This is a genomic window from Macrococcus sp. DPC7161 (genome assembly GCF_004117835.1).
Taxonomy (GTDB): Bacteria; Bacillota; Bacilli; order Staphylococcales; family Staphylococcaceae; genus SDSC01.
Genome location: NZ_SDSC01000003.1, coordinates 173,015 through 274,060, shown reverse-complemented (window position 1 = coordinate 274,060; position 101,046 = coordinate 173,015). Strand labels below are relative to the sequence as shown.

The 101,046-nt window shown below is 32.5% G+C and carries 106 protein-coding genes, 2 pseudogenes and 2 riboswitches (1 of these 110 running past the window's edge); of the genes and pseudogenes, 85 read left to right on the top strand and 23 right to left on the bottom strand.

The window, feature by feature from the left end; all coding sequences use genetic code 11:
• Nucleotides 1-4 precede the first annotated feature (4 nt).
• Entirely contained in the window at nt 5-97 is a 93-nt protein-coding gene (locus ER639_RS12565) for an IS3 family transposase (RefSeq protein WP_368665656.1), read from the top strand.
• A 46-nt stretch (nt 98-143) separates the two neighbouring features.
• On the opposite strand, the gene yidD is transcribed toward ER639_RS12565, so the two are convergent.
• Nucleotides 144-377, bottom strand: coding sequence for a membrane protein insertion efficiency factor YidD (yidD, locus tag ER639_RS06745; RefSeq protein ID WP_205757700.1), 234 nt, complete (start codon nt 375-377; stop codon nt 144-146).
• Nucleotides 378-384: 7 nt separating this feature from the next.
• Nucleotides 385-1,155: a hypothetical protein gene (locus ER639_RS06740; protein WP_129065007.1), complete on the bottom strand. Its 771-nt coding sequence runs from the start codon at nt 1,153-1,155 to the stop codon at nt 385-387.
• A gap of 61 nt (nt 1,156-1,216) precedes the next feature.
• Between ER639_RS06740 and ytkD the strand changes: the two genes are divergently transcribed.
• From ytkD to ER639_RS06575, 33 genes and pseudogenes are all read left to right on the top strand, one after another.
• Complete coding sequence (gene ytkD, locus ER639_RS06735) at nt 1,217-1,666, top strand: RNA deprotection pyrophosphohydrolase (protein ID WP_129065006.1); 450 nt, start codon at nt 1,217-1,219, stop codon at nt 1,664-1,666.
• Nucleotides 1,667-1,670: 4 nt separating this feature from the next.
• Complete coding sequence (locus tag ER639_RS06730; protein WP_129065005.1) at nt 1,671-2,477, top strand: alpha/beta hydrolase family protein; 807 nt, start codon at nt 1,671-1,673, stop codon at nt 2,475-2,477.
• Nucleotides 2,478-2,746: 269 nt separating this feature from the next.
• Entirely contained in the window at nt 2,747-3,118 is a 372-nt protein-coding gene (locus tag ER639_RS06725; protein ID WP_129065004.1) for an IS110 family transposase, read from the top strand.
• Nucleotides 3,119-3,859: 741 nt separating this feature from the next.
• The gene (locus ER639_RS06720; protein ID WP_129065003.1) at nt 3,860-4,156 is read left to right on the top strand and encodes a WXG100 family type VII secretion target; all 297 of its coding nucleotides are present in this window, start codon (nt 3,860-3,862) and stop codon (nt 4,154-4,156) included.
• A gap of 61 nt (nt 4,157-4,217) precedes the next feature.
• Entirely contained in the window at nt 4,218-7,457 is a 3,240-nt protein-coding gene (esaA, locus tag ER639_RS06715; RefSeq protein WP_164993379.1) for a type VII secretion protein EsaA, read from the top strand.
• Nucleotides 7,457-7,864 (top strand): hypothetical protein, encoded by a 408-nt coding sequence (locus ER639_RS06710; protein WP_129065001.1) that lies wholly within the window; start codon nt 7,457-7,459, stop codon nt 7,862-7,864. The genes esaA and ER639_RS06710 overlap by 1 nt, the downstream gene beginning before the upstream one ends.
• Nucleotides 7,848-8,087 (top strand): hypothetical protein, encoded by a 240-nt coding sequence (locus tag ER639_RS06705; RefSeq protein ID WP_129065000.1) that lies wholly within the window; start codon nt 7,848-7,850, stop codon nt 8,085-8,087. Before ER639_RS06710 ends, ER639_RS06705 begins: the two co-directional genes overlap by 17 nt.
• A 17-nt stretch (nt 8,088-8,104) precedes the next feature.
• Complete coding sequence (gene essB / locus ER639_RS06700; RefSeq protein WP_129064999.1) at nt 8,105-9,379, top strand: type VII secretion protein EssB; 1,275 nt, start codon at nt 8,105-8,107, stop codon at nt 9,377-9,379.
• Nucleotides 9,380-9,387: 8 nt separating this feature from the next.
• Entirely contained in the window at nt 9,388-13,734 is a 4,347-nt protein-coding gene (essC, locus tag ER639_RS06695; RefSeq protein ID WP_129064998.1) for a type VII secretion protein EssC, read from the top strand.
• A gap of 21 nt (nt 13,735-13,755) precedes the next feature.
• Nucleotides 13,756-14,154 carry a hypothetical protein gene (locus tag ER639_RS06690; RefSeq protein ID WP_129064997.1) on the top strand — a complete coding sequence of 133 codons (399 nt, stop codon included), beginning with the start codon at nt 13,756-13,758 and terminating at the stop codon, nt 14,152-14,154.
• A gap of 11 nt (nt 14,155-14,165) precedes the next feature.
• Nucleotides 14,166-14,501: a virulence factor gene (locus ER639_RS06685; RefSeq protein ID WP_129064996.1), complete on the top strand. Its 336-nt coding sequence runs from the start codon at nt 14,166-14,168 to the stop codon at nt 14,499-14,501.
• 4 nt (nt 14,502-14,505) lie between these two features.
• Nucleotides 14,506-15,171: a DUF5081 family protein gene (locus tag ER639_RS06680; protein ID WP_129064995.1), complete on the top strand. Its 666-nt coding sequence runs from the start codon at nt 14,506-14,508 to the stop codon at nt 15,169-15,171.
• Nucleotides 15,164-15,472 (top strand): hypothetical protein, encoded by a 309-nt coding sequence (locus ER639_RS06675; RefSeq protein WP_129064994.1) that lies wholly within the window; start codon nt 15,164-15,166, stop codon nt 15,470-15,472. Before ER639_RS06680 ends, ER639_RS06675 begins: the two co-directional genes overlap by 8 nt.
• Before the next feature lie 8 nt (nt 15,473-15,480).
• Nucleotides 15,481-17,415, top strand: coding sequence for a DNA/RNA non-specific endonuclease (locus tag ER639_RS06670; RefSeq protein WP_129064993.1), 1,935 nt, complete (start codon nt 15,481-15,483; stop codon nt 17,413-17,415).
• A gap of 5 nt (nt 17,416-17,420) precedes the next feature.
• Complete coding sequence (locus tag ER639_RS06665; protein WP_129064992.1) at nt 17,421-17,921, top strand: immunity protein YezG family protein; 501 nt, start codon at nt 17,421-17,423, stop codon at nt 17,919-17,921.
• Between the two features lie 118 nt (nt 17,922-18,039).
• Nucleotides 18,040-18,504: pseudogene (locus tag ER639_RS06660) on the top strand (DNA/RNA non-specific endonuclease); the annotation flags it as partial.
• Nucleotide 18,505: 1 nt separating this feature from the next.
• Nucleotides 18,506-19,000, top strand: a complete 495-nt coding sequence (locus tag ER639_RS06655) for an immunity protein YezG family protein (protein ID WP_164993378.1) — start codon at nt 18,506-18,508, stop codon at nt 18,998-19,000.
• Between the two features lie 92 nt (nt 19,001-19,092).
• Nucleotides 19,093-19,281 (top strand): hypothetical protein, encoded by a 189-nt coding sequence (locus ER639_RS12520; RefSeq protein WP_129064989.1) that lies wholly within the window; start codon nt 19,093-19,095, stop codon nt 19,279-19,281.
• Entirely contained in the window at nt 19,232-19,531 is a 300-nt protein-coding gene (locus ER639_RS06645; protein WP_129064988.1) for a DNA/RNA non-specific endonuclease, read from the top strand. The genes ER639_RS12520 and ER639_RS06645 overlap by 50 nt, the downstream gene beginning before the upstream one ends.
• Nucleotides 19,515-20,012 (top strand): immunity protein YezG family protein, encoded by a 498-nt coding sequence (locus ER639_RS06640; RefSeq protein WP_129064987.1) that lies wholly within the window; start codon nt 19,515-19,517, stop codon nt 20,010-20,012. Before ER639_RS06645 ends, ER639_RS06640 begins: the two co-directional genes overlap by 17 nt.
• Nucleotides 20,013-20,180: 168 nt before the next feature.
• The gene (locus ER639_RS12415; RefSeq protein WP_368665663.1) at nt 20,181-20,525 is read left to right on the top strand and encodes a DNA/RNA non-specific endonuclease; all 345 of its coding nucleotides are present in this window, start codon (nt 20,181-20,183) and stop codon (nt 20,523-20,525) included.
• A gap of 81 nt (nt 20,526-20,606) precedes the next feature.
• Nucleotides 20,607-20,978 carry an immunity protein YezG family protein gene (locus ER639_RS06630; RefSeq protein WP_129064986.1) on the top strand — a complete coding sequence of 124 codons (372 nt, stop codon included), beginning with the start codon at nt 20,607-20,609 and terminating at the stop codon, nt 20,976-20,978.
• 227 nt (nt 20,979-21,205) lie between these two features.
• On the top strand, nt 21,206-21,616 hold the full coding sequence (locus ER639_RS06625) for a hypothetical protein (RefSeq protein WP_129064985.1): 411 nt from the start codon (nt 21,206-21,208) through the stop codon (nt 21,614-21,616).
• A 407-nt stretch (nt 21,617-22,023) separates the two neighbouring features.
• On the top strand, nt 22,024-22,722 hold the full coding sequence (locus ER639_RS06620) for a hypothetical protein (RefSeq protein WP_129064984.1): 699 nt from the start codon (nt 22,024-22,026) through the stop codon (nt 22,720-22,722).
• 89 nt (nt 22,723-22,811) lie between these two features.
• A pseudogene (locus ER639_RS06610) lies at nt 22,812-23,540 on the top strand (tandem-type lipoprotein).
• Between the two features lie 181 nt (nt 23,541-23,721).
• On the top strand, nt 23,722-24,474 hold the full coding sequence (locus ER639_RS06605; RefSeq protein ID WP_129064981.1) for a tandem-type lipoprotein: 753 nt from the start codon (nt 23,722-23,724) through the stop codon (nt 24,472-24,474).
• 75 nt (nt 24,475-24,549) lie between these two features.
• The gene (locus ER639_RS12250; protein WP_164993376.1) at nt 24,550-24,702 is read left to right on the top strand and encodes a hypothetical protein; all 153 of its coding nucleotides are present in this window, start codon (nt 24,550-24,552) and stop codon (nt 24,700-24,702) included.
• Between the two features lie 179 nt (nt 24,703-24,881).
• Nucleotides 24,882-25,718, top strand: coding sequence for a Csa1 family protein (locus ER639_RS06600; protein ID WP_129064980.1), 837 nt, complete (start codon nt 24,882-24,884; stop codon nt 25,716-25,718).
• Entirely contained in the window at nt 25,699-26,013 is a 315-nt protein-coding gene (locus ER639_RS06595; protein ID WP_129064979.1) for a hypothetical protein, read from the top strand. Before ER639_RS06600 ends, ER639_RS06595 begins: the two co-directional genes overlap by 20 nt.
• 78 nt (nt 26,014-26,091) lie before the next feature.
• Complete coding sequence (locus ER639_RS06590; protein WP_129064978.1) at nt 26,092-26,910, top strand: tandem-type lipoprotein; 819 nt, start codon at nt 26,092-26,094, stop codon at nt 26,908-26,910.
• 2 nt (nt 26,911-26,912) lie between these two features.
• Entirely contained in the window at nt 26,913-28,328 is a 1,416-nt protein-coding gene (locus ER639_RS06585) for an alpha/beta hydrolase family protein (protein WP_129064977.1), read from the top strand.
• Nucleotides 28,325-28,678 (top strand): hypothetical protein, encoded by a 354-nt coding sequence (locus ER639_RS06580; protein ID WP_129064976.1) that lies wholly within the window; start codon nt 28,325-28,327, stop codon nt 28,676-28,678. Before ER639_RS06585 ends, ER639_RS06580 begins: the two co-directional genes overlap by 4 nt.
• Complete coding sequence (locus ER639_RS06575; RefSeq protein ID WP_129064975.1) at nt 28,647-28,919, top strand: hypothetical protein; 273 nt, start codon at nt 28,647-28,649, stop codon at nt 28,917-28,919. The genes ER639_RS06580 and ER639_RS06575 overlap by 32 nt, the downstream gene beginning before the upstream one ends.
• Nucleotides 28,920-28,958: 39 nt before the next feature.
• Here the strand turns inward: ER639_RS06575 and pckA are convergent, their stop codons facing one another.
• Nucleotides 28,959-30,548, bottom strand: coding sequence for a phosphoenolpyruvate carboxykinase (ATP) (gene pckA, locus ER639_RS06570; protein WP_129064974.1), 1,590 nt, complete (start codon nt 30,546-30,548; stop codon nt 28,959-28,961).
• 188 nt (nt 30,549-30,736) lie between these two features.
• Nucleotides 30,737-30,846, top strand: a riboswitch (SAM riboswitch).
• Between the two features lie 90 nt (nt 30,847-30,936).
• Between pckA and metK the strand changes: the two genes are divergently transcribed.
• Nucleotides 30,937-32,127 carry a methionine adenosyltransferase gene (gene metK, locus ER639_RS06565; RefSeq protein WP_129064973.1) on the top strand — a complete coding sequence of 397 codons (1,191 nt, stop codon included), beginning with the start codon at nt 30,937-30,939 and terminating at the stop codon, nt 32,125-32,127.
• A 53-nt stretch (nt 32,128-32,180) separates the two neighbouring features.
• Here the strand turns inward: metK and ER639_RS06560 are convergent, their stop codons facing one another.
• Nucleotides 32,181-32,498 (bottom strand): hypothetical protein, encoded by a 318-nt coding sequence (locus ER639_RS06560; protein ID WP_129064972.1) that lies wholly within the window; start codon nt 32,496-32,498, stop codon nt 32,181-32,183.
• A gap of 240 nt (nt 32,499-32,738) precedes the next feature.
• Between ER639_RS06560 and ER639_RS06555 the strand changes: the two genes are divergently transcribed.
• Both ER639_RS06555 and ER639_RS06550 read left to right on the top strand, forming a co-directional pair.
• Nucleotides 32,739-33,641, top strand: a complete 903-nt coding sequence (locus ER639_RS06555; protein WP_129064971.1) for a nuclease-related domain-containing protein — start codon at nt 32,739-32,741, stop codon at nt 33,639-33,641.
• A 139-nt stretch (nt 33,642-33,780) separates the two neighbouring features.
• A complete protein-coding gene (locus ER639_RS06550; protein WP_129064970.1) occupies nt 33,781-34,617 on the top strand; it encodes an aldo/keto reductase in 837 nt (278 codons plus the stop codon).
• Nucleotides 34,618-34,948: 331 nt separating this feature from the next.
• Here ER639_RS06550 and ER639_RS06545 read toward each other — a convergent pair whose 3' ends face one another.
• From ER639_RS06545 to ER639_RS06530, 4 genes are all read right to left on the bottom strand, one after another.
• Nucleotides 34,949-36,967: a 5'-nucleotidase C-terminal domain-containing protein gene (locus ER639_RS06545; RefSeq protein ID WP_240664004.1), complete on the bottom strand. Its 2,019-nt coding sequence runs from the start codon at nt 36,965-36,967 to the stop codon at nt 34,949-34,951.
• Nucleotides 36,968-37,067: 100 nt separating this feature from the next.
• The gene (locus tag ER639_RS06540) at nt 37,068-37,382 is read right to left on the bottom strand and encodes a fluoride efflux transporter FluC (protein WP_129064969.1); all 315 of its coding nucleotides are present in this window, start codon (nt 37,380-37,382) and stop codon (nt 37,068-37,070) included.
• A complete protein-coding gene (locus tag ER639_RS06535; protein WP_129064968.1) occupies nt 37,379-37,729 on the bottom strand; it encodes a fluoride efflux transporter FluC in 351 nt (116 codons plus the stop codon). The genes ER639_RS06540 and ER639_RS06535 overlap by 4 nt, the downstream gene beginning before the upstream one ends.
• Before the next feature lie 40 nt (nt 37,730-37,769).
• Nucleotides 37,770-38,072: a hypothetical protein gene (locus ER639_RS06530; RefSeq protein ID WP_129064967.1), complete on the bottom strand. Its 303-nt coding sequence runs from the start codon at nt 38,070-38,072 to the stop codon at nt 37,770-37,772.
• A gap of 160 nt (nt 38,073-38,232) precedes the next feature.
• On the opposite strand from ER639_RS06530, the gene ER639_RS06525 reads away from it, so the two are divergent.
• The 9 genes from ER639_RS06525 to ER639_RS06485 all read left to right on the top strand — a co-directional run bounded on the left by ER639_RS06525 (nt 38,233) and on the right by ER639_RS06485 (nt 46,429).
• Nucleotides 38,233-38,943, top strand: coding sequence for a transaldolase (locus ER639_RS06525; protein ID WP_129064966.1), 711 nt, complete (start codon nt 38,233-38,235; stop codon nt 38,941-38,943).
• 106 nt (nt 38,944-39,049) lie between these two features.
• Nucleotides 39,050-39,268 (top strand): hypothetical protein, encoded by a 219-nt coding sequence (locus tag ER639_RS06520; protein WP_129064965.1) that lies wholly within the window; start codon nt 39,050-39,052, stop codon nt 39,266-39,268.
• A gap of 14 nt (nt 39,269-39,282) precedes the next feature.
• The gene (locus ER639_RS06515; protein WP_129064964.1) at nt 39,283-39,606 is read left to right on the top strand and encodes a DUF3139 domain-containing protein; all 324 of its coding nucleotides are present in this window, start codon (nt 39,283-39,285) and stop codon (nt 39,604-39,606) included.
• A 186-nt stretch (nt 39,607-39,792) separates the two neighbouring features.
• Nucleotides 39,793-41,085: a DNA cytosine methyltransferase gene (locus ER639_RS06510; protein ID WP_240664003.1), complete on the top strand. Its 1,293-nt coding sequence runs from the start codon at nt 39,793-39,795 to the stop codon at nt 41,083-41,085.
• On the top strand, nt 41,072-42,301 hold the full coding sequence (locus ER639_RS06505) for a DNA cytosine methyltransferase (RefSeq protein WP_129064963.1): 1,230 nt from the start codon (nt 41,072-41,074) through the stop codon (nt 42,299-42,301). The genes ER639_RS06510 and ER639_RS06505 overlap by 14 nt, the downstream gene beginning before the upstream one ends.
• A gap of 14 nt (nt 42,302-42,315) precedes the next feature.
• Complete coding sequence (locus ER639_RS06500) at nt 42,316-44,142, top strand: McrB family protein (RefSeq protein ID WP_129064962.1); 1,827 nt, start codon at nt 42,316-42,318, stop codon at nt 44,140-44,142.
• A complete protein-coding gene (locus tag ER639_RS06495; protein WP_164993375.1) occupies nt 44,135-45,415 on the top strand; it encodes an LlaJI family restriction endonuclease in 1,281 nt (426 codons plus the stop codon). Before ER639_RS06500 ends, ER639_RS06495 begins: the two co-directional genes overlap by 8 nt.
• Nucleotides 45,416-45,522: 107 nt before the next feature.
• A complete protein-coding gene (locus tag ER639_RS06490) occupies nt 45,523-46,092 on the top strand; it encodes a hypothetical protein (protein ID WP_129064960.1) in 570 nt (189 codons plus the stop codon).
• A 10-nt stretch (nt 46,093-46,102) separates the two neighbouring features.
• A complete protein-coding gene (locus ER639_RS06485) occupies nt 46,103-46,429 on the top strand; it encodes a hypothetical protein (RefSeq protein ID WP_129064959.1) in 327 nt (108 codons plus the stop codon).
• Between the two features lie 37 nt (nt 46,430-46,466).
• On the opposite strand, the gene ER639_RS06480 is transcribed toward ER639_RS06485, so the two are convergent.
• Entirely contained in the window at nt 46,467-46,658 is a 192-nt protein-coding gene (locus tag ER639_RS06480; RefSeq protein WP_129064958.1) for a hypothetical protein, read from the bottom strand.
• 110 nt (nt 46,659-46,768) lie between these two features.
• Complete coding sequence (locus ER639_RS06475; RefSeq protein WP_129064957.1) at nt 46,769-47,962, bottom strand: DUF418 domain-containing protein; 1,194 nt, start codon at nt 47,960-47,962, stop codon at nt 46,769-46,771.
• 151 nt (nt 47,963-48,113) lie between these two features.
• Here ER639_RS06475 and ER639_RS06470 point away from each other — a divergent pair, with 151 nt between their 5' ends.
• The 10 genes from ER639_RS06470 (at nt 48,114) to ER639_RS06425 (ending at nt 59,648) form a co-directional block, all read left to right on the top strand.
• Complete coding sequence (locus tag ER639_RS06470; protein WP_129064956.1) at nt 48,114-48,632, top strand: hypothetical protein; 519 nt, start codon at nt 48,114-48,116, stop codon at nt 48,630-48,632.
• A 426-nt stretch (nt 48,633-49,058) separates the two neighbouring features.
• Nucleotides 49,059-50,207, top strand: a complete 1,149-nt coding sequence (locus ER639_RS06465; RefSeq protein WP_129064955.1) for a 5-methyltetrahydropteroyltriglutamate--homocysteine S-methyltransferase — start codon at nt 49,059-49,061, stop codon at nt 50,205-50,207.
• Between the two features lie 117 nt (nt 50,208-50,324).
• Nucleotides 50,325-50,708, top strand: a complete 384-nt coding sequence (locus tag ER639_RS06460; protein ID WP_129064954.1) for an HIT family protein — start codon at nt 50,325-50,327, stop codon at nt 50,706-50,708.
• A complete protein-coding gene (locus ER639_RS06455) occupies nt 50,709-51,242 on the top strand; it encodes a GrpB family protein (protein WP_129064953.1) in 534 nt (177 codons plus the stop codon). It begins immediately after the preceding gene.
• A gap of 141 nt (nt 51,243-51,383) precedes the next feature.
• On the top strand, nt 51,384-53,006 hold the full coding sequence (locus ER639_RS06450; protein WP_129064952.1) for a glycoside hydrolase family 13 protein: 1,623 nt from the start codon (nt 51,384-51,386) through the stop codon (nt 53,004-53,006).
• Nucleotides 53,007-53,088: 82 nt separating this feature from the next.
• A complete protein-coding gene (locus ER639_RS06445; protein ID WP_129064951.1) occupies nt 53,089-53,592 on the top strand; it encodes a hypothetical protein in 504 nt (167 codons plus the stop codon).
• 82 nt (nt 53,593-53,674) lie between these two features.
• Nucleotides 53,675-54,421 carry a metal-binding protein ZinT gene (locus ER639_RS06440; protein WP_129064950.1) on the top strand — a complete coding sequence of 249 codons (747 nt, stop codon included), beginning with the start codon at nt 53,675-53,677 and terminating at the stop codon, nt 54,419-54,421.
• Between the two features lie 472 nt (nt 54,422-54,893).
• Nucleotides 54,894-55,796 (top strand): N-acetylglucosaminidase, encoded by a 903-nt coding sequence (locus ER639_RS06435; protein ID WP_129064949.1) that lies wholly within the window; start codon nt 54,894-54,896, stop codon nt 55,794-55,796.
• Between the two features lie 150 nt (nt 55,797-55,946).
• Complete coding sequence (locus ER639_RS06430) at nt 55,947-57,557, top strand: peptide ABC transporter substrate-binding protein (protein WP_483306230.1); 1,611 nt, start codon at nt 55,947-55,949, stop codon at nt 57,555-57,557.
• Nucleotides 57,558-57,803: 246 nt separating this feature from the next.
• Nucleotides 57,804-59,648 (top strand): M30 family zinc metallopeptidase, encoded by a 1,845-nt coding sequence (locus ER639_RS06425; protein ID WP_129064948.1) that lies wholly within the window; start codon nt 57,804-57,806, stop codon nt 59,646-59,648.
• Between the two features lie 54 nt (nt 59,649-59,702).
• Here ER639_RS06425 and ER639_RS06420 read toward each other — a convergent pair whose 3' ends face one another.
• The 5 genes from ER639_RS06420 to ER639_RS06400 all read right to left on the bottom strand — a co-directional run bounded on the left by ER639_RS06420 (nt 59,703) and on the right by ER639_RS06400 (nt 64,041).
• Nucleotides 59,703-60,545 carry a DUF6612 family protein gene (locus ER639_RS06420; RefSeq protein WP_129064947.1) on the bottom strand — a complete coding sequence of 281 codons (843 nt, stop codon included), beginning with the start codon at nt 60,543-60,545 and terminating at the stop codon, nt 59,703-59,705.
• 126 nt (nt 60,546-60,671) lie between these two features.
• Complete coding sequence (locus ER639_RS06415) at nt 60,672-61,340, bottom strand: ABC transporter permease (protein ID WP_129064946.1); 669 nt, start codon at nt 61,338-61,340, stop codon at nt 60,672-60,674.
• Nucleotides 61,341-62,255, bottom strand: a complete 915-nt coding sequence (locus ER639_RS06410) for an osmoprotectant ABC transporter substrate-binding protein (protein WP_129064945.1) — start codon at nt 62,253-62,255, stop codon at nt 61,341-61,343.
• Nucleotides 62,255-62,899 (bottom strand): ABC transporter permease, encoded by a 645-nt coding sequence (locus tag ER639_RS06405; RefSeq protein WP_129064944.1) that lies wholly within the window; start codon nt 62,897-62,899, stop codon nt 62,255-62,257. The genes ER639_RS06410 and ER639_RS06405 overlap by 1 nt, the downstream gene beginning before the upstream one ends.
• Before the next feature lie 2 nt (nt 62,900-62,901).
• Nucleotides 62,902-64,041 (bottom strand): betaine/proline/choline family ABC transporter ATP-binding protein, encoded by a 1,140-nt coding sequence (locus tag ER639_RS06400; RefSeq protein ID WP_129064943.1) that lies wholly within the window; start codon nt 64,039-64,041, stop codon nt 62,902-62,904.
• Between the two features lie 266 nt (nt 64,042-64,307).
• Between ER639_RS06400 and ER639_RS06395 the strand changes: the two genes are divergently transcribed.
• Together ER639_RS06395 and hutG are read left to right on the top strand one after the other, a co-directional pair.
• The gene (locus ER639_RS06395; protein ID WP_164993374.1) at nt 64,308-65,738 is read left to right on the top strand and encodes an FAD/NAD(P)-binding protein; all 1,431 of its coding nucleotides are present in this window, start codon (nt 64,308-64,310) and stop codon (nt 65,736-65,738) included.
• A gap of 68 nt (nt 65,739-65,806) precedes the next feature.
• Nucleotides 65,807-66,730 carry a formimidoylglutamase gene (gene hutG, locus ER639_RS06390; RefSeq protein WP_129064941.1) on the top strand — a complete coding sequence of 308 codons (924 nt, stop codon included), beginning with the start codon at nt 65,807-65,809 and terminating at the stop codon, nt 66,728-66,730.
• On the opposite strand, the gene ER639_RS06385 is transcribed toward hutG, so the two are convergent.
• Nucleotides 66,702-67,574 carry a LysR family transcriptional regulator gene (locus ER639_RS06385; RefSeq protein ID WP_129064940.1) on the bottom strand — a complete coding sequence of 291 codons (873 nt, stop codon included), beginning with the start codon at nt 67,572-67,574 and terminating at the stop codon, nt 66,702-66,704. The two genes, hutG and ER639_RS06385, sit on opposite strands and share 29 nt — an antisense overlap.
• Nucleotides 67,575-67,697: 123 nt before the next feature.
• Here ER639_RS06385 and ER639_RS06380 point away from each other — a divergent pair, with 123 nt between their 5' ends.
• The 8 genes from ER639_RS06380 to ER639_RS06345 all read left to right on the top strand — a co-directional run bounded on the left by ER639_RS06380 (nt 67,698) and on the right by ER639_RS06345 (nt 76,734).
• A complete protein-coding gene (locus tag ER639_RS06380; protein WP_129064939.1) occupies nt 67,698-68,972 on the top strand; it encodes a YjiH family protein in 1,275 nt (424 codons plus the stop codon).
• Between the two features lie 19 nt (nt 68,973-68,991).
• Nucleotides 68,992-70,641 carry a urocanate hydratase gene (hutU, locus tag ER639_RS06375; protein ID WP_129064938.1) on the top strand — a complete coding sequence of 550 codons (1,650 nt, stop codon included), beginning with the start codon at nt 68,992-68,994 and terminating at the stop codon, nt 70,639-70,641.
• 30 nt (nt 70,642-70,671) lie between these two features.
• Nucleotides 70,672-71,904 (top strand): imidazolonepropionase, encoded by a 1,233-nt coding sequence (hutI, locus tag ER639_RS06370; protein ID WP_129064937.1) that lies wholly within the window; start codon nt 70,672-70,674, stop codon nt 71,902-71,904.
• 293 nt (nt 71,905-72,197) lie between these two features.
• A riboswitch (FMN riboswitch) is annotated at nt 72,198-72,325 on the top strand.
• A gap of 104 nt (nt 72,326-72,429) precedes the next feature.
• A complete protein-coding gene (ribD, locus tag ER639_RS06365) occupies nt 72,430-73,452 on the top strand; it encodes a bifunctional diaminohydroxyphosphoribosylaminopyrimidine deaminase/5-amino-6-(5-phosphoribosylamino)uracil reductase RibD (RefSeq protein ID WP_129064936.1) in 1,023 nt (340 codons plus the stop codon).
• Between the two features lies 1 nt (nt 73,453).
• Complete coding sequence (locus tag ER639_RS06360; RefSeq protein WP_129064935.1) at nt 73,454-74,089, top strand: riboflavin synthase; 636 nt, start codon at nt 73,454-73,456, stop codon at nt 74,087-74,089.
• Entirely contained in the window at nt 74,089-75,279 is a 1,191-nt protein-coding gene (gene ribA, locus ER639_RS06355; RefSeq protein WP_129064934.1) for a GTP cyclohydrolase II, read from the top strand. The genes ER639_RS06360 and ribA overlap by 1 nt, the downstream gene beginning before the upstream one ends.
• Nucleotides 75,276-75,740: a 6,7-dimethyl-8-ribityllumazine synthase gene (gene ribH / locus ER639_RS06350; protein ID WP_129064933.1), complete on the top strand. Its 465-nt coding sequence runs from the start codon at nt 75,276-75,278 to the stop codon at nt 75,738-75,740. Before ribA ends, ribH begins: the two co-directional genes overlap by 4 nt.
• Before the next feature lie 100 nt (nt 75,741-75,840).
• On the top strand, nt 75,841-76,734 hold the full coding sequence (locus ER639_RS06345) for a nuclease-related domain-containing protein (RefSeq protein WP_129064932.1): 894 nt from the start codon (nt 75,841-75,843) through the stop codon (nt 76,732-76,734).
• 432 nt (nt 76,735-77,166) lie between these two features.
• On the opposite strand, the gene ER639_RS06340 is transcribed toward ER639_RS06345, so the two are convergent.
• Together ER639_RS06340 and ER639_RS12505 are read right to left on the bottom strand one after the other, a co-directional pair.
• On the bottom strand, nt 77,167-78,162 hold the full coding sequence (locus ER639_RS06340; protein ID WP_129064931.1) for a proline dehydrogenase family protein: 996 nt from the start codon (nt 78,160-78,162) through the stop codon (nt 77,167-77,169).
• A gap of 112 nt (nt 78,163-78,274) precedes the next feature.
• Nucleotides 78,275-78,406, bottom strand: a complete 132-nt coding sequence (locus ER639_RS12505; protein ID WP_255420564.1) for a hypothetical protein — start codon at nt 78,404-78,406, stop codon at nt 78,275-78,277.
• Between the two features lie 178 nt (nt 78,407-78,584).
• Between ER639_RS12505 and ER639_RS06335 the strand changes: the two genes are divergently transcribed.
• From ER639_RS06335 to ER639_RS06325, 3 genes are all read left to right on the top strand, one after another.
• The gene (locus ER639_RS06335) at nt 78,585-79,679 is read left to right on the top strand and encodes an AAA family ATPase (protein ID WP_129064930.1); all 1,095 of its coding nucleotides are present in this window, start codon (nt 78,585-78,587) and stop codon (nt 79,677-79,679) included.
• A gap of 33 nt (nt 79,680-79,712) precedes the next feature.
• On the top strand, nt 79,713-80,432 hold the full coding sequence (gene pnuC, locus ER639_RS06330) for a nicotinamide riboside transporter PnuC (RefSeq protein WP_129064929.1): 720 nt from the start codon (nt 79,713-79,715) through the stop codon (nt 80,430-80,432).
• 133 nt (nt 80,433-80,565) lie between these two features.
• A complete protein-coding gene (locus ER639_RS06325) occupies nt 80,566-80,901 on the top strand; it encodes a hypothetical protein (protein WP_129064928.1) in 336 nt (111 codons plus the stop codon).
• Nucleotides 80,902-80,915: 14 nt separating this feature from the next.
• Here ER639_RS06325 and ER639_RS06320 read toward each other — a convergent pair whose 3' ends face one another.
• Nucleotides 80,916-81,428, bottom strand: coding sequence for a gamma carbonic anhydrase (locus ER639_RS06320; protein ID WP_129064927.1), 513 nt, complete (start codon nt 81,426-81,428; stop codon nt 80,916-80,918).
• Nucleotides 81,429-81,503: 75 nt separating this feature from the next.
• Between ER639_RS06320 and ER639_RS06315 the strand changes: the two genes are divergently transcribed.
• Nucleotides 81,504-82,319, top strand: coding sequence for an alpha/beta fold hydrolase (locus ER639_RS06315; RefSeq protein WP_129064926.1), 816 nt, complete (start codon nt 81,504-81,506; stop codon nt 82,317-82,319).
• A 9-nt stretch (nt 82,320-82,328) separates the two neighbouring features.
• On the opposite strand, the gene mnmM is transcribed toward ER639_RS06315, so the two are convergent.
• Together mnmM and mnmL are read right to left on the bottom strand one after the other, a co-directional pair.
• Nucleotides 82,329-82,880 (bottom strand): tRNA 5-(aminomethyl)-2-thiouridylate-methyltransferase MnmM, encoded by a 552-nt coding sequence (gene mnmM / locus ER639_RS06310; protein ID WP_129064925.1) that lies wholly within the window; start codon nt 82,878-82,880, stop codon nt 82,329-82,331.
• Nucleotides 82,877-83,821 (bottom strand): tRNA modification radical SAM protein MnmL/YtqA, encoded by a 945-nt coding sequence (gene mnmL / locus ER639_RS06305; RefSeq protein ID WP_129064924.1) that lies wholly within the window; start codon nt 83,819-83,821, stop codon nt 82,877-82,879. The genes mnmM and mnmL overlap by 4 nt, the downstream gene beginning before the upstream one ends.
• Before the next feature lie 93 nt (nt 83,822-83,914).
• Between mnmL and ER639_RS06300 the strand changes: the two genes are divergently transcribed.
• From ER639_RS06300 to ER639_RS06290, 3 genes are all read left to right on the top strand, one after another.
• Nucleotides 83,915-85,084 carry an MDR family MFS transporter gene (locus ER639_RS06300; protein ID WP_129064923.1) on the top strand — a complete coding sequence of 390 codons (1,170 nt, stop codon included), beginning with the start codon at nt 83,915-83,917 and terminating at the stop codon, nt 85,082-85,084.
• Nucleotides 85,085-85,325: 241 nt separating this feature from the next.
• Nucleotides 85,326-87,740: a leucine--tRNA ligase gene (gene leuS / locus ER639_RS06295; RefSeq protein WP_129064922.1), complete on the top strand. Its 2,415-nt coding sequence runs from the start codon at nt 85,326-85,328 to the stop codon at nt 87,738-87,740.
• A complete protein-coding gene (locus ER639_RS06290) occupies nt 87,740-88,024 on the top strand; it encodes a rhodanese-like domain-containing protein (RefSeq protein ID WP_129064921.1) in 285 nt (94 codons plus the stop codon). The genes leuS and ER639_RS06290 overlap by 1 nt, the downstream gene beginning before the upstream one ends.
• A gap of 70 nt (nt 88,025-88,094) precedes the next feature.
• Here the strand turns inward: ER639_RS06290 and ER639_RS06285 are convergent, their stop codons facing one another.
• A complete protein-coding gene (locus ER639_RS06285; RefSeq protein ID WP_129064920.1) occupies nt 88,095-89,342 on the bottom strand; it encodes a BaiN/RdsA family NAD(P)/FAD-dependent oxidoreductase in 1,248 nt (415 codons plus the stop codon).
• 127 nt (nt 89,343-89,469) lie between these two features.
• Between ER639_RS06285 and ER639_RS06280 the strand changes: the two genes are divergently transcribed.
• The 8 genes from ER639_RS06280 (at nt 89,470) to ER639_RS06245 (ending at nt 97,587) form a co-directional block, all read left to right on the top strand.
• A complete protein-coding gene (locus tag ER639_RS06280) occupies nt 89,470-91,110 on the top strand; it encodes a putative polysaccharide biosynthesis protein (RefSeq protein ID WP_129064919.1) in 1,641 nt (546 codons plus the stop codon).
• Nucleotides 91,107-91,823: a pseudouridine synthase gene (locus ER639_RS06275; RefSeq protein ID WP_129064918.1), complete on the top strand. Its 717-nt coding sequence runs from the start codon at nt 91,107-91,109 to the stop codon at nt 91,821-91,823. Before ER639_RS06280 ends, ER639_RS06275 begins: the two co-directional genes overlap by 4 nt.
• Nucleotides 91,824-91,935: 112 nt before the next feature.
• Nucleotides 91,936-92,364, top strand: a complete 429-nt coding sequence (locus ER639_RS06270) for a YtxH domain-containing protein (RefSeq protein ID WP_129064917.1) — start codon at nt 91,936-91,938, stop codon at nt 92,362-92,364.
• Between the two features lie 119 nt (nt 92,365-92,483).
• On the top strand, nt 92,484-93,896 hold the full coding sequence (gene pepV, locus ER639_RS06265) for a dipeptidase PepV (protein ID WP_129064916.1): 1,413 nt from the start codon (nt 92,484-92,486) through the stop codon (nt 93,894-93,896).
• A 4-nt stretch (nt 93,897-93,900) separates the two neighbouring features.
• On the top strand, nt 93,901-94,731 hold the full coding sequence (gene dat, locus ER639_RS06260) for a D-amino-acid transaminase (protein ID WP_129064915.1): 831 nt from the start codon (nt 93,901-93,903) through the stop codon (nt 94,729-94,731).
• A 140-nt stretch (nt 94,732-94,871) separates the two neighbouring features.
• Nucleotides 94,872-95,663: a phosphotransferase family protein gene (locus tag ER639_RS06255; RefSeq protein ID WP_129065014.1), complete on the top strand. Its 792-nt coding sequence runs from the start codon at nt 94,872-94,874 to the stop codon at nt 95,661-95,663.
• Between the two features lie 12 nt (nt 95,664-95,675).
• Nucleotides 95,676-96,311 carry a tRNA (guanosine(46)-N7)-methyltransferase TrmB gene (trmB, locus tag ER639_RS06250; protein ID WP_129064914.1) on the top strand — a complete coding sequence of 212 codons (636 nt, stop codon included), beginning with the start codon at nt 95,676-95,678 and terminating at the stop codon, nt 96,309-96,311.
• A gap of 79 nt (nt 96,312-96,390) precedes the next feature.
• Entirely contained in the window at nt 96,391-97,587 is a 1,197-nt protein-coding gene (locus ER639_RS06245; RefSeq protein WP_129064913.1) for a MalY/PatB family protein, read from the top strand.
• Here the strand turns inward: ER639_RS06245 and ER639_RS06240 are convergent.
• Nucleotides 97,584-97,880 carry a PepSY domain-containing protein gene (locus tag ER639_RS06240; RefSeq protein WP_164993373.1) on the bottom strand — a complete coding sequence of 99 codons (297 nt, stop codon included), beginning with the start codon at nt 97,878-97,880 and terminating at the stop codon, nt 97,584-97,586. The two genes, ER639_RS06245 and ER639_RS06240, sit on opposite strands and share 4 nt — an antisense overlap.
• 73 nt (nt 97,881-97,953) lie before the next feature.
• Here ER639_RS06240 and ER639_RS06235 point away from each other — a divergent pair, with 73 nt between their 5' ends.
• From ER639_RS06235 to ER639_RS06220, 4 genes are all read left to right on the top strand, one after another.
• Nucleotides 97,954-98,991, top strand: a complete 1,038-nt coding sequence (locus ER639_RS06235; protein ID WP_129065013.1) for a M42 family metallopeptidase — start codon at nt 97,954-97,956, stop codon at nt 98,989-98,991.
• A gap of 139 nt (nt 98,992-99,130) precedes the next feature.
• Nucleotides 99,131-99,904: an amino acid ABC transporter substrate-binding protein gene (locus ER639_RS06230; protein ID WP_129064911.1), complete on the top strand. Its 774-nt coding sequence runs from the start codon at nt 99,131-99,133 to the stop codon at nt 99,902-99,904.
• Nucleotides 99,888-100,607: an amino acid ABC transporter permease gene (locus ER639_RS06225; RefSeq protein WP_129064910.1), complete on the top strand. Its 720-nt coding sequence runs from the start codon at nt 99,888-99,890 to the stop codon at nt 100,605-100,607. The genes ER639_RS06230 and ER639_RS06225 overlap by 17 nt, the downstream gene beginning before the upstream one ends.
• Nucleotides 100,604-101,046 carry the 5' portion of an amino acid ABC transporter ATP-binding protein gene (locus ER639_RS06220; RefSeq protein ID WP_129064909.1) on the top strand. The gene runs 286 nt beyond the window's last position, so the window shows 443 of its 729 coding nt (coding positions 1-443); the start codon lies at nt 100,604-100,606; the stop codon falls past the right edge of the window. Before ER639_RS06225 ends, ER639_RS06220 begins: the two co-directional genes overlap by 4 nt.

The following is a 101,046-nucleotide window of genomic DNA, read 5'->3' as shown; positions in this document are numbered from 1 at the left end:
TTATATGGAATATTATAATTTCGTTAGAAAGAAGAGAAAATTAAAAAGCAAGACTCCTGTAGAATACAGAAATCTTGCTTTAATGAAAGTAGCTTAATAAAAAGTTCAACTTTTTGGGTTCACTACAACTGTACGGTTCTTTTTTAATGTTTATGTTTATCTTTCTTTTCAGGTACTAGATCAATACCACCTGGATGTAAAGGATGACATTTTAAAATGCGTTTAATCGTTAAATAGCCACCTTTTAGTGCACCGTGTGTTTCAATGGCTTCTAATCCATATTGAGAACACGTAGGGGTGAAGCGGCATGTTGGTGGTGTCATTGGTGAAATGTATGCTCTATAAAATTTAATAATTGCGATTAATATTTTTTTCATAATGCCTCTATTCCGATAGTTCGTCTTCTTTATAAGGCGTAACATCTGTTTTATTAAAATCTTTATATTGCGTTTCCTGTTTCATCTTAATTGTAACAGGTTTACTTTTAATTTTTCCAGTCATTGTCACTTCAAAATCAAGTTGCTTCATAAATTTATTTGTTGGTGATAAATCGATAGTATATTTGCCACTAACGACTTTCAAATCTGTAATTTGATTAAATAAACTGATTTGATGCATGCTACTAAAATGGAATCCATATTCATATAATGATTGTATCGATTCAGATTTTCCTTCATAAGAAAATGTATTGTCTTTAAGGACGATATCACTGCTATCTTTCTTAATCACATCTTGAACAATGTCCGTTAAATTGACAACATCTGCTTGTAAGTCTTGTAAATAGTTACGGTCAGCCAATTGAGCACGGTAGCTAATGTAATTCGTTTCAGGGAAAATCATTTCGTTGTTTTTACTTAAGTTATAAATATAAGGTTTTACTTTAAATTTTGTATTATTCGATTGCGCCGTCACTTTCAGTGCACTTTGATTGATTGTATCGTATTTTGAATCTAATGTTTCATCGAATTTCGTCGTAAATTTATCATAAGTGACTGTCGTTGTATTGTCAGCATGAACCGTTATACTATTTGTATTTTTGATTGTTTTTTGTATTAATTTAATGGTTTCATCTTTTGTGAGCGGTTTTTTTGTAGATTCCTGTGAACAACCCACCAATATTAATGTTATGATAAATAAGTAGATAAGCTTTTTCATAGCGACCTCTTTTTTAATTTTAATATACAGCCATTTTATCATAACTTAAGGGGAACACTAAATGGAATTTATAGATGAACACGGAATCACCGTTAAATTAGATTTAAATCAAAATACACCAAAGCATGACCATGTGTTGATGCTTACAAAATATAAAGATCAATATTTATTAACACATCATAAAAGAAGAGGTATTGAATTTCCAGGTGGGAAAGTAAATCAAGGTGAAACAACCATTGAAGCAATGCATCGAGAATTGTATGAGGAAACAGGAGCGAAAGCAAAATCTTATGAAATGATTGGAACATATACTGTATGCGGCGATGTTCCTTTTTCTAAAGATGTATTTTATGTAGAAGTTGAAACGATGGATCATAATCAACATTATCATGAAACTTATGGACCTGTACTTACATCAACGTTAGATGAAATTAAAGACGAAGATAAAAGTTTCTTATTAAAGGATGCTTGTATTTTATATCTTGTAGATTATATCAAAGAAAAGAAGTGATTGTATGTGGATCAATAAAGTAGGATTATTTGATGAAACATTACAACAAAAGTTTTACAAAGTGACTTATAAAAGTGATAAATTAAAAGTGAAAGCATTAATGTATGAACCAAATGCAGTTAAAAGAATCGTGATGTATTTACGCGGTGGTAAAGGGAATGTGGGACAAATAAGGACTGCACGCCTTATGCAATTTGCATATCCAGACACAATGGTAATTGGACCATATTATAGAGGATATGAAGGTAACGGTAAAGATGAATTTGGTGGCAGTGATCAAGAAGATGTACTCAGTTTAGTGCGATTACTTCAAATGAATTATCCAGATGTGCCGATACATTTTATTGGCTTTTCAAGAGGTGGCTTACAAGGTTTACTCACATTTGAAAAAGCACAAGTAAATTCATTTGTCTTTTGGGGTGGTGTATCAAGCATTTATTATATGTATGAAGAACGTAAGGACCTCAGAGGGATGTTGCATAAATTAGTAGGAGATATTCATGAAGTACCGAATGAATATGACAAACGTGAAGCCATTAATCATATTACGACAAACGCACCACCAATCATGATCATACACGGAGAAGAAGACACAAATGTTGGAGTGAAACACGCCTATATGTTAGATGAGAAATTAAATGCATTGAACGTACCACATGAAATGTATATTATTCCAAATGAACCACATGTATTGAGTGAAAAGGCACTTGAAAAAACATTAGGATCGATATTAGAATTTTTTGAAGCAGTTGAATCGAATAATAAAAAACATACTAAGATTAGTAGCGAAGTAATCTACGACAGTAGATAAACATCGCTACTTTTTTAATTGTTTTTATGCCGTTGGCATAATTTTATCAATTATGAAATAGTAGTAGAGAGAAGTACTCCGACCAGCCTCTAGGATCTTAGAATCCGTATTATAAACTGGAGAACTTCACTCTCCTTATTAATTCGATTTTAGTATGTTGGGTCCGTTGAGATCGTGTATAGGAAAATGAACAAAATATGGCCTAGCGAAGTAAAACTTCTTAATTTAAGCAAATAGGATTGATTAACATCGAATATTTTGGAATTGACGTGGGGAAAGGAAAAAGTTATGTAGCTCATTATTGTAATAATGAATTTAAGAAAGAATTTGAATTAATTCACAATAAAGATGGTTTTGATGCATTAAATGAATATATTAAAGGATATGCAGGTGTTTATTTTCTCTTTGAATCGGCTGGGATATACTCTAAAGTTATTCAACGTTTTTATAAAGAAAACAATATTTCACACTGTATGATAAATCCTTTAGAAGCTAAATTTTTAACAACTACACTTAGAACTTGGAAAACCGATAAATCTGATGCACACAAACTTGCTTTATTGGCAAAAAACTTTAATAAAAGACCTTCTAAAAATCTTTCTAAGGACATATATATAAAATCCATTGGTAGAGTAATTTGATTTGTGTTATAATTTTTAAACATAAAGACACTCCTTTTATTTTGTATGTGTAGTTACTTACATTATAAAGTAGTGTCTTTTTATTTGTATATAAAAAAGCGAAAGCCGAAAAATTCGGTTTTCGCTTTTTAAATTGTCTGGTCTAAATCGAAGATTTAGTTACTTATGTCCCAGACTATTATTTTATTTCTATATTTTTTATAAAATGTTAATTAATAACAATTTGTTTAAGTGATATAATTTTTAGAATTTATAATATTTTTCTAAAAATTCGGTTTAAACCCTTTTATATAAAGGGTTTTATAAATTACAAAAAAATAACAAAAATTTGATATAAAATTTTAAATTTACACGTAATCAAATGTTCATTTACTTTCTTTACAAACGTAACATAATTTTAAAATAATGAGGCGAATACATACATATTTTAGTTGATTTAATTACATATATAGGAAATAAAATCAAAAAAAGAGAATTCAAATAAATTATATTGATATAATTTATTTGATTTTGATAAAGTGAATTTTATTTACATGAATGTCTGTAATCGTTGATATAACAGTGATTTCTAGATATTTGTCACAAAATGTGCATGGGAATTTAAGGGACTTCAACTTTAAAAGTAAAAAGCGTATAATATTTTTGTATACTTTACTAATTAATCATAAGAAGTTATATTTTACTATTCATATGATGGATGGATTGTAGTATACAAAAATAAAAATAATTGGAGGGTTTACTATGTCAGGAAGAATTACCATGACTCCCGAGCAGTTGAAGAGTCAAGCGCAAACTTATGGAAGAAGTGGAGAGCAAATCCAAGATATTTTAAGTCAATTAACTTCTTTACAAGGTGAAATTGCATCTATGTGGGAAGGTACTGCATTCCAGAAATTCGATGAACAATTCAATCAACTAAAACCTAAAGTTGAAAACTTCAGTCAATTACTACACGATATTAACCAACAATTAAACAACACTGCACAAGCTGTTGCAGACACAGATCAGCAATTATCTCAAAATTTTGGTTTAAACTAAAATTTGATCAGCCATGCAAATATTGCATGGCTTTTTTAAAAAATATAGGGCAGGTTTACATATGAATAAGAAAATAGCGTTTTTAATTACTTTAGTTACTATTGCATTAATTTCTTTTGCTGCGTACTTTGTTTGGCATAATAATCAAACGACTGTTCAGCCTAACAAACAAACAACTGATAAGAAAGATAAAAAATATGATGATATTAACGTCGCCATAGTCAATGAGGATATCCCTGTAAAGCAAGGGGATAATACTTTGAAGTTTGGTGAAGATTTCGCAGCAGATGTCGTAAAAAATAATCCGAACGCTGTTGTAGTGAATCGTGCTATTGCTGAGAATGGCTTAAAAGATAATTTATATAATGTAATGATTTTAATTCCTGACGACTTTAGTAAAAATGCAACGTCATTTTCTACTAATTCACCAAAAAAACTCAATATAAAATTTAAATATAACACTGAAAACAACAAGCAACTTGCGCTCTTACTAGAGAAATTTACGAATGAAACTGCAAGTGCTTATAATAATAAATTAGTAAAAATCTACTTTGGTAGCGTTATTCAAAATATGATGAATGCTCAAAAAGAAGTCGATAAAAATTATGAAAATCACGTTGCACTTCAAAATACATTTAATCAGCAGCTTTTAGTGCCAATTGCTGAATTCGGTACAGACTTTATTGATTATGGCGATTATTCATTACAATCTAACGCAATTATTTCAAAGTGGAATGAAACGATGAATCAAAACTATAACGATTTTAGATCAACATTACTCGGTGTTAATACGACACCAATTGATGAAAAGGTAAATTCAGTTATTGCAAAGAATCAGGAAATTTATGATGAGCAATCAAATATTCTCTCACGCGTAATTGAATCCAACAATGAATCAAATCAACAGATGATTGAAGCTGTTCAAAGTTTAGTTCGAAGCCAACCAGAGCGTTCTGAGTCAGTCGTCTTTAATAACAATTTTGAAAATGAATTGAATCGATTTTATGATAATTTAGATAATGGAAAGCAGCCTCTACTTGCAGTTGACGAGACTGTAAAACAAAATTATGAACAAAAAGTTAAAGAAATGCTGGCATTGATGGATTCAGATTATAAAAATAAAATAGATGAAATCATTGCTAATGAAAAAGTGAAACAAGATGAATTGAAATTGCAAGTTGAAGAAAGTATTGTAAATGCGATTAATCATCTGCCAACACACAACATAGAAAATGTAAAGCAATCTCAGTTACCTAATAATGTTAAACAAAGTCTTATTAAGTTGATTAATCAGTCATTTGATTTCCAAAATGCACATCCTGAATATCACTATACATACGGAGATACAGATTTATCAGGACAAAGTGATTACGATGAGAATGAAACGACTGCTACTCCGATTTCTATCTCTAAAACACTTGCAGAGATGAATAACGGTAAACTTACAGTTACTTTAGATCCTGATTTTAATTATAAAGGACAAGTTAAAATTAATGGAAATATTATCGGACCAATTCAAAATGGCGTAATAAATCTAGGTAACATACCTTCAAATTCAACATTGTCAGTCGAAGGTAATATGATTCCAAAGCGCAGTAATTTAACGCGTGCATCATATCAATTTATCGTTGAGGGTAATTTAAACAAATCAACGACAGAAACAGTTCCGCCAACAGAAACACCTACTGATGAAGTATCTAGCTCTGAAATTAAAACGACAGAAGCACCAACAAATGAAAACCCGACAAGTGAACAAGTAACAAATGAACCGTCTACTGATTCTGCACAAGAACCGACAACAGAAATGCCAACTACTGAAAGTGCGGTAAAACAAGTATCGATGGAAAATTTAAATAGTGGACAGATCAAAGTAGTGCAAGTAGTAAAGAATAACGATGGAAACAGTAAAACAATTCAGGATAATCAATCATATTATTATGAGATAAACGAACAAGTGCTACTTCAAACATCTATTAAAGGAAATGCAAATGATAATGTATTGATAGACTTTACTGGTACAGATGCGCTGTTTAACATTTATAACAATATTACACCTAGAGTGAATACAGATAATCCTGAAGCAGAAAGTATTGATATGTTTGTTCAATTATTAACTGATGAAATTTATGGACCATTAAATGCACAAATTGAAGCATTTAATAAGGAAAATGAATTATATAATCAATCGATTGAAGCACTTAAAGAGGAACAACAGCAATTTGTAGATGATTTCAAACAGTCAATAACTCTTCAGAATGAAAGTCAGACGCAAATGAATGAAATGAGTCAGTCAATAAATGATGTGTTATCTGATCAATCATCAGAGCCGATTGATGTAAATATTACTGAGTCAAATGATGCTGCAGACGTAACGTTATCATTGAGTGAAGATATTACTAATTTGATGAATGATTCATTACAGTTACTAGATCAGACAGAACAATCGACTACAATCAGTTCTGAAATTGAACGACAGCTATCATCATTAAAAGATGATTCAAGTCAAATTGAATCTAAAGGGAAAGCACTAAGTGACAAGGCAAATCAACTTAATAATACGATGGAAGAAAATTTGAAGTCAGAAAGTAAGTTCAAAGATAACTTTACACAGGCATTTCAGAATGCTAAGAAAAACGGTCAACCTAATGAAGATTTAAAGACATTTGTAGGAATGCCATTAGAAGGAGATACATTAGGAAATGTCGCTAAAGCAATACCAGCCGAGAAGAAATACGACGGTCCGATTTATATCGTATTATTCATGTATATATTCTCACTATTAATTGGGTATTTTATCTCATCATACGAACAGACAAATCATATCGAATCATTATTTAAAGATAAGTACTCAGTAATGACACCGCTTAAACGTAATATGATGATTACTGTAATTGCACTTGCATTAGCGGGATTACTTGGCATTCTTTCAAGTATTATCGGAATAAACAAAATCGGTATTACAGAAGGACAGTTTAAATTTACAATGCTGATAATACTAACAGCAATTGTCTTTACGTTGTTCAATACATTTATGTTAAGACAATTAAAGTCAATTGGTATGTTAATTTCATTAATAATATTATCGTTCTATTTATTAACATTAGAAGGATTGTCTCAATTTAAAACTGGATTACTGAACGCCTCATTGTCACCGCTGAATTATGTTGACCGAATGTTCTTTAATTATTTATCAGGTGAATACAGTATCACGCTTTATATTGTTGGTCTTACTTTCGCACTTGCAGTATTTGCTGTTCTGAATTTAATACGTAAACAATTTAAAAAACAGGTGATGATCTAATGTTAAAAAGTTTGCTGATGGCATTGATGCTTCAGTCTTCACTACATATAGATATTGATGAAGGAAATACACAACAAAAACGCCAGGAAATTGATGTCAATCAACATGGTGTTGAGTTATTTACGGAAGATACTGATACGATGCAGAAGTTGATTGATAGTAAAAAATCACAAGAAAACAAAGCATTAAAAAACAATATCTTCAGTTCCCAACAAATTGAAGATGTGAACCAATCTAAACAATTACTCTTCACAAACGAAGAAACTTTTGTAGATAGACCTGAAAGGTTGGTGCAAGAAGATGACTCTCTACTATTAATGTGGAGTGTCATCGTTATTTTTACAGGATTTATTATTTATTGCATTAATCATTTTATGAGAAGGAGAAAACATGAAGAATCATATTGATATTACATTTCAAATGATAAATTCGAAAGAAAAATATGATCTGTCCATTCCTGAATTCATTACTTTCAATGAATTATATCTACTTGTTTGTGATGCATATCAGATTGATGTCTCACTGAATTACCCGATTTTTAAGAATTTGAATAAAGGTATTGTAATGACACCGGATGATATTGTATCAGAACAAGTAATTAGCAATGGTGATTTATTAATCTTACTTTAAGAAATTAGGTGAATGTTATGAAGAAACGAATGACACAATCAAATGAACAACAAATTGAAACCGTTGCACCAATGACTTCAGAGATATTAAAAAGTGATGCCATAAATGCATCACCTATTGATTTATCTTTATTGGTAAAACCACATCAAAACTTGATGGATGCATCACTAGAAACACTTCCAGATCATTATGAAGTAATGTATTCATTGTTACCAGGTGATATTTCGTTCAATGATATACATACATTTGAAAGAAAAGATAAACTGCGATATTTATTAAATATTCGTTCACTTTACCAACTATTAGATACGCGATATACGTTCCTATTGCAACCTGACAACATATACTTCTCAAAAGATGGCATACCGAAACTCAAAGTTCGCGGTATACAAAATAAAATTCCACCTACGAAATTAACAGAAACAGACTTCGTTAAATACTACAAAGCTTTGATCATGCATGTATTTGATAATAAGCTTCAATTTGAAGAATTGATGGAAGGTGTACAACCTGATGTTAAACTAAGTCCATTTATGGAACAAATTAATGAGGCGAATGATATCTTACAGATAGAGACACTTCTGGAAACGAATTTCATTGAAGAAAAAGCTTATTTCAACAAAAATTATCAATATTATGAAAAGAAAAAATTCAATTTTTTTAAATATGGCATGATTACTGCTGCGATACTGTTGGCAGTTGCAGCAGGATTCTTATCGTTCAACTTTTTCCATACAGATAAAATTAAACAAAGTATCATAACAGCCTATCAGCAATATGAAAATAAAAACTACAGTAGTGTACTAGATACATATAAAAGCGTTAACGAGAAAAACTTAACGAATAACGAACTATATATATATGCAGAAAGTTACTTAAATGTTAATGAACAAGGCTTAGATGATGATCAGATTAATCAAATTAAAAACATGGTTTCAGTGAATGCTAGAGAAGACATACTTAAGTATTGGTATAAAATGGGGCATTCAAAGTATGAAGAAGCATTGAACACCGCTGAAATTATTGGTAGTAACGATATGCAGAAGCTCGCACTTATTAATTTGATTAATCAAATTAAAGGTGAAGATTTAGATTCTGATAAACGTGAAGAGAAGATTAAACCATTCCAGGAAAAGCTTGATCAAATCATATCTAAAGAAAAAGAAATCAAAGATGAAGAAAAGCGAAAAAAAGAAGAGCAAGCAAAAGCAGAAGAAGAAGCACAAAAAAATAAAGAAACAGCAAAAGAAAAAGCACAAGAGACAAAAAAGTCAGATGATAAAAGCAAGTAGGTGATGGCATGATTAAAATAAGAGCATTGAAAGATAACAAGCTATATGGATTGAACATAACTGAGGAAGGTAATTATACGCTTAATGGTACGCTAAAAGTTAAAGTTGTAACACGTGAAGCAACAGAAGTATATATAAACGATACACGAATTGAATTTGCGAAAACTTATACAATTGAACTTTACAGGATAACAGCATATGATACATTCCAAAGTTTTGAATTCAATAAACAATTCATTGAAATCGGACAGGCGAAACATAGTGAGATTAACTTACAGCCATTCCATCATCAACTATTACTTGAGCAGGATAAAGTAATACAGTGCGCAACATTAATGTGTGAAGCGCCACTATATATAAACTATAGTTTGAGTAATACACCCGTCACATTAAGCAATGGTGACGAATGGTATATCGATGATACATTATTTATTTATAAAGTAGATTATCTGGAAATCTATACGACAGCACAAATTGAAACATCATTAAATGAAATCGAAGCAAATATACAGATCAACACAAATGAGTATAGAAGAAAACCAAGGATTATAAGACGTGAACCAACAGACAAAGTTGTAATCGAAAAAGTGCCTTCAAAACCTACGAGGTCCAATAATGGGCTATGGCGTATGATTATCCCACCATTCGTTATGATCATTTTAACAATCGTCGTATTCATTTTCAGACCGACAGGCATATATATCATAATGATGCTCGGAATGAGTATCGTAACAATTATTATGAGTATTTCTCAATATGTATCTGATAAGAATAAGTTTCAAAAAGATACGAAAACGCGTGAAGTAACATATACAAGATACTTAAAAGATAAGACGAGACAATTATTTGCATTAACGCGTGAACAACGAAGCGCACGTGCGTATCACTTCCCGGATATGCATAAAATTAAAGAAATTATATCGGAATACTCCGTACGTATCTTTGAAAAAACAAGAAAGCATCATGATTTCCTGCATTATCAAATCGGAACGGGAAGGGTACCGACAAGTTTTGAAATCGATTATCGCAAAGATGATTTTGTTAAAGAAAAAGACCCACTCGTAGAAAAAGCAAATCAATTAAACGAAACATATCAATCAATCGATGATGCACCTGTTACGATTTCATTGATGGAAGGTCCGATTGGTTATATCGGCAACAGACATTTCATATTAAACCATATTGAACATATGGTACTCGAGTTAGCAACATTTCACAGTTATCATGACGTGCAATTTCTATTCTGTATGAAAACAAGTGAATACAACACATTAAATAATATGAGATGGCTGAAGCATTTCCATATTAATGCGATACATACGAGAGGACTCGTTCATGATAAACGAACGAGAGATCAAGTACTAACGTCATTCTACAGCATCATTAAAGAACGTATGAATAAACAGAATGAACAAACGAGAGAAGAAGTGCAGTTTTTACCACACTACGTAATGGTGATCTCAGACATGGGGCTGCTGATGGACCATGTCATACTGGAATACATCAATATGGATTTAACGAAGTATGGTATTTCATTAATCTTTATCGATGATGTATATGAAACATTACCAGAACACGTTGTTACTGTAATCGATATGAAGACGGAAACGCATGCGGAACTCATTATGCATAATGAAACACTTGTTAACGAACATGTGACACCGGCATTATTAGATGAACAATTTGACAAAGAAAAGCTCTATCGCAAACTCGCCAACATTAATCATGTAGAAAACTTGAAGAATACTATACCTGAATCAATCAGCTTTATGCAGTTATATAAAGCGAAGTATACATATGAACTGGATATAGAGAAGAGATGGACAGAAAACCAATCCTATAAAAACATGGCAGTACCACTCGGGGTTCGAGGGAAAGATGATATTGTACACTTGAACTTACATGAAAAAGCACATGGACCACACGGGTTAATTGCCGGAACGACAGGTTCAGGGAAGTCTGAGATTATACAATCCTACATATTATCACTTGCTGTGAACTTTCATCCACACGAAGTAGCATTTTTACTGATTGACTATAAAGGTGGAGGGATGGCGAACTTATTCAAAGACTTACCACACTTAGTCGGGACAATTACAAACTTAGACGGTGCAAGTAGTATGCGTGCATTGACAAGTATTAAAGCAGAGTTAAAAAAACGTCAGAGATTGTTTAACGAGAACGAAGTAAATCATATTAATCAATACCATAAGCTTATTCAGGACGGGAAGCAGCTTGAACCGATGCCGCACTTGTTTTTAATATCTGATGAGTTTGCTGAACTGAAACAAGAACAGCCTGACTTTATGAAAGAGCTTGTGTCGACAGCACGTATTGGTCGTTCGTTAGGGATTCATCTTATTCTTGCAACACAGAAGCCATCAGGGGTTGTGAATGATCAAATATGGTCGAACTCTAAGTTTAAATTGGCACTGAAGGTGCAGAATAAACAAGACTCAAATGAAATATTAAAGACGCCGGATGCAGCGGATATTACATTGCCTGGTAGAGCGTATTTGCAAGTCGGGAATAATGAGATTTATGAGTTGTTCCAGTCTGCATGGAGTGGTGCGAATTACGCTCCGGATGATAGTAGTAAGACGATAGATAAGACGTTGTATCAGATTAATCATTATGGTCAGTATGAGAACGTGACGAGAGATTTAAGCGGGTTGGATGAAGGGAAGGTTGTTGAGACGAAGACGGAGCTTGAAGCGGTGATTGATGAGGTTAAGCGTGTGAATGATGCGCTTCAAGTGACGAAGGTTAAGACGCCATGGTTACCGCCACTTAAGAAAGTGATTTACCAGGAGGAGCTTGTTGAGACAGACTTTAAGAAATTATGGAGAGGTGATAGGCGTAAGATAGAGTTGTTGTTTGGGTATAAAGATGTACCGGAAGAGCAGTTGCAGGCACCGTTAATTCGTTCTGTTGATGAAACAGGTCATATCGCATTGATTGGAAGTCCGGGATATGGTAGAACGACGTTTCTGCACAATATAATTACTTATATCGCAAGACATCAACAGCCAGATCAAGCACATATGTATCTATTTGATTTCGGTACGAACGGGTTAATGCCAATGGTAGATTTCCCGCATGTTGCGGATTACTTCACTATCGATCAACAAGAAAAGATTAAGAAAGTGATACGAATTTTAAACGACTTGATAAATGAAAGAAAACAAATTCTAAGTAAATATAGAGTTGTATCTATGAATGATTACGAAAAGGTTACTTCAGAAATAATACCTAATATATTTGTAATTATAGATAATTATGATGGTATCAAAGATACACCTATACAAGAATCATTTGAAACTTTACTAATGAAATTATCTAGAGAAGGTTTGGCTCTGAATATTCATTTAATTTCTACAGCTTCAAGAGCAAATGCTCTTAGAATGCAATTGATAACCAATATTAAAACTAAGATTGCATTACACTTATTTGATAAATCAGAATTAAGCAACGTAATTGGTACAATGAAATTTGAGTCTCCAGATATAATTGGTAGAGCTATAATGAACGATGACAATAAAACAATATTCCAAATTCCACTTGCATATAATCAAGAAATTCAAGTGAATGAAGCAATTAAAAATGAAATTAAAGAAATGCATAATAATTATAATAAAGCGCTTCCTAAAAAAGTTCCGATGATGCCTGAAAGCATGGATTATGAAACAAATGCGAAAGTTTATCAATTTGAAGAATATCTTGAAAAAGGAAAGGTTCCAATTGGTCTTGAATACAACAATGTTAATGTTATTGCGATAGATATTAATAAACATGCCGTAATTACAAGTGAAAGGCCGAGTGAAACATCTCATATTGCTAAGACGATGTTACGAAGTATAGAAGATTTAAGAGATAAATATTCATTTATTATTGCGGACTTTAATGGTGAATACGATATCTATCAAGATAATGCAGATTTGTATTTCAACAGTGATGAAGGATTCGAAACAATGAAAGAAGTATTATTAACAGAAATTGAAAATAGAAAAAATGGCATTGCTTCATCCAAACACTCTGTCTATTTTATAAATGATTTTAAATCATTTATAAAAACAACAAATATAACAGATAGTGAAATAAAAACGATATTAACATCAGGGCATAAATTCGGTGTAACATTAATCTTAACTGGTGCACATAAATCTTCAATAGAATCATATGAAAGCCAATTTGACATTGCCAAAAAAACAATTTCTCAAATGGTATTAGGTATACGGATTACAGATCAGCAAGTAATAAACTTTGGATATATAACTGGCGAGCAACCTTTAAAAGAGTTGGAAGCATATTATATTAATAATAATGAATATTTCAAAATGAGATGGTTTGAATAACATATTCGAGGAGGTTCAATGATGTTTGAAGAAATTGAACGTTTTGTAAAAGCCCGATATAAAGATGCAAAAGAAATAAAGAAGTACGCTTCAGAAATTGCGAGTGAAATAGCTGAAAGGATGGAATACGGGAGAAAAGCAGCAGAGTATGCAACATTAGTTTTTAAACTTGAAATGGAAAAAGCGAAGATTGATACGTCCATTAAAAAGATGAAAACAGCCAAAAGTGAAGCTCAAAATAATGCTTTGTCGATTCAATCGGATAACCCTAATATTATTTATAATAATAAAAAGAAATTATTACTAAACAAACTTAATGAATTAACTGAAAAATCCGAACAGGCTAAAAATAGTATTGAATTATGTATCAGATCAGCAAATGAAAGAAAAGAATACTATCAAAATAAAATTTTTGGATAGGAGAGAGCGTTATGAGTAATGTTGAAGTATGTACTGCCACCTTTGAAGGGATAAGAGCTAAAGAAGATGAAATTTCAACAGCATTAAAGAATGCAGAAGCTGCTAAGCAATCATTTAATGAAGCATTTAAGATGACACAAGAGTTATGTAATTACATCGAAGGTTCAAGTTGGGAAGGTGAATTTAAAAACAAGGTTGTTGATATACTTAAAACAGCAACAACTTTTCAAATGATGATATCTCCGACGATGGATGAACATGTTAAAGCGATAAGTGAGCTTAAAGGAAATTTATCAGAATATGACAATCTCTCAATTACAAAAAAATTGAAAGAGGTTAATCTATAAGCGTATGATGCAGATAAATAGAGATGATTATTTCACTTATGAAGAACTGAAGTTATTAAGTAACAGTGATATACCATTAATTCATTTTGAAATTGCACCGCCACGTAACTATGAAGAAGCTAAAATGGCTTTAATTTCTAAAGAATTATTAACAGAAGAACTCAATTTAACTGAAAATGGTATAAAGGTTGCACATCAAATAAAGGAATACTGTAAACATCCATACAATATTAGATTTGGAGATATACAATTCTCTCCATCTATCTCAATTGAAAATAGATATTTTTTTCTAAGTAGATTTGAAGAGAATAAATTTCAAATTAGAATCGCAGACCGAGCTGCAGTTTGGTCTTCGATATTAGATCAATATCCAATATTATTAAGACAAGAAGAGACAAACGATTTTAGATTTAGAACAATTGGCGAAGATGCATTAAAACTGATTGATGAGGCAGATATCAGCACCATATCTGATGCTATTGAAATTGAAATTATCAATATCCATTCCAAAAGTAAACATACGATTTATCAAATATATGAACAATTTGATTTATTGTTCATATATTATCCAAAAAAAAATGAAACGTATAACATTCATATTGCTGTAATTACTTCGATGCTATTTGAATGTTTAGGTTTCACTAAAGAAATGAGTGAAGAACATGTCTAAAAAAGTTACAGTCGATCCTGAAGAATTGTATCAAATCATCATGAAGCTTCAAGAAATAGATGAAAAGTATGGAGAATGTATTACTCAATTTGAGCAAGTTGTAAATAACAACTATTATCAAAGTGTTAAAGCAAGTAAAAGTATGGGGGCATATGAAGCGGTTCTGGCTATATTGAACAATTTGAATGGGAAATTTGGATTAATATCTGAAGGTATTGGTTTTTCTGCAAGAGAATTTGCAGAAGCTGATGAACATTGGGGTAACGAATTTGCTAAGTTAGTTAATAATATAGAAGGGTAGATGGTGTGATGAGTTCAATCTATTATAGAACAAGTGATTATGAATCAGAACTTCGTATAATGGAATCCATCATTGAAGCCGTGACATCAGAGGACTTTGAAAAAGTTGATGATGCGATAACGAGCGCAAGAGGTGCCATTAGGGCACATGATGAAGATGGGGTATGTACACTTAATGCAGAAGAAGTGGCACCGACAGGGCGTAAGATGATGCGGTTCTACGAAGATGCGATGCACGACTATACGGCGAATATTGATAAACAGCTGAAAGAGAAGATCGATGATCCATTCTGCACTGCACTGGATAACTTCGTGAATAATGTCTCAAATGTTGATATCAATAAAATTGTGATCAAGCATGGAAGTGCTGCTAAAGGTGGAACATATGGTGCCGATGGCGTGCTGACAATTTCTGATACTAAAGCGTATAAAGCTGATAACGTATTTAACTTAGAGGAACTACTTGAAAGTGAACCGCACATCCAGAAGGTCATCGACCAGAGCTATCAGAATGCGATTAAGCAGAAGGACTTTAAAGATCTGAAACGTGAAGATTTTCAGGATATGATGACGAAAGGTGCAAGCTTTGAATATGAAAGCTATACGGAAGAGAGAGCACGGTTAAAGGCAGAAGAGGAAGCCCGACTGGAATTGGAGAGACAGGAAAGAGTAGAGATGATTGTAGATGTTGCGGTATGGGCAGGGATTGGTGTTCTTACATTTTTCGTACCACCTGCTGGAGCCGCAACTGCGGCAACATATACGATGTACTCTGCAGCGAATGTAGCTGCTGGTAAGAATCTGATGACCGGAAGAAAGTATTCGACCTCAGAACGTATCATTGAAGGTGCCTCCATCCTTCCAGTTGGAAAGGCCATCAAAGGTGTTGGAAAGCCGTTCTTGAATGCGACTGCGAAAACAGCCGCAAAGACAACTGCTGGACAGTTTATTAAAAGTGGTTTGAAAGAAACTTCGAGAATGGCCTCGGGAAAAATGATGAAACTGAAATTGTCGTATCAGAAGATGATCGATAAGGCAGACGTAGGCTACAGAGTAGCATCGATGATTGAACGTGTTGAAGGAAAGAAGGAAGCCATCCAACATGCGACAAAGGCGTGGTATCAGAATCAAGGGAAAAAAGTTGCACAGTATGTTGATGATAGGATGGTGCCGGTCGTACAGAAAGCAGCCAGTCATGGGGTCAATCGTTATAACCGAGTCGCTGATGCACTGAATAAGCTTGGTGTCAGACCACAGTATGCTTATGCGGGAATCGGAACAGATGTAGTCAAGAAGATCAGCAAGCGCGATATGGAGCAATATATCTCTAAGGCAGCATCCAATATAAAGCATAAGGTCAATCCTGTGTCTGCAGGAGATCAAACGATTGATCTGACGAAGAATAACGGTAAGAAACTTAAAGTGGGTGAAGATGATGCACATCTAATCACAAGAGTGGACTATACAGAGAAAGAACATATGATGTGGAAAAATGGAAAAGCGTTAAAACCTAATGTTGAATATGTCACACCGGAAGGTCATTTATATCGTACTGATGATTTAGGTAGAATCAAGTATGTTGAAGTTGATAATCTGTTTCTTAAAAAGGGCAAGAGAAAGCCATATATGCAGAGAGTTGCAGGCAGAATATTTAGAAGAAAGGATGATGATGGCGGACACTTAATTGGAGATCAGTTTGCAGGTAGCGGAGACATTGATAATCTAGTACCAATGAATAGTCAGATTAACAGAAGAGGTGGCCAATGGTACAATATGGAAATGACTTGGGCTGATGCTTTAAAAGAGGTACCACCAAAACAAGTAAGGGTAAAAATAGAACCAATTTATAGCGGTGAATCATTGAGACCAGACAAATTTAAGGTAAAATTTACAGTAGATAATAAATATTTTGAAAAAACAATTATTAATGAAAAGGAGTTCTAAAGCAAATGAGTAATGAATTAATTTCTAATAAAGTTATAGAAATAATACACCAAGCAAATGACATGATACCTGAAGAATGGTATCAGTTATATATAAACGGGGATATAGATGATAGAGAAGGTGGAATATATTTTTTCTACAATACAGAAGATAATAAAGAAAAATGGCAATATTCAGCAACTATGCAATTTGAAATTGAAGGATACTCTCCGGAAATATATAGTGCTGAACAAGAAAAGTTATTTCAATTAGGAGTAGAACTTCAACAAATCTTCCGTGAAAATAATCAAGCAGTCTGGTCAAAAGTTATCTTGAATGTAGATGAGAATATGAAACTTACAACGGAGTTTGATTATGCGGATTGGAATTATAGTAAATATAATGAGTATCAGTATATGGATTACTTTACACACGAATATTTAAATTTACCACTCGAGGATATTGATGAAGCGCTTTTTGAAGAAATGAAGTCATTCAAAGATGAAGAAAACAGCAAGCAAAGGTAAATAGTCAAGATTAATAAAGCGATAAGTATAAAGCTTATCGCTTTATGTTCGAATGAAATTTTGAGAATATTCAAAAAGTAGGAGGGTTAAAAATTTTCGACACCAGAACACCAGGTCGTATTGGGGATGGCGCCGAAGAAAAGAGCTTAAACCTAATATTGAGTTCATTACACCGGAAGGGTATTTATATCGTACAGATGAATTTGGTAGAATTAAACATGTCGAGGCGACAGAACTTGTACTGAAAAAAGCGAAGAGAAAGACCTATATGCAGCGAGTCGTGGGACGAGAGTTCAGGAAGAAGGATGATGATGGTGGACACTTAATCGCATCACAGTTCGGTGGTAGTGGTGACTTGGACAACTTAGTGCCGATGAACAGCAAAATAAATAGGGTTAATGGTAAATGGTACGACATGGAGAAGGACTGGGCAGATGCGTTAAAGGAAACTCCGCCCCAAAAAGTACAAATTAAAATCGAACCAGTATATAGTGGTGATTCATTGAGACCGGACAGATTTAAAGTTCATTATACTATTGGTGATGAAAAACATTTTAAAAATATAGCGAATGAGGGAGCGTAAAATGGAACAATTAATTAATAATAAAATTATTGAGATTATTGAATATGTAAATGAAATGATACCAGAAGAATGGGACGAATTTTATGTCAACGGTGATATCAATGGTAAAGAAGGAGGTATATTCTTTTACTATAGAATCGATAAAAAATGGATATATAGTCATGATATGTATGATATCTATGAAGGTTATTCAATGGAGGAGTATGGAAAAGATTGGGATAAGCTTTTTTATTTAGCAGTAGATCTCCAACAAATCTTCCGCGAAAATAATCAACCTATCTGGTCAAATGTGATATTACATGTAGACGAAAATATGAAATTGACGACAGAGTTTGATTATGCAGATTGGTCAAGTACAGAACGATATGGAATGCCGTCACTATATTTGGCGTTTTTTAAATATTATTATTTAGGAATCAAGCCCACAAGATTTTCGATAGAAGAATTAGAGAAAATGAAGGCATTTAAAGAGAGAGAAAACAGTAAACAAAATTAGTACATATGATAGCCGGTTAAATAGGTGGTAGGTATCTTAACCTATCACTTGTTTATCGTAAAGCTATTCCTATATGAAGGGTAGATGGTGTGATGAGTTCAATCTATTATAGAACAAGTGATTATGAATCAGAACTTCGTATAATGGTATCCATCATTGAAGCCGTGACATCAGAGGACTTTGAAAAAGTTGATGATGCGATAACGAGCGCAAGAGGTGCCATTAGGGCACATGATGAAGATGGGGTATGTACACTTAATCGCATCACAGTTCGGTGGTAGTGGTGACTTGGACAACTTAGTGCCGATGAACTCAACTTTAAACCGCCATGGAGAATGGAGAAAAATTGAGGAAGCTTGGGCGAAGGCTCTGAAAGCAGAACCTCCTAAGAAAGTACAAATTAAAATCGAACCAGTATATAGTGGTGATTCATTGAGACCGGATAAGTTTGTTGTTAATTATAAAATTGGGAATGAAAAATATGACAAAGTAATAGAAAATAAGGAGAGTATATATGAAACAATTAATTAATAATAAAATTTTAAAAATAGTAGAAAAAGCAAATGACATGATTCCAGAAGAATGGAACGAACTCTATATCAATGGAGATATTAATAACGGTGAAGGAGGTATCTTTTTTTACTATAATACAGAAGATGATTTGAATTCTTGGCAATATTCAGCAGATTTAAGCGATGATTTTAGTGGTTATTCCGATGAAGAGTACACAAGAGATTGGCTCGAACTGTTTGAATTAGGAAATGACTTACAACAAATCTTCCGAGAAAATAATCAACCCATCTGGTCAAAAGTTATCCTACATGTGGATGAGCATATGAAATTGACAACAGAATTTGACTATTCAGATTGGTATAATTCTGAGTATGTTGATTATGAGTACATGGATTACTTTAGAGATGAATATTTGAATCAGCCACCTAAACACGTAGGTATGGATGTTGTTCAACAAATTCGTGAATTTAAGATTAAAGAGAATAGTAAGCAAAGGTAAATGATCAAGATTAATTAAGCGATAAGTATAAAGCTTATCGCTTTATTTTCGAATGAAATTTTGAGAATAATCAAAAAGGATGATGCACATCTTATCACAAGAGTGGACTATAAAAAGAAGGAGCACATTGTAAGGGGATGGCGTTGAAGAAAAGAGCTTAAACCTAATATTGAGTTCATTACACCGGAAGGGTATTTATATCGTACAGATGAATTTGGTAGAATTAAACATGTCGAGGCGACAGAACTTGTACTGAAAAAAGCAAAGAGAAAGGCCTATATGCAGCGAGTCGTGGGACGAGAGTTCAGGAAGAAGGATGATGATGGTGGACACTTAATCGCATCACAGTTCGGTGGTAGTGGTGACTTGGACAACTTAGTGCCGATGAACAGCAAAATAAATAGGGTTAATGGTAAATGGTACGACATGGAGAAGGACTGGGCAGATGCGTTAAAGGAAACACCGCCCAAAAAAGTGCAAATTAAAATCGAACCAGTATATAGTGGTGACTAATTGAGACCAGATGAATTTATTGTAAAATACACAATTGGAAATGATTTTTACAAAAAAATATACCAATCGGGGAGTAATTAAATGGAACAATTAATTAATAATAAAATTATTGAGATTATTGAATATATAAATGAAATGATACCTGAAGAATGGGACGAATTTTATGTCAACGCTGATATCAATGGTAAAGAAGGAGGTATATTTTTTTACTATAGAATCGATAAAGAATGGATATATAGTCATGATATGTATGATATCTATGAAGGTTATTCAATGGAGGAGTATGGAAAAGATTGGGATAAGATATTCTATTTAGCAGTAGACCTCCAACAAATATTTCGCGAAAATAATCAACCGATATGGTCAGATGTAATTATACATGTAGATGAAAATATGAAATTGACAATAGAGTTTGATTATGCAGATTGGGATTATAGTAAATATAACGAGTAAAAAAAAATGGATTATTTCAGACATGAATACTTGAAATTACCACTTAAGCATGTGGATGAAGCATTTTTTGAAGAAATGAAGGAATTTAAAGAAAAAGAGAATAGTAAATATATTTAACGCTTTTCGACGTAATTTAGTCATATAAGTGTATATTGATTTGAAATACTATCTGGTAAAACGCATTAAACACCAAAAAATTTTAATTTATGTACAAAGGAGTCTAAATTATGAATTTAAAGAATAAAAATAACCAAATGATTATTAGCATATGTATGGCGCTGTTCATCGTAACTCTATTAAGCGCTGTGTTTGTCCCTGATTATACAAAGTACTTTATCATTGGCTATCTCGTAATTTGTTTACCATTATCATTCTTCTACAAAATGGAATATAAAGATGAACAAGAATTAAAGCGTGATATCAAACGTGAGGATGCGAAACCTTTTGATCAGAAAGGTTTTAATTTAATTATTGCAGCGCTTGTCCTCGTTGCAATTGCTTATATGATTACAATGTTTAGCGTACCTCATGAATTTAGACGAATTGTTACGATGGTATTTTTAATCATTATGATGCCAATCGCATTTAAAGGAAATCAATACTGGGGATTGAAGAAAATACATAAGAACGAGAAGTAAATAATGGTACGAAAAATTGATTTGATTTCTGTTTATTTATAGATTTATTTGTGGGATTACATAGTTTTTAAAATTCTCAATTAAGCCTATATCGTCGAGATTTTAGTTACGTATTATATTACATTATACAGCCTTCTAGATTTGTTCATTGCCCTGATTATTAATAGTGAACTTTAAGAACAGAAACGTTGTCAGCTTATTTTAGGATATTTGATAGTTAAAAATGTTTTATAAGAAATGGTGAGGTGTGTGATGACTAAAAAACATAAGAGTATATTTTCACTTTCAAAGATTATTATTGGTTGTTTAAAAGAAATGGCTTATTAGCTTTACTAAGTCTAATGTACTTAATATTAATTTTTTGTAATATTTTAGATTTTTGGGGTAATGGATTTAGTTGGAACGATATGCCAGATTATCATAAAACGTATTTAATTTTTATTTTGAGTTGGTGTTTATTAGTGATTCTGCACCAAACATTTTGTATTAGCATTCCATTGTTTCGTGATGAAATGAAATTTACATGGCCAAAGATGATATTAGATTTAACCTTTACTCAATTAACATTACAGGTCGGTCTATTTGGAATATTGATGGGGAAAGTAGGCACTGGTGCAACAGATCCAGCTGTAGACTTATTCGGGTTGATGAAAATTTATATTATATACATGGGCATCAATATTCTCTATTTTGCTGTGTTAGGTATGCTCTATATAAAATGGGTATATAGTTATAAAAAATTGTACTGGAATATTTTCTTATTACTAGTGATTATCTCGTTAGTTATAGCCTACTATATGGCACAGTCTAATTTTGGCTATGATGTATCAGGAGCACCGATTGTCGATGAAAGATTGCAAAAGTATTCAGGGATATATTTTGCTTTTTCATATTTAATGTTTTTAATAATGTCCGTACGAAACTATATGCATTTTTCAAATTTATTTAATAAAAGACACCTTGCATCAAACTATGTACCTAAAGAAGGCGAAATAATCTCTGATGAAGTTAGTGAAGAAAAGAAAAAGCCGATTACAATTAATCAAAGTGAAAAGAAAAGAAAAAGATACAAGAAGCGTCAAAAAAGAAATAAGAGAAAGAATTAAAATGTATTTAATAATATTCTATTGCGTATAACGATTTAATTATACAAGTGAGGTGCCTTATAAATAAATATAAAAAGTTATTATTCTTAATGGTGATATCATTAATAATGTTAAATACAGGATGTTCAAATATCGTGATAACAAAAGATCAAAAAGTCGAAGAGGCGTTTGAGAAACATTTGTCGATTTATCCGGTGAAAAGTTTGGAAGACTTTTATGATATGGAAGGATTTAGGGATGGTGAGTTTGAAAAGGATGATAAATGAACGTGGGTTGTGAGTTCTTATTTTTCAGAAAAAGCAAGTAAGAACGAACCATTAGTTTCTAGAGTATTGGTCTTATTTATAAATCGTAATAATAAGAAGGTAAAAGGAAATTATATAGTTGATAAAATAACTCCAGATTTAAAAGATAATCAATCAGTAGAATATCCAGTAGAAATGAAAAATAATAAATTAATTCCTATTGGAAATATGCCGAGAGAAATTAGAGAACAAATAGAAAATTATAGATTTTTAGTACAATATGAATCATTCGGAGATTTGTCAAAACTGAAGAGAATTAAAGAACCTTACAATGAAGAAATGCCTTTATATACTCAAACTTATGAGTTGCCTAAACAACATAGATTAAATAGATGGGTACAGAAAAATTTCGAAGTTGATGAAAAAAACGCAGAACTTTATATTGAGAAATCTGGAGAATTGAAAGGGAGTATTATTGGAGATTTTAATTTTGAAATTTCATATAACCCAAACAATAAAAATCATAAATATTATAGTGAGTCAGTAGAATTTCAACCATCAATGGAGGAGTAAATTTATGATAGATATCGATAACAATATAAAAAAGATTGATAAACGATATGAAATAGATACTTTTACTGGTCATTCAAAAGGTGGGCATGATGCTGAATAATAATCATTAAAATGTTTCACATATTATTTATGAAGGAAAATATAAATAATATGCGAAATATTTTAAAGAAAGAGGTGCAATATGAAGCGTTATAAAAAATTGTTGATGATAGGAGCTACAGTAATGATGATAGGAACGGGATGTTCAAATATGGCACTTACAACAGATCAAAAAGTAGAACAAGCATTTGAGAAGCATTTATCGATTTATCCGGTAAAAAGTTTAGAAGATTTCTACGATATGGAAGGGTTTAGAGATGGTGAGTTTGAAAAGGATGATAAAGGAATGTGGGTGCTAAATTCAAGTATTTCCAATCAATCAGAAGAAGATGGGCCACTCATTACTCAAGGTATTGTACTATATTTAGACAGAAATAATAATATGGGGAAGGGTTATTATAGTTATACAAAGTTCTATGAGGAGTTTGGTAAAGATGAAAAAATAACTTATAAAATCGAAATGAAGAATAACCAAATCTATTTAGCAGATAAAGCAAATAATGATGTAAAGCAATTTGTTGAAAACTTTAGATTTCTCGTTCAAGATGAAAAATTTAACGATTTAAATAAGTATAAAAAAATTAACACCACATATACTTCAAATGTGCCATTATATACTTCTGAGTATAACTTAGATAAAAATAATGAAATAAATAAATGGGTACAAAAACAATATAATATTTCAGAAAAAGACGCAACGCTTTATTTAGAAGGAACTGGAAATTTAAAAGGGAGCAGTACTGGGGACTTCTTTTTTGAAATTAGATATAGTAAACCAAAAGAAAAAGAACAATATTTTAGTGAGAGCATTACTTACCAACCAACTGAGAGGTAGAAAATCATAAATACAATATTGTATTTAGATAAAAAAATCAATGGTAATAGTGAGAAAACGAGTACAGTGGCTTCAGTGAGTTATTCTATTGAAGATTCAGTTTATCAGAGCATAAGTAGAAAACACATTAAACAAATATTAAATAAGAAATCAGAAGCCAACAAATTCCCTAAAAACCTCACTTTCTTCGACGCATATTTGGATGAAAAGTCTGGTATGAGTGGATGAGCTTTTTTGGATGAAGAGACATGAAAGGTAATCATTGGATTTTCAGGGACAAAACTAGATACAGGGAATATACATATTGCGAAGGATGATGCTAAAAATAATCATTAAAATGTTTCCCATATTATTTATGAAGGGAAATATAAATAATATGCGAAATATTTTAAAGAAAGAGGTGTAGTATGAAGCGTTACAAAAAATTGTTGATGATAGGATCTACGGTATTGATGATAGGAACGGGATGTTCAAATGACAATACGCATAATGAGCGAGAAAATCGAGTACAAAGGGAATTAAACCAAAAACCTCAGAAGAAAACAGAATTAGATAAAAAAGTTGAAAAGTCATTCGAAGAGCATTTGAAAATCTATCCTGTGAACAACTTAGATGACTTTTATGACATGGAAGGCTTTCGAGATGAAGAGTTTGATAAGGATGACAAAGGGACGTGGGTGTTAAGTTCTAAAATTGCAAAACAAAAAGATGAAAACGCCCCACTGATTTCTAACAATATATATTTATTTTTTAATAAAAATACTAATGAAGCTACTGGTAAAAATGTAATAAGAAAAATTTATAAGGACTTTAATGAAAATGTAGAAAACGAATATAGAATCATTTATAAAAATAATAAAATAGAACTCATTGATGATGCACCAAAAGAGGTTGATCAATTTCTTAAAGATTTCAAATTTTTAGTTGAAGAAAAATCTTTTGGTTCACTTAAAGAACTGCCGAAGGTGAGTTCACGGCACAATTCAAATCTTCCAATGTACTCAATCAATTACTTATTAAAACAAGATAATGAAATCAACAAATGGATACAAAATAAATATAAGGTAATGAAACAAGATGCTATCTTAAATATCGAAAATACAGGACAATTAAATGATTCGAGTTTGAGTAATTTCTATTTTGAAGTAACATACAAAGGTAGACAAGGAGAAGTACAATACTTTAGAGAAAGTGTAGGTTTTCAACCGTCAAAGGAGGATAATTATGGAGATACAAATAGATAAAGATATTAATGATGGTACTGAATCTACTAGTACAGTATCTAGTATTTCATATCCTTTAGAAAATGCACTATATAGCGGAAATAGTACAAGGAAAATTTATGATTATTTGAATGATTTAAAAGATGAAAAGAAATTCCCTAAAAACCTCACTTTCATCGACGCGCACCTAGACGAAGCGACAGGTATGAGCGCAGTTGCGTTCATAGATGAGGAGACAGGTAAAGAAATTGTAGGATTTACTGTGACGAATCTAGATACAGGGAATATATATGGTGTGAAGGATGATGAAAAATAATAATTAAAATGTTTCCCATATTATTTATGAAGGGAAATATAAATAATATGCGAAATATTTTAAAGAAAGAGGTGCAGTATGAAGCAATATAAAAAATTGTTGATGATAGGAGCGACGGTAATGATGATAGGAACGGGATGTTCAAATGAGAGTCAGCATATTGAGAAAGAAAATCGAGTACAAAGGGAATTAAATCAAAAACCTCAGAAGAAAACAGCATTAGATAAAAAAGTTGAAAAAGCGTTTGAAAAACATTTGTCGGTTTATCCAGTGAAAAGTTTAGAAGATTTCTACGATATGGAAGGATTCAGAGATGGTGAGTTTGATAAGAGTGATAAAGGGACGTGGGTGTTAACTTCAAATATATATCATAAAAAGGATGAAAATGCACCATTAATTTCTAAAGGAATTGTACTTTATATTAATAAAAATACAAATATTACAAAAGGAAAAGTGATACTAAAAGAACTGCAAAATAGTGTAAATAAGCGTAACATAAAAGAATATAAAATAAATATGAAAAATAATCAATTATCATTATCAGAAAATGCACCTGAGGAAATAAAAGATTTTTTAAATGAATTTCAATTTTTAGTTGAAGTAGAACCTTTTGATAGCTTAAGTGATTATAAAAAACTTAATTCAAGTCACAATGAAGAATTGCCTCTTTATACAATTGATTATTTATTACCTAAAGATAACAACATCAATAAATGGTTACAGAATAATTATAAATTATCAAAAGAAAATGCTGTTTTAAGAATTGAAAAAACAGGAGATTTAAAGGGAACAAGTCTTAGTGAATTAAATATAGAAATTGAATACCCAATAGAAGACGGAGGACAATCTTTTTTTACTGAATCAATTCTATTTCAACCATCTAAATCGGAGGAATAAATATGAAATTAGAATTTGATGATAAAATTAATGCGTTTTCTGAAGAAACTAGTACTGTTTCAAGTATTGCTTATCAAATTGAAAATGGAATTAATAAAGGGATGGACAATGATAAAATTCATTCACAAATATTAGAAAAACAAGATAAAAACAAATTCCCCAAAAACCTCACTTTCATCGACGCATATTTGGATGAAAAATCTGGTATGAGTGGATGCGCTTTTTTGGATGAAGATACAGGAAAGGTAATCATTGGATTTGCAGGGACGAATCTAGATACAGGGAATATACATGGTTCGAAGGATGTAATAACAGATATTGAAATCGGATTTGAAGTAATAAGTGGTCATCATAGCTATTATAAAGGAACGGATGAATTTATAAAAAGTATCGATCAAGACTATACGATTTCAACATTTACAGGACACTCAAAAGGTGGGCATGATGCTGCTGTGTTAGGAATGAAGTATCAAGTTGATAATATCGTTGTTTATAATTCAGCACCTTTGTATCATAAATATGCTCATTATGTGACTATTCCAGTAATACCAAGTGTAAATCAGTTAGATATTGTTACTAAAAGACCACATTCTTTTTTACCTGGGAATAATATGATTGGTCTTAAAGATCGAATGACATTTCTTTATGAAGTAGCTAATAAAATCCCACTCGTTACATATTTCAAAGATAAACATCATATGAATATGATTTTAAATGATAAGAAAAACTATAAAGGTAAAATTACTTGGTTTGTATCAAGTCGTGATTTACTCAATTCGGTAAACGATTTAACTAAAACAAAAACAGTAAACGATAAAAAGATAATTTATAACGAGAAGGATCATAGCATGGCCTGGTTTTTAGGTAAAGGAGAACAGGCTATCATTCGCGATGAATTAACGAATTATAATGAAGTTCACAAAAAATCATTTCATTTTTCAGAAGCTAAAGTCGGTTTATTGCTAGCGAATTATATGAAAGAATTTCCTCAACTAAAAATAGTTGAGCAATTTATTAATCAATCGAGTAGTAAAAAGTTATCTATTGATAAGGTATCATCAATTTTTGAAATTTTACAACTTAAACATGATATTGATACTACAATTCAAGATATGAAGAATCAATATGAAAATTATTATGAAAAATTTGTAACGCTTTGGGAAAGTACTTCTTCGAATGCTGTATTTATAGGAGATCATCTAACGTACAGTGAAACAATGGATGCATTATCAAGAGTTGGTTTTACCAAACAACTTGTAAAAAATGAACCCATTCGCAAAATTGAACATAGACTTGAACAATTAAATGCATTCAATCATAAGTGTTCGGTATTGTTAGAAAAGATGTTAAATAGTGTGAAAATTATTGATGAAAAAGATAATGAATTATCTCGACAGTTTGGAGAGGGTTTACGATGAATAAAGAATCATTGCTTGAACAGTTAGAAGAAGAAAAAGATAATATAATTAATGAGATTGAAAGACAATTAGAATCATGTCAGCATACTTTAGATGATACAAAGAAACATCAATCTATTGTTTTTGATAAACTTCAATATATTAGAAATAGACATCACATAAACATAAATTTTAATCATCGACTTGATGGTTATTTAAGTTCATATTTAGATGAAGTGAAGTCGATTATTGATAGAAAAATATATGAAATAGAAGATGAAAGAGAATCATTCTTAAAATATTATAACAGAAGATATCATGAAATATTGGAGGGTGAGTATGAACTTAAAGACACTAAATTTACAAGCTAAAGCAGTGGAGAGTAATATTATTTCTTATGTATTAGTGCCACCACAAATTGAAAGTTATCATCAGGTGGTGGAAAGTATTCATACATTTGAGACACAGCAATTAGAAAGTTTAACAACAAAAATTAATGCTTTTACGGACAGATTTGAAATTGAAAATAATGGTCATTGGGTTGAAAATGCATTAAATGATTGTAATAAGATGATTCGTGATTTAGAAACTATTTTTAATGAAAAAATATAAAAAACACACTAACCAATTTGTTAGTGTGTTTTATTTAGATTATCCTCTAAAAGTAAATCCACCTTTAGCTTCGATATCCGCTGATTTTTCACCGAATTGTTTGAAGTTATTTTGGAATTTAAGTGCTAAATCATGTGCTTTTTCATCATATGCTTCACCTGATACCCATGCGTTACGTGGCATTAAGATATCTTTTGGCACACCTGGTACAGAGTTAGGTACGTGTAATCCGAAGATTGGATCTGTTGTGTACTCAACTGTTTTTAACTCACCAGAGATTGCACGACGAATCATTGAACGCGTATGTGTTAAGCTCATACGGCTACCAACACCGTATTCACCACCAGTCCATCCAGTGTTTACTAAGTATACGTCTGAACCGTGTTTGTCGATTAAGTCACCTAACATATTTGCATAAACTGTTGCATGTAATGGTAAGAATGGTGAACCGAAACATGTTGAGAATACTGGTTGTGGGCTTGTAACACCACGTTCAGTACCTGCTAATTTTGATGTAAATCCACTTAAGAAGTGATACATCGCTTGTTCTTTCGTTAATTTAGAGATTGGAGGTAATACACCAAATGCATCTGCTGTTAAGAAAATGATTGTTTTTGCATGACCAGCGATTGATGGTAATACAATGTTATCAATATTTTCAATTGGATATGCAGCACGTGTATTTTCTGTTAATGATTTATCAGTATAATCAGGGAATCCTTTTTCATCCACTTTAACGTTTTCTAAGATTGCACCGTAACGGATTGCATCAAAGATTTGTGGTTCTTTCTCACGTGTTAAGTCGATTGTTTTTGCGTAACATCCACCTTCAATATTGAAGACACCGTTATCATTCCAACCATGCTCATCATCACCGATTAATTTACGGTGTGGGTCTGCTGATAATGTTGTTTTTCCAGTACCTGATAATCCGAAGAATAATGCAACGTCTTTGTTTTCTCCAACGTTTGCTGAACAGTGCATGCTCATTACACCTTGAGTAGGTAATAAGTAGTTCATTACACCGAAGATACCTTTTTTCATTTCACCAGCGTATTCCGTACCACCGATTAAAATGATTTTATGTTTGAAACTTGTAATAATGAACGTTTCAGATTTTGTACCATCAATTTTAGGATCTGCTTTAAAATGTGGTGCTGAAATGATCGTGAAGTCTGGATCAATTAAAATCCCTTCATTATATGTTTCTGGACGGATAAACATTGTTCTAGCGAATAAGTTATGCCAAGCAAGTTCGTTAATGACACGTAATTTTAATTGTGTTGCAGAGTCTGCACCTGCATATCCATTAAATTCATATACTTTTTCTTTTGTGCCTAGGTAGTCTAATACGCGGTCTAATAATTTTAAGAAGATGTCTTCAGAAATAGGTTGGTTAACTGTACCCCAGTCAATTGCATCTTTCGTTTCTGCTTCTTCAACGATAAATTTGTCTTTAGGTGAACGCCCTGTATATTTACCAGTTTCAGTTCTTACTGCACCTGATTCAGTTAATACACCTTCACGGTTTGATAAGATTTCATTAACTAATTGTGTTCTAGATAATTGATTTAATACTTTGTCTGATTTCAACAAGTCCTGTAATTTATTAAAGATTTGTTCACTCATAACAGATCCCCCAAGTTAATATTTTCTGCTAATGTAAGCAGTTTCATGCACTAGTATAACACATATCAAATATCTGTCTATAATGTTTATAAGGATAAATAAAATTCAAAATTATTCTGAATATTAGTCATGAAAGTGAAACGTATTGACAGTGAACTTAAAGTTTAGTATTATCTTACTTGCGGATTCTCTTATCCAGAGTGGTGGAGGGACATGGACCCTATGAAGCCCAGCAACCTTCTTATTTTATATAAGAAAGGTGCCAAAACCGTTTGCAGTGGAAACTGAACGATAAGAGTGAAATGGACTTGATGGATTTTAAGCCTTCTCACTCAATTGAGAAGGCTTTTTTATATGAGAACCGTTAATAAAACTAAGGAGAATTAACATGACAGATCGTAAATTATTTACTTCTGAATCAGTAACAGAAGGACACCCAGATAAAATCGCTGACCAAATTTCAGATGCGATTTTAGATGAAATCTTAAAAGGAGACCCAAAAGCACGTGTTGCTTGTGAGACTTCAGTAACAACAGGTATGGCTTTAATCGCCGGTGAAATTACAACTTCTACATATGTAGATATTCCAAAAGTAGTTCGTGAAACAGTTAAAGAAATCGGTTATACTCGTGCAAAATTCGGTTATGACTTCCAAACAATGGCTGTATTAACTGCAATTGATGAGCAATCACCTGATATCGCGCAAGGTGTTGACCGCGCATTAGAAGACCGTGGAGAATTATCAGATTCAGAAATCGAATCAATCGGTGCTGGTGACCAAGGTTTAATGTTTGGATTTGCTTGTAACGAAACAGAAAGCTTAATGCCATTACCAATTTCATTATCACATGAACTTGCACGTCGTTTAACAGAAGTACGTAAGAATGGTACATTAGATTACTTACGTCCAGATGGTAAAACACAAGTAACAGTTGAATACGATGAAGCAGGTAAACCTAAACGTATCGATACAATCGTTATTTCAAGTCAACACCATGAGAAAATTGAATTAGAACAAATTCAATCAGACATTAAAGAACATGTCATTAAACCTGTAGTAGATCCTGCTTTAATTGATGAAGATACAAAATACTTCATTAACCCAACTGGTCGATTTGTTATCGGTGGACCTCAAGGGGATGCTGGTTTAACAGGTCGTAAAATCATCGTAGATACTTACGGTGGATATGCACGTCACGGTGGTGGTGCATTCAGTGGTAAAGATGCAACTAAAGTAGACCGTAGTGGTGCTTATGCAGCACGTTACGTTGCGAAAAACATCGTAGCAGCAGGTCTTGCAGATAAATGTGAAGTACAATTAGCGTACGCTATTGGTGTTGCTCAACCTGTATCAATTTCAGTTGAAACTTATGGTACATCAGAATACACTGAACAACAATTAGTAGAAGCAGTTCGTAAAACATTTGATTTACGTCCAGCAGGAATCATCAAAATGTTAGACTTACGTCGTCCAATTTACAAACAAACAGCGGCATACGGCCACTTCGGTCGTACAGATGTTGACTTACCATGGGAAGCAACTGACCGTGTAGATACTTTAAAAGCAAACTTAGCTTAATAAATGAATACAAAAAAGAAGTGACTAGCAAATTGCTAGTCACTTTTCTTGTATTATTTAGATTCTTCAGTTGTTTCTTCTTCAGTAGTTTCTTCTTCAGTAGTTTCCTCTTCTGAAGATGTATCTTCTGATGATTTATCTTCTTCAGATGAAGTGTCTTCAGCAGCTTTGTCTTCAGTAGTTTCTTCTTCAGTAGTTTCTTCTTCAGTAGACTCCTCAGTTGTTTTATCTTCAGCAGCTTTGTCCTCAGTAGTTTCCTCAGTTGTCGCTTTGTCTTCTGATTTTGAATCTTTTGATCCCTCACCACATGCACCTAATAATAAAGCAGAAGCAAAAGAACCAACTAAAACGAATTTTTTTAAGTTTACCATTTCATATTACCTCCAAGATTATATTAAGTCCCCCAATGTTTTTGGGTTAATATCATCATTACAAATTATTGTTAACTACTTAAGAATTTAACGTTAAATTTCGTTAATTTGTGTAAAAAGTGATAATAAAATGTAAATTGCATTAATGTTATTTAAACTTAACGAATTTAAAACACGTTTTAAATGTTCTTTCATCTCAAAATGCGTTAAAATATAGAAAGAATTAAAAGAGGTGAAGATATGGAAATGAACACAACAATGTACATTATCATTGGATTGGCAGTACTTGCTTTAATTTTCTTATTAATGTGGATACTGGCAATTAAAAGTAAGAAAACTGCGTTAACAAAATCACAAAATGATTTTGAAACATCAAAAAATCAATTAAAAACAGATTTTGAATCACAAGATGAAAAAAATCGTATTGCATACAAAAAAGAACTTGCTGAACAAAAAGAGCAATACGAAAGAAAAATAAGTGATAAAGATGCACATATTGAATCTTTAAAGCTTTATTCAAAAGATAAAGGTGAATATTTAACGGATTTAGCATTAATTCAATTTAGAAATCGTTTAGTGCAAGAACAACGTATTCGTTATGAAGATATGTTAATTATGGCTAACATCTATTTACCAGGCCAAACGATTAAAGCAACAGACAAATTAGATCACTTAGTCATGACAAGAACAGGTATTTATTTAATTGATTCAAATTACTTTACAGGCCATATTTTCCACGGCATTAATCATCATGAATTTGCACGTGAACCGATGTTTGAAAGTTTATTTGAAGTATTAAAGTTAGATCCACAAGATGAGCATTCATTTATTTTAGAAAATAATGACGGTAATGCTCAATTTAGATTAATTGATAAAGCATTTGTTCAATTAAAAGAACGTGCAATTCGATTACAACAAGAATTAAACTTACCTTATCCAGTAACACCAATTATGTATTTTGATGGAGAAGGGTATAGTAATGACCATGTGTCTAATTTTGCGACTGATCAAACCGTTAAAATTTCAGTAGGTAAATATGAATTAGAACACTTCTTCGAAAAATTTGTCTTCCATGGCAGATTCCAATACAAAGTAGAAGAATTAGAAGCAATTCGTGAAAAATTAGAAGATTTAAATCCATAATGCAATTAACATCTCTACCAACATAGGTAGGGATGTTTTTTTAGGCAACAAATCAACATAATCAGGCACATTTGTTGGCGAATAAATTATAGAAGCTTACAATATAATTGAAAACTCAATGTATAAAGGAGCAAAAACGATGAAACAAATCACATTTAATAATGGCAATCAAATGCCGATGTTAGGATTAGGTACATTTAGAGTAAGTGACGGAGAAACACTTGTACAATCAGTTAAACATGCAATTGAAGTGGGCTACCGTTCAATAGATACGGCGATGATTTATGATAACGAATCATCAGTAGGTCAAGGGATTAAAGAAGGATTAGCATCAACAGGATTACAACGTGAAGATTTATTCATTACATCAAAGTTATGGTTAACAGACTATGGTAAAGAAAACGTAGAAAAAGCGTATTTAACAACATTAGAGAAATTACAACTCGATTACTTAGACTTATATTTAATGCATTGGCCAGGAACTGATGAAGCGCTATTCATCGAAACATGGCAAGCATTAGAAAAATTATACGAAGCAGGAAAAATTAAAAATATCGGTGTAAGTAACTTTACAGAAGCACAATTAGAAGCATTATTAAAAGTAGCTAAAGTAAAACCAGTTATTAACCAAGTAGAATATCATCCAGTATTAACACAACAATCATTAAAAGCGTACTTAAAAAATCAAGATATCGTCATGGAATCATGGTCACCACTAATGAATGGAGAAATCTTGAAAAACGATACAATCATTGATATTGCAAATAAATATAAAAAATCACCAGCACAAATTATTATTCGATGGAATATCGATACAGATGTCGTGGTCATTCCTAAATCAGTAACCGCATCACGTATTGAAGAAAACATTGAAGTATTTGACTTTGAATTAACAAAAGAAGATATCGAAGTAATTAATGCATTAAATGAAGAACGAAGAATCGGACCAGACCCAACTGAATTTGATGGGAAGTAGTTAGATATATTTTGATATACTGCCGAGTAGCTAGTATTTGTTAAATACTAACCAGTGGGGCATAAAAATAGTCGAAAATGCTGCTGAGTAGCTAGTATTCGTTAAATACTAGCCAGTGGGGCGTAAAAATAGCCGAAAATGCTGCCGAGTAGCTAGTATTCGTTAAATACTAGCCAGTGGGGTATAAAAATAGTCAAAATTGCTGCTGAGTAGCTAGTATTCGTTAAATACTAGCCAGTGAGGCATAAAAAAAAGCAAATAAAAACCAAAAAAAACGACGTAACGTTAAATTCAAAAATGATTTAATCGTTTCGTCGTTTTTTCATTCATATTAAGCTGATTTTCTTCTTAATAAATATAAACCTAATCCTAATGGAATGATTGCAACTTCTGGGTGAGAATGTTCACCTGTAGAAGGTAATTCTTTTTCACTTGAAGTCATTGTAACAACATTATTATGTTTAGATTCAACAGATTTTTCTGTTGTTTCAGCTTTTGTAACATGTGTTGATACTGGTGTTACATTAATTGATTGGTCTGTAGAAGATACAGGCTCAGTTGCTGTAACTTCTTCTTCTGAAGTGATTTCGTCATCTGTGTTTGTTTCTTCAATCACTTGATCATCTTCAGTAGCGTTTGTTTCTTCATTTGTGTTACCTTCTTCTACTTCAGGTTCAGTAGTCTCTTCTGTTGAAGGCATTTCAAACTTGCTCGCATCTCCTGCTAATAAACGTGTTGCTTCACTATTAGCATATTTAGATAAATCTGCTGACTTTAAGAATTGACGGAATACGGCATCTAATGATGGTCCTTCTTGGCGTTTACCACCTAACATTGTATAACCATCGCCACCAACTGCTGTAAAGTCGTTTGTAACCATATGGTATGTTTTTGATTTGTCTAAAGCGACAAAGCGTTTTAAATTCTTGTCATAAATTTCAATATAAAATACACGTTCACCACTTGGTTTAGATAAATCATAGTGTACTTTAATTGAATCAGAAACATGCAATAAACCACCACTTGCAGTTAATTTAGTAACACCATCTTTCGTTTCAGTTGGTGCACTTAAACTATGTTCGAACATTTTATAAATATTCTCACCAGTAACATCGATTTGAGTAATTGTATTACCGAATGGTAAAACTTTAATGATATCACCAATTGTTACATCTTTGTTTGCATCGATTGAAGCACGGATACCACCACCGTTTGTTACGGCGAAATCGCCAGGTGTGTCAAAGCCATTTTGGCTGTATGATAACATTGCATCAGTAATTGCATTACCTAAATTTGTTTCACCAGTACGAACATAATCACGTTCTCCATTTAATACAACATCATTATGGAAAACAACTTCACTTGTTGCTTTTGTATATTTGTCTTTCGCCTGATCAACAATTGCTTTAACAGTTGCATCTTGAGCGATTGCTTTTGTATCAGCTTCTTTAATCATTGAAGCCTTAAGATTAGTAGCAGTTTGGCCATTTAAATCAAATGTAACTTTACCAATATTCGCTAATGCTGTACCTGTTTGTGTTAATAAAGCATTTTGAATTAATTGTCCATTTTCAATGACTGAATGTGAGTGACCATCTAAAACAACGATAGAACGGTTAAACGCTTTATTCGCTGCAATTTGCTTTGTTAAATAATCACCGCGCCAGTTTTCTTGTGTTGATGGGTCAATCCCTAAGTGACTTAAAATGATGAATGCATCAACATTTGGTTGAATACGCATCATTTCTTTAGTAACACTTTCTACAGGATCTAAGAATGTTACACCAGCGACGTTATTCGGATGTGTCTTCGTTTTTGTTTCAGGTGTTGTTACACCAACGATACCAAAACGCTTTCCATCCTTATTAATAATCGTAGAACCATCAAATACATTTTTGCCATCTTTCACAATGTTTGATGACACGATAGGGAAGTTTAACTTTGATTTGTAACCAACAGCAGTATCATAACCAAAGTCAAATTCATGATTCCCAACAGTCATTGCATCATAACCAACGGCATTCATTGCTTTGGCCATGTCATCACCTTTAGTCATATTTGATAAAGGTAACCCTTGGAATGCATCACCACTATCTAACATCAAAGTAGGGTTTTCTGCATCTTTAATGGTCTTTACTTTAGCCAAACCAATCACGCGACCATCTTCAGCATCCATTCTGCCGTGCATATCATTCGTATGCAAGATCTTAACAGGTGTTGAAGTCGTAGCCGTTGTTGAAGTAGAACTTGGCTGAACTTGTGTTGCATTTGTATCTGTTGCAGCGTGTAAACTACTAGCACAAGATACACTTACCATTGAAACAAATAAAAAAGAAACAAGTCGCTTCACAGTATTCCTCCTTAAAAATATAAATTACCTTTATATTATATAAGAAAATCCGTGAAACAATTGCTTCTTAATTAAAAAATTAAATAAAATTTACAAATTGTTAAAACATTGTACCAATCCAACATAATATAGGGCCTAGTACATAACTTAAACCAAAATAATAATAACAATAACGGCGATTTGAATGATAAAGTTTCACAATTTCAACATTCATCGTAGAGAAAGTTGTAAAACTTCCTAAAATACCAATCGCCAAAAATAAATACCATTCCTTAAAATGAACGCTAACAATACCAATCAAAAATGCACCTATCAAATTAATCAATAACGTCGCAATTGGAAAATGACCATTCCATTTACTCATCCAAAATCTTAATAGCGCACCAATCGGGGCACCCAATATAATACCAATCATTTCGCACCTACTTTCATGCCAAACACAGTACAAATTAAACCACCGACCATCGTGATGAATAAATACAGACTTAACAACAGCACATCACCAGACTGTATAAAATGAACGACCTCTAAACTAAATGTACTGAACGTCGTAAAACTCCCTAAAAAACCAGTCGAAATCCCAGTCTTCAAAGCAGTAGACCAATGGATACGTTCAAAACACTTCACACAATAGCCAAGCAAAAATGCACCGAGTAAATTAACAAATACAGTCTGAAACTTCGTATCCGCAAATAAAACACTCACACCATAACGACTTAATGCACCAAGAATACTCAAAACAACAATCCATAAATATTGCATAGAACCTCCAAATAAAAAAACTGAATGCTATCACATCCAGTTAAAAAATAATACCAAACATCTTTAAAGTTACAAACAAATGAAACATAATCACAATAAAAATAATTAAAGGCATCCATTTGGCAAACTTCAAAGCACCCGTACTCAAATCAGCACGACGCTTTAAAGCCATATCACTTAAAATAATACTCACAATTAATAAAATACTGTTTACAATACCAGTGAATAAAATAATAGAAGTAATCGAACCAAATAAATTACCCATTAACGGATTAAATGCACTACAAAAAAAAGATAATAAAATAAAAAAAATCGAACTATATAAATACTTATTTGCTTTCATATGGCCTCCAAGTAAAAACTCAACTAATATAATGGATATATTTTAACACAAAATAGATAAATATAATATACTAGACATTGCCAATAAAGAAGTGCATTTAGTAGAATAAACAAGCAGAGTATGATAAAAATAAAGAGAATAAAACCCTAGGAGGAAAATTATGAAAAACTTAAACGTACAAGTATTTGCAGATGGAGCAGATATCGAACAAATGAAATCAGCTTACCAAAACAAAGAAGTAGACGGATTTACAACAAATCCATCATTAATGGCTAAAGCTGGAGTGACAGATTATAAGAAATTTGCAGAAGAAGCGGTAAAAGCAATTCCAGATGCATCAATCTCATTCGAAGTATTTGGCGATGACATGGAAACAATGGAGAAAGAAGCACAGATTATTAAAACATTTGGTGAGAACGTATTCGTTAAAATTCCAGTTGTGAATACAAAAGGCGAATCAATGATTCCGTTAATTAAAAAATTATCAGAACAAGATATTAAATTAAACGTAACAGCAGTTTATACAATCGAGCAAGTACAAGAAATCGTAGCAGCAGTGAAACCAGGTGTTGAAACATACGTATCAGTATTTGCAGGACGCATTGCAGATACAGGAGTAGATCCAATGCCATTAATGCGTGGATCAGTGAAAGTATGTAGACAAAAAGAAGGCGTTAAATTATTATGGGCATCATGCCGTGAATTATATAACGTGATACAAGCAGATGAAATCGGATGCGACATCATCACATGCCCTGGAGACGTTGTAAAGAAAATCAAAAACATCGGACGCGATATCAATGAATTATCAGTAGATACAGTTAAAGGATTCGCGAAAGACATTCAATCAAGTGGATTAAGCTTATTATAATTAAATATAAATCGATAAAAGAAACCAGCCGATACAACGTGTCGGCTGGTTTTTGTATGCTATAATAAGAATCACAACGATTTATAAAATAAGGAAGTGACACACAATGGACTTTGAAATCATATGGCTAATCGCACTATATTTATTATTTGGATGGATAGCAGTTACAATAGGATGGGGAATTCGTAGATTCTTCCATGATCTAAGAGTTAAAACACATAGTAAAATCGAATTAGAACAACTCCAAAAAGAAGAACTTAAAAAGCGTATTGCATTATTAGAGAAAGAATTAAAAGAAAAAGAACAAAGTAAAGAAATGCATTAATAAAGGGTGATACAATGTATAAACCTTTGAAAAAAGTAATTGGATTCATCATATTATTAATACTAATATTTTCAATCTTTATTTTCTATAAAAGAGCACAAGTTCATAATACGATAGATGAATACTTAGAAAGTAATCATGCAATTGAACAAGTGAAAACAAGAGAAATGAAGTATGATTTTAAGACTAATGAATTTTACGAACAAATCATATTTAAAAATGATTCGGGGCTAGAATATGAAATGTACATAAGAGATATAAATGATAAAGTACTTTCAATATCTTATGGTGAATATGGTGAAGTTGAAGGAAAGTATTCTACAAAACTTAATGATTAATAAAAAGCACTGGTGGCAGTGCTTTTTATTTTAAATAAATAACTTACATCTCATTAGGAAATAGGATTATTTCTGGTACGACTTGAATTTTCTTTTGAAATTTGTGTATATGTATTTACTATTATTCTTCGTATTGTTAATATTAATTATTGATTAAAAGGACTTTAATCAAAAGGAGGATAAAAAGTGTCAAGAGGTGGAAATAGACCAGGCGCAGGTAGAAGTGCAATTAATGGCAAAGAAATTAAAATTAAAATACCCACTGAAGTATTTAGTCAGTTAGAAATGTCATTTACTGGAAAGAGTGACCAGGATAGAATAAGAGAGTGCCTTGAATATGGTCTTGAAAGAAAAAAACAAGATATTTCTAATATAAACAATAAATTATTTAATGTTATAGATTTATTTTCAGGTGCAGGAGGTCTTTCAAGAGGATTTATGGATGCGGGTTTTAATGTTGTTCTAGGAATAGATTTTGATGATGCAGCATTAAAAACTTTTAAAGAAAACCATGGAAATTCTGAAATTTTGAAATTAGATTTATTTAATCATGACAATATTAATACAATTGTTGATTATGTAGAAAATAAAAATATTACTGTTGATGTGTTAGTTGGTGGACCACCATGTCAAGGTTTTTCCTTAGCGGGAAAAAGAGAAGAATTTGATGAAAGAAATGTTTTATATACTGCAATGGTTAAGGCCGCATCACGTTTAAAACCAAAAGTAATTGTATTAGAAAATGTACCAGGTATGTTAACTTTGTATAATGGTGCTGGTGCTAAGCGTGTAATAGAAGATTTTTCTTCAATAGGATATGATGTTATGTCACCTAAAATTTTATATGCACCAGATTATGGAGTTCCGCAAATTAGAAAAAGAGTATTTTTTATTATGTTGTTAAAGGATCAATTTAAAAATAAATTTAGTTATCCAGTACCACAGATTAATGAATCTGATTATATTAATTGTGAGGATGCAATAAGTGATTTACCGACTTTAGAAAATGCTACGGATTGTTCTTTGGGTCAAATATTTGAATATGAAAATGAACCACAATCTTCGTATCAGGAATTAATGAGAAAAAACTCAACTATAATTCATAATCATATTCCTACGAATCATACTGTAGAAACAAAAAAATTAATATCATTAGTACCCGAAGGTAAAAATTATAAATCATTACCCAAAGAAATTTTAGAAAAAAGAGTATTTAAATATAATGAAGCACTAACAAGATATCATAGTAAAAAACCATCTAGAACAATTGATACAGGACATAGAACTCATTTTCACTATAAGTGGAACAGAATACCAACTGTTAGAGAAAATGCGAGACTACAATCATTTCCAGATGATTTTATATTTTATGGGAATAAACAAGAACAGTATAGACAAGTTGGTAATGCTGTTCCACCATTGTTAGGAAAGGCTATAGCTGTAAAAGTTAAAGAGGTATTAGAAAATGAAAAAATATAATGTAGTTGATTTATTTTCAGGTGCTGGAGGATTGTTAGAAGGCTTTCTTCAATCTGGAATGTACCATCCAGTGGCTTCAGTTGAATGGGAAAAGGCACCAATAGAAACGCTTAGACATCGTTTAAAGACAAAATGGAAAATATCAGATGCAGATCAAAGTGTCATATGGTTTGATATGCAAAGAACTGAAGAATTATTTGAAGGATTTACTGATGAAAAATTCGGTTATTCATTTGGATTAGATTTTTTTGCTAAAAATCAAACCGATGTGATAATTGGAGGGCCACCTTGCCAAGCGTATTCACAAGCTGGTCGAACAAAAGATAAATATGGAATGAAAAATGATTATCGCAATTATTTATTTGAATATTACCTAAAGACAGTAGAAAGATATCAACCAGAACTATTTGTTTTTGAAAATGTTCCTGGAATGCTTTCAGCTATGCCTGATGGTACACCTATTGTTGATTTAATAAGAAAAGATGTAAATAAAATTAATTATGAAATTGTAGAAGATATTAAAAATCATGCATTAATAAATATGAGCGAATATGGAGTTCCTCAAAATAGAAAGCGTGTTATTTTGGTAGGAATGAAAAAAACAAATACTTCATCAGAAGAAATCCAAAAAAAATTAATTCATTTCTATGATAATATTTTGACAAAGTACAAAGAAAGAAATATTAAAACTGTATTTGATGCTATTGATGATTTGCCCCCACTATATCCATTAAAAAACGAAATTTTTATAAATGGTATTGGAAAACAGTCTCATTCACTGCCAAAAAATCTTGATCCTAATTGGGGGCATGTTGCACGATATCAAAATTCACGTGATGTTGAGATATTTGGTTTATTAACAGAGGATATCTATTCTGGTAAGAACCAATTTCAAAAAGCTGATAAACTAAATGAGATTTATAATAAAGCAACTGGAGGAAATTCAAAGGTGCATAAATATCACGTTCTTAGAAAAGATATGCCAAGTACTACAATAACAGCGCATCTGCATAAAGATGGATTAAGATTTATTCATTATGATCCAGAACAAAAAAGAACATTAACAGTACGAGAGGCTGCAAGATTACAATCTTTTCCTGATGACTTTGAATTTTTATCTACTAGAGGAAATCAATATAAAATGATTGGAAATGCTGTGCCACCGGAATTTGCTAGAAGATTATCTTTAGCGATTTTAGAGTTATTAGAATTATAAAAGGAGAGGACACAATGGGGTTGATTGGTAAAGAAGATAAAAAATATTTATATTTTGATAGAGTTGCAAGAACTCAAATAAATGAGAAATTACTTTCTTTTATAATGGCATCAGCATGGACTGAATTAGATAATGAATCTGATAAAAAAATGGTGATTTCGGATAAAATAAAATATTACTTTGAAATGAATCAAAAAAAGGGGAAAGGTTCATATGGTAATGATGAAAATACTTATAAACAATTTGAGCGACAATACACAATTGGCTTAGAAGTTGGTATATGGAAAAATAGTAATTTAGATTTAAGTAATGTTGCATGGGAAGTCTTTTACGGTAAAACTACTATTAGAGACCTTGTAAGTAGATTTTGTTTAAATTGTTTTGAGTATATAAAAGACTATGGCTATTTACATCCTTTATATGAACTAGCAAAGTATCTATTAGAACAAAACAAAACTGAAGTTAGCAAATCTGAATTAATTAATTTGTATCATGTAAATTCAAATGTAGATATAAATGACTCGAATTATATTCAATCTATTGGACAACTTTATAATTTTCTAAATAGTACATATTTTTTTAGAATAAATGAAAATAAAAACCTAGAAATTAATAAACCATTTAGTTCACATTTAATTTTGGAAATGTGCAATTTAAAATACCAAAATGCTAATAAAGAAGAAGTAAAGGAATACCTATTAAATCAAGAGAATTATGCATCATATATTACTAAAGTAGAAAATTCGATGTATTTTAATTTATTAACAAGAGTATTTTATGGTATGGGTGAAGAAGAAAAATTAGAACTAGATACATTGGGTAATAACATTATTTATTTTGGAGCACCGGGAACAGGTAAATCATATAACATTAAAGAATTTATAAAATCAAATGGTATACCTTCCTATAGTGATAAAGAAAATCACCCGAATGTTTTCAGAACTACATTACACCCTGAGTATTCTTATCATGACTTTGTTGGTCAAGTTATGCCAATAGTAAAAGAAGAAAATGATGGATCTAATTCAATTCAATATGATTTTGTTCCACAAGTTTTTACTGATTCTGTGTTAAGAGCATATGAAAAAGAAAATGAACCTGTTTTTCTTATTTTAGAAGAAATGAGTAGAGCAAATGTTGCAGCTGTATTTGGTGATTTGTTCCAATTATTAGATAGAGATGAGAATGGAGAAAGTGAATATAGAATCAACAACTCACTTATAACTAATTACATTAATAAAAAATTAGAAAATAAGGTTATTGAAAAATTGTACATTCCGAGAAATTTATTTATCGTTGGAACGGTAAATACTAGTGATCAAAACGTATTTGTTATGGATACTGCTTTCAAGAGAAGGTTTGAATTTGAATATGTTGATGCTAATAAGTTAATTGAAAACGAATCAAAAACAAAATATTTAAATGATTATCAGTTTTCAATTTTAGGTGAAGAATATAGTTGGACTACTTTTATCAAAGCTTTAAACAAATTTATAGTTAGTGATAGTAACGAAGGATTAGCATTATCAGAAGATAAACAATTAGGACAATTTTTCTTAAAGTTCAAATTAGATAGTAATGGTGACCCTATACCTGAGTATAAAAAATATAATGATAATCAGATAAAAAATAAGTTATTACAATATTTATGGAATGATATTAAGGGTGCTTCGTACTCTGAAATTTCTTTGTTTGATAAAGATATTAATAGTTTTAGCCAGGCATACTCGTGTTTTAATGATGATAAAGATAAACCAAATGAATTATTTTCAAAGGAATTTAAAAGATTTTTAGAATTGGAATTATCTCATGTAAGCAAACATGGTGGAGAAAGTGAATAAATATAATTTTTATATTATTCAAGATGGTATTTCAGTAAGTAAATCATTTGAAAAACAATTTAGAAATTCATTTGGATATGAGGATTTTAAAGAATTTGATAATAAATTAATAACTAATTTTGTTGGTTTTATAATTAATGAAGAAAATATAATTATTAGTTTTCCAAAACACTTTTTCAATGAAGAGGAAATTGAATCATTAAACTATTATCAAGAGGAAAATCTAAAAAAAATAAAATATTATATGAAGTTATTATTTAATAATATTAGAAAAAGTTCATTAGATAAATCAATAGCTTCAATAGGTCTAAATAAAGAAATAAATGAGAATTATCCAATGAAGGCTTTTTTTGATATATATGAATATTATAAAAAGTTTGGTCTTTTTTATAATGAAGAAAAAGAGAGCAAGTTTGGTTTAAGTGGAAAAATAAATTGGAATAAAACCATTAAGAAATCACCCATAATATTATCTAAAAGAAATATTATATATTCTCCATTTGTTGTTGATAAAAATAAAAATAATACAGTTTTTATTAGTGAATGTATGGCCTATGCAATTAACTCTACAATTGATAAGCTATCAATATTTTTAAATTTAGATAAAATAGACTATAAATATAAAGAAATAAATTGGGAAAATAGAAATAAAATAGTTGTGCATTTAAGAGAAGAGTTAAACAAAACATTTAAGGATTCTCAAAGAAAACTGATATTGAATTTAATTGACTTCTTTAATCATGAAAATGTTGGAAATAAAACAATTAAATTATCTATTAAAACTTTTAATTTAGTTTGGGAAAAAATCCTTGAAAATTATTTAGAGAATTATTTTGAGGAGATGGATGAAGACGGATTTTTAATGTTTAATGATATTAAAAATAGTGAAAGAAAGTCATTCAAAAAAGGAAGCTTAATTGTTGATATGAAATCTACAGGAACTAATTATAAACTTGAGCCTGATTATTATTATGTCTCAGAGGGATACAAGTTGATATTAGATGCCAAGTATTATAACGAGATTAAGGGTTTAAACTATAAACAAGCTTCATATTATTTCTTATCTAAACACGATCAAGTAAAAATAAATGAAACAATTAAAACGTACAATTTATTACTCTTACCTACTGAGCGTGAGATGGACGATGAAAAGAATAAAAGAACTCATTTTTTATTTAATTCTATATATAATAGAGATGAAATGAATACTGATATGAAAATATCTGAACAATATTTTCAAATAAAATATCTTATGGAATTATATCTAAAATAATTCTTTGTAAAAAATTATCAAACTCATTTTTCCTATCATCTTCCAATTTGCTCAATATTTCCTTATAATATATTTTATAAGAATAACAACTTTTAAGGGGATATATAATGAGTTTAAAGAAAAAAGGGTTATGGTTGCTTTGTGTTGTGGCTATTATTATTGGTTTTATTGTTTGGTGGGAATATGATAGGGTAAATCATTTTGATAAGCCTGATGTTGATGTATTCTATGCTCAATTGCCTATGAAGGTGGATGGAGAGTTATATGATTCTCCTCAAGAAGCGGCTGATGCGTTTGGTGAGGCGTTTGTGAATAAGGAAGGTAAGGATATTGTTTCTCATAAGGTTTATATCACGTCACGTGATCGTGCGAAACATTTAATGATTTCTCCTGGTTTTATTTCTTTTAAGTATGCTAATGATCATCCAACACGTATTAATCTTTCTCCTTTTTTTATTGAACAAGTTGATGATAAATATAAACTGTTTGTAGATGGCAATTCTAGACATTCTAATTTTGAACATAATTCTAATAAAGAACTCGTCTTTATGCAGTTAATTCATGATTTGAGTTATGATTTTGTGGTATCTAAACATAGGATTCCTGGTGTTCGTTGTGACTTTGTTTTTTATTTAAAGGATCATGGCACTTATGTTGGTGTTAAACCGAGGGATTAGGGGTGACTGGATGAATTATTTGTTCTTTGCGATTTTATTATTTGTTAATGGGTTCTATGCATTTATATTCCCAAGTGTATCAGGTAGTGGTGTGGAGTTTTTGATTGTTATTGATTTGTTAATTCTTTTTATCTTTTTGTGGGAGAAAAAGGACTACATGATTGATGGTAAAGATTATTGGCGATTTCTTTTGATGCATTATGTTTACAGTTTAGTCTTTATGATTGCTTTCACTCAAATTGATCACTTCTTGTTTAGAATATTTTGTGGTTTGATAGTCGGATTGGTTATTACTATTTTCTTTAAAAGATTACCTAAATATAATCAGTATGAATAAAGAACGATCTCAAAATTTTTGAGATCGTTCTTTGTTTTTATTTACTATCAAGTTTTGCTTTTTTAATTTTTCGATCTAATATATTTGAAATTATCAGTGAACCAAAGAATCCAATATAAATAATGATTCTGTTATTGCCATCGAAATAATGATTGCCAAAATAGGTTGAAACGAGTAGTCCAAAGAACAGAATGGTTAGTGCAAAGAAGATGCCATTTAATATTTTCATAATTTCCCCCATTGATTTCAATACAAATCGAATTTATTTTTACATATAAAGTATTTTTATAACTAATCCTATTTTACAATGGTTCTTAAGAAATTACCCTTAATCTCACCTTAATTTTCAACTATTGCTCTATTTATTTTCTTTGGCTTAAATGTCCAATAGGTGATGACTCTTGTGATGTATTCTAATGGGCCAATTTTTATATGTTTGATGTAAAGACTGCTTAAATAAAGTTGTAAGATAAAGAATGTTATGGCGATGATGAGTGATAGTAAAAAGTTACTGTCACCAAATCGTTGTAAGCCTGATCCGTAGTATATGAAGCTGTGAAATACGGATTGTAGTATATAGTTTGTTAATGATAACTTACCTACTGCTTCAAATTGTTTGAATATTTTTTTGTGGTGATATTGATGATATAGTTTTATGAATATACACATATATGATACTGCTAGTAAATCCATCGAGAATATGCTGATAGATGATAAGAATTCGTTTGATGAATTTTTTAATGATAAATATTTTATGATGATAAATACTGGTGTTAGCCATATGTATATCTTTTTTACTTTTGTGTTTGGTGTTTCAAAGAATCTATTTTTCGCAAATATCATCCCTACGATAAATAGTGGTAATGTTGAAAAGATGATTAATGGAATAATAATAAGTATTTGAGTTTCATCTAAGTCAAAGAAAGGGTCATCGAATTCAGATGTAAATGCGGATCTTTCTTCAAGTGTGCCTGTTTTCATGACTTTGAGTTCTTCTTTTAAAAAGTTATATTGTTCTTCTGTAAGAAATGATGCACCCATAGAATTATCGATACTATTGAGTGTATCTTTAGGTAATTGCATACCAATACCCATGAGAAGTGCTATACACACGATAATGGAAATGATATATGTTCTGATTCTAAATTTCGTCATCCAGAATATTAGCAATAAGCTGCTGCCATATAAGTAGAGTATGTCACCTTGGAAGAAATATTGTGCATGTATTATGCCAATGGTTAATAAAATGATGCCTCTTCTAAATAGTGCACGCTTTATTCTATATCCTCGTCTGTTTAAACTTTCGCTCATTTTTACAATACCAAATCCAAATAATATCGCAAAGATAGGTAAGAAACTACCTACAATAAAGGTTTGAACGATTTCTACAAGTGCTGTATTGAAAGCATTGAGTTTATAGAAATAAGGATAATGTGCGCCATGCATGCCGTACTGAAAGATTAATAAATTGGCTAATAAGATGCCGAATAAACTAAATCCTCTTAAACTGTCTACTACTTTGATACGATTCATAATGTACTCCTTTTTTGTTAAAGTCTGTTTTATTTTACAGTTATATAGTTGTAAATTCAATGTTATTTAGGAAATTTTGTAATATTGATATATTAATAAATTAGCCATTGTATTATAATAACTGTAATGATTACGAAAGAAGGGGTTAGTAATGGATACTAAATTCAAGAGTTTTATTGGATTATTGTTGTTAATTTTTATTTCAGTGATGATATTATTGTTCACCGATACTTTTAAGATGAATGATGTAAAAAAGACGAAAGAAGAAATTGCTGATATTGAAAGAATGGAATTAAGTAGTAATGAATTATCAATTGATGATTTAAGACAATATCAATTGAATAAAGATATTTATGCTACTCAAGACCGCCCTTTGAAAAATGGTATGAATGCAATTTTAGTTTCGTGTGATCAAGATGAAAAGCCTTATAATCCAAAGTTTAATCTATATTTAATTTATCCATATAAAAACATGTATAAAGTGAAAGTACTTGCTACAGATTTCGATTTAAATGATAGTAAAAAAATCATTTTAAATAAAATTAATGTCAATAATAGCCAAGTTAAATATTATTTTGGTAAGAAATCTAAAGCTCCATTTGATCAAGATACGACATTTTTAGATTCAAAAGGATACGTGGTTCAAATAGATGTTAAGGATTTAAATTAAAAAGGATTTATTAATTTATAAATTTATTTGACAATTCAAAACAATCTGATTATAATGTTAATAATTTAATATTCAAAGCTTATAAAGAGGAAAAGTAGACTTAAGGATTTTTTAAGAGAGCTTCTGTTGGTGGGATGAAGTATTTGAATTTTGTCGAAAAATGGCCGCTTTTGCACGATCTGAACGATGTTTTCTAGTAGGTGATGTCGAGATTTGGCACTCGTTATCAATGCCAGAGTATTCATTATTGAGTACTTAATGAGGTGTAATTAGTGATAATTACATGAACAAAGGTGGTACCGTGGAGTCTCTTCACCCTTTAATAGACATTAAAGGAGTGTGGGGATTTTTTTATGGAATCTGATATGTATGACATGTATGTAATAGCTATGAAATTTCAAATTAACGGTACTGGAGGAATTATCAATGACAACACAAACAAATCAAAAAGTAAAATTACAAAAGTTCGATTACGTAGGCAGTTTCTTAAGACCTGCTCCTTTAAAGCAAGCACGTGAGCAGTTTAAGAAGGGTGAGATTTCTAAGGAGGCTTTACGTGAGGTTGAGGATCAACAAATTTCTTTATTAATTAATAAACTTATTCACTTAGGTTATAACGTTGTAACAGATGGTGAATTTAGAAGAAGCTATTGGCATTTAGACTTTTTCTTTGGCTTTAATGGTATTGAACAGCAATTACTTGAACAAGGGTATTTGTTTAATAAGGTTGAAACGCGTGCTGATAGTGTGAAATTTATAGATAAGATTAGTGGTGAACGTCACCCTTTTGTTGAGGATTTCAAATTTGTTTATAATCATGCACCGAGCAATGTGATTGTAAAGCAAACAATTCCTGCACCTGCACAACTTTTGGTTGAGCTGACGCGTCCTGGTGTGAAGGAGTCGGTAGAAGCGGTGTATCCAGATGAGCGTGAATTATTTGATGATATTGTATCAACTTACAAAACGGTGATTGATGATTTATATCAAGCAGGATGTCGATTACTTCAATTAGATGACTGTTCTTGGGGTATACATTTGAAAGAAGAAACGGTCCAAAAGATTCATGGCGTAGGAAACAGAACGCATAAATCGTTAGATCAATTAAAGGATGAACTTCTTGAAATTAATAATCGTGTCCTTGAAGGTTTACCGGATGATTTAGTTGTAAATACGCATGTTTGTCGAGGCAACTATCAATCGGATTATGCTTCAAGCGGCCCGTATGATAAAGTTGCAGATCATCTATTTGGTAGAGAAAATGTTGATACATATTATTTAGAATATGATACAGACCGTGCTGGTGGATTTGAACCGTTAGCAAAGGTTAGTGGCGATAAAAAAGTGGTCCTTGGTTTGATCACTTCTAAATTTCCTGAACTTGAAGATGAAAATGCAATTAAGGAAAGAATATTAGAAGCTTCAAAATACATTCCATTAGAAAGACTTAGTCTAAGCCCACAATGCGGCTTCGCTTCAACTGAAGAAGGAAATTTATTAACAGAAGAAGACCAATGGAAGAAACTTGAGTTAGTGAAACGTATCGCTGAAGAAGTATGGCCGAATAATTTATAGATGAATATTTATAAACACATGCACAACGTGTATGTGTTTTTATTTGTTTAGAACATATATAATGGTAAATAATATTTGTTATTTATATTTTGATTTTTACTATTGGTAGGTGATTTTATGCATTGTATATTTTGTCATGACATTTTAGAATCTCAAATCATTTATGAATCAGAACATTTTAAAGTCGTATTTGATATCGATCCAATACAAGCAGGTCATGTATTAATTATTTCTAAAGCACATTATATGAATTACTTAGAATTGCCTGAGGAAGTATTAATGGATTTAGTGAGCGTTGAGCGTAAGTTAATTGAAGTATTTGAAAGTCAAATGTATTGTTATGCGACAACCATCGCAAGAAATAATGGCAATGCCATGGACACTGGCACCCATTTTCATGTGCATGTTATTCCGAGATATAAAGAAGATGAATTTTGGGATGGTCTATCAGTTGTATCGATAGACTTAGATTTAGAGAGATTTAAGGGGTTGTTAAGATAAATGGCTGAATTACGTAAAGTCGAGGTTGTACCGTATGATGAAAAGTGGATTGATCAATTTAATAGTGAGAAGGATATAATACTATCTATTATAGGGAATGAAGTTTTGAAGGTTGAACATATTGGGAGTACTTCTATTCCTGGTTTAAGTGCTAAACCGACGATTGATGTTTTGGTGGTTGTTCGAGATATTGAGTGTATTGATCATTTTAATTCTTTGTTTGAGTCTAAGGGATATTCGGTACATGGTGAGAATGGTATTATTGGTAGGCGCTATTTTAGTAAGAAAGATGGTACGAAGCATTTAGTGCATGTGCATATCTATGATGTTACGAATGAATATGAAATTAATCGTCATATTGCTTTTCGAGATTATTTAATTCACCATCCTAATAAGGCTAAGGCTTATGGTGATTTAAAGGAAGATTTAGCTGTAAAATATCCATTTAATATTGAAGGTTATATAGATGGTAAGCATGAGTTGGTTCAACGGTTTACAGATGAGGCGATGTTTTGGTTTGATGGTAAATCATAAAATAGAAAACGGATTATTCGATTTTTCGAATAATCCGTTTTTGCTTTATAGTTTAATTTGTTTTTATTTTTGTTAAATTCTTTGAAATCGCGAGAAGCTTAATTGTGATATGTTATATACAAAAGGTGAGGAGTGAGATTTATGGAGGGAAAATGGTGGCATTCTAGCGTTGTGTATCAAGTATATCCTAAGAGTTTTCAGGATAGTAATGGTGATGGTATTGGTGATATTGAAGGGATAATTGCACGTGTTCCTTATTTGAAGCAACTTGGTATTGATGTGATTTGGTTAAATCCTGTATTTCAATCACCTGATGTAGATAATGGCTATGATATCAGTGATTATTATGAAGTGAATCCACAATACGGTAGTTTAGCAGATGTGGAACGTTTATTTGAGGTATGTCGTTCACATGGTATTAAAGTCATCATGGATTTAGTTGTAAATCATGTGAGTGATCAACATGCATGGTTTCAAGATGCTTTAAAGGGTGAAGAGAGTCCTTATTTTGATTATTTTATTTGGTCTAAAGAAGATACGGGATTAAAGAGTGTATTTGGTGGTTCTGCATGGGAATATGTACCGAGTTTGGATTTATATTATCTTCATAATTTTGCGGTAGAGCAACCTGATTTAAATTGGGAAAATGAATCAATGCGTCAAGCGATTTATGACATGATGAATTTCTGGATTGATAAAGGGATTGCAGGATTTAGAATGGATGTTATTGATTTGATTGGTAAACAGCCATTTGAAGGTATCATGGAAAATGGTCCGAAGTTACATGATTATTTACAAGAAATGAGCGCCGCAACGTTTAAAGATAAAGATTTATTAACTGTCGGTGAAACTTGGGGTGCAACGCTGGATAATGCATTGTTATATAGTGACCCTGAGCGTCATGAATTATCAATGATTTTTCAATTTGAGCAAATTGGATTAGATGAAGTTCCTGGCAAAAGTAAATGGGATTTAAGAACATTAAATTTTATGCAGTTAAAGTCTGTATTTTCGAAATGGCAATATGCTTTAAATGATAATGGTTGGAACAGTTTATTTTGGAACAATCATGACTTACCGAGAATAGTGTCTCGATGGGGAAATGATGGTGAATATCGTGAGAAGAGTGCAAAGATGTTAGCGATTTTACTTCATGGTATGAAAGGGACACCGTATATTTATCAAGGTGAAGAAATTGGTATGACGAATGCATACTTTGATGATTTCGATGATTATTTAGATATTGAAGCACAAAATTTAATAAAAGAAAGATTGGCTAATGGTTATGATAAGGAAGCGGTATTAAAGAGTTTGCAAACGAAAGGCCGTGACAATGCGAGAACACCGATGCAATGGAATGATGGGGCGTATGCTGGATTTACTGAAGGTACGCCTTGGATGAAAGTGAACCCTAATTATAAAGTAATTAATGTGGCGAGTGCATTAGAAGATTCGAATTCTGTGTTTTATACATACCAGCAACTTATTGAAGCTCGTAAAAACCATCGTGTCATTCGATTTGGAAAGTTTAACGAAATTGATAAAGAAAATCCACATGTCTTTGCTTATACAAGAAGTGATGCATCAGAGGAAGTATTAGTCGTGTGTAATTTCTTTAACCATAAGGCACGTGTAACTACGCAAATGGATGATTTAGCGGATTATGAAGTAATTGTACATAATGATGTTGAAGTGAAATTTGAAAAAGATGAATTGTTTTTAGAACCATATGAGGCAATGATGTTGATTAAGTATAAAAAATAACTATAGAAATTAAGGTATTATTAAGGGTGTAATTTTGTGAATATTTGTATAATAAATAAAATTATACAAAAGGGGATAGGGTATGGATACTTCAAAAAAGTTACTTTATAGTACGGGCATTTTTTTAGTTATTTTTATTTCGATTTTTATTTGGCAAAAACAGTTTGATATGAATCGATATACGGTGAGTAATATTGAGCAAAAATCATACAAAACTGAAGAAAGCTTAATTGCGGACATTAAACGTATTAATCAGTATCAGTTTTTAAATGATGTGAGTATTTTTGGTATTGACGAAGAATCTACAATGCCGATAGTAGTAAGTTATAACAAAAAACGTAGCAGTGATAAAGAGTACATCGCAATGGGTTATGTTTATGATGAAAATAATCGCTTTAGAGTTAAATTTGTATCTCAAGATGTACCATTTGATACAGGTTCTAAAGGAAAAATGCAAACAGATAAAATAAACGGTAAGACCATTACATATTATATTGGACTTAAAGAAAATAAACCGTTTCAAACAGAACCTTCAGTATCAGATATAACAACGAATCGCATCATACAGTTTAAGGTTAATAAATAATAAATCGTATTAACTCCTATTGACAATAAATTTCAATTAAGATAAGATTTAAAACGAAATGATTTCGGAAAAGGAGTATATAATGAATAAATATTTAGTAAAATCAATCTCAGCTGTGGCGGTTGCTACATTATTAGTAGGATGTTCAAATGATAAACCTGCTAAAGAAGAAACAAAAACTGAAACGAAAAAAGAAACTGCACACAAAGATGAGCATAAACATGAACATGAGCACGAACACGAGCATGCACATGAGCACGGTCATGACCACGGTGCTATGACAAAAGAAGAGAAAAAGATTTACGAAGGTTACTTTGAAGATAGCCAAGTTAAAGACCGTGAATTATCAGATTGGGAAGGTAAATGGCAATCAGTTTATCCTTACTTACAAGATGGTACTTTAGATCATGTATTTGAAGCGAAAGCGAAGAAAGACAGTTCTAAAACTGCGAAAGAATATAAAGAATACTATACAACTGGTTACAAAACGGATGTAAGTAAAATTGATATCGAAGGCGACAAAATCACATTCCATAAAGGTAAAGATAAAGTTGCTGGTACATACAAATATGATGGTAAAGAAATTTTAACTTATGAAAAAGGTAACCGCGGTGTAAGATTCATCTTCAAGAAAACTGAAGGTGATGATAAAGCACCGAAATTCATCCAATTCTCAGACCACATCATCGCACCAGAAAAAGCATTACACTTCCATATTTACATGGGTGATGATCGTGCTGAATTATTAAAAGAATTAGAACACTGGCCAACATACTACCCAAGTGATATGAGTGGCGAAGAAATCGAACACGAAATGTTGGCACACTAATAGAAACGACCCAATTCAATTGGGTCGTTTTTTTATTCTTTATCGATATTCACTGTACCTAAACCGACTGTAAGTCTTAATGTGTGTTCATCTTTACCTAAAACAATAGATATTCTGGGAATATAGATGTAAATGTCCGAAGATATGATGAATTTCGGACATTTGATGAAAGGTATACTGAGAATATAGATGTAAATGTCCAAAAATATGATGAATTTCGGACATTTGATGAGAAGATAAATTAAGATTTGTTACGAAATGTCTATTAAAAAAGATTTATAAGACATTTCACCACAAACCATCCATCTAAACCAGGACTAACCACAAATATCATCAAAATTTATCATATCATCACCCGTAAAATTACCTTATAATAGAAAAAAGTAGCCCGCACATAAGTGCGGGCGTATATGTTAAAGGGGTATGGTGTAATAATACCCTTTTAAATTTATTTAAAACATGGAGAAATAAAATGGCTAAAAAGTTAACGAAGAAAGAAGCGAAACAAATTGAAATTCGTAATAAAATGATATTAGTTTTAATACTTTGTGTTATTGTATTCATTATTTATTTACTTATAATACAAGCAATTAAATCACAAGAAGCTAAGATGCGTGATTATAAGGTGGGTGTACCGTTTACTTATGAAAGTGCGCTTCAAAAACAACAAAAAGCCAGTCCTGTTGTTTCTAATGGTGTAAAATGGTTGCCATCTAAGCAAAGACACATTGATCAATATTTAAAACCAGATCAATTGTATAATGACCCTGTTCAAAAGTTACAATTTTTAAATTTAGGAATGGCTCAAAAGATTCATCCTAATGATTTAAATGAGCTTCTCAAAGGCAAAGGGATTCTTGAAAATCAAGGTGTGACTTTTTCTAAAGCGAGTAAGATTGAAGATGTTAATGAAATTTATTTGATTGAACATGCAATTTTAGAAACTGGGAAGGGTAAAAGTCAGTTGGCTCAAGGTGTTAAGGTAAGTGATGATAATAAAATTGGTAAAGGTAAGAAATATTATAATTTCTTTGGTATTGCTGCTTATGATCATAATCCTCTTAAAGAGGGTGCTTTGTTTGCTAAGGAACATGGATGGGATACACCTGAAAAAGCGATTATGGGCGGTGCGAAGTTTATTAAAGAGGAATTTTTAAATAAGCCTTACCAAGATACGCTTTATGGTATGCGTTTTAATCCAATGAATCCTGGTAAACATCAATATGCTACTGATGTGATGTGGGCGCATCATAATGCGAAAATGATGGCACTAGATTATAAGAAGCTAGGATTAAAAGGGAAATACTTCACAAGATATTATTACAAGAATCATACAATTAATAAGAAAGATTTAGATGAAAACCATGCAAATTAGGCATGGTTTTTCTTTTGTTTCCAAAAGAATGAATATTACAAAATGATTATTTTTATACATTAAACAGAATTTTCTAAAAATTTTATTGATTTAATGAGATAAACCATTTATCATTGTTGTAAGCAATCAATTTTTTAAGGGGGAATTCATTTGAATAAAAAATTAGTTATGCTATCATCAGTCGTATTATCAGCGTCAACCTTGCTTGCAGCATGTTCTGGAGGCGGGTCAAAAACAGAGGGGCAAGTATTAAATTTATCAACTACAGCAGATATTCCATCTATGAATCCATCACTTGCAACCGATATGGTAAGTTTTCAAACGTTTGAAAATGTTTACGAAGGTTTATATCGATTGGATAAAAATACAAAACCAGTTCCTGCATTAGCAGTGGGTGAACCTGAAAAGTCTAAAGATAAAAAAACTTGGACTATCAAATTACGTAAAGATGCAAAATGGAGTAACGGTGACCCTGTTACTGCAAATGATTTTGTTTATGCATGGCGTGAAGTGGTGAATCCAAAAACAGGTTCAGAATATGCATTCATTATGTTTGATATTGAAAATGCACAAGACATCAATGAGGGGAAAAAAGATGTGAATTCATTAGGTGTTAAAGCTATTGATGATCACACTTTACAAATTAAATTGAAAAATGTTCAACCGTATTTTGAAGGGCTATTATCATTCGGTACATTTATGCCGAAAAATGAAAAAGTGGCAAAAAAATATGGTGATAAATATGGTACGGATGCTAAAAAAGCAGTCTATAATGGTCCATTTAAAATGACGGAATGGAAAACAGAAGACAGCTTTAAATTGGTTAAAAATGATAAGTATTGGAATAAAAAAGTTGTGAAGTTAGAGGGCATCAATTACCGCGTTGTAAAAGATGTTCAAACAGGACTGAATTTATATGATACAGATAAAATTGATTCTGTAGGTATTTCAAGTGATAACGTTGAAAAATATAAAGACAAACCAGACTTTAAAACAGAATTAACAGCAGCGATGAGCTATTTTAAAGTGAACCACAAAAACAAATACTTAGCGAATAAAAATGTACGTTTAGCCATTGCGAAGTCGATTGATAAGCAAAGTTATGTTGATAAGAACTTAAAAAATGGATCAGTGCCGGCAAATCAAATCACACCTAAAGATGTATATAAAGGGCCAGATGATACGGATTTCTCAAAAATTGCTGGTGGCGATATTTTAAAATATGATACAAATGCGGCAAAAGAATATTGGAAGAAGGCAAAACAAGAGTTAGGAGAAGATAAAATCACAATTGAATTATTAACGACTGACCAAGAAACTGCAAAAACAGATGCGGAATTCTTTAAAGAACAATTAGAAAAAAATTTAGATGGTTTGACAGTTAAAATTAAAATGCAGCCATTTAAACAGAAATTAGCGTTAGAAGATAAACGTGACTATGATTTATCATATTCAAACTGGTTCCCTGACTATGCGGATCCAATGACATTTTTAGATTTATTCTGGAGTAAACAAACAAATACAAATTACAAAGATGCTAAATACGATCAGTTGATTGAAGACGCAAAAGGGCCATTATTAAAAGACCCTAAAGCGCGTTGGAAAGCTTTAGGAGAAGCGAGTACGATGTTATTGGAAGAAGCACATACGATTCCAGTGATTCAACGTGGATCTGCTTATTTACAAAAAACTTATGTGAAAGATGTATTGACGAACAGCTCAAACATTTATCAATACGATAAAGCATACATCAAAAAATAAACAAAAAACTTTTAAAAAAATAAAATTCATTTAATATAAAATAATAATATTTTTAACCATCTAAACACTTGTATTTAGGTGGTTTTTTATTTGATTATGTTTATTTTATATAAAATTTAATTAATATAATATTTTAAATTAATGAAATTTTACAAATTTTCTATTTACACTTGCATGGTATTTCAATATAATAATGCATAGGAATCATTTTGTTTTATAAAAATATAGAAAAATGGAGTGGATTTTGTGAAAAAGTTTTCTAAGAATTTCGGCAGTGCAATTATTGCAACATCATTACTTGTTTCACCGGTAGCAGGCATGAGTTTAGTACATGCAGAAACGACTAAAGCAGAAGTTTCTGGCTACAACACTTTAAGCGAAGGACAAAGTATTCTTATTCGAGATGGTTTGTATGAAAGACACAATCTTGAACTTGCTAGTGTTGAAAACAAAAGCGGTAAAGTTGTGGTTACTTTCAATTACAGTTCTCGTTCAATCATTAAAGAAGGGTATGTTAACGGCAAACTACTCATTAATAATGGTGGATTAAAGAAAGTAAAAGATTTTAGTGCAAAAGTAAAATACTTAAACGAGTCTAAAATTACAGTTGAATTAGATGCTGCAGATGTAAAAGGCAATGACGGCTCATTGTATTTAGAAATTGGTGCATCAAATGAAGCGAATAAATTTTATGATCATTTAACACAAAAATTTAAAATGAAATTAGATGCGGCAACTGAAGAACCAACAGCTGAGGAACCGACATCAGAAGAGCCAACTGCAGAAGAACCAACAGGTGAGGAGCCTACTGCTGAGGAACCAACTGCAGAAGAGCCAACATCTGGCCCGGGTACTGTTATCGTTAACAACGAAAACACAACTTCAGATGCAGTTAGTGAAAATACTGGATTCAGAAACAGCGCTTCAATCATTGAGCAAGATTTAAAATTATTTGCAAAACAAAAACCAATGCGTATCGATAGACTTGTAGAAATGTCTGAAGAAGATAAAGCGCGTAAAGAAATTCGCCCTTCTACAAGTAAAAACCGTGTGATTGTTAAAGATGTTAATGTAGGGGATACACGTTCATTCAATACATTTAACTTTGAAACAAATCGTGTAGAAAAAATCACAGCAACATTACAATATAAAGGCACAAAAGGTTTAGTTTGGGTTGCAGATAGAAATGTAACTCGTGCAGATGCTGAAAAATTAGGAAAAGAATACGATTCAAAAATCGTACCATTAATTCACGATAACTTTGGTGAAGAATCTGACTTAGACGGTAATGGTCATGTAAATATCTTATTATATGATATTCAAGATGGATTCGGTAAAACAAGTCAATCATACACTGGTGGATACTTCTACGGTGGAGACTTAAAAGCAGGTGCACAAGGATCAAACAACATGGAAATCTTCTACATGGATACATATCCATCAATGGGTTACCCAGCATCTGAACCAAAAGACGTTACTAAAATTTACTCAACAGTAGCGCATGAGTTCCAACACATGGTGAATTACAACCAAAAAGAAATCATCCAAAACTCTGAAATGGATACATACTTAAACGAAGCATTCTCAATGGCTGCTGAGCACATTTACCAAGGACCAATTCAAGACCGTATTGACTACTACAATAATGCACGTTCAATTCAAAATGGACATTCATTAACAAACTGGTCAAATTATGGTGATACATTATCGAACTACTCTTTATCATATTTATTTGGTCAATATTTAAATGAACAAGCAGGTATTGGTGATAGAGTTTATAAAGAAGTAATTGCACATAAAGGAACAACTGAAGAAGCATTACAAGCAATCGTACATAAATATGTAAGTCCAACAAAATCATTAGGTTCATTTATGACAGACTTCCGTATTGCGTTAATCAAACATGACAAATCAGGAAAATACAGCTTAGGTAGTGAACCAGAATTCCAACATTTAAGAACATTATATGCTGACCGCGTACCAACATCATTATTACCACAAGCGTCAGTAGCAATTAAAGTAAATGATTTAGCAAACTTTAAAGAACCAACATCAAAAGGTCAACACATCACTTACACAAAAGTAAAATAAATAGACGACAAAATGCCCATGTGAATTGAATTCACATGGGCATTTTTTGAAATTTTATTGTTGTTGTGATTTTAATTTCTCAGCTTGTTTTTTCATTTCAGCTTCGTAATCTTTAGGGTTTTCAGCACCTTTAGGTACATCAATTTTATCTACTTTATTAAAGTCAGAGTTTTCTTGCGTTAAATCAGAATGGAGGCTTGCTTTTTTACCTTCCATCGTTGTGTCACTTTGTACTTTGATTAAGTGATAATCTTTATCAAAGTATAACGTATTTTTTCCTGATACTTTATCAAAGTTTTTCACAATTTGATTGATCGTTTGTTGTTGACCCGTTGCTTTAGAGAATTCTATAAAAGCATCTTTATCTTTAAAAGTTACACTTAACTCATAACCGTCAGCAGTTTTTTTCACCTCAGCTGATTTAAAAGCTTCAAGTGTTGATAACGTATCTTGATACTTCAATTGTTGTAATTGCTCGATGCCTTTTTTACCAGCAACTTTAGTGGCATCAAAATATTCATTGTCTTTACTTACAATTAACTGATCTTTAATTAAATATTGTGCATTTTTTTGACCAGCAATAACATTTTCTAATGCGATATTACCATCTTTCGCGACTGTAATATTTGAAGTAGACTTTTGGTTTTGTTTATTTTGTTTGTAATTTGAAGTGACAACACTTTTATAACTTTCAACAGATTTACCCGCTTCTTTAGCTTTATTAATAATCGCTACGGCATCTTTGTTTTCTTTAGAAGTATTCGTTGTCTTAGTAGATTTTGATTCAGATTTTTGTTCAGTTTTTGTCTCTGTTTTTGGTTTTGAGTCACTTTGATTACATGCTGCTAAAACAACTGCTGCACCTAATACAAGTGATAATAATTGATTTGTTTTCATAATTCGCCTCCAAGTTTTTAGTATAGCATATTCTATTTTAGATTTCTTTTTTGAGGCATGAGAAGAGAAACCAATATTATTAATGCTAAAAGAGCTAAAAGTGAACATCACTTTCAGCTCTTAAAATTAAATATTTATCTTTTTCCTTTTTAATGGATCTAATCTTCTTTCAATGAATCCTAGTAAGATATCTGCTAAGATGGCCATTAATGCTGTTGGAATGGCACCTGCTAAAATGATGGATTGACCACCTGTTGCGTTTGTACCACGGATGATAATATCACCTAAACTTGGTGCACCGATAAATGACCCAATTGCTGTAACACCAATTGCGATAACTAACGCAATACGAATACCAGCAATGATTACTGATAATGATAAAGGTAACTCTACCATTGTTAAAAGTTGACGTTTCGTCATACCCATACCTTTACCAGCATCGATAATATGATCTTCAACAGATTTAATACCTGTGTAAGTATTTTTAATAATCGGTAATAAACTATACAAAAATACTGTTACAATAACTGTTGTTTTACCTAAACCTAATGCTAACATTAGCATTGCAAGTAGGGCAATCGCAGGAACTGTTTGAATAATATTCGCAATCGCAATGACAGGTCCTACTAATTTTTTATGACGTGCAATCCAAATCCCAATTGGAATCCCAACAATCGCACCGATTAATACACCATAAATACTTATTAGGAAGTGTTCAACGAATAAAGACATCACTGCGCCAAAATTATCACGATAATAGGCAATGAACTGTTCAAATGTATTTAACTTTTCCATTTACTTACCTCCTTTAAAGTAATTATGTTTTTTCAAATATTCCTCTGCAACTACTGCAGGTTCTTTTAAATTATTATCAACTTCATAATTTAATTTTTGCATTTCTTCTGTTGAAATTTTATTTTTCATTGATTCAAGGATTTTATCGATCTTTGGATCTTTTTTGATTAAATCATATGATGCTACTGGGTTGGCATCATATGGTGGGAAGAAGTGTAAATCATCTTCTAATATAACTAAGTCATAACTTTGAATACGACCATCTGTTGTATAACCTAATACAACATCCATTTTTTTATTGGCCAATGCTTCATAAACCAATCCAATTTGCATCGGTCTAGTATCTTGGAAATTAATGCCGTATTTCTTTTTGAATGCTTCAAATCCATCACCTTTACGTTTCATCCATGATGAATCAACACCAGCTTTTAGTTTATCGGCTACAGGCTTTAAATCACTTACTTTTTTTAAGTTATATTTTTTAGCAGTTTCTTTTGTAACCATAAAAGCATATGTATTTTCAAAACCGTAAGAAGGGTAGTATTTTTGTTTGAAATCATTTTTAAAGGCTTTAGTAACGACATCTCTAGCTTTTTTTGGATCTGTAATAGGGTCTTTTCCTAATGCACCTGTTAAGTCAGTTCCTGTATATCTCGCAGCAGAGATATTTGCATCTCCTCTAACCATAGCTTGATGTACAACAGTACCAGACCCTAAATTATTAATAATTTCTGTAGGGTGATCTGTATTTTTTTCTACTAAAATTTTAATCATATTCGCAAGAATTTGACTTTCAGTTGTATAAACCGAAGCGATTTTTACGGGCTCATTTTTATTACTTGCTACTTGTCCACATCCTGATAAGAGTAGGGTGAAGGCAAGTGCTAATATGAATAGTGATTTTAAATGTTTCATTATTTATCCCTCCTAGTCACAACTAATCCTTTAGGGGTTGTGAATTTTTCTACCATTGCAAGGATAAAGTCTGTTAATAATGCAAGGATGGTAACAACGACTGCACCTGAGATGATGAGTTCTGGTTGATATAAGTTTAATCCGTTGAAGATAAAGTCGCCTAATCCACCAGCACCGATGTATGATGCAAGTGTTGCCCAACTGATTGCATATACTGCTGATAATCGAATACCACTCATAATAACTGGTATCGCAAGCGGTAATTCAACCATACGAAGTGATTGTCTGCTTGTCATTCCCATTGCTTTTCCGGCAGCTTTCGCATTTGGATCAATTTGTTTAATACCTAAGTATGTATTGTTTAAGATAGGTAGTAATACATATAAGAACAACGCAATGACTGCTGGCATTGTGCCAATACCGAATATTGGAATCATCATTGCAAGAATCGCTAGTGATGGTACAGTTTGTAATACACTTGTGATACTTAAGACAATTTTCGCTAATGTTTCTTTTCGCGTCAGTAATATGCCGAGTGGAACTGCAACAACGACTGCAAGTAATAAACTCAATAATGAAATTGAGATATGTTCCATTGTTTTTTGGAGGAGTTCTTGTTTGTTTTGATTAAAGAATTCTATCATGATTATACCTCCTCAATCGTTTCTTCTTCTTCGCCCCAAATCGTGTCATATACGATATCTACTAAGTTGGCACGTGTAATGACACCTAATAATTTATCGTTATGGTCTAATACTGGGATGACACGGATATTACGTTTTAAGATGGTACGAACGGTATCTTGTAACATCACGCCAGAGCGTACGTAGTATACTTTTTGGTTCATAATACGTGATAAACTTAAATGCTTCTTATGTGCTTCTGATAAGTCTTCAATATCTACATAGCCGACAAGTGTATTCGATTGATCAACGACGAATAACGTATCTACACGGCGACTTCTCATAATATTGATGGCTTCACCAATTGTTTTTTCTGCAGTGATAGAAATAGGGTCTTTCATGGCTTCATCAACTGTTTTAAGGTTTGGTGTTTCTTGAATTAATCGGTTTTGTCCGATAAACTCACGCACAAAGTCATTTGCTGGATGTTTTAATATATTGTTTGGTGTATCAATTTGAATGACTTCACCGTGACTCATAATGACAATACGGTCTGCAAGTTTAATTGCTTCGTCCATATCGTGTGTAACCATAATGAATGTTTTGTTAAACTTATGTTGAAGTTCTTTAACTAAATCTTGAATCGTATCACGTGTGATTGGGTCTAATGCACCAAATGGTTCGTCCATTAAGATTAATTCTTGATCCGCAGCGAGTGCACGAATAACACCGATACGTTGTTGTTGTCCACCTGATAATTGTGATGGGTACATATCTAAATATGATACAGGTAAGTCAACCAATTGAATCAGTTCTTCAGCTTTTCTATTCTTTTCTTCTTCAGACCATTTTAATAATTTGGGAACGAGTGTGATGTTGTCTCGAATTGTCATATGGGGAAGGAGACCAATTTGTTGGATAACGTAACCGATACTACGTCGTAATTGTACGGGGTTTATTTCTTTTATATTTTTACCGTTTAATAGAATTTCACCTTTAGTAGGATCAATCATGCGATTAATCATACGCATTGCTGTTGTTTTACCAGATCCACTTGTACCAATAAAGGCAATGAATTCTCCTTTTTTGATATCAATGTTTAAATTATTGACGGCTTTTTTTCCGCCACGATAAACTTTGGAAACATTTTTGATCTCTAACATAGCTGCACCTCTTTAATTTGTTTTATGCAATACTTTTACCCGTTAAAGTTTCAACTAAACCTATTTACATAAAATATTTTAATAAATACGATTAAAGGCATATGAAATAGGGAAAGTAGATACTTAAAAGGAATTTATACATTTCATGTGTGTTTTAAAGGTTTAATTTAAGGATATTACTTTTTTAATATACTAATAGGGTGTGTAAACAGTATTAATCAAAATGAATAAAAAGTAAAAAAATAATAAATAATATGGAGGATACTATGACGATAGCGATAATAGGAACTGGTGTGGCAGGAATGTCTGTTTTAAAATACTTAATCAAACTAAAAGTTAAAGAAGATATTTTATTATTTGATGATCAAAAATATTTGAGTAAAGGAAGAGCTTTTCAATATGATCATCCGGATTTACTTATGAATTATCCAGGCAATCAATTAAGTATGAAGTTGAATAAACCTGATGATTTTGAGAAATGGGTAGACGCACAAAGTCAAATTGATGAAGAAAAACATCAAAATGAACATGAAAATAAAACGGGTAATGTGTATTATTCTAGGCAATTGTTTGGTAAATACATGCAAAGTCACTTTGAAAAATATGTTCAAAACAAAAAGGTTCAAGTGATTACGAATCACGTAAGAAATATGATTCAAATAGATAACAGATATGAAATTCAAACACAAGATGAAAGTTACCAAGTAGATACAGTATTTTTAGCGACTGGACAATTTGGTACATCAGATCATTATCAGTTAAAGGAAATTGAAGCATTTCGCTTGTGGCCTTATCCATTACATCAATTAGAAGTTGAACATAATAAACAATATGCTGTTTTAGGAACAGGATTATCTGCTGTGGATTGCGCGAGATATATACTTCCTAAAACAAATCAACCACTGTTGCTATTCAGTAGAAAAGGTCAAGTGCAGTCCGTGCGAGGAAAGATGGCTAATATTCAATTTAAATATTTAACGATTAAAAATATTCATAAACATAAAGAAAAAGGCTTTATTCCATTAAACAAAGTCGTTGAACTATTCATTAAAGAAGCTAAACATCACAAAATCGATATCGAAACATTATTAAAAATTAAACGAAATGACCCTGTAAAAGCGATGCAATACGATTTAAATCATCCTGAAACAGTGGGTTACTTACAATCATTCATCCTAAAATTAACACAACAAGCATCGTTGATATGGCCGTATTTTACAAATGAAGATAAAGATGAATATTTACAAAATTATCATCAGTTATTACAAAATTATACGAATCCTATGCCTGAAGATACAGCAACAGAACTATTGAATGCAATTCAAAATAAACAATTGCAAATCATACCTAATATGCAAGATGTGACGTATCTTTATAATAAATTTAGAATCACAACGTCAAATGAAGAATACAGAACACATTATTTAATTAATGCAACAGGACCATCAAAGTCATTTGCTCAAGCAATCGAACCGAATGATTTCATTAAGCATTTATTTAACCAAGGCTTACTAATCGAACATCCATATGGCGGATTTTATGTTACACCAGAGACAAATCAAGTCATCACTTCAAGTGGCATTGCACCGAACTTTTATATGTTAGGACAAAAAACAGGTGGCGTGAATTTCTTAAACAACGGTATTGTTGAATTAATTCAAGAAGCCAAAAGAGTCGTTAAAAATTATACAAAATAAAATAGACAAATTCTTGTATTCATCATATAATGACCACAAATAAAGCGTTTACAATAGGGGGATAAATCATGCACGAACAAACGACAAGTTCCATTTGGAAAGGTCGAATAGACCATGAAACAGATCCAATGCACTTTAGAAACTTTCAAGTAGTAGAGCATGTTCATAAAGATAATCCAGTATTTTGTGATGTTGGGATATTAGGTTATGCAGTCGATCAAGGTGTGGAATTGAATCAAGGACGCATTGGTAGTAGTACAGGACCAAATGCAATTAGACAAAAGTTTGCGAATATGTCATATATCGATAAAACAATCGCAGACTTTGGTAATGTATCGACGAGAGAAGATTCAGTAGAAGACGTACAAAAAGAATTTGCAAAGATCATGAAAGCAACCTATGATTTCAGTGATATCCACTTCTTATTAGGTGGTGGGCATGATATTAGTTATGCACATTACTTAGGATTAAAAGCAATCTATCCAGATAAAAGAATTGGTGTTATCAATATCGATGCGCATTTTGATTTAAGAACCAGTCGAGAAGCCAACTCAGGTACGGGATTTAAACAAATATTAGATGACGATAAAGACGTTGGGTATCTTGTGTTAGGGATACAACCAAGTGGTAATACAAAACATCTCTTTGAAGTGGCAAAAGCAACCAATACGGAATATGTATTAGCAACAGACATCAATGCATGTGCAAAAGGGGCAATTGACCACTTTGTGAAAGAATATGACATTATCATGTTAACAATTTGCCTAGATGTACTAGACGCCGGATTTGCACCAGGCGTCAGCGCACCATGTTCATTTGGATTGTCGCCTTATCAAGTAGACGCAATGATACAGCACATTATGCAATTTAATAAAACAAAGCATATCAGTATTGCAGAAATGAACCCAAAATACGACATCGACGGAAGAACCGCAAAACTCGTTGCACATTTGATGTACAACATTACGAATCGAAATGCCAATATGATTTAAATAAATCAAGTAAAGAAAGTACTCTGTCAGAGTGCTTTCTTTTTTTATTATGATTCATATAAATGGTTCTAGATAACTGTGGTTCTATTTTTACAGTAGATAAGTATTCAGTATGTATTGATTGATAATATATTTTTGGAATAATAGCAAATCCCAAACCTTCACGAACAAAGTTACAAGCAGCTTCAAATCGATCAACCTCTAAAACAATATTTGGATGAATACCATGCGTTGAACAATAATCATCGAAATGCTTTCTTACTTGGTAAGTTTGGTTAGGTAGAATTAAAGGTAAATCGACGATTTCAGTACTTGATGTATTAAATGCATCTTTAGGCGTTAATAATACATATTCTTCATTATAAATTTCAGTTGAAACGATATCTGAATGATTTACATATTCATTAGATAAAACAATATCTATGTCATATTTCAATAAAGCTTGAAGAAACTGATCATAATCTAGGATTTCTTTGATTAAATATCTTTGGTTTTCGTATATTTTGTGATGCTGCATGACAACAGTGGATACCCATTGTGAAGTTGATTCCAAAATAGATAATTTGATTTTAGGTTCTTCTGTATAGTTCAAATCATACATTTTCTCAACAGTGAGATGATAATTTTTAACGATATCTTTTGCATATTGGTAGAAGAGAATTCCTTTTTCAGTGATTTTTATATCTTTTGTAGAACGTGTTAATAAAGTATAGCCTAGCTCTTGTTCTAACTTTTTGATGGCTTGAGTGAGTGATGGTTGAGCGATGTGTAAATACTCAGCTGCACGTGTAAAGCTGTTATGTTCAACTACAGCGATAAAGTATTCGAAATGTAAGATTTTCATAAAGCACCTCGAGTTATTTATAGTTTAAACCTATTAATTATTAGTTTATTGATATTAGATATCTATATAATAACAAATTATAATGGGATTGTAGATAGAAAATTCAGAAAACGGGGGATGTAGATGTGGAGGTTTTATATTTATAGCATTATAGGTATTATTTGTTTTTTTGTTCCAATTACAATTGGTGAAAATAACACTATTATTATTGATCACATTGTCAATTGGATAAAGATTTATCTTGCTCCAATTCTTCCATACTACGCACTATTATTAATTTTAATTGGCGCAATTTATCCATTCTTGAATGGGAGTTGGAAGAAAAGTTATACGGATCTTTCTTTTACGGTTTTTAAGGTGTTAGGAGTGATAGTAGGTTTTATGGTCGTATTTAAGATAGGGCCAAAATTTATTTTATCTCCTGACTTAGGGCCATTTTTATTTGAAAAATTAGCAATTCCATTAGGTGTTTTAATTCCTATTGGTTCTGTATTTTTATCATTACTTGTAGGATATGGATTGTTAGAGTTTATAGGTGTTTTATGTAGAAAGTTTATGAGACCAGTTTTTAATACTCCTGGTAAATCTGCTGTTGATGCTGTTGCTTCATTTGTTGGTAGTTATTCAATAGGTTTGATGATTACTAACAAAGTTTATAAAGAAGGTCACTATACACATAAAGAAGCGGTAATTATCGCAACAGGTTTCTCAACAGTATCTGCAACATTTATGATAATTGTGGCAAAAACTTTGGGTATCATGGAACATTGGAATTTGTTTTTTTGGAGCACATTAGTGATTACATTTATTGTGACAGCTATTACAGTTCATATTCCACCAATCAGATTTGAATCTAATGATACATACAAAGGTGTTCCTTATAAAGAAGAAGTAAGTAAAGGAATGCCACTATTAAAAGAAGCATATTTAGAGGCAAAAATTGCAATCAATAATGCGAATACATTATTACAAAACATCGTCATTAACATTAAAGATGGGGTCATTATGACAATGGCAATTTTACCATCAATCATGTCCATCGGACTATTAGGTTTATTGATAGCAAAATATACATCGATTATTAAATATTTGTCTTTAATTTTTTATCCAATATTATCTTTATTTCCAAGTATAGATGTACCAGTATTAGCAGAAGCGTCTACGCTTTCTGTTATTGAAATGCTATTACCAGCTGCGATTGCTCAAGAAGCTGATTTAATTACTAGGTTTACAACAGGTGTTATGAGTATTTCAGCGATTATTTTCTTTTCAAGTGTTGTACCAGTTATCGTTTCAACTGATATTAAGATTCCAATTTGGAAACTTGTAGTGATTTGGTTTGAAAGAGTCATTCTAACTTTAATCATTACAATACCATTTGCATTAATAATATTTTAATAAATAGGGGGATGTCATAATGAGAAACATTAGAGCGAAAAAAGGTTTAGAAATTGAGTGTAAAGGTTGGGAGCAAGAAGCGGTTTTACGTATGCTTTATAATAATTTAGATCCTGAGGTTGCTGAGCATCCTGAAGATTTAGTGGTGTATGGTGGTATTGGTAAGGCTGCTCGTAACTGGGAGAGTTTCGATGCGATTGTTGAGTCACTTCGCAATTTAGAGAAGGATGAAACTTTACTAGTTCAATCCGGTAAACCGGTTGCTGTGTTTAAAACACATGATCAAGCACCACGTGTTTTATTATCAAATTCAGTTTTAGTTCCGAAGTGGGCAAACTGGGAGCATTTCAATGAGTTAGATAAAAAAGGTTTAATGATGTACGGTCAAATGACTGCTGGTAGTTGGATTTATATTGGTTCTCAAGGGATTGTTCAAGGTACTTATGAAACGTTTGGTGAGCTTGCGAATCAACATTTTAATGGTGATTTAAAAGGCACAATTACTTTAACTGCTGGTCTTGGTGGTATGGGTGGTGCACAACCGCTTGCTGTTACGATGAATGGTGGGGTTGTCATCGGTATTGATGTCGATGAGTCTCGTATCGATAAGCGTATTGAAACACGTTATTGTGATGTAAAGACGCATGATGTGGATGAAGCAATCCGTTTGGCGAATGAAGCGAAAGAAAAAGGGGAAGCTTTATCGATTGGTTTAGTTGGTAACGCTGTTGATGTATACAAAGCTTTACTTGATAAAGATTTCAAAGTAGATATTGTAACTGACCAAACGTCAGCACATGATCCATTAAATGGTTATGTTCCTGTTGAGTATTCTTTAGAAGAAACAATTAGATTACGTAAAGAAAATCCAGAAGAAGTTGTACGTTTAGCGAAGAAATCTATGGCGAAACACGTTGAATACATGCTTGAGTATAAAAAGCGTGGTGCGATTGCATTTGATTACGGTAACAATATTCGTCAAGTTGCATTTGATGAAGGTGTTCAAGATGCATTTAGTTTCCCAGGCTTTGTGCCAGCATATATCCGTCCATTATTCTGTGAAGGTAAAGGGCCATTCCGTTTTGCGGCTTTAAGTGGTGACCCTAAAGATATTGAACGTGCGGATGAAGAAATGCGTAAATTATTCCCAGAGAACAAAAAATTAATGCGTTGGTTAGATCTTGCTAGTGAAAAGATTGCATTCCAAGGTTTACCTTCACGTATCGCTTGGTTAGGATATGGTGAACGCGTTAAAATGGGGTTAGCATTAAATAAATTAGTTGAAACTGGAGAAATTTCAGCACCAATCGTTATTGGACGTGACCACCTTGATGCAGGTTCGGTTGCAAGTCCAAACCGTGAAACTGAAAGTATGCAAGATGGCAGTGATGCTGTAGGTGACTGGGCAGTATTGAATGCGTTAATTAATACAGCTGCTGGTGGTTCTTGGATTTCATTCCACCATGGTGGCGGTGTTGGTATGGGTTACTCATTACACGCTGGTATGGTCGTTGTTGCAGATGGCTCTAAAAATGCTGAAGAAAGATTATCACGTGTGTTAACAACTGACCCAGGTATGGGTGTTGTGCGCCATGCGGATGCTGGCTATGACATTGCTAAAAATGTAGCGAAAGAAAAAGGTATTAATATTCCAATGTTAGATGTTTAATTATACAAATTGATTGAAAGGATGTTGATGATGAACGATTTAATCATACAAAATATTGCAGAGTTAATTTTACCCAAAAAAACTGACCTTCCTTTAAAAGGACAAGAACTTGCAGAATTAAATATCGTTAAAAATGGTACTGTAGTAATAAATGAAGGGAAAATTGTATATGCCGGACCGCACACAGATGATTATGAAGCACATGAAGTGATTGATGCGACAGGTAAAACAGTTTCACCTTCATTAGTAGATGCACATACACATTTAGTACATGGTGGTTCACGTGAACATGAAATGAGTTTAAAACGCCAAGGTGTTTCTTACTTAGAAATCTTAGAACAAGGTGGCGGAATTCTTTCAACAGTTAAAGCAACGCGTGAAGCTTCAGAAGATGAATTATTTAAGAAAGCAGAACATGAGTTATTACGTATGATTCACCACGGCGTGTTAAGTGTTGAAAGTAAAAGTGGCTACGGCTTAGATTTAGAAAACGAATTGAAACAATTACGTGTATCAAAGGCTTTAGAAGAGAAGTACGGTATTCAAATGAAACATACATATCTTGGTCCACATGCAGTACCGAAAGATACGGATAGTGAAACCTTTCTTGAGCAGTGTATCCAAGATTTAGATGCAGTGAAAGATATCGCTGATTTTGCAGATATTTTCTGTGAGACTGGTGTATTTACAATTGAACAAAGTAGAAAATATATGATTGCTGCTAAGGAATTAGGATTACCAGTAAAGATTCATGCGGATGAAATAGATCCATTAGGTGGACTGGAGTTGGCGATTGAACAACAAGCAATTTCAGCAGATCATTTAGTCGCTGCAAGTGAAGCTGGTAAGAAAGCTTTAGCGGACAGCGATACGGTTTGTGTGCTACTTCCAGGTACAACGTTCTATTTAAATAAAAACGAATATGCAGATGCAAGAGGCATGTTAGATAATAATGGTGCAATTGCAATTGCAACAGACTACAATCCTGGTAGTTGTGTTACGAATAACTTGCAGTTAGTGATGAGTATCGCAGCGTTAAAATTAAAACTTACACCAAAAGAAATCTGGAATGCTGTTACGGTAAATGCCGCAAAAGCAATTGATGTAGATGCAGGTACTTTAGAAATTGGAGATGCTGCAAATCTAGTAGTATGGCATGCGCCTAACCATGAATACATACCATATCATTATGGTGTGAACCATGCAGAGAAAGTCATTCATAATGGTAAAGTCATTGTGAATCATGACTTAGCATTAAACTAATATATTGGGACACCGATTTAGGTGTCTCTTTTTTGTTGATGTTTAGATTTGCAGCTCAAGTGTGACCGACAGATGGGCTGCAGACAAATCTGTGGCTCAAGTGTGAGCATCAGATGAGCTGCAGACAGATCTGTGGCTCAAGTGTGAGCATCAGATGAGCTGCAGACAGATCTGTGGCTCAAGTGTAGGTATCAGATGAGCTGCAAAAGTTACTGCAGTTCAAAATTATTTCATTGCAAATATTCAAATTATTCGGTACGATTAATTTGTCGTTTAAGACAGACAAGTTAATAATATTCTTTCGGGGCAGGGTGAAATTCCCAACCGGCGGTGATAGTCCGTGAGCTGACGTCATTTTGATGGATGCTGATTCTGTGAAACTCAGAAACCGACAGTATAGTCTGGATGGGAGAAAGAATAGACCGTATGTTTATTTGTTATGGAATAAAACATAAGGTTTATTTGTGATACCTAAATTCAAGGAACGCCCTAAACGGTGTTCCTTTTTTTAATGGAGGTTAGCAAATGTATATTAACAAAGCATTCGAACTTGTGAAATGGACACAAGGTCAAACTGGGACAAATCCAGCAGTGGGTTGTCTTATTGTAAAGGAAGATCGAATTGTCGGTATCGGTGCACATTTAATTCAAGGTGAGGCACATGCTGAAATTAATGCTATTCAAATGGCAGGGAAACATGCGCAAGGTGCGTCACTTTATTGCACTTTAGAGCCTTGTTCTCACTTTGGTAAAACACCACCATGCATGCACAAAATTGTAGAAGTGGGAATTAAAAAGGTTGTATTTGCAGTAAAAGATCAATCGCTTCATTCTAGTGTGGATTATATGAAGTCCAATGGTGTTGAAGTCGAACAGGTCAATGTTCCTGAAATTGAAGCATTCTATGCACCGTTCTTTAAATCAAAAAAGACAAAAATGGCATATACCATTATTAAAATGGGTGTCACACTTGATGGAAAAACAGCTGATGATAGCAATGTAAGTAAGTGGATCACAAACGTTGCTTCAAGAGAAGATGTTCATCAAGAACGTTATTTGTGTGATGGCATTATGGTCGGCTACGAAACTTACAAACAAGACCAACCGAAACTTGACGCGCGCCTTTACAAACAAAAAAATATCAAGAAAATTATCATTACAAGCGGCATCTTTTCTATCAATGAATGTGATTTGTTAGAAAAAGACCGTTTAATTGTGATATCTAAAATACCACAACATGTAGAAGGTGTGAAAGTACTGGTAATCCCAGACTTAGCACCTAAGAAAATATTAAGTACTTTATATGAACATCATATTCATCGATTGATGATTGAAGGTGGTATGTCTACTATCCGAAAATTTATCATAAATCATGCATATGATGAAATACACCAATACATTGCCCCGAAACTATTAGGTGGAACTTCAAAGCATCAGTTTTTAACGACTGATAATCCTTCTTTATTGTCAAACTTGACACCACTCCAACTTGTATCTGTAACCACTTTTGATAACGACGTCAAATTAGTCTATAGAAAAGAGGCGTAATATGTTTACAGGTATCGTCGAAGAAATTGGCACCATTCAAAGCATGACTAAACGGGCTGAAACACTCACTTTAACCATTGAATGTTCAAAAATATTAGAAGACATGCATATTGGCGATTCAATTAGTGTGAACGGTGTTTGTTTAACGGTCACTTCGTATAATCAAAAATCATTCCAAGTCGATGTTGTAAATGCAACAAATAGCATTACTTTATTTTCAAAGATGAAGCAAGGCACTAAAGTAAATTTAGAACGTGCATGTTTACCAACAACACGACTTGGTGGGCATATCGTGAGCGGACATATTGATACGACAATTTCTATTTCTAGTTTTAATCGATATGTGAACACTTTGAAGATTAAGTTAAAGTTACCAAAGCAATTCAAGCAATATGTTATTCCTAAAGGTTCGATTTGTATAAATGGCATTTCACTCACGATTTTTGAAATTGAGCATGATGAAATCACGTTAAACATCATTCCTGAAACGGTTGAAAGTACGATACTTAAATACTTAAAACAAGGTGATTTCGTTCACATTGAATTTGATATGATAGGCAAATACATTTTAAATCAGTCAAATATTCAAAAAGGAAATAATGAATCGCAATTAAGAATGAAATTGGAGATGTTGTGATGTTTGATTCAGTTGAAAGTTGTATAGAAGATTTAAAACTAGGTAAACCCATTATCGTTGTCGATAATGAAGATAGAGAAAATGAAGGTGATTTACTCGCTATCACTGATTTTATTAATAGAGACTGCATTAATTTTATGATTACACATGCTAAAGGTTTATTGTGTGCACCAATTTCATATGAATTAAACAAAAAATTAAAGCTATTGCCAATGGTAAACAATAATCAAGATCCGCATCAAACAGCGTTTACAATCAGCATAGATCATAAAGATACACATACTGGCATTAGTGTTGATGAAAGATTGATGACAGTGAAGGCATTATGTCAAAAAGATGTGACGTTAGCAGATTTTAATCAACCAGGACATATCTTTCCTCTTGTTGCAAAACCAGGTGGCGTGCTGGAACGTGTTGGACATACTGAAGCATGTGTAGATTTGGCTAAATTGTGTGGTGCGGGTGAAACTGGTGTAATATGCGAAATTATTAAAGAAGATGGCACAATGGCAAGACGCGATGATTTGGTTCAATTTAAACAAACGCATCAACTTAAAATGATGTCCATCGAACAGTTGATGATATATCGAAAAAAGCATGAATCACTTGTAACAAAAGAAGCGTTAGTTAATATGCCAACCAGATTTGGCCAATTTGATTTAATTGGATTTAAAGAAATTTATTCTGATAAAGAACATGTGATTTATATGAAAGACTATGAAGGTGTACCAAGTGTAAGGCTGCATTCAGAATGTTTAACAGGAGATGTGTTTCATAGTGAGCGATGTGATTGCGGCGTACAGTTGGAAAATGCATTAATACACATCAACAATCATGGTGGATTACTCGTCTATTTAAGACAAGAAGGTAGAGGCATCGGTTTAATTAATAAATTAAAAGCTTACGAGAAAATTGAACAAGGCATGGATACTGTTGAAGCCAATCATGCATTAGGCTTTGAAAGTGATTTAAGAGACTATGCAGTAGCAGCATCTATGTTAAAGACTTTAGGCATACACAAAGTCAATTTAATTACAAACAACCCAAGAAAAATAAATGGATTAAGGAATTACGGTATTGAAGTACAGACAAGAATTCCACATCAATTCAAAAGTAACCAAAACAATCAAAATTACTTATTAACGAAAAAATCTAAACTAGGACATTTATTGGAGGCAGAATTAATATGAATTACAGTGCAAAATTAACAGGTGAAGGATTAAAAATCGCAATCATTACATCTAGATTTAATCATTTTATTACAGATCGATTAACAGAAGGTGCATTAGATACTTTAGAAAGACATGATGTTTTGTCAGAGGATATCGATACATTTTTAGTACCAGGTGCATTTGAATTACCATTTGTAGCTACAGAACTTGCAAAGAAACAAAAATATGACGCCATCATTACTTTAGGATGTGTCATTCGTGGTGCAACAACTCATTATGATTATGTGTGTAATGAAGCAGCAAAAGGCATTGCTAGAGCTGGAGAACATGGAACACCTGTAATTTTTGGTGTTGTTACAACAGAATCAATTGAACAAGCCATTGAAAGAGCGGGGACTAAAGCAGGTAACAAAGGTGGAGAAGCGGCAATCAGTGCGATCGAAATGGCTAACTTAAATCAGTTGATAAAAAATATTTAGTTAACAAAATTAAATGTGTTAACTTTTATTTAACAAAAGTAAAAGGAATTTAATGTAAACACTAAAGGTTTATGTATTATATTAATCTTAGGAGGCTAATATGATACTTAAACCTTTTCAAATGAGTGCAAAACTAAAATATTATTTTGCATTAAATAATCGTGCGACATTTACTAATAAACAAAATACCGATTATTACACACAATTGTATGGTTATAACGGAGAAAAAAACTTTTATCAACGTATAAAAAAATTTGATCAAATTGTATTGTTGCATGACCTCACATTAACATCCAAATATAAAGGGCAAGCGCAATATGACTATATTATTATTCATAGTGGGCGTGTTGTTCATATTGATGTGAAAAATTTTAAAGGCACTTATCGTCAAGTCGATGATAACTTTGTAAGTAGCTATAAAAAAATAAAGAATCCAATGGGTCAATTAAGTGTAGCTCACGATATTTTAGAAAATACATTATCAGAAATGGCGCACACCGTTCAAAGTAAATTACTATTTATTAATGAAAACTTTTGTTTTAGAGGGAATACGGATATCGATCAGTGGGTATTTTTAAGTGAACTAGATCAATATTTAGAACAATTTAAAGCATTGAATCATTTATATGATATTGATTTAGAAATCGGTCGGTATTTATTAAGCAAACATGATGATTCTGAAAATCAATATCCACCAATTAAAGTGCCATTTGAAAAAGTAATGGCAGGTATGAAATGTCCGAAATGCTTGAACTATATCAGTCAGGAGAAACAAAAAATCGATTTTAATTGTAAATGTGGTTATCAATGTAAAAATGAAGCTCTCATTAAACATAATATTGATGAACTTATGATTTTATTTGAAGGACCAGTGACGATACAGCAGGTGTATACATGGTGCCAAACCGTTTCTTTATCAACGATAAAAAGAGTACTTTGGAAATATTATAAGAAAATCGGTCAGAATCGAGGTAGTAAATATTATTTTAAATAATCTGCAGCTCAAGTATGACCGACAGATGAGCCACAGATGAAACTGCAGCTCAAGTATGACCGACAGATGAGCTACAGACGGATCTGCAGCTCAAGTGTAAGTACAAGATGAGCCACAGACGGATCTGCAGCTCAAGTGTGTCAGACAGATGAGCCACAGACGGATCTGCAGCTCAAGTGTACCTAACAGATGAGCTACAGACGAATCTGCGGCTCAAGTGTACCTAACAGATGAGCCACAGATGGATCTGCAGCTCAAGTGTGTCAGACAGATGAGCTACAGATGGATCTGCGGCTCAAGTATGACCGACAGATGAGCTACAGACGGATCTGCAGCTCAAGTGTAAGTACAAGATGAGCTGCAGACACGACCCCCAACAAGCTTCCAAACAAAAATGCCACCGAACTTACAATAGTTCGGTGGCATTTCATATTATTTACGTTTGAATAACTTACCTAAAACGACTGCACCAGCTACAGCACCTGCTGCGATACCGACTTTTTTGTTTACGTCTGGTGTGAAGATTGATTTATATACCAATTGTAAGTTTTGAGGGCGTTCTGCTAAACGTCTCATGAAGTAACCGTACCAGTCTTGTCCGTATGGTACGTAAACACAGAATTGGTAACCTTCTTTAGCGATTTCCTCTTGTAATTCAGAACGGAATCCGTATAACATTTGGAATTCGATTAAGTCTGTATTTAAGTTATGTTTTTTGATGAATAATTTTACATGATTGATAATGTTATGATCATGCGTAGCAATAGAAGTCATTGCTTTAGCTGATAATAAGCGTTGCTCAATTATTTTGATATAGTTTGTATCAATATCTTCTTTAGATTGATACGCTACTGATGCATCTTCTTTATATGCACCTTTAACTAAACGTAAACGTACGTCTTTATATTTTTCGATTTCATCTGAAGCTCGGAATAAATATGCTTGAATTACTGTACCTACATTTGTGTATCCTTCAGCTTTTAATTGATCTAAAATTTCAAATGTTTGAACAGTGTGGTTGTAGTCTTCTGTATCCATGTTAATGTGCATATTGTCTGCTTGTTTCGCTTTTTCAACGATGGCTTTAACATTGTCATAACAGAATTCTTTATCAACATCTAATCCAATTTGAGTTAATTTGATCGACATATGTGCTTTTACACCCGCATTATGTAATGCGTCAATCATTTCTAAAATTGCATTTTTAGCTGCTGTAGCTTCTTCTCTTGAAAATACGAATTCTCCTAAATTATCTACAGTTGCTGTAATCCCTTTGCTGTTTAAAACACGAATTGCTTCAATTGTTGAAGGTACATCTACACCCGCAACAACTTTGTTAGCACCTAATGCTAAACCGTATTTTTTAGCAGCAGCGTTTAAAGTTTGATTTTCACTTAAATAAATAAAGAAATCTCTTGTTAAACCCATTTTTCAATCCCCCTAAAATTTTAAAGAATAAAGCGTTTACATCTAATAAAATAAGCATAATACTAACACTTTATTGTGTCAAAGGAATTTTTGTGAAAAATTAAAAAAAGTATTAATCTTCGGAAAGATGAATACTTTTGTCTGCAAGTAATTCTTTTTGAATGGGTTCAGTACTAAATTCAACAAGATGGGGTATTGAAATAAGAAAAGATAACACAATGAAAATTTTCTTAATAAGTTTCATCATTTGCCTCCGTTGTATGTTTGATTTCATTATAACGAGGGGATATAAATGACGTTTAAAGGTTTTGTAAAGTTATCGTATGATATATAAATTTTTCATTAATATAATGAACGGAATTTAATATAGTCGTATGCAAGATAAATGGTATAATGGTTGTAATTTATTTGGAGGTAACGTCATGAGAAATTTAGGTATTTATTTTGGAACATTTGCTCCATGTCATGTGGGGCACTTTGAACAAATTGTGAGAGCGAAGCGTGAAAATGAACATGCATTAGTGATTGTCTCAGGTTATGAAGGAGATCGTGGTGATAAAGCGGGAATGAGTTTAGTCAACCGTGTTAAAGCGATGCGTGAATTGTTACGTGATGATGAGAATGTAACGGTTTGTACATTAGATGAGTCGAATATACCTAGATATCCAGATGGATGGGATGCTTGGCTAGAAATGTTGCAAGTAGTTATTGAACAAAATGTAGCAGAATTTCAATTAAAACTTGAAACGCCAACATTTTATGTGGGTGAAGAAGAATACATTCAACCGTTACAAGATTACTTCAAAAAAGTGTGGACAAATAGCGATGTCGTTATTACTAAAGTTGATCGTAGAATTACAGGGATTTCAGGAACAAGTATTCGTGAAAATCCAATTTACAACTGGGACTTTGTAACACGTCCATTTAGAAGATTTTTCGTAAAAAATGTATTAATTATCGGTACAGCAAGTACTGGTAAAACAACATTAACACGTGACTTAGCTAGAAGGTATTCAACAAGTTATTCGTTAGAATATTCAAGAGAATACCAACAAACACGCCAAGTTCGAGATGATGAGTTGGATATTAAAGATTTACATGCAATTGGCATAGGTCAATTTGAATTGAATAGAAAACACATTCATTCACCAGGGACAAGAAAAGTCTTCTTTGCAGATACAGATGTCATGACTACGAAGTTATATACAAAACTATATCAATCAAAAGAAGATTACGAAAAAATCGCACCTGTATTTGATTACTATATCTCACTACAAAACTGGGCGTTAATCTTAGTATTACCACCAACAACGAAATATGTGGATGATGGCTTTAGAGATATGAGTATGGCAGATATTGAATCACGTCAAAAAATGCACCAAATGTTTTTAGATGAAATCAAATACCATGGATTAGAAGATCGAATGGTTGTATTAAAAGGAGAAAGCTTCCAAGAGAAATATGAAGAAGCACACCGATTAGTCGATGAAATCTTAGCAGATGGAAAAGATAATTAATTAAAAATAAAATCAATCACAAAGGGGAAAACAATGTTTCTAATTAAGGATTTTAAGGGGGTTACACCTTATGAAAAAATATTTTTCGGCTTATTTATGGCCGTTCAAATAGCAATTTTAATATATTTTCAAATTGTAGATGGTAAAACAGACTGGTTGAATGTCATTGCAAGTGTTTCAGGTATTTTATGTGTAATCATGAGTGCAAAAGGACGATTAAGTACATTCTTCTATGGTATTATCCAAGTCTTATCATACGGATATATTTGTTTGCATAAACAATATTATGGTGAAGTTGGTCTACAAATTGTATTCGGTATTTTCCAATTTATCGGTTTATACACATGGATTAGAAATATGCATATTGCGAATGAAATGAAAAAGACAGAAGAAGTGGATACAAAAGGACTTAAAATAAATCAGTGGGCAATTACAGGCGTGATTACTGTCATTGTTTACGTTGCTGGATCTTATTATTTACAAAAGTTTGGTTCGAAACAACCTTGGGTAGATGGTATGAGTGTGGCATTAAGTTTAGTAGGTCAAACATTAATGACTTTAAGATTTAAAGAACAATGGTTCTTCTGGATTGCAGTTAATGTCGTTTCAATTACACTTTGGGTACGTGGTATGATTCTTGCTGGTGGCATTGATGCTACAGGTGTGACAATGGCATTCATGTGGATTGGATTCTTAATCAATAGTGTTTATGGCTATTTCTATTGGAAGAAACTTCAACACGTTTCAGCTTAGGACATTTGTCCTAGGCTTTTTTTGTTAAGGAATTGTAAATTTCATAGGTAAATCTTTATAGAAACTTTACATCTAGCGATTCATTAAGGTGTTAAAATGAAGTATAACGATTTATCAATGAAGAGGTGTCTATATGTTTAATGATTTAGCTTTTAGAATTTTTGGAGATGCGCTTGATCCTTTTTATCAGTTATTTGTTTTTGAACCGATTTTAATTACGGTGATTGCAGTGATTTTATCAATGATTTTAAAGAAATCATGGATTGTACCTGTATTCGTAATCGTAATTAATTTAATTGATGTCACTTTATATTCAATGTACTTACACGGTGCAGAAGGTATGGGTGCTATTATAATGGATATTTTCCCATTATTCTTTGCTAAGTTTTTCTCAATGTTCTATGAACTTGTATTAAGTTATTTAATCGTAAAATCACCATTTATGCATAATAAATTCGGTATCGCTTAAGATACCGAATTTTTTTATTGATGTATTTGTTTGTATACTTGTGCTTTTTCTTTATATTCTTTTTGTATTCTTTCCATGTCTTTATAATCTTCTTCAGTCAATTCACGTACAACTTTTGCTGGTCTTCCTAGTGCTAATGTTCTTGGTGGTATTTTCTTACCAGGTGTCACCAGTGATCCTGCTCCGACAAATGCAAATTCTCCGATTTCAGCACCATCTAAAATGGTTGAGTCCATACCTACAAGTGCATTCTTTCTGATAATACTTGAATGTAAAGTCACACGATGACCAATTGTAACGTTGTCTTCAATGATGAGTGGTGCATTTGGTGACTGGTGTAAACAGCATAAGTCTTGTACATTGCTGTTTTGTCCAATCGTTACAGGACTGACATCGCCACGAATGACCGTGCCATACCAAACACTTGCATTCTCAGCAATTGTCACATCTCCTGTAATCACTGCATTTGGTGCAATAAATGCACTTTCATGTATTTTTGGTGTATCCCCTTTGTAATTTACAATCATTGATAGCCTCCTAAATAAAAATTATTTGTTATAATGATACTAACATAATTTATATTTTGACGAGGAGTACTTTGTATGTGGAAATGGGAAACTGAAAAAAATCCTAAAGGTGTTGTCGTGATTATTCATAATATATTAGAACATCACGGTAGATATGCTTGGATTATTACAAGATTACGTAGAGATGGCTATCATGTCGTTATGGGTGATTTACCTGGTCAAGGCCAAACTTCTCGAGTAAATAAGGGTCACATCGATAACTTTAATCAATATCAAGAAACGGTATTGGAATGGATTGAATTTGCTGAAGAATATCATTTACCAGTATTTTTGTTAGGCGTTGGACTTGGTGGATTAATCGCCACAAGTTTATTGGAAGAAGTTAATTTAAGATTAGAAGGATTAATTTTAATTTCTCCATTATACGGCTTCCAAAATTCAGTCAATACACGTAAGAACTTCTTGGCTAGTGGTTTAAGTTCGATTTCAAAAGATGCAAAGTTTGATATGAATATTCCTATTGAAGACTTAACACAAGATGAAACAGTGATTAAAGATACAAAGACGGATGCATTGATGGTTCATAAAGTGTCGTTTAATTGGTATAAATCAATTATTGAAGAAATGAAATCGACAATGGAGAATATTTCAAAAATGAAAAATGTGCCTATTTTATTGATGTATAGTGATGCAGATAAATTGGCAGATGTAGATCAAATTAAAGCATTTAAAGATGAAGTTGTAACGGACGAATTATATGTGAAGAATTGGAAAACACTTTATCATGAATTACAAAATGAACCAGAAAGGGACAATGTCCTTTATTATATTGAATCATTTATGAATAACCGATTAAATTATGTAGGATTAGTAACAAACGATAAAAAGTAATATTACTTTTTATCGTTTCTCTATCCCTATAATAAATGGTGGGTTATTTTTTTGATTGATAAAGCCGTATTGTAAGACATGTGCTTCTTGTTGGTCGATTTGTTTTACGTATTGCATGACTTCATCTCGTTCTATTTGTCCTTCAGGGTGTCCTGGGTATATGACTAATATAATGATGCCTTTTGGTACAAGTAGGCTGAATATATCTTTGATTGCTTTTATAGTTGTTTCTGGGGTTGTTACGATGGATTTATCTCCTTTAGGTAAGTATCCTAAATTAAATACTGCAACACTTACTGGGTCATGAACATGATTTAATACATGTTCATGACCTTGTTGTATGACTTTAACATGGTCAAAGTCTTTTACTTTTTCAAGTGTATTATTAATCGCCGTTGTTTGTATATCAAAGGCATAGATGGTCTCGTTTTGTGTGGTATTTTGACACATGAATAACGTGTCATTGCCGTTGCCACATGTTGCATCGATTAAAGCGGTATTTGGTTGTATGTGCGTAAGTATGAGTGTTCTACAAAATGGTAAGATGCCTTCAACAATCATGATTGTACCTCGTATTTAGAACCTTGGAATGTACCACGTCTTTTGAGTTCATCATCAATCCCATTTAACACTTCCCATTTATTCACACTCCACATTGGTCCGATCATTAAATCAATTGGGCCATCACCAGTAATTCGATGTATGATCATTTCAGGTGGTAACACTTCTAATTGATCCGCAACTAAGTTAATATAATCTTCTTGTGACATGAATTCAAGCATACCTTTTTCATATTGTTTCACCATTGGTGTACCTTTTAATAGGTGAAGTAAATGGATTTTAATTCCTTGAACATCCATTTGAGCAACGGTCTTAGCTGTTTCCATCATCATGTCATAATCTTCACCCGGTAATCCGTTAATGATATGTGTGACAATTTGGATATTATGTTTGCGTAATTTTTGAATGCCTTCATAATAACAAGCCATATCATGTGCACGGTTGATTAAATCAGATGTCTTTTGGTGCACAGTTTGTAATCCAAGTTCTACAATTAAAAATGTTCTTTCATTTAATTCTGCTAAATACTCAACAACATCATCTGGTAAACAATCTGGTCTTGTTGCAATGGATAAACCAACCACACCAGGTTGTGCGAGTGCTGCTTCATATTTTTCTTTTAAAACGGTAAGCGGTGCATGTGTATTCGTATAAGCTTGGAAGTAGGCGATATATTGTCCTTCAGCCCATTTTTCATGCATTTTATTTTTTATCTTTTCAAATTGAACAGGAATCGGATCAACACGTCTTCCTGCAAAGTCGCCGCTACCAGCTGCTGAACAAAATGTACAACCGCCATGAGCAACCGTGCCATCACGGTTCGGACAATCAAATCCGCCTTCTAGTGCGACTTTAAAAATCTTTTGTCCGAATCGATTGCGTAAATAGTAATTCCATGTATGGTATCGTTTATTATCAAACGCGTATTTAAATTGTGTCATTATTATCCCTCTTTCTTAACATTAGGATTTTAACATAAATATTGAAAATTAGGTCAAAAAAGCGTACGATTTTATAGATTGGAGGTAGAAAATATGAAAATGCCTAAATTGGTTTGGTTTTTAGTTATTGGTATGGCTGTAAACGTAACTGGTTCTAGTTTTATCTGGCCTTTAAATACGATTTATATGCATAATGAACTTGGTAAAAGTTTAGCCGTTGCGGGTATAGTCTTAATGATCAATAGTTTTGCCTCTGTACTTGGAAATTTAATCGGTGGCAATTTATTTGATAAATTTGGCGGATATAAATCGATTATGCTGGGCATCATCATCTCATTAATTGCGGATGTTGGACTTGTATTGATGCATGGTTGGCCCTGGTACCCTGTGTGGTTAGTGCTTTTAGGATTTGGCGCGGGTATTGTGTTCCCTTCGATTTATGCAATGGCAGGAACTGCATGGCCTCAAGGAGGACGAAAAACGTTTAATGCCATTTATTTGGCACAAAATATTGGTGTTGCACTTGGTGCATCATTAGGTGGATTTATCGCAGAAATTGATTTTGGGCTTATTTTTTTAGTGAATTTAATGTTTTATGTTGTATTTTTCTTTATCGCGATATTTGGTTACCGTACAAGTCAACATGGTATTAGTGGTAGTAATGTGATGAAAGATGTTCATAAAATTAAAGATCGTACGAAGTTTAATGCGTTGTTAACTGTATGTGTGACGTATTGTTTATGTTGGATTGCTTATGTTCAGTGGCAAACAACCATTGCGACACAAACTCAAGGTTTAGACATCAGTTTAAAACAATACAGTTTATTATGGTCAATTAATGGCTTATTTATTTTATTAGGGCAGCCATTAATTGCACCGATTATTAATAAATTTCAAGATAAGATTAAATTGCAAATCGCAATTGGTTTAATCATCTTTTTAAGTTCATTTTTAATTACAAGTTTCGCTCAAACATACAGTATGTTTGTTGTGGGTATGTTGATATTAACAATTGGTGAAATGTTTATATGGCCAGCGATTCCTACAATTGCGAACAATTTAGCACCTAAAGGTCGTACAGGTGTTTATCAAGGGATTGTCAATTCAACAGCAACTTTAGGACGCGCAATTGGACCGTTATTAGGCGGTGTGATTGTAGACGTCTTTAGTATTCAAATGATGTATTATTTTATGATGATTTTTATTGTTTTAGGATTTTTCACATTGGTGATTTATGATAGAAAAATAAAAGTTGAAAATTAAAACTTGATTTCTATTTTATAACCCGATATATTATTAATAACAGAGTAGTAGCAAAGCGTTATGTAAAGAGAGTCAGTGGTGGTGCGAACTGATCATAATTAATTGTGAACTTGCTGTGGTATTGAAATGAATATTTAAAGATGCACGTTAAGTGAATTGCGGGTGGTACCGCGGTTGTCTATATAGACAGTCGTCCCTTTTTATTGGGATGACTGTCTTTTTATTTTAAGGAGGAGATATTATGAGTTTTAATCATCAAACGATTGAAAAGAAATGGCAAACGTATTGGCAAGACAATAAAACATTTAAAACATTAGAATCATCGGATAAACCAAAATTTTTCGCACTTGATATGTTCCCATATCCATCAGGAGCAGGGCTTCACGTAGGACATCCAGAAGGCTATACTGCAACAGATATCGTATCTCGATTTAAACGCATGCAAGGATACAATGTGTTACATCCAATGGGGTGGGATGCATTTGGTTTACCAGCTGAACAATATGCAATCGATACAGGTAATGATCCTGCAGAATTTACAAAGAAAAATATCGCAACATTTAAACGTCAAATTCAAGAACTTGGTTTCAGTTATGATTGGGACCGTGAAGTAAATACGACAGATCCAGAATATTATAAATGGACACAATGGATCTTCATCCAACTTTATAAAAAAGGTTTAGCATATGTGGATGAAGTGGCTGTAAACTGGTGTCCTGCACTCGGTACAGTACTTTCAAATGAAGAGGTCGTTGACGGCGTTTCTGAACGTGGTGGACACCCAGTCATTCGTAAACCGATGCGTCAATGGGTATTAAAAATTACTGAATATGCAGACCGTTTATTAGAAGATTTAGATGACTTAGATTGGCCTGAATCTTTAAAAGACATGCAACGTAACTGGATTGGTAAATCAGAAGGTGCTGAAGTTGAATTTAAAGTGAAAGATCAAGATGCATCTTTTAAAGTATTTACAACGCGTCCAGATACAATTTTCGGTGCAACTTATGCCGTGCTTTCACCAGAACATGCTTTAGTTGAACAAATTACAACTGAAGAACAACGTGAAGCGGTTACGAATTACCAAGAACAAGCCAGTCGCAAGTCTGATTTAGAAAGAACAGATCTTGCTAAAGATAAAACGGGTGTATTTACTGGAAGCTATGCGGTTAATCCATTTACAGATGAATTAATGCCAATTTGGATTTCAGATTATGTATTAGCATCATATGGTACAGGTGCCATTATGGCGGTACCTGCACATGATGAACGTGACTATGAATTCGCTAAACAATTTGGCTTAGAAATTAAAGCGGTATTAGAAGGCGGAGACATTGAAAAAGAAGCGTTCACTGGTGACGGTGTACACATTAACTCTGGTGAATTAGACGGTTTAAATAAAGAAGAGGGTATTCAGCGCGCCATTGAAATGCTTGAAGCAAAAGGCATTGGTGAGAAAAAAATCTCATACAAATTACGTGACTGGTTATTCTCTCGTCAACGTTATTGGGGTGAACCAATTCCAGTAATCATTTGGGAAGATGGTTCAATGACAACGGTTCCTGAAGAAGAGTTACCATTAATGTTACCAAAAACAGATAAAATTATGCCTTCAGGTACAGGTGAATCACCACTTGCAAATATTGATGAATTTATTAACGTTGTTGATCCTGTTACGGGAATGAAAGGTCGTCGTGAAACGAACACAATGCCACAATGGGCAGGTTCATGTTGGTATTATTTAAGATATATTGATCCACATAATACGGACGAGTTAGCAGATCCTGAGAAGTTAAAATACTGGTTACCAGTTGACTTGTACATTGGTGGGGCAGAGCATGCAGTACTTCACTTATTATATGCACGTTTCTGGCATAAAGTACTTTATGATTTAGGCGTTGTACCGACGAAAGAACCATTCCAAAAGTTATTTAACCAAGGGATGATTTTAGGTGAAGGTAACGAAAAAATGAGTAAATCAAAAGGGAATGTCGTAAACCCTGACGATGTCGTTGCAAGTCACGGTGCAGATACATTACGTTTATATGAAATGTTTATGGGACCTTTAGATGCATCGATTGCATGGAGTACAAATGGCTTAGACGGTGCAAGACGTTTCTTAGACCGTGTATATCGTGCATTTGTTACAGAAGAAGGTACACTTGCAGCGAAAGTAGTTGATGCTGCGACACCAGAATTAGAAAAAGTGTATCACCAAACGGTGAAGAAAGTAACAGAAGACTATAATACATTAGGTTTCAATACTGCAATTTCACAAATGATGGTATTCATCAATGAAGTATATAAACAAGATCAAGTCAGTCGTGAATATGTAGAAGGATTTGTGAAATTATTATCACCAATCGCACCACACATTACTGAAGAAATTTGGTCAATTTTAGGTCATAGTGACACTATTACATACGAAGCATGGCCAACATTTGATGCTTCAAAATTAGAAGATAGCGAAGTTGAAATTGTTATCCAAGTGAACGGTAAATTAAAATTAAAAGCGAAAGTAGCAAAAGATACTTCAAAAGATGATTTAGAAGCATTTGCATTAAGCCAAGAAGCCATTCAAACCGCAATTGAAGGTAAAACAGTACGTAAAGTGATTGCAGTCCCGAATAAACTTGTCAACATTGTTGCAAACTAATGGAACAAATCAGTGCAAAAGTTTTACTAGAAAAAATTGCGAATGGCGAGCAATTAAATATTATTGATATAAGAGAACACGAAGAAGTACAATTTGGAAAGTTGGCAATGGCAACACATATCCCAATGAACGAAATACCAGATCATATGCATGAATTTAAAGTAGATGAAACATACTATATTGTTTGTGCACATGGGGTGAGAAGTGAACGTGTCACAGAATATTTGCTAGAACATGACTTTAAAGCAGTCAATGTAACAGGTGGCATGGCAGAAATTATGTAAAAAATAACCGAAAGCAATGATAAATCATTCTAAGATTTATCGTTGCTTTCGGTTTTTTTGAATTGATTTATTATCTACACTGCATACCAGCAACATAACCTGTCACTAATGCACTAGTAATATTGTATCCACCCGTATATCCATGAATATCTAATACTTCACCACAGAAAAATAAATTGTCATGAAGTTTAGATCCCATTGTTGCAGGTATGATTTCTTTCACAGAAACACCACCACCAGTGACAAATGCTTTCTCAATTGATAATGTACCATTTACCGTAAATGTAAAATGCTTAAGTAAATGAATAAATTGATCTAATGCTTCTTTCTTTAAGTGATGGCCATTTTCTTCTAAATTAATGTTTGATTGTTCTAAAAGAAAGTGTAGAAAACGTTCGTGTACGAGGCCTTTTAAGCTGTTTTTTATCGCTTTATCTTTAGCGTCATTAATCATTTTTTGTACGCGTTGTGTTAGTTGTCCAACTGATAAATCAGGAAACACATCAATCATCATTTTTATTTCTTTTTGCTTTTGGCGTTTCTGTTCATGATAAACAAATTGAGAACATCTTAAAGCTGCAGGTCCAGATATACCAAAGTGTGTGAATAACATATCCATTTGATGTGTAATACTCGGTTTACCATTTTTTCTTAACACGCTTAATGCAATGTTTTGTAAGCTTAAGCCTTGTAATATTTTAGATTTAACAAAGGGTTCGTTTGAAGTAATGGGTACTTCTGTTGGAAATAATTCTGTAATGGTATGTCCAGCTTGTGTTGCAAATGTATAACCGTCTCCTGTTGAACCTGTATGAGGTACAGATTTACCACCTGTTGCGATAATAACATGATTGGCTTCAATCTTAACGCCTTCAGATAGAATGACACCTTTTATAGTATTATCTTCTATCCATAAAGAAGTGACTTTTGTTGTTGTTTTTACTTCAACTTGATTTTTAATGAGTTGTTCTTTTAATGCATTCACCACATCTTTAGCATTATTAGATTTTGGAAACATACGACCATGGTCTTCTTCTTTTAATGCAACGCCTAAATTTTCGAAATATCGAATAATACTATAGTTATCGAATGTGTTGAAAGCAGAGTATAAGAATTTGCCATTACCAGGGATATGTTTAATGAGTTCATCATGAGATACGTTATTGGTTACATTACATCGGCCGCCACCTGATATTTGAAGTTTTCTTCCTAACTGGTCTTTTTTATCGATAAGTAATACTTTTTTGTTATTTTCACTAGCACTGATTGCAGCCATTAGACCACTTGGTCCACCGCCGATTACGATTGTTTCGTACATAAAATCACCTCTAGTTGATTATATACGAAATTGAGTTTGTCGTTAAGTTATGAATAAAAGTAGTACAATCACACTAAAGATGATATGATATTCATTAGCAAAATTTAAGAAGTTAGGGATGAAAAATATGTCAGAAACAAAAGATACTTTAGTTAGAAGTACTTTTATTTTAACTGCAAGTATTTTTATAACGAAGATTCTAGGGATTTTATACATTATTCCGTTTTACGCAATTATTGGTGGAGAGGAAAATTTATCTCCTTATAATATGGCTTATCCACCATATGTTGTTATGCTGACGATTGCTGGCGCAGGGGTTCCACTTGCCGTTGCGAAATACGTCGCCAAATACAATGCACTCGGTGCATATAAAATAAGTCACAAGCTGTATCGCTCATCACTTGTCGTCATGGGGATTAGTGGTTTACTTGGTTTTATAGTGCTTTATTTCTTATCACCTTCGATTGCAAGTGCGACTTTAGCAAGTCCTAAAGCAGGTGAGTTAGGAGAATGGACTGTACCACAAATTACTGAAATTATACGAGTATTATCATTTGCGGTTATTTTTATTCCGTTTTTAGCTACATTCCGTGGTATATTTCAAGGTTATGATTCAATGGGACCGACTGCAGTATCAACAGTGATTGAACAAGTTGCGCGTATTGCATTTTTATTAGGCGGTACATTTTTAGTATTAAAAGTGATTGATCCAAAAAAAGTGTTACTCGCAAATGAAATTGCCACTTTCGCAGCAGCTGTTGGTGCAATTGCAGCCATTTTAACACTTGCTTATTATTGGAGAAAAAGAAAACCACATATCGATAAAATGGTAGAATCTGATGAAACTGGTATGGATGTTTCATACCGTTCAATGTACAAAGAAATTTTATTGTATAGTATTCCATTTGTTATTGTGAGTTTATGTATTCCATTGTTTTCTACGATTGATCAATTTACACACAATAAAGGGTTAGATATTGCTGGTGTTGCTGTAAGTAAACATAATATGCTATTAACAATCTTAAATACAACAACAAATAAATTGGTAATGATTCCAACAAGTTTAGCTGCTGGATTTGCAATTAGTCTTGTACCAAGTATTGCAAGAACTTATGCAAGAAAAGAAACAAAATTAATGCATCACCAAATCAAACAAACTTTCGGTGTATTATTGTTTTTAACAGTGCCAGCTTCTTTAGGTATTATGGTACTTGCAACACCGCTTTATACTGTGTTTTATAGCTATAATGCTGAAGCAAGTCAAATATTATTCTTTTATGCTCCAGTTAGTATATTAATTGCTTTATTATCTGTTACAGCTGCAATATTACAAGGTATTGATAAGCAATCATTGACTGTATGGATTGTTATTGGAGCATTGTTTATTAAAGCGATCATTAACTTACCATTAATTATTGTATTCCATACGAATGGTGCGGTTTTAGGTACAGCAATTGCATTATTGTTTGCAATCATTTGTAATATGTTGGTTATTAAAAAGTATGCAGGATTCCAATACAGACAAACGTTACGACATATTTTATATATCACGTTATATAGTTTGCTAATGCTTGTTTCTGTTGAAATTGTTTATGCTTTAATGAGTTTCTTCTTAAATTCAGGTCGAAAATTAGATGCACTGATTATTGTAATGGTAAGTGCATTCGTAGGTGGTCTCGTTTATGCTGCATTATCAATGAAATCACGTCTTGCTGATGAGTTTTTAGGCGATCGTGTACAAAGTATTAGGAATAAATTAGTAAGATGAGAATAGATAAATTTCTATCGAATCATGGTATTGGTTCAAGAAAAGACGTTAAAGCATTAATAAAAAAGAAACAAGTGACGGTTAATGATATCGTTATTAAAAAAAGCGACATGCATATTGATGAAAATGTAGATGTGGTTAAAGTCAATGATCAAGTGATAAAGCATCAACCATTTGTTTATATTATGTTACATAAGCCACAAGGTGTTGTTTCAGCAACGGAAGATCGAGATCAAACGGTCATTGATTTAATTCAAGGGTATGAGCATTATGACTTACATCCTGTTGGACGTCTTGATAAAAATACAGAAGGACTTTTAATTCTAACTAACGATGGTCAATTTACACATAATGTTTTAAGTCCAAAAAAACATGTCGATAAAACATATATTGCGACAATTGATGGTATTGTTACCGATAAAACAATTGAGCAGTTTAAAGTGGGTGTTACGTTAGATGATGGTTATGAAACGATGCCTGCAATGTTAAAAATTTTATCAACAGGTGAAACAACATCACAAATTGAAATTATTATCCAAGAAGGCAAGTTTCATCAGATAAAACGAATGTTCATTGCAGTGGGTATGAAAGTAACGTATTTAAAAAGAACGCATATGGGGCAATTGGCACTAGATCCTTCCTTAGCACTTGGTGAGTATCGATTACTTACTGATGAGGAGTTAAAACTTGTCACTCAAAATAGTACATCCTAATCAAGGGTGTACTATTTTTTTAATTTTTTTGAAAATTTTTATCATATTATTTGTTTAATGATGTTTCATACGGGTATGATATAACTATAAATCAAATAAAGAGGTGTTTTAAATGGCTAAAAAAGCAGGTTTATTAAGAGCAGCATTAGTAATTGGAGGAACTGCAATCGCAGCAATTCTTTCTAAAAAAGAAAATCGTGACTTAGTATTAAATGAGTATAACAAAGCGAAAGAAGATCCAAATGCTTATAAAGAAAGTGTAAAACAAAAAGCACAAGGATTAACTGAGCAAGCGAAACAAGAATATGCAAAAGCGAAAGAAGATCCAAATGCATATAAAGAAAACTTAACTTCTAAAGTGCAAGAAAAAGCTGCACCTTACAAAGAAAAGTTAAATGAAAAAGCTGCACCATATAAAGAAAAATTCTCTAAAAATGGTGAAGTTCAAGTCGAAGAACAAAAACAAACGTTTGACGACGAAGGTGGCGCAAACAACATTCATGTTGTAACGGACACTAACAATGATGTAACATCGAAATAATTGAATATATTTCAAAAAATAAAGTGCTCATAATGAGCGCTTTATTTTTTGTTTCAATATTTTCAAAATATTATAATTTAATGTATTATGAACTTATGAGAAATTAAGGAGGCATTAATATGTGGAGAGAAAAAGTAGCAGAATATGAAACACAAATGATTGAAGACTTAAAAGGCTTATTAGCGATAGAAAGTATTCGTGATGACAGTTTAGCGGATGCAGAAAACCCTGTTGGTCCTGGGCCGAGAAAAGCTTTAGAATATATGTATCGTTTGGCAGAACGTGATGGTTTTAAAACGCATGATGTTGACCACATTGCTGGCCGCATTGAAATGGGTAAAGGTGAAGATTTATTCGGTATTTTATGTCACGTTGACGTTGTGCCAGCAGGTAGTGGTTGGGATACGAATCCATTTGAACCTGTTGTAACAGAAGATAAAATTATTGCACGTGGTACTTTAGATGATAAAGGACCATCAATTGCAGCATACTATGCTGTTAAAATTTTAGAAGATATGAAAGTGGATTGGAAAAAACGTATTCATATGATTATCGGTACTGATGAAGAGTCAGAGTGGAAATGTACAGATCGTTATTTCCAAACGGAAGAGATGCCGAATTTAGGTATTGCACCTGATGCAGACTTCCCACTCATTCATGGTGAAAAAGGATTTACAGCATTTGATATCATCCAAAATTCAGATGAAGTCAGTGACAGTGAACCTGCAGTTGAATTAAAGGTCTTAAAATCTGGTGAAAGATACAATATGGTACCTGACTTTGCTGAAGCTAAAATTTTAGTAAAAGAGCAAGTTTCACATGTTATTCAACAATTTGATGCTTTCTTAAAAGAACACCAATTAACAGGTTCACATACGGTTGATAACGGTAATGTTGTATTAACAGTTGAAGGTAAATCTGTTCATGGTATGGAACCATTTAAAGGTGTAAATGCCGGTCTTTACTTAATTCATTTCTTAAATACATTAGATTTAGATAAAAAAGCAAAAACATTCGTAAACTTTGGTGATACGCAATTATTTGAATCACATTATGGTGAAAAAATGGGAATGGCCATTGAAACGCCTGAATTAGGTAAATTAACGACGAATATCGGTATTATTTCATATACAGATGTTGACGGTGGTCAATATGGTGTGAACTTACGTTATCCAAATACATTTGATTTCGAAACACGTATTGAAGCTTATAAAAAAGAAATCAGTAAAGATCATTTTGAAATCGTTGTAAACAAACATCAAGTTCCACATTATGTGGATAAAAATGATCCATTTATTCAAAAGTTATTAAAAGCTTACCGCAATCAAACAGGAGATATGACTGAGCCATATACGATTGGTGGCGGAACTTATGCAAGAACAATGGAAAAAGGTGTTGCATTCGGTGCAATGTTTAAAGACTCAGAAGATTTAATGCACCAAAAGAATGAATACATTTCTAAAAAACAATTATTTGATGCAACTGCAATTTATTTAGAAGCAATTCATTCAGTATGTGTAGAAGGTGAGTAATTTAATGATATTTTTTAATGGGAATTATGTAGAACAAGCTCATGCTGAAATTACCGATCGTGGCTATCAATTTGGTGATGGTATTTATGAAGTCGTTCGTGTTTATAATGGCCAATTATATACAGCTCAAGAACATTTTGAACGTTTATTAAGAAGTGCTGCTGAAATTCAAATGGACGCAAAATATTCAGTAGAAGAATATATTGAAATTTGTCGTCAACTGATTGAAAAGAACCAAATTGAAATGGGGAATATTTATATTCAAGTGACACGTGGTGTTGCACCAAGAAATCATCCATTTCCAATTCCATCTGTAGAACCAACCATCTTGTTATATGCTTATGCATCAGCACGTCCTGAAAAAGGCTTAAAAGAAGGCGTTAAAACGATTACTGCGGAAGATATCCGTTGGTTACGTTGCGATATTAAAAGCTTAAATTTATTAGGGAATGTATTAAATAAACAAAAAGCTGTAGAACACGGAGCAACGGAAGCCATTCAAATTCGTGATGGTATTGTAACAGAGGGTGCTTCAAGTAACGTGTTTGCTATTAAAGATGGTACTGTGTACACGCATCCTGCAAACCATTTAATATTAAATGGAATTACGCGTTTAGAGATTAAAAAAGTATGTGCGTCTTTAAATATTCCGTTTGTTGAAGAAGCATTTGAATCATCGTTCTTATTTGAATGTGATGAAGTATTTATTTCAAGTACGTCTCTTGAAGTAACACCAGTTATTCAAATTGACGATACGATGATTTCAAATGGAACCCCTGGTAAAGTTACACAAGCGATACAAGATGGATTTGTGGCAAACATTGGTATTCAATAGATATCTGATTTGAAAGTGTTTTCATAAATTTTTCGCTTGAATTATCTCTTAAAAGGTTATAAAATTTAATCAAGTCGTTAAATCGAAAGCTAGGCTCTTTTAAAGAGCCTTTTCTTTTTTCTAGAGTGGGGGTGAACATGTTGGAACATTTCTATCAGCTAGGTTGGACATTAGATTCAGCTGGTGGTGCTTCTGGTGAAGCATATATGGCAGAGCAAGACGGCCGTAAGTTATTTTTAAAGAGAAATTCAAGTCCGTTTCTTGCTGCGCTTTCCGCTGAAGGAATCGTACCGAAGCTTGTTTGGACGAAGCGTATTGAAACAGGAGAAGTTGTCACGGCACAACATTGGAAAAATGGACGCTCGTTAACACATGAAGAAATGTATTCACAACGTGTTGCTAAACTCCTCAAAAAAATTCATCAATCTAAACCACTTTTAACCATGTTAAAACGTATGGAAATGAAACCGATGTATCCTGAATTGTTACTTAAAAAGATCAATTCATCTTTATCAAGACAAGTATTAACACATCATGTTATTAGACGTGCATTAACGTATTTAGAAGATCATATGCCTAATTTAGATCCTAGATTTTATACGGTGTGCCACGGTGATGTGAATCATAACAATTGGTTGTTATCTGATCAAGATGAATTGTTTTTAGTGGATTGGGAAGGTGCAATGATTGCAGACCCGGCCATTGACTTAGGTATGATCATGTATACATATCAACAAGGTGATTTATTTGAAGCATGGTTAAAAGAATATGGTGCAGAATTGACCATTGATTTACAAAAGCGCATGAAATGGTATACCATCATTCAGGCCATTGCAATGGTTGAATGGTATGAGGAGAAAAATCGTTATCAAGATATGAATGAATGGATCCAGTTTTTGAATGGTGTGTTGCACCAAAATCCATTTATTTAGAGGAGAAAATTAATGAGAATGAGAAATAAACCGTGGGCGGAAGATTATCTTTTATCCCACAGTGATATTGTAAGTATTGATTTGTCACGTAAAGGTGAAATACAATCTTGGTTTAATAAATCACAACCCATTCATATTGAAGTAGGTAGTGGTATGGGACGTTTTATTACAGAAATGGCTAAAATGAACCCACATATTAATTACATTGGTATTGAACGTGATAAAAACGTGATGATTCGTATCGTAGAAAAGGCTGTTGAACAAGGCATTGAAAACTTAAGATTATTAACAGTTGATGCTGAACATTTAACGGATATTTTCGGAGAAGGTGAAGTTGATAGAGTATACTTAAACTTCTCAGATCCATGGCCAAAAACACGCCATGCAAAACGTCGTTTAACACATGCGAATTATTTAAGTATTTATAAAGCCATCTTAAAATCAGATGGTGAAATTCATTTTAAAACAGACAATCAACAATTATTTGAATTCTCAATTGAAAGTATGAGTCAATTTGGAATGAAATTAAAAAATATTAATTTGAATCTTCACGAGAATGAGCCTGAAGATAATATTAAAACAGAATATGAAGAAAAGTTCTCAAACAAAGGATTTAGAATCAATCGTTTGGAAGCTTCGTTTAACTAGTCGGGTGCATACCTGGCTTTTTTTGTATATTAAAATTGGCGATTCATGGTAAAATAAAAGAAAGTTTGGAGGGGTAGCGATGTATGATTTTAATCAAGTAATTGACAGAACAAATACGAATTGTGTTAAATATGATGCAATGGATAGTATTTACGGCACCAATGCTTTACAACCATTCTGGATTGCGGATATGGATTTACCCACTTTTCCGGGTATTACAGAAGCCATTCAAAAAAGATTAACGCATCCAATCATCGGTTATTCAACCTATCAAACCAATGATTTCTTTTCGCCAATTAAACATTGGTTTCAAACAAGGTTTGATATCAACGTTTTAAAACAAGATATTGGTTATGCACCAACAGTATTATTTACCATTACAGAAGTTATACGAATGTTAACGAATGAGTTTGATGGGATTATTGTGAACACACCTTCATATAACGCATTTTTAACTTTAATTGAAGGTAATAAACGCATGGTTGTTGAAAGCCCATTAGAATGGTGTGAAGATCGTTATGAAATGAATTTCACGCATTTTGAATATTTATGTCAAATGCCACAAAACAAAATCTTTATTTTATGTAATCCTCAAAATCCAACAGGCAAAGTATTTACAAATAAAGAGTTATTAAAGATTGTGGAAATTTGTGAAAAGAATGATGTTTTTATTATTGCGGATGAAATTCATATGGACTTTGCAAGAAAATCAAAACATATTTCTATGGCAAAGATGATGCCAACATACGATAAAATTTTAGTAACAACATGTCTAGGAAAATCATTTAATATTTCAGGAATGCAGCACAGTTACTTTATTACAAAGGATCACTTTGTTAAAGAACGCTTGAACCAACAAATGATGACTGTGTATGGACTGTTTGGTGCAAATCCTTTAATTATACAAGCTGTTAAAGCTGCATATTTAGAAGGACATGACTATATTGATGCATTAAATGCACACATTGAAAATAATATGCAAATCATCGATGATTATATTCACCGACATTTAAATCATACATTAGAGTTTCATCAACCTGAGGGGACTTTTTTAGCGTGGATTGATTTTAGAAAGAGTGGATTTTCAGAAATAGAAGTGTTTGAAGCACTGAAATCTATTGGCCGTATTGCCATTGGTGAAGGTAGTATTTATGAAATGCATGAAACGACGCATTTTAGATTGAATGCGGCTGTACCAGAATCGGTACTTCTAGAAGGATTAGATCGTATTAAACTCACATTTGAAACATTATACAAAAAAAGAAATCAACATTAGTTGATTTCTCTAGTTTCAATCATATCACCTGTATACGCATCGATTGTAAATTCATATTCGTGTGTAGCATTAGAGATACCACCTTTATAAACGAGTGACTCGTGTGATAAGCGTGTCACTTTTTGTGGTGTATGAACAATGTAACTCGTTTCAACATGATTAAATGCATCCTTTGCAATTTGCAAAGCTTGTTCTGGAGAAATAATTTCTACACGTTTTTTGTTAATTACATAAAAAAGGATTGGGATAAAAAGTAATAATAATAAAGTATATCTTTTATAATTTTTATTCATCTGATTAGTCCTTTCTTGTTTTTTACATTTTACCATATAAGGAGTGATTTTGTTGAAAGATATTATTGAACATATGAAATGTTTAACGGAAATGCATGGTGCCCCTGGACATGAATATTTAATTCGTGATTATTTAAAAGCACATATGGCACCGCTTGCAGATGAAGTGATTCAAGATAACTTAGGTGGGATTTTCTTTGTAAAGAAATCTAATAACCCAAATGCAAAAAAAGTACTAATAGCGGCACACATGGACGAAGTAGGATTTATGGTGACACAAATATTAGACAATGGTTTATTAAAGTTCATCGATATTGGCGGATGGAGTACGGATGTATTGCTCAGTCAACATATGAAAGTATTAACGAAGAACAAAGATGAATTAAGCGGTATCATTTCAAGTGTGCCAAAGCATTTCCAAACAGGAGATTCAAAATTGCCAAAAATAACTGAAATGTTATTAGACGTAGGTGCAACAAGTAAAGAAGAAGTAGTCTCAATGGGCATTCGTATAGGGGACCCAATTGTTCCGAATGTATCATTTAAACAATTAACGAAAGACCGTTATTTATGTAAAGCGTGGGACAATCGATATGGCTGTACAATCATCATCGATATTTTACAATCGCTTAAAGATGTATCATTGCCATTTGATTTATACATCGGTGCCAACGTTCAAGAAGAAGTTGGTTTACGTGGTGCAAAAGTATCAAGTCATATTATAAAACCTGATATTGCATTTGTTGTGGACTGCTCTCCAGCAAATGATTTAATAGGAGATAAATCTGGTGAACTTGGTAAAGGTACGTTACTAAGATTTTATGATCGTGCAATGCTATTACAACCAGCATTTAAAGATTATATGCTTGAATTGTTTGATCAACATGAAGTGAAATACCAATACTATGTTTCACCAGGAGCGACGGATGCTGCAGAAATACAAGTTGCGAATGATGGTATTCCATCAGCTGTTATTGGTGTCCCTGCGCGATACATTCATTCAAGTCATTCTATTTTTGATATTAAAGATTACATTGCTGCAAAGTCTGGCTTTATGCATTTATTGAAAGATTTAACGCCTGAAAAAATTCAATATTTAAAAGAAAATTAATACGTTACACTGTTATGATTTATTAATACTCAAATTCAAATTTCGAATTTGAGTATTTTTTTGTTGACTTCATTTCAAAATAGTATAGAATAATGTTTATTCCGAGTAAAATACTAAGATTAAAGTTGAGGGTAAAAGAATGAAAAAATTAGTTACAGTTGCATTAGCATCATCAGTATTATTAGCTGCATGTGGATCAAATGACTCAAAAGAAGTAAAGAAATCAGACGATAAAACATTAACGATTGGTACAGAAGGTACTTATGCGCCATTTACATTCCATGATAAAAAAGGGAATTTAACTGGATACGATGTAGAAGTTGCAAAAGCAGTAGCAAAAAAAGCAGGTTACAAAGTGAAATTTGTTGAAACACAATGGGATTCAATGTTCTCAGGTTTAAATTCAGGTCGCTTTGATACTGTTGCGAACCAAGTGGGTATTAATGAAGAACGTAAAGCGAAATACAAATTCTCAAAACCTTACACATATTCAAGTGCAGTATTAGTAGTTCGTAAAAATAACGATGACATTAAATCATTTGATGATGTGAAAGGAAAAAAATTAGCACAAACTTTAACATCAAACTATGGCAAATTAGCACAAAGTAAAGGTGCTGATATTACTCAAGTTGAAGGATTTAACCAAGCGATGGAAATGGTATTATCAAATCGTGTTGAAGGTACGTTTAATGAAAAATTGTCAGTATTAGATTACATGAAACAAAAGAAATCAGCTGATGTAAAAATCATTAATGGTAACGCAGAAAAAAGTCAATCAGGTTTTGTTTTCTTAAAGAAAACGGATGATAAGAAAATTGAAGACATCAATAAAGCAATTGATAGCTTAACAAAATCAGGTGAGTTATCGAAAATAAGTAAAAAATGGTTTGGTGAAGATGTTTCAAAATCTTAATCCAGAGCAATTACATGCATTAGAAGCAGCGAAACAAGCCTTTATGCCAATGTTGATTGGACTATTGAAATATTCAATTCCAATTACAATTGTGGTATTTATGATTGGTTTTGTTATCGCAATTTTAACTGCATTAGCTAGAGTATCACACAAGAAATGGTTGAAAATACCAGCGAGTATTTATGTTTCTATCATCCGTGGAACACCAATGCTTGTACAATTATTTATTATTTTCTTTGGTATTCCTGAAATCGGTCGTTTAGTAACAGGGAATCCAGATGTACAATGGACATTACCGTCAGTGACTGCAGCCATTATCGGTTTAAGTTTAAATGTTGGTGCTTATACATCTGAAATCATTCGTGGAGGTATTATTTCAATACCGAAGGGTCAATCAGAAGCAGCTTATTCTATTGGCATGAGCGAATGGATGACGATGAAACGAATCGTCTTGCCACAAGCAATTCGTGTATCCATTCCTGCGTTAGGCAATACATTTTTGAATTTATTAAAAGATACTTCATTGCTAGGGTTTATTTTAGTCGCAGAAATGTTTAGAAAAGCTCAAGAAGTGGCGGCCACAACATATGAATTTTTATCGATTTATTTATTGGTCGGATTAATGTATTGGATCGTTTGTTTCATTGTGTCATTTTTCCAAGGTAAATTCGAAGCGAAGATTGAAAGGAAGTATCAACGATGATTTCAATTCAAGCATTAACAAAACAATTTGGTGATAAGCCAGTATTAAAAGGTATTGATTTAGAAGTAGCAAATGGGGAAGTTGTTGTATTGATTGGTAGAAGTGGATCAGGTAAAACAACGTTGTTACGAACAATGAATGCACTGGAGTTACCAACTTCAGGTACAGTGACAGTGGATGGGTTAAGTTATTCTTCAAATAATAAAAAATCACAAATTAACGTGAGACAAAAATCTGGCATGGTCTTTCAAAACTTTCAGTTGTTTCCACATATGACGGCGCTTGAAAACGTAACAGAGGGCTTAGTACAAGTAAAAAAAATGAATAAAAAACAAGCAACTGAAATTGCGATTGGATTACTTGAGAAAGTAGATTTATTACATGTTAAAGATCAATATCCAATTCAATTATCAGGCGGTCAACAACAACGTGTCGGTAT

Coding starts and splice junctions, on each gene's coding strand:
- ER639_RS12565 (WP_368665656.1), top strand. CDS start 5: ATGGAATATTATAATTTCGTTAGAAAGAAGAGAAAATTAAAAAGCAAG.
- yidD (WP_205757700.1), bottom strand. CDS start 377: ATGAAAAAAATATTAATCGCAATTATTAAATTTTATAGAGCATACATT.
- ER639_RS06740 (WP_129065007.1), bottom strand. CDS start 1,155: ATGAAAAAGCTTATCTACTTATTTATCATAACATTAATATTGGTGGGT.
- ytkD (WP_129065006.1), top strand. CDS start 1,217: ATGGAATTTATAGATGAACACGGAATCACCGTTAAATTAGATTTAAAT.
- ER639_RS06730 (WP_129065005.1), top strand. CDS start 1,671: ATGTGGATCAATAAAGTAGGATTATTTGATGAAACATTACAACAAAAG.
- ER639_RS06720 (WP_129065003.1), top strand. CDS start 3,860: ATGTCAGGAAGAATTACCATGACTCCCGAGCAGTTGAAGAGTCAAGCG.
- esaA (WP_164993379.1), top strand. CDS start 4,218: ATGAATAAGAAAATAGCGTTTTTAATTACTTTAGTTACTATTGCATTA.
- ER639_RS06710 (WP_129065001.1), top strand. CDS start 7,457: ATGTTAAAAAGTTTGCTGATGGCATTGATGCTTCAGTCTTCACTACAT.
- ER639_RS06705 (WP_129065000.1), top strand. CDS start 7,848: ATGAAGAATCATATTGATATTACATTTCAAATGATAAATTCGAAAGAA.
- essB (WP_129064999.1), top strand. CDS start 8,105: ATGAAGAAACGAATGACACAATCAAATGAACAACAAATTGAAACCGTT.
- essC (WP_129064998.1), top strand. CDS start 9,388: ATGATTAAAATAAGAGCATTGAAAGATAACAAGCTATATGGATTGAAC.
- ER639_RS06690 (WP_129064997.1), top strand. CDS start 13,756: ATGTTTGAAGAAATTGAACGTTTTGTAAAAGCCCGATATAAAGATGCA.
- ER639_RS06685 (WP_129064996.1), top strand. CDS start 14,166: ATGAGTAATGTTGAAGTATGTACTGCCACCTTTGAAGGGATAAGAGCT.
- ER639_RS06680 (WP_129064995.1), top strand. CDS start 14,506: ATGATGCAGATAAATAGAGATGATTATTTCACTTATGAAGAACTGAAG.
- ER639_RS06675 (WP_129064994.1), top strand. CDS start 15,164: ATGTCTAAAAAAGTTACAGTCGATCCTGAAGAATTGTATCAAATCATC.
- ER639_RS06670 (WP_129064993.1), top strand. CDS start 15,481: ATGAGTTCAATCTATTATAGAACAAGTGATTATGAATCAGAACTTCGT.
- ER639_RS06665 (WP_129064992.1), top strand. CDS start 17,421: ATGAGTAATGAATTAATTTCTAATAAAGTTATAGAAATAATACACCAA.
- ER639_RS06655 (WP_164993378.1), top strand. CDS start 18,506: ATGGAACAATTAATTAATAATAAAATTATTGAGATTATTGAATATGTA.
- ER639_RS12520 (WP_129064989.1), top strand. CDS start 19,093: ATGAGTTCAATCTATTATAGAACAAGTGATTATGAATCAGAACTTCGT.
- ER639_RS06645 (WP_129064988.1), top strand. CDS start 19,232: ATGATGAAGATGGGGTATGTACACTTAATCGCATCACAGTTCGGTGGT.
- ER639_RS06640 (WP_129064987.1), top strand. CDS start 19,515: ATGAAACAATTAATTAATAATAAAATTTTAAAAATAGTAGAAAAAGCA.
- ER639_RS06630 (WP_129064986.1), top strand. CDS start 20,607: ATGGAACAATTAATTAATAATAAAATTATTGAGATTATTGAATATATA.
- ER639_RS06625 (WP_129064985.1), top strand. CDS start 21,206: ATGAATTTAAAGAATAAAAATAACCAAATGATTATTAGCATATGTATG.
- ER639_RS06620 (WP_129064984.1), top strand. CDS start 22,024: ATGCCAGATTATCATAAAACGTATTTAATTTTTATTTTGAGTTGGTGT.
- ER639_RS06605 (WP_129064981.1), top strand. CDS start 23,722: ATGAAGCGTTATAAAAAATTGTTGATGATAGGAGCTACAGTAATGATG.
- ER639_RS06600 (WP_129064980.1), top strand. CDS start 24,882: ATGAAGCGTTACAAAAAATTGTTGATGATAGGATCTACGGTATTGATG.
- ER639_RS06595 (WP_129064979.1), top strand. CDS start 25,699: ATGGAGATACAAATAGATAAAGATATTAATGATGGTACTGAATCTACT.
- ER639_RS06590 (WP_129064978.1), top strand. CDS start 26,092: ATGAAGCAATATAAAAAATTGTTGATGATAGGAGCGACGGTAATGATG.
- ER639_RS06585 (WP_129064977.1), top strand. CDS start 26,913: ATGAAATTAGAATTTGATGATAAAATTAATGCGTTTTCTGAAGAAACT.
- ER639_RS06580 (WP_129064976.1), top strand. CDS start 28,325: ATGAATAAAGAATCATTGCTTGAACAGTTAGAAGAAGAAAAAGATAAT.
- ER639_RS06575 (WP_129064975.1), top strand. CDS start 28,647: ATGAACTTAAAGACACTAAATTTACAAGCTAAAGCAGTGGAGAGTAAT.
- pckA (WP_129064974.1), bottom strand. CDS start 30,548: ATGAGTGAACAAATCTTTAATAAATTACAGGACTTGTTGAAATCAGAC.
- metK (WP_129064973.1), top strand. CDS start 30,937: ATGACAGATCGTAAATTATTTACTTCTGAATCAGTAACAGAAGGACAC.
- ER639_RS06560 (WP_129064972.1), bottom strand. CDS start 32,498: ATGGTAAACTTAAAAAAATTCGTTTTAGTTGGTTCTTTTGCTTCTGCT.
- ER639_RS06555 (WP_129064971.1), top strand. CDS start 32,739: ATGGAAATGAACACAACAATGTACATTATCATTGGATTGGCAGTACTT.
- ER639_RS06550 (WP_129064970.1), top strand. CDS start 33,781: ATGAAACAAATCACATTTAATAATGGCAATCAAATGCCGATGTTAGGA.
- ER639_RS06540 (WP_129064969.1), bottom strand. CDS start 37,382: ATGATTGGTATTATATTGGGTGCCCCGATTGGTGCGCTATTAAGATTT.
- ER639_RS06535 (WP_129064968.1), bottom strand. CDS start 37,729: ATGCAATATTTATGGATTGTTGTTTTGAGTATTCTTGGTGCATTAAGT.
- ER639_RS06530 (WP_129064967.1), bottom strand. CDS start 38,072: ATGAAAGCAAATAAGTATTTATATAGTTCGATTTTTTTTATTTTATTA.
- ER639_RS06525 (WP_129064966.1), top strand. CDS start 38,233: ATGAAAAACTTAAACGTACAAGTATTTGCAGATGGAGCAGATATCGAA.
- ER639_RS06520 (WP_129064965.1), top strand. CDS start 39,050: ATGGACTTTGAAATCATATGGCTAATCGCACTATATTTATTATTTGGA.
- ER639_RS06515 (WP_129064964.1), top strand. CDS start 39,283: ATGTATAAACCTTTGAAAAAAGTAATTGGATTCATCATATTATTAATA.
- ER639_RS06505 (WP_129064963.1), top strand. CDS start 41,072: ATGAAAAAATATAATGTAGTTGATTTATTTTCAGGTGCTGGAGGATTG.
- ER639_RS06500 (WP_129064962.1), top strand. CDS start 42,316: ATGGGGTTGATTGGTAAAGAAGATAAAAAATATTTATATTTTGATAGA.
- ER639_RS06490 (WP_129064960.1), top strand. CDS start 45,523: ATGAGTTTAAAGAAAAAAGGGTTATGGTTGCTTTGTGTTGTGGCTATT.
- ER639_RS06485 (WP_129064959.1), top strand. CDS start 46,103: ATGAATTATTTGTTCTTTGCGATTTTATTATTTGTTAATGGGTTCTAT.
- ER639_RS06480 (WP_129064958.1), bottom strand. CDS start 46,658: ATGAAAATATTAAATGGCATCTTCTTTGCACTAACCATTCTGTTCTTT.
- ER639_RS06475 (WP_129064957.1), bottom strand. CDS start 47,962: ATGAATCGTATCAAAGTAGTAGACAGTTTAAGAGGATTTAGTTTATTC.
- ER639_RS06470 (WP_129064956.1), top strand. CDS start 48,114: ATGGATACTAAATTCAAGAGTTTTATTGGATTATTGTTGTTAATTTTT.
- ER639_RS06465 (WP_129064955.1), top strand. CDS start 49,059: ATGACAACACAAACAAATCAAAAAGTAAAATTACAAAAGTTCGATTAC.
- ER639_RS06460 (WP_129064954.1), top strand. CDS start 50,325: ATGCATTGTATATTTTGTCATGACATTTTAGAATCTCAAATCATTTAT.
- ER639_RS06455 (WP_129064953.1), top strand. CDS start 50,709: ATGGCTGAATTACGTAAAGTCGAGGTTGTACCGTATGATGAAAAGTGG.
- ER639_RS06450 (WP_129064952.1), top strand. CDS start 51,384: ATGGAGGGAAAATGGTGGCATTCTAGCGTTGTGTATCAAGTATATCCT.
- ER639_RS06445 (WP_129064951.1), top strand. CDS start 53,089: ATGGATACTTCAAAAAAGTTACTTTATAGTACGGGCATTTTTTTAGTT.
- ER639_RS06440 (WP_129064950.1), top strand. CDS start 53,675: ATGAATAAATATTTAGTAAAATCAATCTCAGCTGTGGCGGTTGCTACA.
- ER639_RS06435 (WP_129064949.1), top strand. CDS start 54,894: ATGGCTAAAAAGTTAACGAAGAAAGAAGCGAAACAAATTGAAATTCGT.
- ER639_RS06420 (WP_129064947.1), bottom strand. CDS start 60,545: ATGAAAACAAATCAATTATTATCACTTGTATTAGGTGCAGCAGTTGTT.
- ER639_RS06415 (WP_129064946.1), bottom strand. CDS start 61,340: ATGGAAAAGTTAAATACATTTGAACAGTTCATTGCCTATTATCGTGAT.
- ER639_RS06410 (WP_129064945.1), bottom strand. CDS start 62,255: ATGAAACATTTAAAATCACTATTCATATTAGCACTTGCCTTCACCCTA.
- ER639_RS06405 (WP_129064944.1), bottom strand. CDS start 62,899: ATGATAGAATTCTTTAATCAAAACAAACAAGAACTCCTCCAAAAAACA.
- ER639_RS06400 (WP_129064943.1), bottom strand. CDS start 64,041: ATGTTAGAGATCAAAAATGTTTCCAAAGTTTATCGTGGCGGAAAAAAA.
- ER639_RS06395 (WP_164993374.1), top strand. CDS start 64,308: ATGACGATAGCGATAATAGGAACTGGTGTGGCAGGAATGTCTGTTTTA.
- hutG (WP_129064941.1), top strand. CDS start 65,807: ATGCACGAACAAACGACAAGTTCCATTTGGAAAGGTCGAATAGACCAT.
- ER639_RS06385 (WP_129064940.1), bottom strand. CDS start 67,574: ATGAAAATCTTACATTTCGAATACTTTATCGCTGTAGTTGAACATAAC.
- ER639_RS06380 (WP_129064939.1), top strand. CDS start 67,698: ATGTGGAGGTTTTATATTTATAGCATTATAGGTATTATTTGTTTTTTT.
- hutU (WP_129064938.1), top strand. CDS start 68,992: ATGAGAAACATTAGAGCGAAAAAAGGTTTAGAAATTGAGTGTAAAGGT.
- hutI (WP_129064937.1), top strand. CDS start 70,672: ATGAACGATTTAATCATACAAAATATTGCAGAGTTAATTTTACCCAAA.
- ribD (WP_129064936.1), top strand. CDS start 72,430: ATGTATATTAACAAAGCATTCGAACTTGTGAAATGGACACAAGGTCAA.
- ER639_RS06360 (WP_129064935.1), top strand. CDS start 73,454: ATGTTTACAGGTATCGTCGAAGAAATTGGCACCATTCAAAGCATGACT.
- ribA (WP_129064934.1), top strand. CDS start 74,089: ATGTTTGATTCAGTTGAAAGTTGTATAGAAGATTTAAAACTAGGTAAA.
- ribH (WP_129064933.1), top strand. CDS start 75,276: ATGAATTACAGTGCAAAATTAACAGGTGAAGGATTAAAAATCGCAATC.
- ER639_RS06345 (WP_129064932.1), top strand. CDS start 75,841: ATGATACTTAAACCTTTTCAAATGAGTGCAAAACTAAAATATTATTTT.
- ER639_RS06340 (WP_129064931.1), bottom strand. CDS start 78,162: ATGGGTTTAACAAGAGATTTCTTTATTTATTTAAGTGAAAATCAAACT.
- ER639_RS12505 (WP_255420564.1), bottom strand. CDS start 78,406: ATGAAACTTATTAAGAAAATTTTCATTGTGTTATCTTTTCTTATTTCA.
- ER639_RS06335 (WP_129064930.1), top strand. CDS start 78,585: ATGAGAAATTTAGGTATTTATTTTGGAACATTTGCTCCATGTCATGTG.
- pnuC (WP_129064929.1), top strand. CDS start 79,713: ATGTTTCTAATTAAGGATTTTAAGGGGGTTACACCTTATGAAAAAATA.
- ER639_RS06325 (WP_129064928.1), top strand. CDS start 80,566: ATGTTTAATGATTTAGCTTTTAGAATTTTTGGAGATGCGCTTGATCCT.
- ER639_RS06320 (WP_129064927.1), bottom strand. CDS start 81,428: ATGATTGTAAATTACAAAGGGGATACACCAAAAATACATGAAAGTGCA.
- ER639_RS06315 (WP_129064926.1), top strand. CDS start 81,504: ATGTGGAAATGGGAAACTGAAAAAAATCCTAAAGGTGTTGTCGTGATT.
- mnmM (WP_129064925.1), bottom strand. CDS start 82,880: ATGATTGTTGAAGGCATCTTACCATTTTGTAGAACACTCATACTTACG.
- mnmL (WP_129064924.1), bottom strand. CDS start 83,821: ATGACACAATTTAAATACGCGTTTGATAATAAACGATACCATACATGG.
- ER639_RS06300 (WP_129064923.1), top strand. CDS start 83,915: ATGAAAATGCCTAAATTGGTTTGGTTTTTAGTTATTGGTATGGCTGTA.
- leuS (WP_129064922.1), top strand. CDS start 85,326: ATGAGTTTTAATCATCAAACGATTGAAAAGAAATGGCAAACGTATTGG.
- ER639_RS06290 (WP_129064921.1), top strand. CDS start 87,740: ATGGAACAAATCAGTGCAAAAGTTTTACTAGAAAAAATTGCGAATGGC.
- ER639_RS06285 (WP_129064920.1), bottom strand. CDS start 89,342: ATGTACGAAACAATCGTAATCGGCGGTGGACCAAGTGGTCTAATGGCT.
- ER639_RS06280 (WP_129064919.1), top strand. CDS start 89,470: ATGTCAGAAACAAAAGATACTTTAGTTAGAAGTACTTTTATTTTAACT.
- ER639_RS06275 (WP_129064918.1), top strand. CDS start 91,107: ATGAGAATAGATAAATTTCTATCGAATCATGGTATTGGTTCAAGAAAA.
- ER639_RS06270 (WP_129064917.1), top strand. CDS start 91,936: ATGGCTAAAAAAGCAGGTTTATTAAGAGCAGCATTAGTAATTGGAGGA.
- pepV (WP_129064916.1), top strand. CDS start 92,484: ATGTGGAGAGAAAAAGTAGCAGAATATGAAACACAAATGATTGAAGAC.
- dat (WP_129064915.1), top strand. CDS start 93,901: ATGATATTTTTTAATGGGAATTATGTAGAACAAGCTCATGCTGAAATT.
- trmB (WP_129064914.1), top strand. CDS start 95,676: ATGAGAATGAGAAATAAACCGTGGGCGGAAGATTATCTTTTATCCCAC.
- ER639_RS06245 (WP_129064913.1), top strand. CDS start 96,391: ATGTATGATTTTAATCAAGTAATTGACAGAACAAATACGAATTGTGTT.
- ER639_RS06240 (WP_164993373.1), bottom strand. CDS start 97,880: ATGAATAAAAATTATAAAAGATATACTTTATTATTATTACTTTTTATC.
- ER639_RS06235 (WP_129065013.1), top strand. CDS start 97,954: ATGAAATGTTTAACGGAAATGCATGGTGCCCCTGGACATGAATATTTA.
- ER639_RS06230 (WP_129064911.1), top strand. CDS start 99,131: ATGAAAAAATTAGTTACAGTTGCATTAGCATCATCAGTATTATTAGCT.
- ER639_RS06225 (WP_129064910.1), top strand. CDS start 99,888: ATGTTTCAAAATCTTAATCCAGAGCAATTACATGCATTAGAAGCAGCG.